The organism is Marcopretia estuarina LEGE 06307 (genome assembly GCF_056633115.1).
This window is the reverse complement of the sequence record NZ_JBSJOY010000001.1, coordinates 113,541-223,610: the sequence shown is the minus strand read 5'-3', so window position 1 is coordinate 223,610 and position 110,070 is coordinate 113,541. Positions and strand designations below refer to the sequence as shown.

The following is a 110,070-nucleotide window of genomic DNA, read 5'->3' as shown; positions in this document are numbered from 1 at the left end:
ACTGATAGAGGACACTCTCCCCTTGAACTCCTCATTGGAAACCGAGTATAATCTTAGTATGCATGGAAGTGTAGTGCGTACTCGTGCACGGTCGTATTCGGGAATCAATACTATAGTCTGAGTCAATGGCTGAGCCTTTACTGTCACGATGGTTTCACCAGTAGTTACAGTTCTACCAAGCAGTGCCCTGGTGTTAGAACTAATCACTCCATCAAACGGCATTGTGACCACTAGCTTTGCTAATCGTGAGTCAATAGCTTCTAAGGCAATTTTACCGACTTTCAGGCTGCTCTCGGCAGCACTCAATTCATCCATTGCGTTGGAAAGCTGTTCCTCAGAATTTATATCTTGATCAATCTTCTGCTTGCGTCTAGCAACAATAACATCTGCATTCGCTGATTTTAGCTCACTCCTTGCACCCTCAAGTTCGCCTGTTAGAGCAGCTTGGGTGGATAGAAGATTTTGGAGCTGAAATTCACTTATCGCGCCAGACTTCGTCAATGATCTAAGCTTTTCGATTTGATCATCCTGTATTCTGATCTGATTCTCAAGAGCACGAACCCGAGATTGAGACTTTTGGACCATAGCTCTTGCACTTAAGAGCTCTTCGTTACGATTATCACCTTCAAGTTTGATGCTTCCTGTTTTAATGGAACGTATAAGAGACTTCCTAGTACGTATATCGGATTCCAACTTTGAAATAAGCTGAAGTTGTTGGCTTCGCTGTGTGCTGAGGGTTGGAGAAAAGAGTTCTAGAATCTTAGAGCCCTTGTCCAAAATGGCAGAAGATGGACCAACCTGGAAGATAGACCTTACTGTCGCAGCCTCAGTTGCACGAATGTCAAGTGCCTCACCTTCAGTTACGTTCGCTGATCCGGTCACAGATGCACTGAATGGAAACAGAAATATAACAACTAAAACGAACGGAAGGAAATACCTACTTTTAAAAGTATTGGTAATTCTATTATGAACTGAAACAGATGAAAGAGTTGAGCTGGAAACAACAATAGATTCTGTAGTTTGCGGCCCACTGGAACTTGGCAGCAATGCTGGACCATTGGTTGCTCGATTGATTGATCTGTCCGGCCTTCCCTCCACCCTCTTGTTGATTAGCTTGGTAAAAACCGTAAGGTAAAGAAAGCGAATAAGAAGAAGCGTTAGAGCTAGCCTGACGATCAGGGAAGTCCAGTGGCCTGCAAACGTTGGTATTTCGGCAGCAATGTTTGGAATTAGTATAAAGTATAGAATGCAAAGCTTGATAATAAAAGCCAGTAAAAGCGTGCAGAGGAACAGAATACTGTTGACATCTGAACGAGAGATAGAAATACTCTTAAAACGCCCATGAAAAAGATGAGAAAAGATAGTTAGAGTTCGTTTAGCCGATATCTTCAGATAATTCTTTGGCATGAGTCCAAAGAATTCCAAGAGCCTTCTGCCTGGAGTATTGCGTACAGGAATCAAAAGGATTATCATGCTAGCAAGAGAACCTTGTATGATTGCAACCAGTATATTTAGACGAGAAAACGGAGAGGAATCAGGTATTGGCGTATAAACATAAAGGAAGAGTATAGAGAGAATGACAAGATATGATCTAGTCAGAAGTGGCTGGGCGAGTAAAATGAGTTCTTCAAGTTTGCTTGCTGACTGCTTAATAGCTTTGGCGCTTTGCTCCTTCGCGAGCCTTGGCAAGAATCCCCACTTAAGCCTAAGATACAACTTTTGATCATCTATATTCATGGAGTATGTCGACAGGATCGACACCATAACACTTATCAGGTTAATTACAATTAACATGATAAATAGCCTTGACAGCCCAGTCAAAGGGTCTGATCTTTCGGCGATCAATACACCTAAAGGCTTGACCCCAAAATAAAAACTATGGATTGTGCCGATAAAGAGAAGAGCAACCAGGGGGAAAAGCCAAGCTTGAAGCCGGATCAGAACCCGGGGGGGCCTTAACAGCCCTCGAGACGTAATCCAGCCAAAGTTAACAAGCAAGATCTTTCGATCCTGGAGTTGGGATGGTGGCTGATGGAGATCATTCGCTGACCCATTCAGCTGATTTGAATGACCATTAAGTTCGCTGGCGTGCAGAACATTCGTGGAGACTTGTGCTGAAAGGGTTGGAGCTTCAACGGAAAGCAAGATTCCGTGAGTGCACAACCAGTTGAGATAGTCATCTCTAGTAATTCCAGCACGAGTTGCTCCAAAGAACTCTGAACACTTCTCAAATAAATCATCAAACAAGCCATCTCTTGAATTAAGATCAGAAATAGCTTCCCACTCAGAGGCTGATAACTTTAGCGAGGTTGTTCGGTCCCCAAAATACAATCGATACTGGCCTTCAACCAAAGGAGAAGTTCGTATCGAAGGATTAACACGATAATAGTTATTATCAACAACGATCATTGGAGTGGGAAGATGGGGAGGTATGAATCGAGGATCTAGAAATCCTCATCAACTGAATCGAGCACGGTAGATTGATTGAAGCTGGTATCGTCTGCTTGGATACCTGAAACCCTAAGTTTTTCAAGTTTGCTGGACAGATCTTGAATCAGTTTCTGACAACGAATCTTCTGATCTTCTACTGTCAGACTTGATGGATCAATAGGTGGTACTGAAGTAGAATCCTCATGAGCAACTGACTTTGATGCTGCCATCAAACTAGTAAGGGCGAATTCATAATCTCCCTCTTGGTACTGAACTTTGCCCCAGCAGTAATTGAATCGGGGACTGTTGCTGTTCTGTACCCTTGTAAGCTCATCCTTAGCCGCACTATACTCGGCAAGATCAATGTAGCATTCTGCAGCATCAATAGAGAGACGCTCCTTCAGCTTCGATGGGCATTCATCATTATCTGCCGTACGAAGAACCGCGAGACCACGGACTTTATTTCCCTGAGCAATAAGGATTTCTCCCAACAAAATCTGTGAATAATGGTTCTTGGGATCAAGCCTCAAGCAGTTGTTAAGATTACGCTCACAGTCATCGAGTTGTCCTAGTTGAAGCTGAGCCAGGGCAAGCATTCTACGAAGCTTGGTATCGTTTGGATTCTCAAGAACTGCGTGACGCAAGATACTGGCAGCATTAGTATAATCGCCAAGCTGCTGGAGAAAAGATGCTAGTGCAGTAACGTCCGACTTTTTGGAAGACTTCTGCTGAAGAGCTCTGTTGGCATATTCTTGAGCAAGAGTTGTATTGCCTTCTTGAAGCCTAAGCTTGCCAATCCGAGAAATCAACCGAATATCATCAGGTGCGAGTGAAAGAGCCTTCTCAAGGTGAGCCATAGCTACGGCAGTATCACTTTCTGACCGTGCAATTGCGGCCATGGCAACGTGGTAAGGCGAATAGAGCTCACCATCAGGTACGCCGGCCAAGATCCGCCTGGCTTCAGGGAAGTTCTTTTCTTTGAGGATCAAAGAACGAACTTGCTTGAAGGTGGACTTCAAGTGACCTGGAAGCACAAGAGCCATAATAAAAACCATGAGCAATTGCACAATAGCATGATTTTCATGCTGAGGTCAACTGCGTATGAGCGCGCCCTCACCTATGAAGCTACAGCAGTGACGTGATTCGCAATTTCCATACACCTAGCTGAAATGGTTAGCATCATGGATGTGCATGTAGAGGCTGACGAGTCGCCTGGACTGTTGCGAACGGAATGCCATATCTTTCCACCTGTGATAGCGCCTTGGCCATATAATCAGGCCCATCCCAATGTAACGCACACATGCGCACGACGGAGTTTCCGATGCATCTGTACGACGACAATCAATGCATGATATGATTTTAAGCGTACAAAGGAATTATAGGTTTTCCGCGAGATCCCAACATGATATAGCATAACCTAACATCAGAAGTTCTAAGCATTAAGTTGCAACTTGGTAATCGTATTGACCTGACTAGTTACAAGCCAAACGCAGGCGACCTACTCTTGATGCTGATGGATCTCTTCGAAGCTTCTGTGCCGTGGTCCCAACGTTATGCATTAACAGCTGCATCTGAATTAAGCAAGGCGCCACCAACAGGGACGTTCATTCAGCAAAGATCCAAACCATTACAAGATCGTTAAACGATGCAAAATATCAAGAGATCTTCCTTAAACATCCTGGACTCTTTGGTATGACTTAAAAGCTCCGCCAGTTTAGGCCAAATGCTATCGAAAAGAGTATCCGACGGCACATGGGGAACTGATGGGGGTCAGTAATGTCCTGAACGGCTATGAGTTGAGGATCTTCTTTCGCGCGGTCCTCTTCTCCTTCAAACACAGAAGTTCGGCACACAAGCTTTCCTGAGTGGTTGCCAAATCGCATGGGGAATGGGTGCATGGTTTCTGACAACAATCAGCCCAGAGTTGGAACTCAATCAATGAATGCTTGGCACTGTACAATTTCTTGAACTACAGCAATGTGCTCTTGAGAAGGTTATGCGAATTTAGAATAATTGGATGTGTATCCCTTGAAGCCAGGATGCTTGTCTGATGTTCAAGATCTTGATCATAACCTGCCAGTATTCCATACTAGGATTCAGAAGGCACTCAAAAGTCCTAAGCCATTCAACATCAGCTTCATGTTCATCCTTTTCCTGCCAGGTAGCTTTCGCCGCAGCTCAGACTACCTCTGGTTGAGTACGTGCTTAGCTGATAGTGGCGACTACTACTTTGTTGACTATCCATTATCTTCCACTGTAGCAAAGCTGAATTCCGAGTTCTTTGATTCTGACTCGCTTCTTCAGGTACGGCGTGAGTTCATCTATGGCAGCGCTTCCCAGCCGAACTCAAAGCTTGGCATCGCCTATGAAGACTCGATCATGGGAACGTTTCTTACTCAAGTAAGGCAGCATCACGGCTTCCATCTATCCGAACGAGACATCCTTCTTCAAACACTGGTCGTAGGCCATAGCCAGGGAGCCGGTCATGCAGCAGTGATGGCCATTGACTTCGAACTCTGCGGTGTTCTGCTTATCGCCGGGCCTGCTGATTCCTATCAGCAGTTTCCATCTGAATGGACGGGGATGAAGGTAACCACTCCTAGCAGTCGACTCCGAATGTTTCTTCATGCTGAAGACAGGCATGCAAGGATGTGCTTGCATCATGCAACGATGTTGGGTTTGAAGAGAGTTGATGTGCTTACTTCGTCGACCTCACTAGAGGACATCCTGCTTAGTCAGGTTGTAATTGACACAAGGCCACTCCCCCCGTTAAAATCCCATGATTGTCTTACATTAGATACGGAAATGAGAGATGACCTCAACAGCCTCTACCTCACAGGAGTTATTAGGCATTATCAGGCGCATCTTCGTTCAGTAAGTTCCAGGCTTGAGCTCTCTCGTGTTGACTCCTTACCGGCTTCTTCGTTATGATTGATCTGATTCCAACCAGTTCAGCCTCCTCTATGTCGCCTATCCAACGCGATTCTAACGTTAATCAAGAACTAACCCTTTTGCCTGGCTTGGATGGCGACGAGGTCACTTCCCAACTGGAGACCCTCATGGAGCTTGTCAATCTTGATAGCACAGTTGCAGGCCGTGAAAACAGTCTCGAATACAATACATTTACTCAGATTGTTTCACTCACACCCAAGGACGCAGTAGAACCTATTATTGATGTATCGGAAGGCGATGACGGTGAACACGACGTCGCGCCACAGCCAGCAAGCTCTGAACTCGTAACAGAACCGTTTACCGAAATGGAATCTGAAAATGCTCACAAGGCATTGTTCAGCTTTCTATTTGAACCCAGTGAATCTTCACAGGACTGTGAATCAACCGAATTGGTCCTTTCTGATGACCTGGTCGAGGATCTCCAAAATCTAAAAGATAGGATGCAGCATCGCTACAATGTGATTCGGCGTAATCTCTTTAGCAGTGTAAATGGTCATGGTTGAACCTATTTTTTTGCTGAGTCCTCCTCGGTCTTTCTCTTCGGTCGTTTCATCTATTCTCGGGCAGCATCCAGAACTCTATTGCTTCCCCGAGCTACACTTGCTTTATCGAGATGACATCGGGCATCTACTATCCAATAAGTCAAATATTAAGTATGCAAGATTTGCACCAAGTGGACTTTTGAGAGCCATCGCTCAAGTTCATGAAGGCAAGCAAGATAGTGCTGCCTGCAGCCGCGCTTGGATGTGGCTTGTTAACAATCAGTCAATGACTAGCAAGGAACTTTTTGAGTATCTCTGCCAACCATTTTATCCTAAGGCTTGCATCGAAAAGTCTCCTCCGAATACCAAGACAATTGATCGCATGGTCAGGTTATTCAAGTTTTATCCAAATGCCAGATTCATTCACTTGACACGAAGTGTTGTTGGAGCTTCAAAGTCCTTGAAAGAGTTCTTCGAATTTCGACGCACAGTTCATAGTCCTGCCGCAGGACATCCAATGGTCAAGGAGAACTATGCATTAATGTGGTATGCAATGCATCGAAACATCCTGAAGTTTCGCTCCATTGTTCCACCGTCAAACTTCCTTACAGTTAGTGGTGAAGCAATTCTGTCTGATCCAAGAATAGTTCTTCCTCAGATCTGTCGCTGGCTTGGTGTTTCAAGCGATAGCTCATGTATTGATGCGATGCTCAAGCCTGAAGAATCACCCTATGCCTTTTATGGTCCACGCATGGCACCTTGTGGCAATGATCCTAAGTTCATTACTAATCCGGAATTTAGGCAAATGAAACGTAAGAAATATTCTCGTGAGGTTGTTCGAGAGTTTCTTGCATCAAATGGTAAGCCTGCCTTTACTAGCTACTATTTGAACAAGCTTGAGGATGAAGATGCTATTGCGCGCTTAAAGTCATGGGACTTCTCCATGCTTGAACTGGTTATGGACATGGAGGCACAGCTTGGATACGCTTAAACAGTTAAACCTACTTTCCGTTTCGCTTCCTATTGGAAGTCATGAGACGTGCCAAATTCTGGCTGGCCATCATTCCCCCAATGGGGTGGGACTTTGGATTATCCTTTCCTCAGATTCTTCGCGCAAGCTTGTCTACTGTACACCTTCAAATTCAGATTCCTACTTTGTTCTCCCCTATAACTTCCTATACTTAGGTTCATCCTCAAATGGTCAGCTCTTTTTTCTTGCTGATGGCACTGAATCTGCCGCTCCAATCCTGTATGTTATCAGTTACCAACCTAATTCTGGGATCGCCGTAACCAAGACGCATCTGCATCTTGATCATGACCAATGGGCCAGACTATTTGAGATCTGCCAATCGCATAAACCAGGATCTAACGATTCGACGCTTCATGACTCTCCGTTGCTGCATGACAACGTCCTAAACGAGTCAACCTATCCAAGCCTATTTGTAGCCTACCATAGCCTACGTGATGTTCTCCTCGTCAAAGCCGTCCTTCAGCAGGGAGCATTTGAACTCACGTCCAAACCGGCACTATTGACTGCCATTAAAACAGTTAGGACCATGTATCCCAATCTCACAGTTGTGGATGCTGTCGAGATTGGAAGTGACGTTGTTGCAGTTGTTGCAAACGACTCTTCGATCAGAACACTCAGTTGTGGCGTTGAGTCCCGGCTATTCATATGCAATGGCTCACCCACTCCCAGTCTTGTACTTGGACGCCCTATCTTCTCAATCGACAACAGACTATCAATATCTCCTGAATCGTCAAATCTGATTTACCCTTCATTGGGCCTGGTGCTGGCATCACCCTCCCGCATCTCAAACACGCCACCAAAGGAGGCTGCGCCCTCTTTCAATGTCTACTCAATCAATTACACGACTTCAACACTATACTTCTCCGAAGACTTTGGATCTACATTCACCCTTAGCGGAAGCATAGTCCATCACAATAGTGACCTTGTCCCTACGTTAACTCATCACTTGGATGATTCGCAAACTCTCATCTTTTCTTCTCGTCTTGACAGATCAGAAGTCTATTTCATAGACTTCTGATCCGCTACGGCTCATTTACCTTGGATATCAAAGAGCTAGTCGCGTTAGGATACTCCCGCATCTATTCCTGAAGCCCCCACTTTCAGGAATGATGACGCCCCCCACAATCTCACTCCCGGGGGTGAGGGACAAGACCAATGTGTCATTACAGCGAGGACGTCTAGCTGCAGTCTTCTGCCCAGCAGGGTGCTGATGTCAGGAGGAGATGGTGCCCGCCTCCGAGAAGGAGGCAGAAGGCTAGGGCGCTGTCGACAGTTCACGTTGTGCTCGAAACCGCTGGTCTCAACGACATCGAGCCCGGCGCCTACGGCCGGGAGGTCGGCATTTCCCTGCGCACTCTCAAGCGCTGGCGGCGTGCCGTCCTGGGTGGTGGGGACGGTCAGGACCACCACAAAAGCAGCACCCGCGATAGCGCTCACCGCCTGAGCAAGGAGGAACACCGGCAGAACCTGCTCACTTCCCATCAGCCCGCATACGACTCGCTGCCACCAGGACAAATCATGCCCGCACTGGCGCGGATCAGGACCTGTTCAACTCCTCCGGAGAACACTTCGTCTTCGGCTCCGAGTCCAGCTGTTACTTGGGCGCTGCACGCGCATGGTCGGGCCCATCGCTGAGCCGTACGCAACAGCCATAGGAGCCACGGCCCGGTGCCGCGCCTGCGAGCGTATCGATCCATTGCTGTGTGGTCGTGAGACATCACCTGTCTGCCCACCACGGTGCGGGGTGTGGCTGTTTCTCTACCTGGTGATCGACGTCTGGAGCCGCTGGTTCTGCACGCTGACCACAGCAACGCCTTGCCGCAGGCTTCTCGCGAAGATGGGCGGCACCACAACACGCTCAAGTTCGTACCACCCCATCAGTGGCATAGCGACCAGGCACTGATTGCAGCTACCACGTCCGCGGCAGAAACGTGTTCCATCCTGTGAACCAGCAAATCTGCCAATCTTGTCATTGATGCTAAAAGCTGGGTTTCAATGATGCACTCACTCGATGGGATGCGATTCAATGCATGAGAGATTCGGATGGCATGGATCTTTTGGGTTTAGGGGAAATGGATAGTTCATGTGGGTGAACTGTCGCGCAGCTAACATCAGCATCCGTGATTCCATCAAACAAAGAATCATCAATGGAACGCAAAGGCTCCATAGCCACAGCGATCACCCAATCGCTGCAGACAAGTCCCTCTCCGGCGAAGCTCAGCGTTGAGAAGGAGGCAGTAAAAGAATATGGAAGACCGCTAATCACGGTGCAGTCCGCAGGAATGTCGATGGAAAGCAAGCGGAAATCCGCCTGTACAACTGCTCCACCAAAAAGCTTGAATCCGGCTTCGTATATTGCCCAGACACAACAACAATACTGATCCATCTGCCAATGATGTGGCGGGATGGGGAGCGGCCAGCGCATAAAGGCGAAGATGGCTGTCCAATCATGCCCAGAGATGTGTTCAATATCGACACCAAATGGCTGACTATCAGTAATGCCAACGAGAACCAGGCCTTTGGAATGGGAAACAGAAACATGTAACTCGTTGAGAATCGCCTGATGCAGATAGAGTTTTGGTGGACGAGCTGGGAGACCATAGAGGGAAAGCTCTTTAGCGGCAACAGGGGACAACTGAAGCCATCTCCATAGCAATAACTTAGCGGCAAGCCGGCTAGTAACATAATCAGAAACTCTTGAAGGGTGATTACATGCCGACAGATATCTCTGCTCGCAAGAAGATAGATACTTGTGTGAGAGTTGTTTGCTCAAGAATGGGTCAACTGCCCGTACAAGCATTAGTTGCACTGATCAATCAACCTGACTGAAGATTTGCTTTGAGGTGGCATCAGCGCTAGCCAGAATCGCCATGATGGTTCGGCTGTGCTCCAGCAGCAGCTGCTGCTGCAAAGCTGGATCCTCCTGTGAGCCAACCAATTCAGAAGAGTGGGAATGAAGGGCAGAAGCCCGGATGCCAGGTGAATTTGATTCAACAGGAGAAGGAATGGACTTCTCCTCCTCGATAGGTATCAATTGGGCTGTTGACGCCTGCCGATCTGTGTTGGCAGCAGTCGGGGAATCCGTAGACAGGGAAGCAAGAAACTCCTTGAGACCTGTGGAGTTGTACTGAGGGATCTCGGAGAGAACTGAAACAGCAGCGGCAGGCCTCGTCACCATCGTCAAGCCAGTCCTATAGCGCTCAATAAAGAGGCCATCGAGAGCATCAAGGTCTAGGTCTAGACCAGACGTCCATAAGGTTGCTATCGATTGCAGGAAGGCAGTGGTGCTGTCTTTACGAGAGGTGCCGAGCGAGACGGCGACGATATCAGAGTATTCAGAAAGAGCTTCTTTAGTGTAACTAGTCAACGTTGTATTAGGACCCAACTCAACAAAGTACCTGGCTCCATCGGCATACATATTCCGAATTGTTTCCTCGTATCTAACAGGATTAACCCACTGGTCAATGAAGATGCGTGTGCCCTCTTCATAGTCATTGGGATAAGGCTGAGTGGTCAGGCAGCTGTACACAGTTGCATGATGAGGCTCAATCCTTATAGAATGAGGGAATTGGCTGTAGAGCCTTCTGTGAGTTTCAGCTCCTTGCTGAAAATAGCGAGTATGATAAGGCCGTGTTAGAGGAGTTGGCAGCAGAGATCCACCTGCGGCGAGCACATTCTCCTCGAGCTCCTTGCTGAAGGCAGCCTCAGAAAAGACAATACGCTGCGAGCGACAATTATCTGAAATGAGTGACCATTCACTACGACGTTCAAGGATCTCCTTTAGCTGGTTAGATTCAAGACCGGAAATGGCGAACGTAGACCCTTCGGGAAACTCATCGATTGAATCTGCCTGAGAAAAGAAATCATGAATCTGCCTTACTCTCGTCCGAAGGTCGTCTTCGTTCTTCATTGTGGTAAGACTGCCTGAAAGCATTACTGCATTCGATTCTCCTTGGCTATGACCAATAAGCTGGTCAGGCCTAAGTCCAATCCGAGAGGCAATCTCGTAGAAAGACATCAGGCAAGCAGCTATGATTTGCGTGGCCGAGTCTTGGGCAAAAAGAAGTTCCATTCGCTTTGCATTGGCCGATTTAGCACAATCAAGATCTGCGTTCGGCATACTGGTAACCAAGCCTAGTGAAATATCACGATCCAAGGCTCCGTCCATGAAGCTGTACCAATAGGAAAAGAGATCAATACTCTTTGTGAGATCACTAAGCATTTCTGGAGACTGAACACCTTCTCCAGGAACCAGAAATGCAACCTTACCCTTTGAGCTTGTCGACTCCGAATAGATAAAGTTACGTCCACGATGTCCCTGAGAAGATGGGTTGCCACCTAGCCAAGCAGATGCATCCTGCAACCCATCACTGAGTTTCATGAGTGACGGCGCAAAGACAACGAGCCTGAGCGAAGCCTCTGCGGTCTGCTCCTTGGCAGGCGATCTGCGGATGAGAACCGCCTGCTGGATCTCATCAACATCAATGTCAGCGATCAATGACTGCAACTCGGAACGGGAGCTTGCCTCCAGAAAGGCTGCTCGACCAATCGTTGTATAACCATACTGCTTGTACTGAAGCAACCCACGGTACGTTCTTCCAGAATGATCAGTTGCAAGGGGGGCCCCTGAATTCTCAGCGGTATCGGGAGTGTGTGAGACTTGGTATGGGAACAGAACCACTGGAGACGAATTTCGTTGATCTGGGGCGGTAAACTCCTGAAGAAGCAAGTGGCCGTTAATCCCACCAAAGCCAAACGAATTGATGGCAGCCACACGTGGCTTGGATGGTGAATGCACCCAACGTCGCAATGTGCGATTGATATAGAATGGAGTTGAATGGTCAGCAACAGCCTCTAACGGATCCGGGCAGATCGAAGGAGGAATTAGCCTGTTCTGCAAAGCAAGAGAGATTTTGATAATGCTAGCCACCCCCGATGCGGGTATCGTATGGCCGATTAACGACTTGATTGATCCAATGGCAATGGTTGAAAGACCACGATGACAATCACCAAAGACCTCAAGCATTGAGGAGAGTTCTGTGTTGTCGCCATGGGGGATTCCCGTTGCATGAACCTCCACCAAGGAAACATCCGACGGCTCAAGGTTACATTTTTCGTAGGCCCGTTTCATCGCGACGACTTGTCCTTGGCGGTTTGGAGCCAACAGCCCTTCGCCCTTTCCATCACTGGCCAGTGCAACTGATCGAATGATGGAATAAATCGTATCTCCAGACTGCACAGCATCCTCAAGGCGTTTTACTGCAACAAAGCCCACACCTTCGGAAAGAAGCGTTCCAGATGCGGACTTTGACATCGGGAAAATTCCCTCTTCAGACAACGCATTAATCGTGCAGAATAATTGATAGATAGGGAAGTTCATTGTAGCCTGGACACCACCTACCAACATCAAGTCGGCATCGCCAGCGTCCAATTGCTTGATTGCATGATCAATTGCAATCATGCCAGACGTACAGGCACCATCCACAAGGTAATTAGGGCCAAGGAGGCCAAGCCTGTTGGCGATTGTTCCAGAGACTACGTTAGATATCAGGTTTGGTGTTATAGCGGGATCACAAACCAACTCATAGGTCGATGAAAGGAGTGAGCGTAGCTGCTTTCTGCGCTCGCCTTTCAGAACAGCCCCGACAGAATCAGCAAGGACATCAATGAAATGCTCCATGATCATGCCGTTCATCAACGCCCCTACGATGCCTCGATGAGGATGGTCTCCCATCCCAACCACCACACCTGTACGCTCATGAGGAATCCAATCCGGAGCACGTCCGCGTAAGCCATCAGCCATGGCCTCGGCGGCCACTTGCAGACAGAGATACTGGGATGGGTCTCCTTCAACTAGGTTAGGAGGAAAGGCAAACCGAATGGAATCAATCCAGCTGTTATTAGCGATAGATCCATACTTCTTTGTATAGATTGTAGAGTATGATTCGCGCGGATTAGATCTATCTTGGAATTGGTTGTAGTAAGCCCGAGACCAAGAATCGCTCATTTCTGTCAGAAGTGATTCACCCCTGACGAGTGCATCCCAGTATGATGAAGTATCTTTGATTCCCGGATATCTGCAAGCCATGCCTACAATTGCGTAGCCCTGCATAGAAACCTTGTGACTCATATCAGGCTAGCATGAGTATGTCCAGACGGGAGTGTGGGAACACCGCCAAAACACGGAGACAACATGGCGGGGGGCAGATAGCGTAGGTCTTACCGCAAGACGTACTGAATGGTCCGAATGAGAGCAGGAACCCTGACGCAACCATGACTTCTCCGTCTCCATTCGTGGCAGGAGGGGATAGCCAGGCCCAGCGATGCGTTTACACGAGGAGTGACCTGGTTAATGCTCTCGGTAGTCAATTCATCGCGATACAGCAAGCCAACAGCTATTCCTAGCAGAATCACTAAAATGTGAAAGTCATCTTGGTTACCAATCATTGAAATCATGCTGTTGACTGGCATCGATTCAACCGTGCTAGGCCAAGCAAAATGACAGGGCCCATGCCGGTAAACCTCAACAATCACAGGAGCATGCTGATGCCTTCGCTGGCCAACTTGATCTGACAAGTGGTCAAAGCCATCGCCTCAACCCAGGCCCTCTCTATGATGTCTGGGTCAGTTCAGCCTGGGTTGGTTGAGCCCATGGACCAGATGATCTGTGACCTTGCCACAGATACTGCGGTGCAGGAAGTACATAGGAGAAGATGAAGGGTGGTGCAGATAACCAGTGACCCCACCAGACCGTTCGATTGACCTTTAGTCATTGTAATCACAAGCCCGTGAAGGACTCATCAAGTCGAGTAGGGAGACAACACCGAGAATGATGTTGCTTCTATGTAGACTGATAGGAAAGACCCTTTACAGCTGCTGTCCTTTACCTATCAGTTATCTATCAGTTATCGGCGTTATCTCATCGCTTGAGAAATGCAAGGATGGCCGCTCCCGTCGTACTGCTAGGCTTTCCGATGCTGGTATGCATTGCCTTATGATCATACCCATGAGCCGAAAGGGATGCATTGAAAGCGGAACATCCATTCAGCGTATTGGCGAATGACCTGATTTCGGCTTGCTGACTCTTGGGACGTTGCGTTGAATACATGATCATCACATCGGTGGGTGATGACTCTTTCGGGCATGATGATTTAACAAGCTGAGCGGGAACCCATTTGGCGATAGTAGAGTTCTTACCTGAGCCACTTACGGCTTTCTTACCAAAGATAATCGCCAGACTGTCCTTGTATCTTCCAACTTTACCCGTGTACCAGTTCGAGTCATTCAGAATAAACTTCTGATATGCATCTGCTGACGTTCCATACTGTGGACTAGTGGCAAGAAGCGATGCCAGGTATGCACCTGCTGAATGTCCCATGATGGCAGCATCATTCATCGAGCATGATGGGTTGACCCTTCCAAGATTGCCCTTGAGCCATGCAGTGGCAGAAGACAGTGCAGACATTTGCTGCTCGATCAGACCTGGGATGGGACGCCCGTAGACTGGATAATTGAGTGAGACAAGGCAAAAGCCATTACGATTAAAGAGTTCCGGCATAGAGCCGACGCTCCTCTTATCTCCTCTCATCAGAGAACCTCCGTGAACATAGACTAGTGTCGGGCATGGACGTCCGGAAGTTTGCTTGCATGGATAGATATCAAGCTTGTTACTGCCAATTGGAGCGCCCGAGATCAATGGAGAGTAAGCAGTTCCACTCGTCGACACATTGACTGGTTTGGATGCTGCTGATTGCCTTTGTCCCTCAACGCGACGCTTGAATGGCCGTGCCATGGCACAACTTGAGAGCATCGTATCCATCAGAAGAAACGCTGTCAGCATCAAAAGATGGAACCTCAGCTTTCTTGGTGACTTACCAGAAGAAACTGCGGGCAATACAGAAGGTTGATTGGCAGCAGCGGCATTGAAAGAGCTCGACTTTGGGGCCATGTATGGGTGTGCCTCAATACGTGAATGGTCAGAACTTGTCATAACTAAATCTTCCATGTGATCACCCTTGATGTGCGCCATTACGGTGTTCAATGCGAACTCGGACATCCTGAGCATCCTACAGGGCTTGGCGAAATGCACCATGGAAGTGGCTTCGATGAGTCATCCGATCGATGCGTGTGGACATCTGCCTCAACCCTTGATCTTAAACCCTGACACCTTCTCTCGCAGTCACTTTCAGGCAACGACAGCTGCAGAAGGATCCACAATGGCTGACACGGTTCTGGTTTTCGGTTGGTCTTGGTCACAGCTCCGCCACGACAGACACATTGGGGTCACTTTCACCACGAACAACTCCTCCTCAATCCACGTTCACTACCAGTATTGACTTTCTTTGTGGGGCGTGGTTAGAAACTGAACAATGTGCCGCCAGCCTTGACGATAACGTCGTGACAACTGTCACTCCTGGGCTGCTCTCCAAGCTTCCCAGGGCAAGGGTGCTGCCAGAATCCGTATCGGCTCTTCTGGCGGCTTCTTGATCCACACCACTTCTGGCTCGCGCCAGCAGAGGCTGGATCGGCGCCATTGCAGCGGGTGTTAGTGGCGGGCCTTCTCGTAGACATGGGTGTGATGTCAGCCGATGTCGACAGCAGGGGGTCTCTGGCGCTGGTGGGGGGCACAAACCTGACGTCGCTGTGGCAGTGCTGCCCGCAGCGCGGCTCGCTGGGTCTGCTACCAGGTGAGCAGAATCAGCTGGCGATGACGGGAGGGCGCCGCATGGTGAGCAGTTCAATCAAGGCAGCGGCTCCTCCATCGCAGGATCGCTCAGTGATTTCCGCTGCTGCAACAGGTGGATCAGCAGCACGGTACCCAGCGCATTGGACAGTCGTCCTGCATTGGAGCTGCTTTAGGAGTTGAAAGACTCGCTAAGTCGACCAGTGCATCTCAGAGCCCCGGCTTGTTCATCTCAGCGAGAAACTTCTCACGGGTTGCGTGACTTGGCCATGGATTCCTCGTCATTGCCGCCTCTCGGCAGCTTGTCGGCCAAAACCACAGCCAAGTGATGAGATCACAAAAGAATGATCAGGGACGGTGCTGTGTTTTACTGTGTTCTTTTTTACTGGGTTCTTATTGTATTCTGGGACTTGGGTCGGTCAAGCCTGCCCGTCGGTAAACCTAGGGGTCGCCACACCATCGGATCTGTGGCAGTAGCGGGGATGGTTCATGCGGGAATGTTCATGCATTGTAGCCATGCATGGACCTGACTTGACAGTGACCGCCCCCGACGCCTTGGTTCTGATCCGTTCAGGGTGTCGTTGAGCGCATGGTGTTTCCCTTCCTCACCGGCCATGGGGCCGCTGCCTTCGGCTCCAGCTTCACGGCCATCACCCTGGCCGAGCTGGGCGACAAGACCTTCTTCATGGCCCTGATCCTGGCGGCCCGCCATCGGGCCCGCTGGGTGTTCATCGGTTCCTTTGCGGCCCTCACGGCCGTCACGCTCATCTCGCTGGGCATGGGCTATGGCCTGCGAGAACTGCTGCCAGCCAGCGTGGTGCCGTGGCTGGCAGCTGCGTTGTTTCTCGGCTTCGGCATCAAGCTGTTGATCGACGCCCAGGCCATGGCACCGGGGGCTGCCGCGGCTGAGGCCGGAGATGCGGAAGAGGCCGTTGAGGCGGCCGAGCGCCGCTACCGGATCACCACACCGCTGGCAGTGATCTGGGAATCCTTCGCGCTGGTGTTCATCGCCGAGCTGGGAGATCGCACCCAGTTCGCCACCATCTTTCTCGCCACGGCGCCCTCTTTCCCCTTCGGCGCGCTGCTGGCGGGCACCCTGGGCGGCCATGCCCTGGTCACCGGGCTGGCGGTGGGAGCCGGCAAGTGGATCGGCCAGAAGATCAGCGAGCAGATGCTCTACCGGCTCAGTGGCGGTCTGTTCCTGGCCTTCGGCCTGTTCGCCCTGCAGCAGGCCATGCGCTGAATCCCGCCGGCTTGCGCTACGGATCACCGCGCCAGGCGGGTCAAGGGGCTGTGGATCGAGGGGCCCGACGCATTGCCCCGGTCGTGTCTGTTGCGCAAGGTGTCGGCGCCCCCTGGCAGAGGCGGCCTGCGCCGGCTCACCACGCGGCAAACTCTCCAGACGACCTCTTGACTCTCCAGCTGAGAGGAGACCATACGGTGAGGCTCACTGCCTGATCAGCCATGACGCCCGCCCGCCTACCACCACCTGTGCGGCTGCATCGCATCGCCATCTCCGGCCACGTCTGCCCCTATGGCGAGCTGGCGGTAGGCCTGCTGCAGGAGCTGGGCATTCCCTACGACGACCATCTGCTGCTCAGCCAGGAGGAGGTGGAGCGCTTCAAGGCGGCCCATGGGGTGAGCACCACCCCGCAGGTGTTCGCCGCGGGCGAACGCATCGGCGGCTACTCAGAGCTGGCCCGGCGGCTCGGGGTCAAACCACGCCAGCCGGGGGGTCGTAGCTACAGGCCAGTCATCACCGTGTTTGCCATCGCGGCGCTGATCGCGCTGGCGCTCGGCAACGGCGCGGGGGGCTTCATGGGGATGGCGCTGGCGCTGCTGGCCTGCCTGAAACTGATGGATCCACCGGCGTTCAGCCGTTCCTTCCGCAAGTACAACGTGCTGACCCGGTGGCTGGGGGGTTACGCCAGCGTGTTCCCCTACCTCGAACTGCTGCTGGGTCTGGCGCTGCTGGCTCGCCTCGAGGCCGCGCCGATCGCCCTGCTGGCGCTTGCCATGGGCCTGGAAGGTGGGGTGTCGGTGATCAAGGCGGTCTATGTCGACAAGCTCGACCTTGATTGCGCCTGCGTGGGCGGCAACAGCCGCACCCCACTGGGCCTGGTGAGCGTGCTGGAAAACGGGGCGATGGTGGCCATGGGGCTGTGGATGCTGCTGAGGGGTTGAAGGGCAACGCCACGGCGTGCCCGGCAGGTTCCGCAAACCTGGAGCCACACGGCAGCCCGCAGCCCACTTGACTCTCCAGTAGGGGGGAGACCATACGGTGGGGCCAATCCAGCCCGACCCCATGCGCACCTTCCCTGCTCCCGCCGCATTGATGGGCCTGGCCACCGCCCTCGTGCTGGCAGCCCCCGGCCTGGCCCAAACTCCCCCGGACCTGCAGCGCCACGCAGACCACCACGGGCAGCACGGCGACCATCACGCCGTACCCGGAATGACCGGCACACCGGGCAACACTCCCGCGGCCAGGCCAGCCCCAGGCGATGCCGGCCATGACCATAGCCACCACGACCACAGCAGCCACGCCCATGACGTGGGCCCTGCAGGCGCCACCTACGACCTGCGCTTCATCGACGGCATGGTTCAGCACCACACCGGGGCGCTGCGGATGAGTGAAATCGTCTTCGGCATCGGCCAGCCGGGCGTGGGGGCGCTGGGCAAGGCGATCTGGCGCGATCAGGCCAATGAGATCCGGGCGATGGGCCTCTGGCGCCGGGCCTGGTACCCCCAGGCGCCCGTCTATCCCGTGGCGCTGGCCAGCGGTGGGGATCCCAACAGCCTCAGCGGCCTCACCCGTATGAGCCAGGCCCAGATCGACGGCATGCGCATGATGGGCGCGCTCCCTACACCGCAGAACCGGGTGGTGTGGTTCCTCGAAGGCATGCTCGACCACCACGGCGGCGCACTGGTGATGGCGCACGATGCTCTGGCCAAGAGCACCAACCCCACGATCCGTCGGTTTGCCCGCGGGGTGATCGTGGCGCAGCGCGCCGAAATCATGGAGCTGCGCCGGATGCTGGCTGTGGAGGGCCTGCGCAAGCCTGAGTACTACCGCTACGACCCCCTGTTCCGGCTCTGATCAAGTCCCGCTGTACCGCAGGCTGAAGCCCCCAGCAGAAAAGGAGAGAGATCGGATCAGCCTGGGGCCCCGCCGTGATCAGTTGCAGCCCTGCACGGAGATGCGATAGCTGAAGCCCAGGGCGCCCGGGTCGTTGCTGGCTCCCACCTTGAAATTCATCTGGCTGGCCTGTTTGCCCGGAATGGCAGGGAACGGACCGAACATGCGGCCTCGGCCGATCGGCGGGTTCATCGATTCATTCACCACCTGAAGGTTGGAGCCATCGGTGAACTTCATGAAGGCCTCCACCGGATAGGTGGCATTGGCGTCGGAAGAATTGGCGGTGAAAAAGAACTTGAAGCTGCTGTAGGGCTGATCAACGATGAAATCGGTGTTCCAGTTGGTTTTGCCGAAGATCCTGCCCGCACCCACCGACTTGGCCACGATCGGACTGCCCGTGCCACCAATCGGCTGCAGAAACCGGCACGTCTGCGCTGTGGAGGCGACGCCAGTCGAACCGATCAGCAGCGGCACAGCCAGCAGAGGAAGCAGGCGGGAGAGCATGAGTGGCATGCGAGTGGCGGCGATCGTAAGGCGCTGCTGAAACGTTGAGAACGTTTTACCTCCATGGCCTGAGAACACGCTCACAAATCCCCCCTCGGCCGTCGGCCCCATCCACGGCGGCGGCCCAGCAGAGCAAGGCGGCTGTCGGGCTCAGGGGCTAGGTGATCACCAGTGACTCAGCTCGCAGCGTCGTCAGCTTCCCCGTCCTCGTCAGCGTCACCGTCCTGCTGCAGCTCCAGATTGACCACCACCGGCGCATGGTCGCTGGGCTGGTCGTGGCCCCGCTCCCCCTTGTCGATCACGCAGCCGGTGGAGCAGGCGAGCAGCTCCGCACTGAGATAGATGTGATCGATCCGCCAGCCCCGGTCGCGGTCCCAGGCACCGGTGCGGTAATCCCACCAGCTCCAGTGGCCGCTGTCGGGCTCGAACACGCGGAACACATCCACCAGCCGCTCCCCCAGCGCCGCCGTGAGCGCCTCGCGCTCCGCCGCGCTGGCCATGATGCCGCCGCTGAGGCGCTCAGGATCGTGGATGTCGCGGTCGTCAAGGGCGATGTTGAAGTCACCCACCATGCAGAGCGGATCGCCTTCCTGCTCCTGGGCCGCCAGATAACGGCGCAGGCAGCTGAGCCAGGCCAACTTGTACGCATACTTCTCCGACGTCAGCGCCGAGCCGTTCGGCACGTACAGGTTGAGGATCCGCACGCCGTCCACCAGGGCGCTGATCACCCGCTTCTGTTCCCCCAGCGCCACGGCTTCGGGGTCGCCGGGCAGCAGGGCCTCAAAACCGACGCACACCTGCTCGAGCGGCAACAGGCTGAGAATCGCCACCCCGTTGTAGGCCTTCTGGCCGCTGATCACCACTGCGTAGCCCAGGGCGGTGAAGGCTTCGGCGGGGAACTTGCCATCCTCCACCTTGGTTTCCTGCAGGCACAGCACATCGGGCCGCTCCCGCTGCAGCCAGGCGGTCACCTGTTCCAGTCGCATCCTGATGGAGTTCACATTCCAGGTGGCGATGCGCATGGGCGGAGGCGTCAGTCGAAGACCCCTAGCATTGACTCACGTTCCGTCACCTCAGGTCACCCGTCATGGTCCGTCCCGTGGCTCTTGCGGCCCTTGCCGTGCTCGCCGTGCCGCTGACGATGCCTGAGGCACGCGCTGACAACCCCTACGCGCCGCCCACCAAGCAGCAGAACGTGTTCGACGGCCCGGGCGAGCGGCCCAAGAGCGTGCTCGATGCCACCAACCCGCTGGAGCTGATGAACCAGCTGCGCCGCAGCAGTGCCATGGACAACGCCACACCGCCGGGCGACGCCATCGACCGGGCGCTCAGAGAGATGGAGGCGCAGCCCACGCCGGGTTCTGCGGGAGTGAAGGGGCCGTAGGAGCCCCAGCGCCTGTGGCCCCATCCGGGCTGCTGATGGACGGCGCCGGCGGATCGCTGGTGGGGGCCGGGTTCTTGGTGGCTGTTCCCTTCGTTGGCCGCTGCAGGGGTTTCAGGCCCCAGCTGGCGGCCACCTGATCCACCCGTGCATCCCATTGCTCGGGTTTCATCGCCCGGGCCTTGGCGATCAATTCCAGCGCCAGCTTGCTGTTCCCCTGCTGTTGTTTGAGCAGGGCACGGGCCAGCACAGGCCGCACATCGCCGGGGAAGCTGGCGGCAAGGCTGCGGTAGAGGCCATCCGCCTGCTCCAGCTGGCCGCGCTGCAGCATCAGGTCGGCGAGGATCAGGCCGATCGGCAGGGCCTGGGGCTGGAGCTGCGGCTTGGTGGCCGCCACATAGGCGCTGGTGAGGTGCGTCTGGGCCTGGGCGCCGCGCCCCTGTTCCAGCTGCAGCAGCGCCATCAGCTGCAGGGCCTCGATGCGGTCGGACTTGAGGTTGAGCAGCTGACGCACTTCCCGTTCGGCGCCGGCCCGATCGTTCTGGTCGCGGCGTAGCTCCGCCAGCAGCAACCGCAACGACCAGCGATCGGGCTGTTGATCCGCCATCGCCTCCAGCAGCTGGGTGGCCTCCGCCGGTTGCTCCAGCGCCAGCAACAACTGCAGCAGGCGCCGCTGCTCCACATCACTGGCCTGGCCATCGGCCTGTTGCTGCCGCAACCGCAGCATCTCCTGCTGCAACACCTGGCGGGAACGGAGTTCGGCACTGGTGCTGGGGCCTTGCCGGCCAAGCCACCAGCCGCCGATGAGCGAGGCCAGCACCAGCAGGGCCACGCCGAAGCCCGCCAGCAGCCCGGAGCGCCTGGAGAGGGCTGAGCCGACGGACGAACGGGGCGACATGTGCAGGGGTGGCTGCGGCAAGTCTGACGCCTGAAGGCACAGCTAGATTCCGCTCCGGGCCGCGGAACGGCGGATCACCCCTGATCACGCCCCCAACACCCTGATCCCGTCAGGAGTTCGCTCCCGCAGGATCCCCCGCCAGCCCTCTCTGCCAGCGCCCGCTCCAATGCGCCTCCATCCGATTTCCCCGGTCACCGAGCCGATGCAGTACCGGGCCATCGGCGTGGTGCAGGGTCAGTACGTGGCCACCGATCCGGAGCACGACACCCGCGGCTTGATCCGCACGGCAGACGGCACCGAGCTGGAAGCGGTGCTGCTGGGCCGGGTGCTGAGCCTGGTGCGACGTCGCCTCGATCCGGACAGGCCCCACCTGTGGGTGGTGTACCCCCGCTGCCGCGATACCGGCACCCTGCACCTGCAGATCGTGGGCGTGTGGGAACCGAGCACCCTGCTGGCCGCCGAAGCAGATGCTCCCGATGCGGATGCTGCTGCCGATCCCACGGTGGACCAGCTGCCGGAAGGCGATGGCTACTTTTCCGTGCGGGGTGAGCTGGTATTCACCCGGCCGGAGAGCGGTGAGCTGGTGGTGAAGGTGCGCCAGCAGGCCCGGGGCGAGGAAACCCGCCCGCAGCCGTTCAAGTTGCAGCTGCGCGGCGAGATCCCGCTGGAGCATCTGCGTCACTTCGTGGCCCTGCACCTGCGCCGCGATGGCCAGGCGCTGCGGGTGGAGTCGTATGAGGTGATCGGTCCGGTGGCCCAACGGGGCAATCGCGGTGGCAAAGGGCGTGGCAACGGGCGAGATGGTGCCGGCCGTGGCGCCCCCCGCGGCGGTGACCGCCGCGCCGGTGCTCCGGTGGGATCGGGCGCCAGCGGGGCGCCGGCCAGCGGAGCAGCAGCGGGCAGCCCTGTCCGCGACCCTCAACGCACCGCCATCCGGCGCCCGGGGAACTGAGGCCATGGCCACGCCTGGTCCCGCAAAGCCGGTGGGGGATGGGTCCACCGCCGCGCTCAACGCCGGCATCGCCGTGGCGACGATCACGCTGCTGGCGGTGCTCGGCCCGGTGCTGGGTCTCTCGCCCTGGATCATCGCCCTGGCCGCAGGCAGCGCCCTCACCGCGCTCAGCCTCGATGCGTTGCGTTTCGGGGGACGCGGCGGCCACCTGCTGGCTGAAGCACTGCCGGGTGGTGCGGGGCGGCTGCACCGGATCGCGGTGCACGAGGCCGGCCATGCCCTCGTCGCCGACCACGACCAGCTGCCGGTGCGGCGGGTGCTGGTGGGCAGCCTGGCCTGCCTGCGCGAAGGACTGAGCGCCAACGGCAGCACCGAATTCGAGCTGCCGGCCCACGCCAAGTTGCCGGCCGAGGAGCTGCGCCGCTGGAGCCGGGTGCTGCAGGCGGGCATGGTGGCCGAACAGCTTCTCTACGGCAACTCGCGCGGCGGCTCCGACGACAAGGCCCTGCTCGGGCGTCTCTGGGGTCTCTCCGGCTTTGATGTGGCCACCGCCCAGCTGGAGCAACGCCGCGCCCGCCGCGAGGTAGAGCAGCTGCTGCGGGCACGGCAAAACGAGCTGGAAGGGCGCGCCGAGGCCCTTGTGGCCGCCGCCCCGCGTCTGCTGCGCAGCACGGAGCCCCAGGCGGCACCCACCCCCGGCTGACCGCCATGGCGCTGGCCTATCTGGATTGTCCGACCGGGGTGGCGGGCGACATGCTGCTGGCCGCCCTCTTCGATCTGGGCCTGCCGCGCTCCGTGGTGGAGGTCCCCCTGGCGCAACTCGGTCTGGCCGGCGCCTACCGCCTCACCGTCACCGAGGCCCGCAGCGGTGGCCAGCGCGGCGCCCGCGTCTCGGTGGAGGGACTGGAGCCGCATCCGCCGCACCGCCACTGGCTGGAGCTGCGCGAGCAGATCGGCGCGGCGCCGCTGGAGCCGGCCCTGAAGCAGCGGGTGCTGGCGGTGTTCACCCGCCTGGCCGAAGCCGAGGGCCGGGTGCACGGCCATGCCCCTGAGCAGGTGCACTTCCATGAGGTGGGGGCCGTCGATGCCCTCGTCGACATGGTGGGCGTGTGCGCCGGGCTGCTGCACTTCCAGGTGGAGCCACTGATCTGTGCGCCGCCGCCGGCCGGTCACGGTACGGTGCGCTCCGCCCATGGCCTGCTGCCGCTGCCGGCCCCGGCGGTGCTGGAGCTCGCGCGCGCGCGGCAGGTGCCCCTGGCCGGCGCCGCTGAGCTGCCGGCCGGGGAGCTCACCACCCCCACCGGCATGGCGCTGCTGAGTGAATGGGCCACGGCCTTCGGCGCCCAGCCCTCGATGGTGCCCAGCGCCGTGGGCATCGGCCTGGGTCACCGCGTGCTCGATCGACCCAACCTGTTGCGGCTCTGGCTGGACGAGGCCAGCGCCCCCCCGATGGCCGGGCACGCGCTGCTGGAAACGGTGCTGCTCCAGCAGGCGCAGATCGATGACGCCAGCGCCGAAGATCTGGCCTTCCTGGCCGACGAACTGCGCCGGGCCGGTGCCCTGGAGGTGTTCAGCCAGCCGGCGTTGATGAAGAAGGGACGCAGCGGCGTGCTGCTCAGCGTGGTGGCACACCCCCAGGCGGCGCCAGCGCTGCGGGCGATCTGGTGGCGGCATGGCACCAGCCTCGGGGTGCGGGAGCAGCTGCAGCAGCGCTGGTGCCTGCCGCGCCACCAGGCCCAGCTGGCCACCCCCTGGGGGCCGGTGCGGGTGAAGGTGTCGCTGCTGCCCGATGGCCAGCGCCAGCTCAAGGCCGAGCACGACGACCTGATCGCCTTGGCCAGGCGCGAGCAACTCAGCCTGCGGCAGGTGCGCGCGGCGGTGCAGCAGGCGCTCGCCGACCCGGCCGCCCTGGCCGAGCACAATGCGGCGGCGATGCCGGACCAGGACTGATGCCCAACCTGCGCCACCTGGTGACCTCCCTGCCCGGCGGCTTGCGGCTCTGGGCGAGCCTGCTCAGCTTCGGCTTTCTGTTCGCCGCCCTGCTGGCCAATGCGCCGCAACTGCTGGCACTGCGACTGGATCCACAGGGATGGCTGTGGCTGGTGGTCGGCACGGGGGTAAGCCTGCTGAGCCTGGTGGTCAACGGGCTGGCCTGGAGCGTGGGGCTGCAGTGGCTGGGGGCACGACCCCGCTGGGACACCTGCGTACGGCTCTACCTGCGCAGCAACCTGCTCAAGTACCTGCCCGGCGGCTTCTGGCACCTGGCCTCACGCGTGCAGTCGCTGCGGACGGGGCCGGAAGCGCCAGCCGCCGATTGCCCCACGCCTCAGGCGCCCCATCCGCTGGCCAGCCGCGAGCCCGTGGGCACGGCACTGGCTCTGGTGGCCGTGCTGCTCGATCCCCTACTGGCGGCGAGTGCCGCCCTGGCAATGGTGCCGATCGGCGGCTGGCAAGACGGGCTGGCACTGGTGGCGCCGCTGCCGTTGATCGGCCTGATGCCGGGTTGGTCGAACCGTGTTCTGAACCGGCTGCAGCGGCAGCGGGCGCGCCAGCTCTCGCTCGATGACGCCACTGACAAACTGCCGCCGGTCTCTCTGCCCGGCTACCCGCTGCTGCCCCTGCTGGCCCAGGTCCCGTTCGTGCTACTTCGCTTCGCCGGCTTTGCCTGCGCCGTGATCGCCTTCGATCAGCAGCTGTCACTCAGCTGGCCGGTCTGGCTGGCGGGCTTCGCCCTGGCCTGGACGGCCGGGCTGGTGGTGCCGGGTGCTCCCGGGGGCCTCGGGGTGTTCGAAGCGGTGCTGGTGCTCCGGCTGGGCGGCCAGGTGCCGGAGGCGCCGTTGCTGGCGGTGGCCCTCAGCTACCGCGTGGTTGTCACCGTGGCCGACCTGTTCGGGGCACTCACGGCCCGCCTGGACGAACAGCTGGCCAGTGAACGCGCCTGATCGGTGCACAGGCGGTCGAGAACGGAACAATCACGACAACGCCATGGTCTGTCCAGGGTTCGCAACAGCATCTATTGTTGAGAAGCACAGCCGCCCACCTGGTGCCCACCCGTTCAGCCATTGGTAGGGGCCAGGTTCCCGCGATTCCTGAAGGCCTGCGCAACAGCCTCCACGGCCGCGGGCAGCGGCTGACGCCCCAGCGCCAGCGGGTGCTCGATCTGTTCCGCCGCATCGGTGAAGGCAGCCACCTGAGTGCCGAAGAAGTGCACCAACGGCTGCTGGGGGAGCAGACGCGCGTGTCACTGGCCACTGTGTACCGCACGTTGCGCCTGCTCAGTGCCCTGGAGCTGCTGCGGGAACTGGAGCTGCCGGAAGGCGGACGGCGCTTTGAGCTGGCCAGCGACAGCCACCGCGATCACCACCACCTCGTATGCGTGAGCTGCGGCCGCACCGAGGAGTTCGACAGCGCGCAGGTGATGGCAGCAGGAGAAACGGCCGCCCAGACCCACGGCTTCCGCCTGCTGGAGTGTGTGCTCACCGTGCGGGCGCTGTGTCCCCGCTGTGCCGCTGCGGCCCCACGCTGAGCGGCGCCACTGCAGCCGCCCCCCTCTGGCCCTGGTCCACAGCCGTGACCAGGGCGGCTCCAGGGAAGCCCAGCTCCGGAGCCGTGAGGCCGAGCTGTTGATGGGCCCAGTTGGTGGCCAGCGCGGCCAGCAGGGAAGCACGATCACCGCGGATGCGAAGCATGGGGAACGAAGTGGGAATGGGATCAGGTTGCGTCGACGCCGCACAAAGGCCAGCACCGTCACCACATGCGAAGCGCCCAAATAGCACCAGACGCCGTTGCCAAAGCCCAGGCCACCAGAGCCCCAGTCCTTACCTGCAAGTACCAGGTGGCCGATCGTCCACAGGCGATCCGACGCCAGGAACCCCCCGCCGGCGTCCAGGGCTTGCAACTACCAGTTGCTATTGAGAACCACTTGCAAAAAGGCGGCACAGCTGTTTAGAGTGCGAGTCATTCTCAATAAGCCCCATCCGTGAGTTTCCGCTTTCTGCCCGATCAGCCCGCGGCTGCTGTACGCATGCCCACCGGCCAGACGGTGCTCCTCGATCCCCTGCACCGTCCCAGTGGCAGCTGCATCGAGGTGCTGGAAGGCATCGCCCGGGTGTACTGCCCCTGCGAGGAAACCGAGGGCATGACCCTCGCCTTTCTCCAACCCGGCGATCAACTGCGCACCGACCGCCTCTGCAGTGAAGGGGTCTGCGTGGAGGCGCTCACGCCCCTGTGTTTCCGCAGTGACGGCGAAGCGGGCACGGGTGATGGCTTTGACCCCGTCAATGAATGGACGCTGCAACTGCTGCGCATCCGCCACCTCGGCAGTGCCGAGCAACGGCTCCATGCCCTGTTCGGTCTGCTGGTGCGCCGCCTGGGGCGCCGCTGCGGTCCCTGGTGCGACCTTCCCTTCCGCCTCACCCACGAACGCATCGGTGAACTGATCGGCACCACCCGCGTCACCACCACCCGGCTGATCTCGCGGATCCGGCAGGCGGAACTGATGGAAGCGCCCAGCGGCCAGACGGGCATGCGCGTGGCCCCTTCCCTGGTGGAGTCCGCACCGCTGGCAGCGGCTTGAGGGAGCGCAGATCGTGGTGTGCTCTTCCTCACTCCTGCCCCCCTGCAGAGAGGCCCCATCGCCCTTGTCCCCGTTGAACGACGGCCCCGCCGACAGCCTGCTGGGCAGCCTGTGCCGTGAAATGGGCAAGCTGCTCAGCCGGCGGCGCCAGATCGCCACGCAATTGACGCGCTGCCGTGATGCCGGCCTGATCCGCAGACTGCAGGGTGAATTGCAGCGCATGGCGGTGCGGCAGGCCGAAGTGCACGCTGTCGGTCTGGCACTACGCCGTGCCCCAGGACTGGATCCCTTCAGTGTGGCCTTTCTGGTGGAACTCAGCCGCCGCCACAGCCTGGCCTGAAGCAAGCAACCAGAGCCATGGCCTGGACATAGCGGATAGGCCTCAGGCTGAACAAGCGGGGAAGTGATGCTCAAGACCAAACAGACACCGCCGATCTCCAGGCACCTTCAGGCCGGAATCATGCCGCCAGTTTGGACGGTGTTGCTTTGCCACCCTCGAGCTCGGCATCAAGGATCAGCAGCGCCGCAGATTCGCCACCAGCCAGGCGCCAACGACCGAGCCGGTGGGCCGCCTCATCTTCAGAGGCCGTCTGCTGATCAATCAAGGGATCCAGAAACACAGTGGTGCGCACATCGCCGGATTGCTCTGCCAATGCATACAACTGATGCAAAGAGGTGGTGACATCCACTTCCATCTGAAAAACAGACAGAAGCACGTCCTCGATGTCGTTCCACACTTGCTTGGGCGCATGGATACCGCCCAGAACCACAGGCTGACCACGGGCGATCAGGTAATCGGCGAACAGGCCGGCGTGATTGCGTTCCTGATCCGATTCCGCCTTGAACGTGCGGGAGAAGCCACGCAGATCGCGCTCGGCGAACCAGACGGCCAGGGCCCAATAGGCGGAGCTGGCGTTCAATTCCATCGCCAGATGCTGCTGAAGCGCCTCAAGCAGCACCTCCTGCATGGGCTGGGCCACCGGCCGCCCGCCGCTCAGGAGGGTGCCAGTGGCGTGCTGAGTGCCAAGAACCATGGGTGCAATCCGCTTGATGCCGACTCAGCTTAGAGAGGCGGAAGGGCGAACAGTTCAGCGGCTCGATCCAGCACAGCGGCATGTTCGATTTGTCACACCCTGAAGTGATCACAATGGGAAAGTCGCCAGCTCAACCACCTAGAGTTAATGGAGTCTGTCTGAATGCCATGGCCGGAGCGGCCTCTCACTCTGAACAACTCACTGCCACCCAACCCACAGCCACACGGCAACGTCGCGATCGCATCCGAATCGCCAAGAAGAAAGGGTGCAAGCGTTCAAAGTGTTCGAACTGGAAAGGCGGCTGCTGCCGCTGCGGACGTTGATCACGCAGCAGCATCAATGGCAATCCGATTTGCGGTTCGTAGTCGCCACTCTGGGCCGCCCGCTGCTGGCACCTTGGAGGCCTCGTTTCCGGTGCCGCCAGCATCTGATGGGGATCACCCTTCAGGCCGTCGTCAGCACAGGGGAGGTCTGATTCATGCTGCAGTCGCATCAATCTGACCGACCATCTCCCGATCCCACTGTTCTCCACGCGCCCAATCCTGCTTCTCTCCACGCGATCGAACTGCAAGGTCTGTGGCACCGGTTTCCCGGTGGCTGCGGCGGTTCGGAATGGACCCTGCAAGGCATTGATCTGCGTCTTGAGCGTGGCGAACTGGTGGGCTTGCTGGGCCCATCCGGCTGTGGCAAAACCACCTTGCTGCGCCTGATCGCCGGCTTCGAATGGCCGCAGCGGGGCGTGATCCGCCTGGCGGGCCGTGAGGTGTCCGGTCCGAACTGCTGCCTTGCTCCCGAGCGCCGGGGCGTGGGCATGGTCTTTCAGGATTACGCCCTGTTCCCCCACCTCACGGCCTGGGGCAATGTCTGTTTCGGTCTCAGACAACGGCAGAACAAGGGCCGTGCCGCCTGGCTGCTGAACCTGCTGGGTCTGAGTGAACTGGCGGAGCGCTACCCGCACGAGCTCTCCGGTGGCCAGCGTCAGCGGCTCGCCCTGGCGCGCGCGCTGGCGCCGGAACCGGCGGTGGTTCTTCTCGATGAGCCCTTTTCCAACCTGGATGTGGAGGTGCGGCTGCGGCTGCGCAGCGAATTGCCCACCGTGCTGGCACAGTGCGGCACGAGCGGACTGATCGTCACCCACGACCCCGAAGAGGCGCTTGCGATCTGTGATCGGGTGGCGGTGCTCCATGACGGGCGTCTGCACCAATGCGCCAGCCCTCAGCAACTGGTCCAACAACCCGCCACCTCCTTCGTGGGGCGTTTCGTGCTGCAAGGCAATGTGCTGCCGGCCTGGTGGCAGGGCTCGGATCTGCACACACTGCTGGGGCCAGTGCAGCCGCTCAGCGGTCCCTCCCTCCCGCGCCTGAGTGTTCAGGAAGCAGCCGTGGAGGTGCTGGTGAGCCCCGACGACATTGAGCTGGAGGCGGACGATTCCGGCGCCGGCAAAGTGATGGGCCGCGAGTTTCTGGGCCGCAGCTGGCTCTATCAGGTGGAGCAGGGGGATGTGCGCCTGCGTGTACGCAGACCCATGGACATGCCGCTGCAGATCGGCCAGCACTGCGCCTTGCGTCTGCGTCCTTCTGCCGTAGTGAAATCCTTTCCAGCCACGTCCAGCCCTCAACCCACGCTGGTTCCGAGCTGAGAAAAAACTCCCTCAGCCCACCTGGTGAGGGAGTCCGTCTCCGCCATCAGTGTGGGTGCAATCAGTCAGAGGTGCTGTCATCTTCAGCGCCTCATTCTGTGGCCAATGGCACCTCCAGCGAACAGGAATGCCACTCAGCGCCGGATCAGCCCTCAGGGTCATATTCAATGCGCATCCACAACGTGCGATGGCTGTCGGGTTGCCTCAGCAATTCGAGATGCTCACACTTAAGGCAGCGTGCAGCGGCACTGTTGCCTTGCCTCTCCAGCTGGGCCATACGCTCCAGGCACCATTGCTGAATGGCACAGAGCTCATCGGTGCGCTTCCTGGTGCGCTGCTCCACGGGCAGGCGGGGAAGTTCACCGGGAAAATCATTGGGCATGGGCGGATCCGTTTGGGGGTCAGGGAGAACTCAGTGGAGTCGGGAAGGGATGACAACCAGCAGATCATGGGTTTCAGAACGTCTCCGGGTCGGTCATGGATGGAAGAGCCTGGTTCTGTCACACATGGACGGAAAGGCTTGGTGATCGTGATACAAATCGTGGACTACAGATCGCAACCACAACGCATGGCGCAAGTCGGAACCACAGCTCATGGCGCAAGTCGCAACCACAGCTGATGGCATCAGGAGGTTCAGAGATTGCAGATTGATGTCGGCAGATTCTCTCTGACGCAGCAGCCGATCAACGCGATGAAAGCTACGAGCGGTGGTGATCGATGGTTCGAAGGGCAGTCGTGTGCAATCGCTCATACCCTCTCCGGGCAGACACGACAACCTGTGAACTCTGGCTCACGGGGAGCACTCAGGTTGCTAGATCAAGAGAGACATCACTGAACGAACCACATGAAAGAGTTGACGCAAGCGATCAACACCCACCTGGAGGCTGAGTTTCACGCCAGCCATAGCTACCTGTCGATGTCGATCTGGCTGCGGGAGAAGGATCTTGCCGGCTTCGCCGAATACATGCTCAACAAAAGCAATGAGGAGCGAGGTCATGCCTCCCGCATGATCGATTATCTGCTCGACTGTGACGAACAGGTGATTCTGCCCACCATTCAGTCGCCGCAACGCTCCTGGGACTCCACCCAGGCGTTGTTCGATCAGGTGCTGGTGATGGAGAAAGCCGTCACAGCCTCCATCAACCGCCTGTACACCTTGGCGGAAGCGGATGGTGAGCGAAGCGCTTCCGCCATGTTGGATTGGTTTGTCGAAGAACAGATCCAGGAAGAGGCGGAAGCCCGCTTTGTGCTGCAGCGTCTGCGCTTGGCAGGGGACAACTCCGCCGCCTTGTTGCTCCTGGATCAGCAGTTCCTTGATGGCACCGCTCTCGCCAGCGTGAAGCGTGCGGCCAGCCGCTATCGGGGTGGCGGTGGTGGTGGCGCCGCCTGAGAGTCGCCATTGCCCGTGGTGAGGGGCTTCTGGGGCGTTGTGACGAGTGGCCTGTTCCTGAAGGAAGCCGTTCTGGTGAGGTTTCAGCCACTGCCCCGCCAACTCCAAACCAAGCGCATGGCCTCGGTGATTGTCCGCAAAGGCACGACACGAACGCTTCATTGATACACAATCCCGTACGCAATCAGCTGCCAGATAGTCATTTCATACGCATCAATCGCTGGAGCTTCAACTTACATTGACGCTGCCTCGCGCAAGCTTGATGCAATCGTATGGAAACCCAAAGGTCAATGATGACTGGTGGGCAGGCAATTCACTGGTGACCAATGAAGCCGGCACATTCATTGCAGCGCATGCTGCTCATGCCGGCTTGATCATGTTCTGGGCGGGCTCGTTCACCATCTACGAGCTCAGCCGTTACGACCCTGCTCAGCCGATGGGTGAGCAAGGCCTGATTCTTCTGCCAAACCTGGCGCGCCTTGGTCTTGGCGTTGGGGAAGGTGGTGTGATCGCCCATGCGGAGCCGATCATCGCCATCGCCGCCTTCCACCTGGTGAGCGCCGCCGTACTGGCCGCCGGAGGGATGTGGCACCTCTTCCGTGCCCCCACCGACCTTGGCACCACGCAGGGCGGCGCCAAGCGCTTCAACTTCGACTGGGAAGACCCTGCCAAGCTGGGGGTGATCCTGGGCCATCACCTGATCTTCCTGGGCCTGGGAGCCATTGCGTTTGTTGAACTGGCCAAACGGGTGGGCATCTACGACCCTGCCCTTCAAGCGGTTCGAACCGTGCAACCGCACGTGGATCTGGCCACAATCTGGGGCTATCAGACCAGCTTCCTCTCGATCTCCAGCCTGGAAGATGTGATCGGTGGCCATGTGGTGATCGCCTTCATGCTCACCGTGGGCGGGGTATGGCACATCCTGGTGCCACCGTTGCCCTTCGCACGCAAGCTGGTTCTTCAATCGGCCGAATCGATTCTGTCTTACTCCATTGGATCGATGGCCTTGATGGGATTTGTGGCCAGCCTCTGGTGTGCCTCGAACACCACCGTGTATCCGGTGGAATTCTTTGGGCCTGCGCTCACGCTGAAATTTTCCTTCTCTCCCTACTTCGCCGACAGCGTGGATCTGCCGTTGGGGGTTCACACCGCTCGTGCCTGGCTGGCGAATGCCCACTTCTTTCTGGCCTTCTTCTTCCTGCAGGGCCATCTCTGGCACGCTCTGCGGGCTCTCGGCTTTGATTTCCGCCGGGTAGGCAAGGCACTTGAAATGATGGAGACTGCCTGAAACTCCAACGTTGAGTGAACACCGCTGTTGAACCTCCACAGGTGAAACACTGTGGAAACTCGTCCGCGTTTACCGCAACCAGGGGAAGCCCAGCTGTCAGAACCGCGACTGTGAGATTCACAACTTGCCCTGGCCTTCCGGCCAGGGCTTTCTGCTGCGGGCGGCTGCACGCTGAAAGTCAGAGGAGCGACACAGGACTGAGAGAATCAATCAGCTCCCGTTCAAGCTCAGCCTTGATCACCTCAACCGCCTGCAACTCCTGATAAAGCTGAGCCAATGTCTGTTCCTGCACCTGGATGCCCTGCACCAGGGCAAGCTGCTCCTGGGTGAGACGCGGATACTCCAGGCTGAGCTTCTGGATGGGCTGATGCTGGCGGATCTTGCCCAGCAAAGCCGGCCCATGGACGGCTGGCGTGTTGCTGTGGTGGGGTGTAAAGGCACAGGAGGGCCAGGAGGAGATGGCTGTGAAACTGAGCGTGTTGGGCATGGAATACAAGGCAACAGGATCAACGTAACGTTGATGACTTGATCGCCTGAATCCATTGATGCTTAGCTTATGTCGGCAATGTCACCTGTCGATGTCGTTCCACACAGCTCCACAAGGACTGCTGGTGATTAGAACATCAACGTTCTGATTCAGCACAATGCCCGTTCGCATCTTGTTTGCCACCACCACCGGAAAAACGGAGGACGTTGCCACCCGCCTCGCTGAGCTGATCGGACCCTCTGCCAGCGTGCAGGATGTGGGTGATCTCGACGCCACCGAGGAGTTGGAAGCTTCGGGCGACCTGATCTGTTGCGTGCCCACCTGGAACACCGGAGCAGATTCGATGCGCTCCGGAACCGCCTGGGACAGCCACGTGGAAAGCATCCCTGACCTGCAGATGAGCGGTCGAACGGTGGCGATTGTGGGCCTGGGAGATTCTTCCTCCTACTCCGATTACTTCTGCGATGCCATGGAAGAGCTCTACACGGCATTCATCCAGTCTGGGGCCAGAATGGTCGGCAGGGTATCACCCGCTAGCTACGACTTTTCAGAATCAAAGAGTGTGGTGAATGGGCTATTCTGCGGCCTGCCTCTCGATGAAGACAGTGAACCCGATGTCACTGATGAACGACTTGCGCTGTGGGTAAAGCAGCTGCAATCAGAAGCTCCCGGGATGTTCTGACACTCTGAAGCCAATCCTCTGGGTAGCGATTGCGTCAGCCTTCGTCATTACGGGCTCTCCAACAGGAGGGAAGCCAGAGGATGTTCCAGGCATTGGTTTCCACCAGCATCTCAAGATGCTCACTGGTCAGGCAGCGGGCATCTTCCAGATCGGATCGCAACGACAGCAGTGAAAGGCGTTCCATGCACCAATCCCTGAGGCTGGTGAGCTGCAGGATGCGATTGAGGATCTCGTTCTCTTCGCTTGAGTGCATCTGTGACTCGTCCATCACGATCACGCCATGGCAGTGCGATGAGATCATCTTCATGGGGTGTGCTGTGCCTTGCCTTGAAAATGCGACGCACGGGCGTAGCAAATTAACCAACGACGTCCTGGCTCATCATTCTCCATGTCCTCCCGAGAAGGTTGATCATGACGAAGGGGATCATGACTCGTCGATCTTGAGAAGACTGATCCGGACTTGACTGATCATGCTCAGGCTGATCCTGGATCAGCACACAGCCTGGATCAACTGTGCAATCAGTCCTTGATCCAAGGCCTGTGGCTTGACTGCCTCTGCAGGATGTTCATCAAGCGCGGTGCGTTCAGGATTCAAGGTCCCCCCAACCCGTGCGCTCCGGCGGCATGCCGCGCATCAAGGGCGATCAACAGTCGTTGTCACAGGATCCTTGCCTGATCCATCGTCGACGCATCTAGGGCACGTCTTCGTTGGGCCACAAGTCCTGATCTGCACTGTCATTCCTCTTCCGCAGATTGACCACGGAGCCAGTTGCGGACGACCAGGCCTGCGTGAGGCACCACTGCAGCTGGAGCAGCGCCATCGTGGGCCTTGGAGCCGTCTCTGATCGCTGTGATTCCCGTAGCACCCCTGACCGTGCCGCTGCAGCCTCCCGCGGAGCCAGCCTGGGTGCTGCCCTGTCCGGGAGAGGTGAGCTGGCAGCTGCTGGACGAGGTGCAGCTGCCCCGGGAGGGCACCGACGGCCTACCGCTCGGTGGCTTCTCAGCCACTGCCATGGACCCGGAGGGCCGCAGCCTGTGGCTGCTCAGCGACGCCCCCGCACCCTTCCTGGTGCCGCTGCATGGCGTCGCGCGTCTCGGGGAGAACGGGGGCATACCGCCGGTGGTCGGCCGGCGGCTGAGGCTCACCGATGCCAACGGCCAGCCGTTTGCCCACCCCCTCGACGGTGAAGGGCTGGTGATCAAGGGCGGATCGTTCTGGATCGTGAGCGAGGGGCGCCGCACGCTGGAGCAGCCGCCGCGGTTGCTGCGCTTTCAGCGGGCCACGGGGCACCTGCAGGAGGCGTTTGACCTGCCGGCGGACTGGCAGGCGGCGCCGGGGCGGGGCCTGGGCTCGAACCAAGGGCCAGAAGCGCTGACCTTGCTGCCGGTATCGCCAGCGGCGCCGGGCGGTTCAGGCCTGCCCCCTTCTCTACTGCTGGCGGCCGAGCGGCCCCTGCTGCAGGACCCGGAGGGTTCGCTGCGCCTGCTGCGTTTCGGCCCGCTGGCCAGGAGCCTGGCCGGCAACGCCTCCTCAACCACCCCTGAGACCGCAGCCCCGCAGCCTGCCTTTCTGCCGACTGGGCGTCTGGCGGTGGCGCTGGAGGGTCCCCAGTGGGGCCTCACCGAGCTGCTGGCGCCGCCGAGCTCCGGGCTGCTGCTGGGGCTGGTGCGGGGCTATGCCGCGCCGAACCGCTGGTGGGCGCGGCTGGTGGAGTTCCACCTGCCGGCAAGCCGGCCCGCAGGTGAGCACGCCCCACCACTCGCACCGGTGCGGCAGTGGGATCTGCTGGCGGCCGGGCTCAGCCCCGACAACTGGGAGGCCCTCGCCGTGGGCCCGGCCCTGGCCGATGGACGCCCCACGCTGCTGCTGGCCAGCGACGACAACTTCAACGTGCTGCAGGCGAACCGGATCGCCCGGATCGCCCCCCGCTGTCCGGCGCGTCCCTGAACCAGGGCCCCCAGCGCGAGCCCAGCTCTGGCGTCGCGTTTCAGCTCCGGTCCTGACCGGAACCGAGCCGTTCGAGGCTGGGCATGAGCGCCACCGCCGCCACCAGGCCCAGAGCCACGATCAGCAGCGCCGGCACCAGCGCGGACGACACCCGTTCATCACCGGCGTACTGATAAACGCGCACCGCCAGGGTGTCGAAATCGAAGGGGCGCAGGGAGAAGGTGAGCGGCAGCTCCTTGACCGTATCGACGAAAACCAGCAGCGCACCGACCAGCAGCGGGCCTTTCAGCAGGGGCAGATGCACACGCCGCAGCACCTGGGTCCAGCTGCAGCCAAGGCCGGTGGCCGCCTCATCCACGCTGGGCGGAATCCGCTCCAGAGCGGCATCAAGGCCGCCCTTGGAGACGGCCAGAAAACGATCGCTGTAGCCCCAGAGCAACAGAAGCAGCGGGCTGAGGCCGAGCGGGCCGCCGATCAGCATCAGGGCCAGGGCCAGCACCGTGCCGGGGATCGCGTAGCCCATGCCGGCCGTGAAGGTGAGCTGACGCAGGAAGGACTGGGGGATCCAGCGGCGGGCGATCGCCAGCACCACCGCCGCCACCACCGTCACCAGGGCAGCGGCAAGGGCCAGGCCAAGGCTGCGCAATGTGAGCGCCACCAGCTCCTCGGGTGAATCGCTCTGCAGGTGGTCGCGGCTCATCACCAGCCAGGTGAGCGGAATCGCCAGGCTGATCAGCGGCGGGACCAGGGTGAGCAGCTGGGCCGCACAGGACCGCCAACCGCTCAGGTGCCACTGCAGGGAGCTGGTGCCGTCATGGCCCATGTTCCAGCGGCGGCTGCGCTGGCGTAGCCAGCGTTCGGCTCCCACCAGCAGACTCACCATCACCAGGGCGATCAGGGCCAGCCCCACGGCTCCCTGCAGATCCCCTTCACCCTGCCAGCGCTGCAGGATCCCGCGCGACAGGGTGGGCACGCCGAGCAGTTCGACCGCGCCCAGTTCATTCACCACCTCCATGCCGCTGAGGGCAACGCCGGCACCGATCGAGGGCAGGGCCAGTGGCAGCGCCACCCGCCGAAAGCTGCCCCACGGACCAACTCCCAGGCTGCGGCAGGCCTCCAGCTGGCGGTGGCCGCTCATCGAGAAGCTCTCGGTGGAGAGCAGGAACACATAGGTGTAAGTGGTGAGGCTGAGCAGCAGCACCGCCCAGCCGATGCCGTGAAAGCGGAAGCCCCAGCGGCTGCCGAGATCGACGAGCACGGCAGCCAGCACAAACGCAGGGGCCGCCAGAGGAAGCACCTGCGCCAGGCGCAGCCAGCGCCGGCCGGGGAAGAGGCAACAGGCCGTGAGCCAGCCGTTGGCCGTGCCCACCAGGGCGCCGATCATGCCGACACCGATCACAAGCCCCACAGTGTTGACCACCTGCTCAACGCCCTCGGCACCCAGCTGGAGGGTGCTGGAGCCGGGGGCCAGCAGGGCATAGCCCACCAGCACCAGCACCGGCAACAGGGCCAGGGCTGAGACCAGCACAACCGCTGCCGTGAGGGAGGCGCGCCGCATCGGCGGTGCGCCCTTGACAGCTGGTGCGCGTTCGGCTGTTGCCAGTGCCGCCATTCGGTGTCCTACTTCCAGCCGTTGGTTTCCATCATCCGGGTAGCGGCCCTGCTCCGTGCTCCGATCTGCTCGACCGAGACGCCATCCGCCCTGAAGGTACCGAAGCGCTTGAGGATGGGATTGTCACCCACGCCCTTGAGCGGGTACTCGTTGTTGGCTTCGGCGTAGCCGCGGCCACCGGTGGGGGAGGCCAGAAACTCGATCAGCCTGAGCGCAGCCTGGGGATTCTTGGCATGGCGCGTGACGCCGGCACCACTGATGTTGACGTGGGAGGGATTCACGTAGACCACCCGGAGCTGCTCAGCCAGGCGCTTGTCCTCGGCGCCACCTTCGCCCGAAAGCATGCGGGCCACGTAGTACGAGTTGACGACGCCAACCGCGCACTCACCCCGGGCGACGGCACGGGCCAGGGGGGTGTCCGAGGTGAAAAACGGCTGCTTCACGTTGGCCACCATGCCGCGCACCCAGTTGCGTGCGGTCGCGTCGCCGCGCAGGATCATCTGGCTGGCCACCAGCGACTGGTTGTAGGGGCTCTTGCGGTCGCGCAGGCAGAGCTTGCCCTTGAGGGCAGGCTTGGCCAGATCGGCGTAGGTGCGAATCGTGGCGGGATTCACCAGCTTCGGGTTGACCACCACCGCGCGCACCCGGCGGGTGAGGCCGTACCAGCGCCCCTGGGAGTCGCGCAGGTTGGCGGGCACATCGCGCTGCAGGGCTGCGGAGCGGCTGGGCTGGAACAGGCCCTGGTCGGTGGCGGTGTCGAGGCGGGCGGCATCCACCAGCACGAGCACATCGGCCGGGCTGTTGCGACCTTCACTCTTGAGGCGCTCGATGATGGCGTCGTCCTTGGCTTCCAGCACGTTCACCTTGATGCCTGTGCGGGCGGTGAACTGGCGGTAGAGCTCTTTGTCCGTGTTGTAGTGGCGGCCCGAGTACACCCCGATTTCAACGGGTTTGCGGTTGGGCGCCTGTTGCGCCAGGCCGGCACCAACGGCGGTGGCGATCGAAACAACCGTGAGACCGGCAGCAGCCAGCCTCACGGTGGCGGAAGAGATCCGTTTCATCCAGGAGATGGAGCGCCCGATGGCGCGAATGCAACATCTGGAGCGTAGGAATCAGGGTTTAGCTACCCACGTCGAAAGGGTGCGACCGGAAGTAACAAATGTGACCCGAAGAAAGACCGTTGGATCAGTGGATGGGGGAAACACCCAGGAACGAGAACCGCTCAGGCCGCTTGTCTGTCGTGGCTGGGGCATGAGAAGCGGGCTCTGCCCTGTGGAATGGCACGCCAGACAGATTCCCCGCAGGCAAGGCAACCCAAAGAAAAAGCGACCATCAGCAGGGCTGATGATCGCTGAGGGCTAGATAGAGGGAAGCGTTCAGCGGCTGGGGCGGACCCGGACTGGAACGAGAGCCGGCTGCATCAGACCGCCGCCGGAATTGTCGTCGTCAGAGTCGGTGGTGAGCCAGAAGGCCAGGCCGAACAGGGCGATGACGCCGGTGAAAAGCAGAAGTTCGACCATGGCACCCAACCGGTATCCAGCAACGTTAGCCAGAACCTGAGGGCTGACTGTGTCGATGACTGCGATTGGTGCTCAGCTCAGGCGGCGCCGGCGCCGGCGAGCAGACCGATCGGCCCCAGGGCCAGCAGCGCACCCACCACGGTGAGCAGAACGGCAAGACGCACGGTCCAGGCGGTGCCGAGCCGGCGCAGCAACAGGAACGTGACCCCCACGGTGAGGCCGGAGGCCAGCAGGGCTCCCGCCCACCAGCTGCTGGCACCGCTGGCTTCATGGCCGTGCAGCATCGCGTGGATCGCCACCGCCACCGTCACCACGGTGCCGGCCGCAGGAATGGAAGGAGGTTGGCCAGAGCGGCGGCTCATCAGGATCAGCACACCCAGACCCGAAACCGCCAGTGCCGCCAGCAGCTCAGCCACGGGCAGGCCGCCGCCGCTGACACCGAAGAACGCCCCGATCACGGCACCGGCCAGGGCGAACAGCAGGAGCTGGGCACTCACGAACGACGAGGCCGCACCCACGCCCACCAGCAGGAAGAGGTGGTCGAGGCCGGTGAGGGGATGGCTGAAGCCACCCGCCAGGCCGGCTCCTGCCAGGCCGTGGGCGGAGGCGGGCAGGGTGCCCAGCAGGCTGAGGCCAAGACCGGCGCAGCCGGCCAGCACCAGATCTCGGCCTGACGAGGACTTGAGGGAAGCGAAGGGCATGGTGAACTCCGGTCCGCGCCGGGGATTGAAGGGGGAGGAGCAGGGGCGAGCGTTCTGGCTGAGGGCCAACCTGTTGATGGGGCCCATCACAGCTGCGGGACAGCGCCGGAGTGACCACCACGCCTTCGGACAAGGGTGATGCTGGCACCGGACTTTCCTCGTTGCCTCACCGGGGTGCGCACCGGCAAACCACTGCGGGGTCAGTATGAAGCCAGCCCCGCCGCCCGGGAGTTCAACGGCAACCTTTGGATGCGGGGCCTCAGGTTGAAGGGCTGTCTGGCGAAGAGCGTCAGGAAAAGCCCTTGCCGGCCGCACCGCTGGCGACGCAGGCCCGCAGCTGACGGCGCAGCTTGTCGTGATCGAGCTCCTTGCCGATCAGCACCAGCTGGTTCTTGCGCGGTCCTTTCCAGTCGGTGTCGTCGATCGAGAAGCGCTTGCCCGCCAGGTGGAACACATGGCGCCGCTCGCTTTCGCTGAACCAGAGGATTCCCTTGGCCCGGAACACCCCGGCCGGCATCTGGTTGTCGAGGAAGTTCTGGAACTTGCGCAACGAGAAAGGCCCCTCGGCAGCGAAGGAGAGCGAGGTGAAGCCTTCGATCGCCAGATGGTCGGCGGCATGGACGCCGTCGCCATGGGCGTGATCGTGGCTGTGGTCATGGCCATGGCTGCTGTGGTCGTGGACGTGGACGCACTGGCCATGGTCGTGGTCGCAGGCGCTGTGGTCAGCGGTGTGGTCAGCGGCAGTGGCGTGGGTTGCGGCGGCACCCTCGGCCGCGCCGGCGCTGTGGGCATGGCTGTGGCCGTGATCGTGATCGTGGTCATGGCCGTGGTCGTGGCTGTGCGCCTTGGCCTCGCCGGCCTGGTCCGCCACCACCCGATCGGACTCGAACAGCCCCACGCTCAGCAGCAACGGCAGCGGCACCTGCCCGCTGACCGAGCGCAGGATGCGCGCGTCCTTCTTCAGCTCGCGCAGGCGTGATTCCACCTCCACCAGCCGCTCCTCCGCCACCAGATCGGTCTTGTTGAGCAGCAGGATGTCGCCATAGATCACCTGGGCGCGCCCCACCTCGCTCGCCATGGTGGAGTCGTCAAAGTTCTCCGCATCGATCAAGGTGATGATCGAATCGAGCCGGGTGGTGTCGCGCAGCTCGCTGCCGAGAAAGGTCATCGCCACCGGCAGCGGATCGGCGAGGCCGGTGGTTTCCACCACCAGGTAGTCGACCGGATCGGGGCGATCGAGGATGCGCTCCACCGCCTCCAGCAGTTCGCCGTTGATCGAGCAGCAGATGCAACCGTTGCTCAGCTCCACCATGTCGTCGCCGGTGGCGATGATCAGGTCGTTGTCGATGCCGATCTCACCGAACTCATTCACCAGGACGGCGGTCTTGATGCCGTCCTGGTTGCTGAGGATGTGATTCAGCAGGGTGGTTTTGCCGGCGCCGAGAAAGCCGGTGAGGATCGTCACCGGCAGGCTGGTGATGCCGGCCTCCGCCATGGCGGGGATGGGCACCGTCGCAGGGCCGTCGGCGCGGACATCGGTGGCGTGGAGATCACTGGCGGTGCTGGTCATGGCGATGGCGGCCAGGGCGGAGCTGATCCCACCAGTCTGGCGCCTGGCCTCTGCGAGCTGGCTCGCTGATGCGGCCGGTTGCAGGCTGGCAAGCGGCCAGGGCGCGGCCAGGAAGCTGCCGTTCCTACGCCTGACGCGGCGCGATCACGGCTGGGCGTGGCAGGGTTGGGAGGAGCCCCGTGCGGGCCGCCCCCACAGGCGGCCACCCTCCAGGCGCAGCTCTGTTCGGAGGCCCGGCGACGATGAAGTTCAAGGACTACTACGCCGCCCTGGAGCTGGAGCGCGACGCCGATGGCGACGCGATCAAGAAGGCCTACCGGCGGCTGGCCCGCCGCACCCACCCGGACGTGGCCAAGGAGCCCGGTGCCGAGGAGCGCTTCAAGGAGATCAGCGAGGCCTACCAGACCCTTTCCGATCCCGAGAAGCGCCAGGCCTACGACGACCTGGGCCGCCATGGCAGCGGGGAGGACTTCAGCCCACCGCCCGACTGGGAGAGCCGCTTCCGGCGGGAGGGCGGCCAGCCGGCCGGTCAGGACGTGGATCTGGCCGATCTGTTCGAGCAGATGGGCTTTGGCGTTTCTGGCGGCGCCGGTGGGTTTGGTGGCGGTTTCGGTAGCTCCGGCGGTTTCGGCCAACAGGCTGGCGGCTTCCCGGTCCGAGGCCAGGACCTGGAGGTGACCACGGAACTGACGCTGGAGCAGGCGGCCCAGGGCACCGAAGTGGCGTTCACGCTCAGCGTTCCCAGCCGCCGCGCCGACGGCGGCATGGCGCGGGAACCCCGCTCCGGCACGATCCGGGTGCCGCGCGGTGTGGCCGATGGCGAGCGCCTGCGGGTGCCGGGCCGTGGGGGCCCCGGCCTCGGCAGCGGCCCGGCCGGTGATCTGTTCCTGGAGATCCGGCTCAAGCCACACCCCCGGTTTCGCCCCGTGGGCCACGACCTCTACCTGGAGCTGCCGATCGCCCCCTGGGAGGCAGCACTGGGCGCTGAGATCGAGCTGCCCACGCTCGCTGGCACAGCGCGGGTGACCGTGCGGCCGGGCATGCGCAACGGCCAGAAGCTGCGGCTGGCGGGCAAGGGTCTGCCACGGCGCAAGGAGGGCGCCGGCGATCTTTACGGTGTGATCCAGATCGTGATGCCGGAGCAGATCGGTGATCGCGAACGGGAGCTCTACCGCGAGCTGGCCGAAGCCTCCGCGTTCAACCCCCGTCCATCGTTCGAAGGAGCCGCCACCCATGGCTGACGATCCGCTGATTCCCGCCGACGACGACAGCCCGGTGGCGCTCGAGGAGTTGCTGGCGGCCTCCGGCCTGGCCCATGAAGAGGTGAGTGAACTGGTCCAGTTCGGCGTGTTCCAGCTCACCGGCACGGGCACCTCCTGGTGCTTCCATGCCCGCACCCTCACGCTGGCCCGCCGCGCCGCCCGCCTGCGCGACGACTTCGGCCTCAACGTGCCCGGCATGGCCCTGGCCCTCACCTACCTCGAACGCATCGAGGCACTGGAAGCGCGGCTGCGGGAACTGGAGTGCCAGCTGCCGCGGTGAGATGGGGCCGCTGCAGCCACTCCATGGCGCGCGTCGCTAGCCAGTGCATCAGACCAGAACGGCCATCCTGAACACAGAGTCAGCTCACAGCCTCCAAACCCCCGGATCAGAACCGGAAGGTGGTTTTCACCAGGCCACCCAATTGGTTGAAGGTCTCGCCGGAGGGAGTGTCCTGGCCCAGGGGCCGGCTGAGATAGAAGAGGGCGGGCGTCACGGAAATGTTGTCGCTCACCTGGAACTTGTACCACCACTCCCACACGACATTGCCGTCGTTGGGGGAGTCGCTGCCTTCGAGGGCCGTGGCGAAGACCGGCTGGCCCACGGCCATGCCGAGGGCGTTCCCTTTCACGAACACATCGCTCCACTCCAGCCCCACCATCCACGACTGACTGGTGCGCACATCGCCATCCACCTCCTGGCCGTCGTACGACGTGGAGTTGATGCCCCAGCCGGCACTGATCGAGGGCAGCCAGCCGGAGCCGGAGGGTTGCCAGTAGCCGCTGAGGCCGATGGCATTGGTGCTGCTGCTGGGGTTCTCGAAGGCGAGGGCGGTGATGGGCGTGGTGCCGGGCACCCCCACCCCTGACTGGATGTAGCTGTAGATCGCAGCCACGGCCCATTGCTCCTGCGCATAACCGATCTGCACGGTGCCGGTACCGGCGCTGGCGCTGGTGCCGATTCCGCCCTCGCTCGGATTGCCGGCGCTGCCGTTGGCGGCCACGTAGTTGGCGCTCACACTGAAGCCACCGTTCTGCCACCAGAGGCCGGCGCCGGGGCCAAGGTTCTTGTTGTAAGCCGCCGGTGCACCGTTGAGGGTGAGCACGTTCAGGATCGTGTCGCTGGGGTAGACGCTCGGCCACAGGGCGAGCATGTCTTCCTGACCGACGCGGCCACCGAGGGTGGCGGTGAAGCCGCTGCCTAGCGGGAATTGATAGAAGAGCTTGTCGATCGCCACCACATCGCCGCAGTCGGCGTTGTCGCCGCAATCCTCCTGGAACGCCACTTCCAGGGTGGAGAGGCCGCCGGTGGGGCCGGCGCCGCCGAAGGCGCTGTCGGCGAAATTGCCGGCCCGCAGGATCGTGCGCAGCAGATCCTTGCCGCTGAAGCTGGTGTCGAAGCTGAGCTGGAGGTCGTAGCTGAAGGTGGTGGCGCCCACCTCCTGGCGGACCGCCCCTGTTGGAGCACTGCCGCCGAAGGCATTCGCCCCGAGCACGAAGGTGGCCTGGCCGCTCAGCTTGGTGGTGGTGGAGAACTGGCTGGCTTCCAGCTCGCCGACCTTGGCGTCGAGGCCATCCACCCGGCCCTTGAGCACGGCCAGTTCAGCTTCGAATTCCTTGAGCAGGCGGCGCAGCTCGTCGGTCACCTCGGTGATGCGATCGAGGCAGGCGTTGAGCAGGGCGGCGGCTTCCCAGCGGCTGAGGGCCTGCTTGCCGCGGAAGGTGCCGTCGGGATAGCCGGCGACGCAGCCGTAGCGCTCGATCAGGTTCGAGAGCGCCTGGTAGGCCCACTCGGTGGGCTGAACATCTGAGAACTGGTTGATGCTGGTGACCTGGTCGGCGCTGAGGCCATCGGCGGCCTGGCCCGCGGCATAGCGCTGGATGCCCTCCAGGTTGAGCTCCGCCGCGCTGGCGCCAACGGGGGCCAGCGGCGCCAGCAGACCGAGGGCGCCAGGAACGATCAGGCGAAGCAGAGGCTGGGTCATGGAGGGCTGGGGGCAAGGTGAATGAAGCGAAAAAGATAATCGTTATCAAAGCTCTTAGGACTGATCGTGGCCGGTTGCCCTGCCGACCAGTCCAGCCTTGGGGTATCCGCTGCTGATTCCGTCCCCGCAACCACTGTGCGAATCAGCGACTGCTGTCTCAGTCATCGCCATCGTCGTCATCGTTTCCTTTGCGTTTCTCGCCCCCATCACGGTCGTCGTCGCTGTCATCGCGGCTGTCTCGCTCTTCGCTGGCGTCGTCGCGGCCCGGGTTCTGAGGCACCAGAAAGCCAGGGATGAATCCACAACCCGTGGTCGCGGCGATTAGCACCCCGGCGATGAATGAAAGGCTGAGGCGGGATCCGGGCATGGGGCATCAGGGCCAATGGAGACAGATTGTGCGGGCTGAGGAGCGGATGGCATCCCCCGGGCACAGAGCCGGGTGTCTTTGGTGACAGGCTCCGCTGGCGTCAGTGCCAAGACCGGCAGGCCTGCGGCCACTGGCCCTTTGTGCTGGATGCGGAACCCGGTGCCAACCATCACACCGGTGGGTGGCCAATGGGCCCTGCGCTGCACAGCAGCCGGGGGACAGTGCCGACAGCTGTCAGCCGCAGACCATGACGCACATCCAGCTCCGGTGTCGCCGCCTCGCTCTGAGCCTGCCGCTTTGGCTGGGCCTCACCCTGAGTGCCTGCAGCATTCCCAGCACCAACTCCGTCACAGCTGTGCCGACGGATCAGGCGGTTCCGACAGAACAGGCAGTGGTGACGTCCTTCGTGGAGACGGTGGTCACGCCCAACTATGCGCAGCTCGTGAAGCAGACAGCTGCTCTGCAGGACGCCATCCGGCTCCTCACGGACAAACCCACCGAGGCCCATCTCCAGTCGACCCGCCAGGCCTGGCTGGCGGCCCGCCAGACCTGGGAGACCAGCGAGAGCTGGGCATTCGGCCCCGCCGCCACGGAGGGTTTCGACGGGGCCATGGACGACTGGCCGGTGAACCGCAAGGACCTCGCGACTGCTCTGAGCAGCGGACGCTTCAGCCCCGAAACCTTCGCCACGCTCAGTGAAACCGCCAAGGGGTTCCACGGCATCGAATGGGTGATCTACGGCGGGCGAACCGGCAGCCCTCCCAGTGCAGAGCAACTGAGCGCCAACGAACTCGTCTACCTGGGTCTGGCGGCCGCTGATCTTCACAACCAGGCGGAAGGACTGCTGGCCAGCTGGTCGGGGCCGCAGGGCTTCGGGGCACGGAACAGCAGTCCTGGCGAAGCCGGCGCAGCGGTGCAGGAGATGCTGCAGGGAGTGATCGGCCTGCTCCAGGAGGGGGGCGATGAAAAGCTTGGCCAACCACTCAACACACGCGATCCCCACACCCTGGAAAGTGCCGCCAGCGGCAACACCCGAGCGGATCTGGTGGCCAACGTGGAAGGAGCCCGGCGGGTGCTACTGGCTACAGGGCTGCTTGGCCTGATCCGCGGCCGCGATCTGGAGCTGGCCAGCCAGATCGACGCCCAGAGCGCCGCCGCGGTGGCGATGGCCAAGGCCCTGCCCCAGCCGCTCAACGACGCCCTCGCTGATCCCTCCTCCCGTCAGGCGATGCAGCAGCTGATCACCCAGCTGCACAGCACCGCAAAACTGCTGGAACGGTCGGCACACCTACTGTCCTGATGGCTCGCCACTGTTGCAAGAGGCCGCCGATGTGGCGGTTGGTGCTGCCAATGATGCTGGGCCTGCTGGCCTTGCTGGTGGTGCTGGCCATCCGGCTGCAACCCAAGGTGGCGGCGACTGATCCGCAGCGGGCCGCCGGAGTGATGACGGTGGCCAACCGCACATCGGCTTCCTTTGAGCAACCGGCCGCCGGCCTCAGCCCCGCCGAACTCGACCGCCATCTGATCTCCGATGTGCTGTTCGATCGCACCCATGTGCCTCTGGCCGGATCCCCCGGTGCTGGCCTGGGCCCCCGGTTCAATGCCGCCTCCTGCATCGCCTGCCATGTGCGCAACGGCCGCGGCCGACCGCTGATGGGAGAAGCGTTGGTGCGGGTGGCCCTTCCGGATGGCCGGCCCGTGCCGGGCCTCGGTCATCAGGTGAGGGACCGGGCGGTGTTGGGCTGGCGGCCCGATGCGGCTGTACAGGTGGAATGGCAAGCGCAGGGGGGCCTGCGGCGGCCGTTGGTGCACCTCAAAGGGCCGGAAGGCGTTGATCTGGCGGCCGCCAGCGTGGCCCGCTCCTTACGTGTGGCGCCGCCGCTGATCGGCATGGGTCTGCTGGAGGCAGTGCCGGAGACGGTGATCCTGGGCCGCGCCGATGCCGACGACCACGATGGCGACGGCATTTCCGGCCGTCCCCACTGGTTGGTGGCTGACTCCGGTCAGCGGCGGCTGGGACGGTTCGGCTGGAAGGCCCTGGCAGCTTCCGTGCGCGAGCAGACCACCGCCGCCTTTCTCAATGACATGGGCCTGACCACAGAGGCCCTGACCACAGAGGCAGTGCCCGGTTCCGGCCTTGCTGCCGCTGGGCAAGCGGCTGATATCAGCGACGAAGAGCTGACCCTGGTGACCTTCTACAGCCAGACCCTGGGAGCGCCCCGCACCGCCCTGCCGGCCTCCAGCCAAGCGGTGAGGCGGGGCCAGGAGCTGTTCGACTCGCTCCAGTGCGCCAGCTGCCATGTGCCCCAGCTGATCACCGGCCGCTCGCCGCAGGCGGTGGCGCAGGCGCTGCAAGGCCAGACGATCTGGCCCTACACCGATCTACTGCTCCACGACCTGGGCCCCGGCCTTGATGACGGGGTCGCGGAGCAGGGGGCGGCAGGGAGCGAATGGCGCACCGCGCCGCTCTGGGGCGTAGGCCTGACCCAGCGGGTGAACGCCTCAGCCGGTTTCCTTCACGACGGTCGGGCCCGCACGCTTGAAGAAGCGATCCTGTGGCATGGAGGGGAAGCAGAAACGTCGCGGTTGCGCTACGAACAGCTGTCCGTGCAGGCTCGCCGAGAACTGCTGGCCTGGTTGGCGCAGTTGTGAACCCTGGGTTTGGCAAGGCGGCGCTGTGACGGTGTGGCAGAGCCGCCTTTCATGCCGGGCCTTCCGCTTGGCGCTCAGGGAGCGTCGTGGCGGGCCTGGCAGCTGGGGCAGATGCCGAAGAACTCCAGGGTGTGGAACAGCAGCCGGAAGCCGTCCAGCTGCTGGGGTTGCAGGTGGACGTCGTGCATGGGGCAGGCCCGCAGCGGCAGGGTGCGGCCGCAATCGACGCAGGTGAGATGGTGCTCGTCCCGTTCGGTGGGGGCGTAGAGGGCTTCGCCACTGGGCAGATGGCGGCAACGAACCAGCCCGCGCTGCTGCAGCTGGCGCAGGTGCCGGTACACCGTGGCCAGGCCCATGCCATGGGGCGTGCCGCGCAGCCGGGCATGCAGGTCCTGGCCGGAAAGCTCGTGGCCGGCGGCCTGCAGCTGATCGAGCAGATGGCTCTGTTTGGCGTTGAGCGGGCTCTGCTTCAGCGGGCTCTCGTTCTGCGAAACAGGAACGGCTGCCTCGGAAGCCATGGCCAGGTCGACAGCGGGTCAACGCCGATCCTATGGAGCGCCGTGAGAGGGCGGCGCCTGCGCGGCGGCGATGCAGAGGCCGAGGCACGGGCGCAGGCCATACCTAAATGAGTACGATTCTCAATTCGACCCCTCGCCGCTTCGGTGCCGGGATCCCCGCTCTCCTCTGCCTGCCATGCGTCTCCTTCTGCGCCGTGCGGCGGTACTGGCTTCTGCGGCCCTGCTGGTCGCCTGCGGCCAGACCGCCCAGAATCCGGCGGCCAGCAACGGCACCGACCTGCAGGTGGTCACCACCTTCCTGCCGATCACCGGATTCACCAAGGCGGTGGCGGGCGACTGCGCCACGGTTCAGGCACTGGTTCCCACCAATGTTGGACCCCACGACTTCCAGGCCACCCCATCGGATCTGGTGAAACTGCAGAAGGCCGACGTGCTGGTGAAGAACGGCCTGGGTCTGGAGTCGTTCCTCGACAAGCTGATCGCCAGCGCCGACAACCCCACGCTGCGCGTGATCGACACCAGCAGCGGCGTTGCGACCCTGGCCAATGCGGACGAGAAGGCCGCGGAGAAAGGCGATGGTGAGCACGGGCATGACCATGGCCACGACCATGGAAGTGATCCCGCTGGCGAGGCGGCGGGAAGCCAGGAGGCGGCCAAAGAGCACGACCAGGGGCATGATCACGGCCACGCGCACGGCCCGATCAACCCCCACATCTGGCTCGATCCGCTGCGGGCCGTCCAGCAGGTGGAAACGATCCGGGATGGCCTGATCGCCGCCAAGCCCGCCTGCAAGGAGCAGTTCAGCGCCAACGCCGCCAGCTTCACCGCCGAGCTGCAGGCACTGAATGCCGAGCTCGCCGCCCAGCTCAAGCCCTTCGCCGGCAAGACCTTCGTGGCCTTCCACGACTTCGCCCCCTACTTCGCCGAGCGCTACAAGCTCAAGACCGCCTTCGTGGTGGAGGCGCCCGAGCAGAACCCCACCCCGGCCGATCTGCAACGGGTGGCCGAGCAGGTGAAGCAGTCCGATCTCAAGGCCCTGCTCTCCGAGCCGCAGGAAGGCAGCCGCTCGTTCAACGCCCTCGCCGGCGACCTCGGTGTGCGGGTGAGCGTGTTCGATCCGCTCGAAACCGGTCCGGCCGAGGGCGAAAACCCCGGCTACTACACCGTGCAGATGCGCCGCAATGTGTCGGATCTGGTCAAGGCCTTCGGCAAGTGAGCCGGCCCGGACCAGCGGCACTGGTGGCAGCAGCCCACCACCTGGCGGCGCTTCCACCTGCAGCGATCTCCCGGGCGATGGATCCCCCCGCACGGCCGGTAGGCTGAACCCATGGCGGAAATGGTTCTCGAAGTCAGCGACCTCACGGTGCGGCGCGAGGGCACGACAGCCGTGGAGGGGGTGAGCTTCACCCTGGCGGCGGAAACCGACACGGCGCTGGTGGGCCCCAACGGGGCCGGCAAGAGCACCCTCGTGCAGGCGCTGCTGGGCATCCTGCCGCGCCAGAGCGGCCAGGTGCGGCTACTGGGTCGGCCGATGGGCCCCCAGGGCCAGCTGCCCGCTTCGGTGCGGGCCCAGGTGGCTTATCTGCCCCAGTCCTTCACCGTCCGCTACCGCTGCCCCCTCAGCGTGGCCGACTTCGTGGGGCTCGGCTGGGATCCGCCCGGGCTGCAGTTGCCCTGGCGCGGCGGTGAGCGGCGGCGGCAGGCGGTGCGCCAGGCGCTGGCCAAAACCGGCTGCGGCGACCTGGCCGACCGGCTGATCAGCGAGCTCTCCGGCGGCCAGACCAAGCGCGTGCTGCTGGCCTTCTGCGTGGTGCGGCCCCGGCGCCTGCTGGTGCTCGATGAGGCCCAGGCCGGCCTCGACAGCCAGGCGGCGGAGCAGTTCTACGGCCTGCTGTTCGACCTGCGCCGCAGCGAGGGCTGGACGATCCTGCAGGTGTCGCACGACCTTGAGATGGTGCGGCGCACCTGCGATGGCGTGCTGTGCCTGAACCGCAGCCTGCGCTGCTCCGGCCCCCCCGATCACGCCCTCAGCCCCGCCCAGCTGGAGCGGGTCTACGGCCGGGGGTATGTGCCCTACCACCATCACCACCGATGAACGACGGCGTGGCCCTGGCCGAGCTGCTGGCCCTGCCCTTCATGCAGCGTGCCCTGATCGGCGGCCTGCTCACCGGTGCCCTGGGCGGCCTGCTGGGCAGTTTCGCGGTGCTGCGTCAGCTCTCCTTCTTCAGTGATGCGCTCGGCCATTCGGCCCTGCTCGGCATCACCCTCGGCATCCTGCTGGGCCTCAACCCCACCTTGGTGCTGATCCCCTTCGCGGTGCTGTTCGCCCTGGTGGTGAGCCGCCTGGTGGAACGCAGCCAGCTGCCCACCGATGCCCTGCTCAACATCGTTTATTCCTCGTCGCTGGCGATCGCCGTGGTGGCGCTCAGTTTCGTGCGCAGCTACAAGGGCGGCATCCATCAGCTGCTCTTCGGCGACATTCTCGGCATCTCCTGGCTCGACCTGGGGCTGATCGTGGCCCTGCTGCTGACTGCCGTGGGCTACCTGGGCCTCACCCGCCGCGACCAGATCCTGCTCACGCTCGATGAGCCGCTGGCGCTCTCGCGTGGGGTGGCAGTACCGCTGCACCGGCTCCTTTTCATCGTGCTGCTGGCGGTGGTGGTGGCGATCTCGATCAAGGCGGTGGGGGTGCTGCTGATCAGCGCCTTCGTGGTGATCCCCGCCTGTGCCTCCCGGCTGGTGAGTGTTCAGTTCAATGTCTACGTGGCGCTGGCCGCTGGCCTTGGCGCCATCTGCGCCGTGCTCGGCCTGCTGCTCTCCGGCAGCCTGAACCTGCCGTCAGGTCCCTGCGTGGTGCTGATGCAGCTGGTGGGCTTCCTGCTGGCCCTGGCGCTGGCCCCACGGCAACGGCTGGCCTGAGCGGGAGCGGGCGCCCCTCAGCCGGCTGGCAGCCACTGGGCCTGGCGCACCGGCTTGTCGATCAAGGTGAGCTCGAGGCTGAACGGATCGATCAGGGCGGGCTGGGCCTCACGGCGCTGGGGCGGGCCGCCGGCAGGGGTGTCGAGCTCCAGGCGGCGCAGGGTGAGCAGCAACCGTTCGCCGGTGGGGTCGTAGTGGAGGCCGGTGCCCGGCTCCAGCTCCCAGCCGCTCAGCTCTCGGCGTTGCAGCACCGCGCCGTTGCGATCGAGGGCCAGCAGGATCAGCCGCGGCTCAGCGATGCCCTCGATCAGCAGCGCCCACACCCGTTCGCCGCCACGGGAGCAGGCGCTGGCCACCAGCCCGGCGCTGCCGATCCAGAGCGGCCGCGGTGCCTGCCCCGGCTCCACCAGCTCCAGCGAGCGCCGGAAATCGGGCCAGTGCCGCACCAGCAGCGCCCGCCCCGCCACCGGGCAGAAGCTGCTGAGGTCGCGGCTGCCGGGCAGGATCTGGCGGCGTGGTTCCCGCGGCGGCAGGGTGCGCAGCGACAGCCCCTCCCGCTCCGGCACGATCAGCTCACCGCCGCCGGGCAGCAGCGCCACCGGTCCACTGGCCTCGATCTCGAGACGTCGCCTGCCGCCGCCGCGGAACCACTGCACCAGATCTTCCGGCCCCTGGGTCATCGGCGTGGATTGCACCAGCAGATCGCCCTGCCGGTTGCTGCTCAGCTGGGCGTACTGCAGCGCCTCGCGCGTGAAGCGATCGATGCCCGTCTGCCGCACCCGGCCCAGATCGGGCCGCAGCGGTGCGTCCATGGCGGCCACCCACGCCAGGTTGCGCTCCTGCAGGTTGAGGCGCCACACCTGGTGACGCCCCTGGTCGTCCCGGCTCACGATCCCCAAGCCGGAGCCATCGCCCAGCGGCTCGATCTCGGTAATCGAGCTCCACACCGGAGACAGTGCCGTCCAACCACCATCGTGCTGCCGCACCTGCACCTGCTCACCGCTGCCCACCGGCACCACCGCCAGCAGATGGGCGCGCGGATCCCATTGCCAAAGGGCCGGACGCATCGGCAGGCCACGCCGGTCGTCGCCCTGCAGCTGCAGCCGCAACGGGGTGACCAGCCGCTGCCCCTGGCCCGGCAGCAGCAGCAACGGGTTGCCACCGCCCTGCAGATCGAAGCGCAGCGGCGGCTCCAGGCGGGTGCGGGCCGCCACGCTGCCGGGATTCATCGGCCGGCTGAAGCGCAGGTTCAGGGCCGCCGGGCCGGAGCTGGCCGCCGCCTGCTCCAGCGCCAGCAGCCGCGGCGGCCGATGCAGCAGCACCTGCTGCTGGGCGACGGCCAGCAGCACACCAGCCAGCAGGGCCAGGCGCAGGGCCCTCATGGTTCGAGCGGCCGCACCGGCCGGGGGATCGGTCGCACCGACTCCGCGCGGATCACGCTGCGGGTCTGGCCGTCAAAGCGTTCGGTGTCCATCACGCCGCGCAGCTCCAGCCACTGATCGGCCTTTGGCAGCGGCCGGCCCGGGGGCCACAGCACCGGCAGCCCCACCGGCGTGGCATCCACCAGGCAGCAGCGCACCAGCAGGCGAGCCAGCTGGGGACGGTCCCCGGGCACGGGCAGCACGAAGCCGCTGATGCGCACCGGATCGCCCGCATGCAGCTTCGGGTCGGGCTGGCTGCGCAGCAGGCGCACCCACTCGGTGAGGCTGCGCTGGCCCGGCGGCACCACGAAATTCAGGCCCGGCTCATCGAGCAGTTCGCGGTCGCGGTTGGCGGCGAGATCGGCGAACGAGGGCCGCGGTGGCACCAGCAGGACCGCGATCGCCACCACCACGCCCACCAGCAGCACGGTGCGTTGCCGCGGCGTGGGGGCGGCGCCACCCCCTCCCACCAGCTCCAGCAGCGCCACGACCACCAGCACCACGCCGCTGATCCACACCAACGGATGGAACACGGCCCTCAGCAGCAGATCCAGCCGGCCGCTGATGCCGCTCTGGAGCAGCACGGCCCCCCACAGCCCCAGGCCGAGGGGCCGCAACCAGCGGCCGCCGCGCAGACGTCGGGGGAGTGTCACAGCAGCCACAGGTTCACCCACTGACCGATCAGCAGCACGACCAGCACGGCGCTGACGGCCGTGAGCAGGATGGCGCGCGGACGCAGCAACACGCCGAACAGCCCCACCAGCTTGATATCGATCACGGGCCCAAGCAACAGGAAAGCCAGCAGGGCACCCGGGGTGACCTGGGCCGCGAAGCCCAGGGCCAGGAAGGCATCCACGCTGGAGCACACCGACACCACCAGGCTCAGCAGCATCAGGGCCAGGATCGAGAGGGTGGGGGCCCCACCCACCGCGAGCAGCCAGGGCCGCGGCACCAGCGTCTGCACGAGGGCGGCGATCACGCAGCCGAACACCAGCAGGGCCGCCAGCTCGATGAACTCCCGGCTGCCATGGCCCAGGATTTCCGCCAGCGGAGCGCGGGGCGTGCGGCGTGGAGCAGCCGCCAGGGCCTGGGCCGCCAGCGGGTCAGCACCGATCACCCCACTGCGGCGCTCCAGCAGGCTGACCTGGCTGAGCGGCAGCACCAGCCGCCGTTCCTCCAGCAGCGCCGGCTGCAGCAGCGCCGCCTCCGGCAGGCGGGCCAGCAGGGTGGCGAGCACGAGCGCGATCAGCACCGCCCCCACGGGCCGGGCCACCAGCAGCCAGGGCTGGTTGGGGAAGGCGGCCCAGGTGCTGGCCACCACGATCGGGTTGAGCACCGGTGCCGCGAACAGGAAACCGAGCGCCGTGGCCAGCGGCGCCCCGGTGGCCAGCAGCTGACGCGCCACCGGCACATTGCCGCATTCACAGGCAGGCAGGGCAAAGCCGAGCGCGGCACCGGTGAGCGGCCCCAGCAATGGATGGGCTGGCAGGCGCCGCACCCACTGCCCGCCCGGGCTGAGCCAGCGGGCCAGGGTGGAGATGGTGACCCCGATCAACAGAAACGGCATCGCCTCGATCAGCAGGGCCTGAAACAGGGCCCAGGCCGTGGCCAGACGTTCGGGGCTCACAGGACCGGCTGAAACCAGGTGGGAACGGCCTCATAGCAGGCGGCGTTCTTTTCGTTCTCCCGGGCCTCCACCTTCCAGCAACAGGCGCGGCCGCCATCGCGCGCCAGCAGCAGCTCGTTCGCCCACCCCCACACCAGCTCGGCGCTGCTTTCCATGCCCACGTTGTCCATCACACGCAGGTCGAGGGCGCCCTGGCTGTGCAGCGCCTGCCACTGGGGCAGCAGCGGGTCGTCGGCATTCACCAGGAAGGTGTGATCGAACTGAACGGCCAGCCTCGCCTCAAGCGGCTGCAGGGAGGAGAAATCCACCACGAAACCGTTGGCATCCAGCTGGGTGGCCCGGAACCACACGGTGAAGCTGCGGCTGTAGCCGTGCACGAAACGGCAGTGGCCGGGATGGCGCCACTGGCGATGGCAGCAGGGGTAGCCGCTGAACCGTTTGGAGCAGGTGTGGGCCGCGGTCATGGCAGGGGAGCGTGGATCGCCGCCTCTCGGGGGGTGTCAGTCTTGGGGGATCCTTTCGCCCCGCCGCGAGGTCTAGCGCGGACACCACCATGGAGGAACGCCATGCTGCCGCTGCGCCGCCCACAGCGGCCGGTGGCGGGCCAGCCACTCAGATCGAAGCGCCCCTCGTGGAGCCGGCCTGGATCGATCAGCTGCGTTTCGATGCCGCCGGCCTGATTCCGGCCGTGGCCCAGGACTGGCTGGATGGGGCGGTGCTGATGGTGGCCTGGATGAACCGGGAAGCGATCACGCGCAGCCTGGCCAGCGGCGAGGTGCACTACTGGAGCCGTTCCCGCCAGGAGCTGTGGCACAAGGGAGCCACCAGCGGCCACTTCCAGACGCTGCGCGGCCTCCGCTACGACTGCGACGCCGACGTGCTGCTGCTGACGATCGAGCAGAAGGGCGGGGTGGCGTGCCACACCGGGGCGCGCAGCTGCTTCTTTGCCGACGGCGAGCCGCACGCGCAGGCGGCGGCGCCGGCTGTGGCGCTGCCGCCGCCGGCCGATGCCTGCACCGAGCTGGCACGGGTGATCGTGGCGCGGCGCGAGCAGCCGGAAGCGGGCAGCTACACCAACAAGCTGCTGGAGGGGGGCGATAACCGCATCCTCAAGAAGATCGGCGAGGAAAGCGCTGAATTCGTGATGGCCTGCAAGGACGACGATGCCGCCGGCATCGCCGGCGAGGCCGCCGACCTGATCTTTCACCTGCAGGTGGCGCTGGCCCATCACGGGGTCGAATGGCGCCGGGTGCTGGAGGTGCTGGCCAAACGCCGGGGGGCGCCCCGGCGTCACGGCTGAACGGGGACCGGCGCGGCAGCCGGTGCAGGCAGCGGCTGGCCGAAACGGCTGGGCTGGGCCTGCAGCCAGCGCAGGGTGGCCCGATCCCGGGCCGTGAGCGCCAGCACTGGCTGGCGGCCGGGCACCGCCGCCAGGGCATCGGCCGGATCGTCGCTGTGGCCCCAGAGGCCGAAGGCATGGCCCAGCTCGTGCAGGGCGGTGGCCTGAATGGCCAGCTGACGCTGCCCCGGGCTGATCAGCACCTCCACCCGCGGCTCCAGCCGCCAGCGACCGGCCCGCTGCACCTCCAGCACCTGCAGCGAGGCGCGCCCGTGGCTGGCACGCAGGCGCCCGCCCAGCTCCCGCAGCGGCGGCCGCTGACGCCGCACCAGCACCTGCGCCTGCGCCGGATCCGTTACCCGCACAATCACCAGCTCCTCCGCCCAGCTGGCCAGCGCCGCGTTCACCGCCTGCTGCCAGCGACTCTCCAGGGACGCCGCCGCAGCGGGGGCAATGGCTCCAGGGGCAGCGGCAGGCTCCACCCAGACGCACCAGCGCGGCAGGCGCGCCCAACCGGCGGGCGTGGGCGTCAGCCGGTGGCTGTAGCCCACTGGGGGCTGCGCGGAGAGGGAGGAAGCTGCTGGATCAGGTGGGGGCGGAACGGCCTGCAGGCCGGCGGCTGTGTCCGTACCGCCAGTGGCGGCTGGGCCAGTCCGCCATGGCCGTGCGGCTAGCGCCGGTGGGCAATCGGTGCTGGGATCCAGGGCAGCAGGCGCCGGGCCCCGGCCTGAAACCTCGCCCACTTGAACTGGAGGGAGATCCACCCGGGCTGCCCGCCACGACCCCGAATCCGGGAGGGGAAGAGCGGTGACCTGGCCGGCTGGCCAGACCAGGCAAGCAGCGAGCGCCTGGACCAGGAAGCGCCGCAGCCGGCAGGGCCGAAGCCGCACGGGACGCCCCAGCTCAGGCCGCCAGGCCCACGCCGCGGGCCATGAGGGTGGCCAGCAGTGGAATCAGCGCGAAGCCCACCAGCTCGATATTGAGGATCCAACGCAGACGGCCTGCCAGGGCCTCACTCACCTCGGGCAACTCCCCCTTGCGCAGCGGCAGGGCCCAGAGGATGTAGGTGATGGTGGGGTACAGGGAAAGGCCACCCACCGCGAGGTAAAGACCCACCTTCCACCAGAACACCGGGTTTTCGGTGTAGAAATCGGCCCCCTGGCCGTAATGCAGCACCCGCAGGATGCCGCTGAGCAGCAGGGTGAGCGCCGCAATGCCGTACACGATGTCGGTGATCACCAGGGTGGTGGCCACCTCCTTGCTGGGGTTCGCCCGGATCAGGCGCCGCTCCAGCACCAGCGCGCCGAAGCACAGCATCACGCTGATGTAGTGCAGATAGGCCACACCGGCACTGGGCAGCACGCCGGTGGGAAACACGAAGGCGGGCAGCGGGGCCAGGTGCGCAGAGAGGAGCGGTGCGAAGGCGAGCATCGCCAATGGGTTCAAATCTGCGGGGACGGTAGCGGCCTGACGCCGCCGATCGCCCGCAACGCCAGGGCAAGCGGACGCAACGACAACTCAATATGCAGCAGATCCGCCGCACCTTGCTGTGTTTCACCATCATTTAGGGGCAGATTCAGGCAGGGATAACGGAACGGAACAGCCCCATAATTACCACTGGAACCTGAGAAACTGGAAGTCTTTCTATAGCTCCTCTTTTATCTTCAAAAGCACCGTAGGGTCGAAACAGATATCAGGAACATATGGCTAGCTCACTCAGTGCCTTTCTTGGCGAGATCGGCAGACATCAACTGCTCAGCCCTGCGCAGGAACTCATGCTCGGCCGCAAGGTTCAGGCCATGGTGGAGATCGAAGAACGTTGCGGCGCAAGCCGACGCAACGGCGAACCCACCCCGCTCACGAGCATCGAAACACGCACGGTCCGCTATGGAATGCGCGCCAAGGAGCAGATGATCGTCGCCAACCTGCGCCTGGTGGTGAACCTGGCCAAGCGCTACCAGGGCAAGGGCCTTGACCTGCTCGACCTGATCCAGGAGGGCACGATCGGCCTGGCGCGGGCGGTGGAGAAGTACGACCCCACCCGCGGCCACCGCTTCAGCACTTATGCCTATTGGTGGATTCGTCAGGGCCTGAACCGGGCCCTCTCCACCCAGAGCCGCATGATCCGGATTCCGGTGAATGTCAACGAGAAACTCACACGGCTGCGGGCCGCCAAGGCGCAGCTGCTGCAGCTCAATGGCCTGACGCCCACATCGCGCGAGCTGGCCGCCTGCATGGACATTCCCGTTGCCGATGTGGAAGAGCTGCTGGGCTGCGAACTGCGCAGTGTCACCGTGAGCCTGCAGGGCATTGTGAAATCAAAGGCGGATCCCTCCGAGCTGGTGGATGTGCTGCCCAGCAATGAAGTGCCACCGATGGAGCGGGCCGAGCAGGAGGAGCGGGCCGCCATCGCCTGGAACCTGCTCGAAGTGGCCCAGCTGACAGAACGGGAGCGCACGGTGGTGATCCTGCGCTTCGGGCTGGACGCGCAGCACGAGTGGCGCACCCTTGCCGAAGTGGCACGCCAACTGGGCTGCAGCCGCGAATACTGCCGCCAGGTGGTGCAACGCGCCCTGCGCAAACTGCGCAAGGCCGGCACACAAGCAGGCTTGGCGGGCGTGGCCTAGGCCGTGATCACCGTCCTCTCCAGCAAGAAGTCCGCCCTGGAACTCTGGAAGCGTGGCCGCGATGATGAACAGATTCGGTGCTTGGGAGTGAGTGATGACGCCAGGAGAAGCCACCCCAGGCGACGCTCGTTTTGAATCTTCCGGCTTCAATGCCGATGGTTCCGGCGATGCCGACCGCACCGTGGATGCACAGGTGCTCGAAAGCAGCGTGGTGGATGAGGGGCTGCTGCAGCGGCTTCTGCGGCGCGCCGGCCGAGCGATCGCTCTGCCCGCACTGGAATGTCTGGAATTGCTGCTCGATGGCCAGACCCCGCCGCAGGTGCGCCTCACGATGCTGGCGGCACTCACCTACCTGCTGCTCCCCCTCGATCTCATCCCTGACTTCGTGCCAGTGGCCGGCTTCAGCGATGATCTGGTGGCGCTCACCGCCCTGCTGGGGCTCACCGGTAGCCACCTCACCCCGGATATCCGGTCACGGGCACGCCGCAAACTGGATCGCTGGTTCCCGCCCACCCGTTGATGGCCTCCTTCACCTCCCCGCAACTGGAGGATCTGCAGACCTTCCTGAAGGAATGGATGCGTCACCATGGCCGCACCCAGTCGGATCTGCGCCGGGCGTTGCGGGCCGGTTCCATCCGCATGCCCGTGCTGCTCGAAGAACTGCAGCGGCTGGAGCAGGAGGAGGGCTTGGCCCGGCTCGCCGCCCAGCTCTGCGCCATTGAGGAGCAGTGGCTGGGTGAGCAACTGGAGGGCCGTCCGGATGAGCAGCTCGATGGACAGCTGGATCTGTTGCTGCAGGAAATCCTGCAGGACGGCGAGAACTGATCCCCGCAGGCAGAGTGGGAGCATTCACCTCCCTCCGATGCTGCCCCCCCGTCGTCCACCAACCGGCCCAGCCATGGGCCGATCGCTGATGTTGCTCGTCAGCGGCTCCCTGATCAGCTTCGGCAGCCTTGGCGCTGTCCCGGCCTTCGCCCAGCGCGAGGGCTACCTGCTGGGTCCGGGCAGCAACGTGGGTCCCGCCACCCGCATCGTGCCCACCAACTGCGTCACGGCGGCCGATGGCTCGGTCACCTGTGACACCAAGATCGAGAACCCTCCTGGCGACACGCGCGCCAAACCCCAGTTCACCCCCTTCGGTAACTGATGCGCTGGAGCCGTGGCAAAGCGGGAGACGAGGCCTTCCTCCATCTCGTTGACCGATTCGAGCGCCAACTTGCCAAGGTGCTCTCGTTGATTCTCTGCATCGTGCTGCTGGCGGCCGCCGTCCAGTTCGTCGGTGCGGTGATCCAGCAATTCATTGATCCCAACACAGGCTGGCTGGGCGACGACCTGATCCGTCTGCTCGGCGATCTGCTCACGCTGCTGATCGCCCTCGAGGTGCTGCAGAACGTCACCGCCTACCTGCGCCATCACGTGGTGCAGATCGAGCTGGTGCTGATCACGGCGCTCACGGCCGTGGCGCGAAAGGTGATCGTGCTGCCACCGGGTTCGGAAGACAAGCCGATGCTGCTGGTGGGTCTCGGCCTGGCCGTGCTGTCGCTGTCGGGGGGTTACTGGCTGGTGCGCCGCGCGGAGATCACAACCCTGAACGCCAGTGCAACGCCAGCCAGAGCGTTCCCGGAGCAGGATCCGTAGCCTCCACCCGGTGCAGCCGTCCGGGGGCGATCCGCAGCGTGTCGCCAGCCACCAGCTCCCGGCTGGTGGGTTCATCGGCGAAGGCCAGGCGGGCGCCACCGCGCAGCACCAGCACCCACTCCTCCAGCGCCTGGCTCTGCCACTGCCCGGCAGGGGTGGACCAGGCGCAGGAATGGATCCGCTCCAGCCGTAGATCGGGGCTGTCGAGCAGCAGATCCAGCCGCTCTTCACCCATAGGCGGACAGGTGCTGGCCAGCAGATTGTCGGCACCCGGAACGGCAGGCGGCAGGTGTTCGCCCCAGCGGCGGCCGATCTCAAAGCCGTGGCGGCGGGCCAGTGCCACCACCTCGTGATGGCTGCTGCAATCGCGCAGGGCCTGCTCCACGTCGGGGTCGGCGTCGCTGAGGGCCACGAAGGCCACCAATTGGCTCACCTTGGCGCGGAACTGCTGCAGATCGCTTTCGGCCATGGACCCTGACGCTGAACCTGTCCATCATCCCGGCGGGGCGGAATCGAGGGTTTTGTGCATCAGCGAGCGCCGGAACGACACCCCTCCCAGTTCCAGATCCTCCATCGCCATCACCTGCCAGCCCTGGCGCTCAAACAGCGGACGGGAGATGAAGCTGGCCTCCGTGCGCAGGGAGGCCACCCCAGCGGTGCGGGCCAGGGCTTCGAGGGCCTGCAGCAGGGCGCCGGCCCGGCCCTGGCGGCAGGAACGGCCGCGGCAGTACAACAGCGAAACGCGATCCAGCGGCTCCAGCACGGCGAACGCCTCGATGGGCGGCACGGGATCGGTGCCGGAGGGTTCACCCTCACTCACCAAGCCGAATCCCCGCTCCAGAGTGAGCCTGAAGTCCGGGCGGTTGAGCGGCAGACCTGCCCAGGCCGCCACTTGTTGCGGGCTGTAAAGCGCAGGGGCCTGGGTGTGCACGGCATCGCGATACACCTCGATGACGGCGGTGTGATCGTCGGGAGTGAGACGACGGATCAGCACGGCTGCAGCCTGGCAAAAGCGCCGTGCCTTAAAGCGAGGGGGAACGAAGTGTACATTCGCTGCAGCCATGGGTTTCGTTATCTTCCCAGTTATTCACCCATGCCTGAGTGTTGACGAGGAGAAGAGGACGAAGCTGCCATGCTGAAGCTGTGGGTTGGTGCCGGATCCGCAGCCGGCCGATGGACACCTCAGCACAAAGTGGCGGGCCTCCATCGGCATCACATGGCCACTGTTGACGGACCGGGGCGTACTCCCGAGGCGTTTCGAGGCGCTGATCTTTAAGCACGATCTGGCCAGCGTGAAATCGCAGAGTGAGGCGATGGTGATCGCATGCGATCGATCCATCGTGTAAGTTGTAGAGCGCAAGGCACGTACAACGGAGAAGATCTCATGATCAAAGGAGCAGATTTGCTGGCCAAGGTCAAGGAGATGGGCGACGTCGGGAAATCCGAAATCGTTCGCGCCTGTGGCTATGTTTCCACCAAGAAGGATGGCTCCGACCGCCTCAACTTCACAGCCTTCTATGAGGCGCTGCTGGAGGCCAAGGGTGTGGATCTGGGTGCCACCAGCAAGATGGGCAAAGGTGGCCGCAAGCTCAGCTACATCGCCACTGTGCAAGGCAATGGGAACCTGCTGATCGGCAAGGCCTACACCGCGATGCTGGATCTCAAACCCGGCGACGAATTCGAGATCAAGCTGGGCCGCAAGCAGATCCGGCTGATCCCCGCCGGCAGCGAAGATGTCGAGGCCGACGACTGATCCACCCGTCCCTGGCGCCGCCACCCATGCCACTTCCCTGCGCCCACCCCTCTGACCCCGGCCCCGCCGCCCTCAGGCGGCTCCGGCTGGTGGCCTGGCTGGTGGTTTTCGCCGTGATCCTGCTGGCCTGGTGGCCCCGTCCGGCCTGGGGAGACACCCCCACCCTGCAGGCCAGCGGCGCCCAGCTGTTCGAGAACCACTGCGTGGGGTGTCACATCAACGGCGGCAACATCCTGCGGCGCGGCAAAACCCTGAAGCTGGCCGCGCTGCAGCGCCAGGGCATCGACGGCCCCGACGCCATCGCCAGGATCGCCGCCACCGGCCAGGGCCAGATGAGCGGCTACGCCAAGGTGCTCGGCGACGGCGGCGACCAGCTGGTGGCGGCCTGGGTGTGGGAGCAGGCCCTGCGCGACTGGAAACCGGCCCCTCCCGTGGGCTGAAGGAACAGCGCGCTCAGGCGGCGAACGCAACCCCTCCGCGCTTCACGGTCGCAACGTCATCCGATCGCCTGGATCCACGGGTACACCTGCACCTCGGTCCAGATGCCCTCGCGGGCATACACATCGGCGTGCACCAGCGCTTCCACCTGCTCCAGGGCGTCCGCCTCATAGAGGCCGAACACATGGGTGCTGCCTTCGGTGGGTCCGAGCGTGAGCAGCACACCCTCCGCATGTTGGCGGTGCAGGCCGTCAAGGTGTTCCTGCCGAAAGGGGGTGCGCCGCGTGAGGGCGTCCTCGCAGTAGGTGCCCCAGAGCACGAATTTCGCCATCGCCGTGGTCAGCGGGTTGCAGGCTCCACTGTGCCGCCCCGCCGCCGCCGGCAACGCTCGGAGCAATACCGCACCTCCTCCCACACGGCGCTCCAGCGGCGGCGCCATTGGAACGGCCTGCCGCACACCGGGCAGATCTTGGTGGGGCGGTCACCACGCCGCGACGGCCGGTTGGCAGGCTGTTGTGCTGCCATCCCACCTCCTACGTTGAACAACGCTTCCAGTCCACCACCATGACGCTGGCAACCGCGCCGATCGGTCAGGTCGTCGTGCTGGTCACGCTGCCCCAGCTCCCCTCCCTCCACGACCGCCTGCGGGCGATGGGATTGCGGCCGGGCTCCGAAGTGCAGGTGCTGCGCCGTGGCTTCCCCGGCGGTCTGCTGCATGTGCGTTGCGGGCAGGTGGAATTCATGCTGCGGCGCAGTGATGCTGCGGAGATGGCGATCCGACCGCTGGCTGCTTGATCCGCTCAGCCCAGACCAAGCAGCAGGCCGCCCTGATAGGTAAGCAGGGCCATCACCCAGGCCAGCGTGAACGACCAGGCCAGCGACACCAACACGAACACGCGGCTGCGCGATTCCTGCCACTGCACCGCCACCGTGGACAGGCACGGGGTGTAGAGCAGCGTGAACATCATGAAACTGACGGCCTGCAGCGGCGTGATCGCCTGCACCAACGCTCCGCCCAGGCCCGCCTGGCTGGTGGCATAGATCACCGCCATCGCCCCCAGCAGGATTTCCTTGGCCACGAAACCGAAGATCAGCGACACCGTGAGGGCGGGGTTCATGCCGATCGGCCCGAGCAGCGGCTGGAAGATGCGTCCGATCATTCCAGACAGTGACAGGCCGGAGAGCGGATCCACGCCCGGCGGCAGGTTGTTGAGCAGCCACACGGCGATCACGCCGATCACGATGAACTGGCGGGTGGTGAAGAAGAAATTCACCATCTGCTGCCAGGCGCGCTGCAGCATGGTGTCGAGGCTGGGGGTGCGGTAAGGGGGCAGCTCAAGCACGAACCCTTCGCGGCCGCGGTACACGTGCTTGAACAGCAGTGCCGTGAGCACCGCCGCCACAAAGCTCATCACGTAGAAGCCGAACACCACCAGCCCCGCCGCCCACCAGGGGCGCACAAAAAAGGCGCTAGCCATGAACACGAACACCGCCAGCCGCGCCTGGCAGAGCGAGAACGGGATCACCAGCATCGACAGCAGCCGCCGGGGGCGGTCGCGGATCACCCGGGTGCCCATGATCGCCGGCACATTACAGCCGAAGCCCATGATCTGCAGCACGAAGCTGCGGCCATCCATGCCGAGCCAGTGCATGAAGCCGTCCATCAGGAAGGCGGAGCGGGCGAGATAGCCCGAGTCTTCGATCAGGGAGATCATCAGATAGAAGAGGAAGATGATCGGCATGAAGCTCACCACCGTGGTGAGCCCGAGCCAGAGCCCATCGGTGGCCAGGTGCACGAGGAAGGGCGAGAGCCTCAGCGACTGCAGCAGCGGCAACAGCAGCCGGGTTTCCACTGCATCGGCGGCAGTGCCGAGCAGCTCCTGCAGTGGCGTGCCGATCGCGTAGATCGCCTGGAACATGGCCAGCATCACGACCAGGAACGCCAGCACCCCCACCGCCGGATGCAGCAGGAAGCGGTCGATGCGGTGGCTGAGCCGGTCGATCAGGCCATGCGGTGCCTGCACACAGGCTGCTGACAACGCCTGCAGGCGCGCGTCGAGTGCATCGGGCTCGAGCCGGGCCGGGGGCGGGAAGGTGGTCGCCTCCAGGCGATGAATCTGATAGAGGAGATCCGGCACCCCGCGACCGCTGCGGGCGCTGATCGGCACCACCGGCACCTGCAGGTCTTCACTGAGGCGGACCGCGTTCACCTTCACGCCGAAGCGCGCGGCTTCGTCGCTCATGTTGAGCGCCACGATGAACGGCAGGCCGGTGGCGCGCAGCTCCAGGGCGAGGCGCAGCTGGGTGGCGGCGCGGCTGGTGTTGATCACCAGCACGATCAGATCCGGCGGGGCTGTGGCCAGATAGCGGCGCACGATCGCCTCGTCTTCGCTGCTGCCTTTGAGGTCATGGATGCCGGGCAGATCCACCAGTTGGTAGTCGTTGCCGAAGGCATCGCTGGGCAGTTCACCGCGCAGCAGATCCACAGTGAGGCCCGGCCAGTTGGCCACATGGGCGCGGCCGCCGGTGAGCTTGTTGTAAAGGGTGGATTTGCCGGTGTTGGGCATGCCGATCAAGGCCACCTGGCGCACCCCGCCCGGCAGCGCCGCCGCCGAGCCGGACGTATGGCAACCCTGGGTGATCGCAGGCATCCCCTCACGTTAGGAGCAGAAAACAAGGCGCAGCCCTCAGCGCGCGGAGGTAGGCGCCAACCAGACCATCGCGCCTCAGCTGGCGATCCAAAAGCAACCCGGATGACCCACACGGCCCATCCACCAGCGATCCAGGCGGCCAGCGATCAGCACGCCAAGAGGCGAACCTGATGGCGATCCGGCCACGGCCGCTCCCAGTCCCGCGCAGATCGCCATGCTGGGGTCAACAACGCCAACGGACGCTCCATGCAGATCACCACCTGGCAGGCAGAAGCTGCCGGAGCCCCGCTGCAGCGCAGCAGCGCCGAGCTGTTGCCTCCAGGCCCCGGCGAAGCGCTGCTGGAGGTGCTGCACTGCGGCCTGTGCCACAGCGATCTGTCGATGCTCGACAACCACTGGGGGATCAGCAGCTATCCGCTGGTGGCCGGCCATGAGGCGGTGGGCCGGGTGGTGGCGGTGGGCGAAGGGGTGCCGGAAACGCTGATCGGCCAGCTGCGCGGCCTGGGCTGGATCGCCGGAAGCTGCAGCCACTGCGCCCTGTGCCTCGGGGGGGATCAGAACCTCTGCGCCGACCTGGAGGCGAGCGTGGTGGGCCGCAGCGGCGGCTTCGCCAGCCATGTGAAGGCCCAGCAGGACTGGCTGATCCCCATCCCCGACAGCCTCGATCCAGCCCTGGCGGGCCCCCTGTTCTGCGGCGGCATCACCGTGTTCGCGCCCCTGATCGACGAGGCCGTCTCCCCCACCGCCCATGTGGGCGTGATCGGCATCGGCGGTTTGGGCCACATGGCGCTGCAGTTCGCCCGCGCCTGGGGCTGCCAGGTGACCGCCATCACCACCAACCCCGCCAAGGCGGAGGAGGCGCGCGGCTTCGGGGCCCATGAGATCCAGCTGCTGGGCGATCTGGCCACCACGCCGAACCGCTACGACCTGATCATCAACACCACCAACCAACCGCTGGATTGGGACGCGGTGGTGAACGCCCTGGCACCGAAGGGCCGGCTGCACCAGCTCGGTGTGACGCTGGAGCCCATCCCCTTCAATGTGCTCCCGTTCATCGCCGGACGGCGCCAGTTCACCGGCAGCCCCACCTCCTCACCCGCCAGCCTGCTGAAGATGATGGAGTTCTGCGCGCGGCACGGCATCCAACCCCAGGTGGAAAGCCTGCCCATGCACGAGATCAACACCGCCATCGCCCGGCTGCGCAGCGGCGACGTGCGCTACCGCTTCGTGCTCGACGGACCGGCCTGAGCCGGACGCCAGCGCCTCAGGCGCCGGCGGGAGAACGGCGGAACACCAGCAGGCGGTTATTGGCAGGAAGCCGCAGGTCTGCGGCCGCCAGCAGACCCACCGCCCTGGCGCAGGCGAGCAGCTCCAGGCTGTCGCGCACCCCCATGGCGGGATCGATCGCGCGCAGGTGGGCGTCAAAGGCGGCATTGCTGTCGCTGGTGTGCACACCGCCGTCGTGGAAGGGGCCGTAAAGCAGAAACAGCCCATCCGCAGCCAGCACCCGGGCACTGCCGGCGAACAGAGCGGGCACGGCCGCCGCCGGCATGATGTGGGCGGTGTTGGCGCTGAACACCGCATCGAACGGACCGGCCGGCCAGTCGGGCTGGGTCACATCCAGCTGCAGCGGCGGCAGCAGCTGGCCGACGGCCGGCGCGCCGTCGGCGCTGGCGTGCGCCTGGCGCCGCCGCAGCCCCGGCAGGTGCTCAGGCCGGTCGCTGAGTTGCCAGCGCACGGGCAGGTGCTGGCTGAAATGCACGCCGTGCTGGCCGGTGCCCGAGCCCACCTCCAGCACCAGTGCCAGCCGGTGGGGGGGCTGGGGCAGCCATGTGCGCAGAGCCTCCAGCAGCGGCTGCTTGTTGCGCTCGCAGGCTTCGGAGAAGGGCAGATCGAGCGGCTGGGGGGGCATGGGCAGGGCGCTCAGCTGTCGAGGGCCTGGCGCAGGCCGGTCAGATAGGCACCTGCCGCCGCCGGCACCGACTCCGCAGCGGACGCTGCCGCTGCCATCACCTTCACCAGCGCGCTGCCCACGATCGCGCCATCGGCGCCCCAATCGCGCACCTGGCGGGCCTGCTCCGGCCCGGAGATGCCGAAGCCCACGGCCACCGGCGTGGGGCCCATGGCCTTGAGTTGCTGCACCAGGCCGCCCACGCGCATTTCCATCGCCGCACGCACACCGGTGACCCCGGTGACGCTGACCAGATAGGTGAAGCCCCGGCTGGCGGCGGCGATGCGCCCCATGCGCTCGGATGGGGTGGTGGGTGCCACCAGCAGCACCAGATCAAGCCCCTCCGCCGCGGCGATCGGCGAGAGCCGCTCCGCTTCCTCCAACGGCAGATCGGGCACCACCAGGCCGGCGGCGCCGGCAGCGGCGGCCTCACGGCAGAAGGTTTCCATGCCGCGGTTGAGCAGCGGGTTGCTGTAGGTGAACAGCACCAGGGGGGTGGTGAGCTGACCGCGCAGGCCGGTGAGCATGTCGAGCACCTTGCCCGGCGTGGTGCCGGCGGCGAGGGCACGGCTGGCGGCTGCCTGGATCACCGGACCATCGGCCAGCGGATCGCTGTAGGGGATGCCCAGCTCGATCAGGTCGGCGCCGGCTGCCTGCAGGGCGAGCAAGGTGGCGGCGGTGGTGGCCAGATCCGGATCACCAGCCATCAGGAACGGCATCAAGGCGCAACGGCCCTGCGCCTGCAGCTGGCTGAACCGTGCCTGGATGGCCGTGGTGCCGCCGGCGGCGACATTGCTGGACGGGGTGGCGCTCATTCGGAGCCGGATCCTGCACGCTCTGGCCGTGAGCCTATGGGGTCGCTGGCAGGACGGCCCAGCAAGCCCTGGGCCCAATGCCTCAGCCGCGGTGGCTCAAAGGCTGGCGTCGTCCTTGAGCTGGCCGATCTCACGCAGCAGGCGCTCCTGCTCGGCAGGGCTGAGTGCGTCGAACTCCTTCTGGAGCTGCTCGGCAGTGATGGCGTCGTAGCCGGCGCGGTACTGGCGGCGCTGCTCCATGAAGGTCATCTTGCCGGTGACCACCCGCAGCAGGTAGCTGCCCGTCCAGCCGAGCACGATCAGGATCAGGACCGCCTCGGCGGCGATGCCGGCCGAAAAACCCTCAAAGCCGGCCGCCTTGAAGCCCCAGTAGCCGAGGCCACCGAGGCCGAACACGCCAAGACCCAGCAGCAATGCCTGGCCGCGCGTCATTCGCTCTGGCCGGCAAGCCTGAAGTTGAGGAAGGGCGAAAACACGATCATGCCCGGGAAGAACAGGAACACCAGGCCATAGACGGCCGTGCGCTCGATCTTGCCCATCACCATCCAGCGCTTGTTCATCCAGAAGAACAGCACCAGCGGCACCACCACCAGATAGGCCCCGCCAAGCAGCAGGTAGGCACCGAGCACCAGCAGGGTGTCAAGCGGCAGGGTGCTGAGAAACCCGGGCAAAGGCACGGAACAGGTAGCAGGGTGCGGCAAATCTAGGATCAGTACGCGGGGGCATGGCGGAACCGGTAGACGCAGCGGACTTAAAATCCGTAGGCCGCAAGGCTGTGGGGGTTCAAGTCCCCCTGCCCCCATCGGTGAGATCGCCTGCGGCGGAAGGGTTCTGAGAATCGCCTGTCTGCGGGGGGCGTGGGTTTTGGGTATGTGAGTTTGCGGTTGCTCTCGGACACGGTGCGCTGGCGGCAAGAACCGCCGATCTGGCGGGGATGACAACCGGGTGCGTGCGTGGTTGAGCTCGCCGGTTGGTCCATTCCTGGCGATCTTCCAGGACAACGAGGCCTTGCAGGTGTGCTGCGCCAGCCAGGACTAATTGGATCTGAAGGCCTGGATGACCATGCTGGAGCGGCATGAACGGCCCGATGAGCTGCCCGGTGAGATCGCAGCGGTGCGGTCGTGGGCGGTCGAACAGCCGGCGGAAGGGGTGATGTCGTTGTGTACCGCTCACAAGTCGAAGGGCCTGGAATTCGGGCTGGCGACCCTGGTGGAGACCTATCCGGGTGCGGAACTGCGCTGGTGAATGAGCCTCAGAGGGTGGTGAACAGGTTCGTGGAGCAGCACCAGCTGGAATCCGCTCAGGCGTTGCTTAGTCTGTTTGTGCCCGACGTGGGCTCTGGGTGTTAGCGGAAAAGCTGTGAGTAGCTGTGGGTGAGGTTTAGGAGGCTGCTGAAATAGCGGCCCAACCGAGTGCTACCGCACTGGTCCCGCTTCCGCCGGCGATGGCCGGCGCCATCTGGGACATTCGATCGGCTGATCGGGCCATTCCTTTTGGCCTCTGTGCCTCTCGCGGAGCATTAAATCGACCCCGTGCGCCCCTCACTGCTCGTTTTATGCCATGGCCTCCCGCGAGCTGAGCAGGTTGGCCAGGCGGATCAGGTTGTAGCCCACCACATGCAACCGGAACACCGCCCCCACCCGAGATCGACCTCTGACCTTGAGCTGCCGCAGGCCGGCGGCCTGTTTGATCCAGCCAAACACCTGGTCGATTCGCTTTCTGGCGTTGATCGACTTGCTGTAGCCCTGATGCCGAACGGTGCGGCCGTCGATGGCGGAGCGGCGGCGGGCCTGAATGTTCTGGGCCACATGGGGCGTGATCCCTGCAAAGCGGATGCCGGCCACGAAATCCCGGGTGTCGTAGCCCTTATCGGCGCCCAGCGTCTTCTGGTGTGCACCCTGGATTGACCGCGCCATCCGCAGTGCTGCCGCCCGCTCCCCATAACCGTCCGCTGGGGTCACCTCACTGGTCACCACCAGGCCGTGGCGGTTGTCCATGAGGCAGTGGCCCAGATAGCTGAGGTAGGCCCCAGTGCTGTTCGACTTGCGGAATAGCCGGGCTTCCTCGTCGCTGCTGGAGCGATGGGTCTGGTTGGAGAGCAGCAACACTCGGAAATCACCCGTTGCTCTTTTCTTCCATTTTGCGGGAGCCGAGCCAAAGCCATTGCCTCCACTGGGCGGTGGTGGATCGTCGTCACTCCCGTCGATCCGTTCCAGGGAGCTGTGGGAGGCCCAGGCCCGCAGCAGGGTGCCATCCACCGAGAAGTGCTCGGAACTCAGCAGCGGCTTGACCGCCGGCGAGGCCAGCAGCAGCAGCTCCAGGAACCGAGCCATGAGCTCCTCATTGAGCAGGCGGTCGGGATTCTTGGTGAATGAAGTGGGGTGACACACCGGATCGTCAGGGTTGAGGCCGACAAACCAGCGGAACAGCAGGTTGTAATCGAGCTGCTTGATCAACATCCGCTCGGAGCGGATGCCGTAGATCGCCTGCAGCAACAAGGCCAGCAGCAGTTGCTCAGGAGGTATTGAGGGCCTGCCACCCTCGGAGTACAGCCGGCGGAAGGTTGTATTGAGCCGATCGAGTGCTTGATCCGCCAACTGCCGCACCTGCCGCAGGGAATGAGCCTTGGGGATTCGGTCCTCGGTAGAGACGTAGGAGAACAGAGGGCCGATCCTCTCCTGGTTGCCGCGCATCCGCTCAGTGCGGTTGCGTCATTCTCCCGCGGCTGGATGGGATTTTCAGCAGCCTCCTAACCCTGCGCCATCCGCCGCGAGCCCCATCAGGCCAGACGTTGGCACAGACCAACCACATCTTTCAGATGACTAAGGCGATGTTCGAGGGCCAAGGGTCAGTTGCCACCAGCTTCAATGCGATCGCCACTGGGCCCAGGTACGTAACGGTTGAGACATTCGGCCCCATCACTTGCCGAGGCCTATTCTTAAGCACCCCACCGGTGAGCTCTTTGCAATCACATAGGACTGGCCAGAGTACACATGCGGCGACCGCATGATTCCAGAGCAGACAGTAGCTGATGAGTGAGCACCCAGCGCTTGAGATGCCAGAACCATTGCGGCAAGTGGCTAGAGGAAAAGTATGAAGTGGCGAGACTTAACCCGCATGTTGCAATGGTTCAGATTGAGCGAATGATTAGGCCACACCGCTTGGCTGTGCGAGCTACTACCTTGTAGGCTTGGCTGCGATGGCCTCGCATTCGACAAGCAGACTTGGATCAACTAGTTGAGAAATGAACACTGCAGTTGAAGTGGGCTTGTGATCGCCAAGCAGGTGGGCGCTAGCGCTGCTAACAACCCGGATGTCTTGACCGACCACAACAAACAGAGTCATCTTGACAATCGACGAAGAATCCAATCCATGGGCAAGAAGTAGGGATTTGATGTTGTTGAACATCTGGACAGACTGCTCCTCGAGCGTCGAAGGAACTGATCCATCCGGTTTGATGCCAACCTGGCCAGATATGAAGACCAGTTCTGTACAAGCGGATACCACGGCCGTGTGGCTGTATCCCATTGGCGAATGAACGCTTGAAGGATTCATGAATGTAGTCATTTGCGTGTTCTCTTGGATTTCAGTCAGACTTTGAAGTGCGCAGCACTCGACTGGTAGCACTACACACTTAGCGATCAACGGCGATGAAGCATTAAGCCTGGGGAGGCTTCGTCAACGATGCTGGAGGACATCCTGGACGTGTCACGCGATGGGAATCCTGTCCTCTTCCGACGCGGCCAACACGGCATTCGCTGCAGCTTCACCCGCGGCACAGGCCCCTTCCATATACCCACGCCATACGCGCGATTGATGGGTGCCGGCCCAGTAAATCCTGCCGCAGGGTTGCCAGAGGCAATTGCCGATCGTCGTGAGGGTCCCGGTCGTCATGTAGGAGCAGGCCCCGCCTTGCGACCAAGGTTCGTTGACCCACTGCTGAACCACCACCTCGACGGGGTGGCGTCCAGGCTCGCCGAGGGCAGAGGCCACCTGATCGAGAATGATTTGGTCGCGTTCTACAACGCTCACGTCCTCGAGTTGAAGCGATGGCTCACCGCCAAAGAGGATCGAAATCGCACCATGCTTCGACTCGGTATCGCCAAGGTCAAAGATTCCAGTCATACCGTTATCGAGGCTTGTGGCGATTCCCGACAGCCCTTGCTCACGCCAGAAGGGTGTTTCGTAAGCAAGGATGGCCTTGGTGTAGCGACCGATGGGGCAGCGTTGATGAAACGCACGCCGGTAGGCGGGAAGCGGTGGCTCAAACTCCAACCGATTGATCATCACCGGTGGCAGTGCACAGATCACCCTTTTCCCCTGCCAGGTGGAAGCGTGGCACTCCACGACGACGCCTTGATCGTTCTGAATGATCCGGCGCACGGGAGACTGGAGCGAAACAACCCCGTTGACGGTGGCGGCCAGCCCCTCAGAGACCAACTGGCTGCCCATCATGTGGGCGGCTTGACCACCGGTGAGGGTATCTCCCATGAAGATGATGTCCCCGCACGTTTTCAACAGATGCAGAGTTTCGAGGAAGGACACTTCTCCTGGCATCACCCCAAAGTAGGCATTTGTGCTCATCGCCAGAAGTTCGCGCGTGGCTGGTGTCTCTACGTTCTGCTGAAGCCAGGTGGCAAAGGTGATGGCATCAAACACTTCGGCCATCGGATGGGTCCAGGGCGCATCAATGTCGATACCAGACAGGGCCCCTTCCAGCTTGGCGATGGCGGCCTCGAGTTCCGGCAGGGCCGCTTCTCTCCCGGGAAAACTACCGACATCTCCGGTAAGACATGTCTTCCCATCAACTGCCACTTCTTGACCAGTCTTGAACTGTCGAATCAACGGCACACCAAATTCACGAACAAGTTCATGCATGCGAGCATGATTGTCGGCGAGCCAGGCACCTCCCAGGTCAATGTGCTCGCCAAGGTACTCGCTGTATTGGGAGTAGGTGAGCCCACCCACCCGATCGCGTGCCTCCAGCACTGCCACGCGCTGCCCAGCCCTTGAAAGCACACGGGCTGCGTACAGCCCCGAAAGGCCTGCTCCGACGATGATCGTGTCGAAAATCGGCTGATCTGACGTTGCTAGTGTTGCCATGATGGATGTACTCCTTGTGGTGGATGGAGGTGGGTTGTCGGGTGGTGTGTGATCGCAGGGTCAGGCGGCGCTTCGCAGCATTCCCCAGTTCTTCAAACCCGTAATTCCAGGAACCAATTCTTCGTTGGTGACATGGAAGCCAAAGCGGCGGTACAGATCCAGGTTGCGCTCACTTTGGGTTTCCAGGTAGACAGGTGTGGACTCCTGACTGGCACGTTCAAGCATGTGATTCATGAGGATCTTGCCAACACCCTTGCCTTGCGCCTGAGGATGAACACCAAGCATCAGGAGGTAGTAATGAGGAGTCGTTGCAGACTGCCTGTGCATGGTGTCCGTGTGTTGCATGAAGCCCATCACCCTTGCCAGGGTGGCGAGACCAAGCCGAAAGGGTGCAAGCAGCAATCCTGTGCGCGCCATGGTTCGGAGGCTGATTGTGGTTTTCCCAGGGGTGAGCCAGAGAGCGACACCTTGGCGGGTATTGGTGGTATACGCCTCGCCAGAATCGAGCGCATAGGCGCAGGCACAACGCACGAACTCTTTGGTCTGACTTTCGCGTCGCCCTCCAGCGAAGAGGTTGCTCATGGGCGGTTCAGTATGGAAGACTGCGCATAGCAGGTCGGTTGCCCAGTCAAGATCTGCACTGGTCAGCCTTACGACTCTGGATTCCTGTTGGGTCGTCATGGTGTTATCAATGGAAGAAGAACGGAAAGGGGAGCGGAAGAGTCTTCACTAGCCCATTCGCTGGAGTACGAGGTTCGGGCTAGTTGGCTGTGGCAACTTCAACGCGTCGGGGTTGAGAAGCTACGCGGCCTCCTGATGGTCTGGCTTCAGAGACATGGCCCACCGGACTTCCGCTCGTACGGCTCGGTGGGAGACCGAAACCTCCGACATGGCAAGGATGATGGCGGCCAAGAGGGCAAGCGATCCAAGCAAGAACATCGCCATCGCCAGGAAAGAGAAGAAAAGGGGGTACAGACTGATCGACATTCCGATCGCCATCATGGTGAGCAGAAACAGGACGATCGATACGTAGAGCGCCAGACTCGCCTTTTGGAGAGAGGAATAGCGATCCGCGAGCTGAATCAATTGCTTGTCGATCAGGCTCAGGCCATCACGATAAGCATGATCCTGAGGGTCGTACCTGTTGAGAATGTCAATTCGCTCTCTTGCCATGCCGCGAAGGCGGTCGCTGATCTTCAGGTATCGTCCCAGGGTCAGGTTCAGAAAGACAATGCAGCTTGACAGCATCACTGAAGGAGCAATAACGAGTTGAATGACCTGGGCAACACTGTTGGCGTTCATGCGGCAGTCTCCGGGATGGAGGCACCAACGGATGGCACCGTGAGTTGCAGTTGGACGTCCGGGGTCGCGCTCTCTTCAGCGGCCTGCCGGTGCTGGCGGATCCGCTCGTAGACAGACTTCAACTTCTGCGGATACTCCTTGAACTCCGTGCCCATCCACACATCCCAGAATCGGAAGTAGAGGGTGTAGTTCCCATTCACATGGGAGTGGTGCATGTTGTGGTGCGTGGAGGGGGTCTTCCACTTCAGCAACCAGTGGCCGCTCCAGCTCTCGGGAATGATTTCATAGCCCAGGTGTCCGATCACATTCATGATCAGTGACAGCACCTGATAGATAATCAGCGCCGACCAGTGCACTGGGAAGAGAAAGGGAAAAATCATGTTAGGAATCCCTTCCACAACGGCTTCAACGAGGCTGAACGAGTAAGCCGTGAAGGGGCTGGTGTCGATGCTTTCGTGATGGACCCTGTGGCTCCAGCGGTACAGGGGCTTCCAATGCATCAGCCGGTGAGCCCAGTAGAAGAATGTGTCCTGGATCACAATCATCAAGACAACAGTGCCCGCCAGGTAGGCGATGCCATGGTCACCAATGTGCTGATAGATCGTTGTGAAGCCAGATCGATCGGCAAGATAGATCGCCACGTCGATCAGCGTGAAGATCACCACGCTCGACAGTGATTGGCGAATCTCCCTTGTCCATTGGGTTGCGTTGCTGCGCTGCTGTGGTTGGATCCGCCGCGGCTGAACCGCCTGCCGGCGCCAGACCCAGAAGACAAAGAAGAAGGGAACGGTGATCAGGGCGTAGATGACTACGGCGGGCAGGGCGCTGTCGAACAGCGCAAAGTCGCCGAGGGAGAGGAGGTCCGAGAGCCACGGGGCGCTCTCAAGGCCGAGAAGGAGGTCATGCATGGGGAGGGGTCCGCAGAGGCTTGAAGAATGTGAGCTGAGCTCATGCCGCAAACCATACGAGCTTTGCTCACATCTGTCAAGCGCGACGGGCCTTGCCGAATCAGGGGCAACCCGAGCGCCGGGCGGGGAGTATGACTCCAGTACTGATCTGTTCGAAGGGGAGCCCATGACCAGCCGACCGTCCCGTGTCAGTGGAATCCGCAGAAAGCCGCAACAAGCCAGCAGCCAGGAGCGCGTCAATCACATCCTTGACGTGGCAGAGGAGCTTTTCGTGGCCCAGGGCTTCAGCTCCACCTCCACCAACGAAATCGCCAGAAAGGCCCAGGTGCCGATCGGTTCGCTTTATCAGTTCTTTTCCGACAAGAAGGGGATCGTTCTCCTGCTGATGGAGCGGTACAACCGTCTTCTCCACGAGAGGCTTGCCCTCGTCGACAACACCGAACTGATGCAGCTGTCCTTATCGGAGTACGTCAGCCGTCTGATCGACATCACGTCTCGCTTCTTCGACGACTACCCCGGGTATCACGCGATCTTCATGGAAGCTCAGGGCTCAATACCGGAACTTCAAGAGACCGAGGACACCGCCGACGCGCAGCTCATCGTTGACCTCGCCGCATCACTCGCCGGGCGCGACATCGGCGACGGCAAGAGCCTGGGCTCCAGCCCATCCACGGAAGATATGGAGATGATGGCCCTCGTCCTGGTCAAAGCCGTCACACCGCTGATCTGGCTCTCCCGCCTGCAAGAGCCTGATCAGCGAATCCGAATGGTTACTGAGATCAAGAGGCTTGCTTTGGGCTATCTAAGTTTGGAACGTTGACAAGCCCATCGTGATGGGGTGGGTATGGATCTCACCTGGCGAGAATTCGCGAATCACCCCTGCCCGCCGTAATGCCGTCCAGATGTGGAGTCTCTGCACATTTTTTGCATTGTTGCGGCGTAAGGCATCATTCCAGGGCTGGACACAACAGTTAGATTTGCTATGTTCTCTTGTGGGACAGCTCTATAGATTCTCGGCTGCGTAGTCCCGATGCCATCGCCAGCCAAAGTCTCTGCGTTTAGCCTCTATCATGGAGCTCTTGGGACATCAACTGGCCTGACTGGAGGGATCACGCGACGACCGCATGATCCCGTTGAAAAGCAGCGATCTCAAGAGACACTGCACTACGTTGAGCGAATCAGCGCTAAACGACTTGATCGCGTGGATTCAAGCAGCCAGGGAAACAAGGTCGCGCCTCGTGGTCGTCGATAACGTCAACGTGTGTATCGTGGCTGAGGGGGCTTGATGTATCTGGCTGGTTCCAGTCCGCGTTCGCGGCTCAGTTGACCGACCATCAGCTCAATAGAGCTGGCGTCCTGGATATTGAGATATTTTCCATCGTTGTCATAGTTGATGTTCGAGCCGTTGACAACCATTAATGTCTCTGTAGGCTCCTTGTTGTCAGCAGGCACGTTGAAGGTATGAACGGAACTCCCTGGTTCAAACAAGTAGCTGCCTGCTGTTTGTGGTTGATCGGGGTACTCGATGTAGTTCCATTGCCCTGAGAGCGTCCAAAGGTGCACGGTTCCTGTGTGGTAGTGCGTTGGCAGTACGACTCCTGGGTGAAAAACCATACGCAGGACCCAGACTCCATTGTGAGTGTCCAGGAACAACGGCTGTATATCAACACCCGGAACATTCGGGACAACGTCCTTGTACACGGGTAGGTCGCCCGTGTTGAGCGTCAGCAGAGTGTGGTGCGTGCTGGTCAGTTCTGGCAGTGCCATCGCTTGGCTCCTGGCGGGGATTAGAGTGTGAGCAAAGCTCACGCTCAGACGATACGAGCTCTGCTCACATGTGTCAACCCATCTCCGCTTTGCCACGCGGCTCATCCGCCGAGGGGCTCCCTCGGCCAGCGTCGGAGGCTCTGATCAGGCCGGCTCGGCTCGGGCCTCCTGAACCCTCGAATGGAATCCGAGCAAATCTCGCATTAACCTGCTGCGCGAGAGGGGCCCAAGACCAAGCGCTGAAGCCGACCCTAGGAAGCTGCTGAACAACGTTTCGGGCCTCCTGTCGCCACCCTGTGAGGCTCAACAGAAAGACAATTCCAGCCATATCTTGGCTAGCGGTGTCATTCCGGGTTGCAGGAAAACATGGATTGACCAAGTTCAACCTGAATCGTCCCGCTTCTGCAGAGATTCTCAGAAGCCTCTTCGCGCACTTTCTAGTGCAGAACTGAATTGGCATGTCACTCCGTGGTGGGTCGGTTCACTGGTGCAGGCTGGTTTCCGTTGGGGTCCAAACCGATCCGACCTCTCTCCTTGCCGCTTGACCTCCGGAGGCGGTGGTTGCAACCGTTGAAGCCGACCTGTTGGCAGCGGTACTCCTGGCAGTTGCTGTATTGACACAGTTGCTGAAGTAGCAGGGGCGTAGAGCTTGTATCCAGCAATGCCTGGAAGCTTGCTGCACCATCTGTATTGGTGCATACTGTTGGATGGCAGACATTGGTTGTTGACGAGGCAAAGTCGCCGAGTCTTTGCCTGGTTGTGTAGTGCCACCAGGTTGTTCCGGCTGACAAGTCGCGACAACGCAAGCCCACGGCTCAACGTTGCAGCTTGGACCCTCCGCAGTCCTGCCAGCTGCTGAGCAGACGTGCCAGCTCGTCTTTCATGGCGGCGAGCTCACCAATCCGCAGGTTGATCGATTCCATCTTTGCCGCAATGCTGTCTTTCAGAACATCGCAGTTGCAGACACCAGCTCGCCGCACTTCCAGGATCCTCGCCAACTCGGGAATCGAGACGTCCATCGCCCGCAGGGCTCGAATGATCGCCAGCTCAGCGAGATTCTCCTCATCAAACAATCGGTATCCACCTGCGGAGCGATCCTTGGGCTGGAGCAGGCCTTCATCGCAGTAATAACGGATCGTCTTCACCGGCAGGCCGGTGCGCCTGGCTACCTCGCCGATGCGAAGACTGGGAGCAGGGCTTGCTGATTGGGATCCCTGGCGGGCCAAGGCAAGAACCCTCCATTGGGTAGAAGCTTCACCAGCCTAGGAGGCTCCACAAAGCGAGGGAAGCCGATGGAGAGTCTCCAGCTTTCGTGCATTACTAGAGACATTCGCTAGGGTGGGTGCTCAGCAGGCCAGCCTGCGCTCGCACCCGTCCCGTGTCGATCCTTTCAAGTCCGTGGCCAGTTCGGGCGGCAGCCGCGATCGGAGCCAACCTCCTGTTCTCCGCCGCCGGCCTGGCCGCTCCAGCCGCCGGTTCTGGCGGCGTCCCGGCGATGTACGCCACTCAGGCAGAAGCGGAGAAGGCCGCCAAGTTGCATTTCAACTGCACCGGCGCCCACAAGATGGGAGATCTGTGGATGCCCTGCGCCAAGCATGGTGGCGCCAAGGGTTCCTCGCACTCCCACTGAGGCCAGGCACTCCCATGGCCCAGTGCGGCGACAAGCCCAAGCGGATCGCTTTCGGGGTGGCGCCCCTGGGCATCATTTCGATCGGCATCGTGCCGATGGGGGTGGTGAGCATCGGCGTCGTGCCGATGGGGGTGATCAGCATCGGAGTGGTGGGCATGGGTGTGCTCAATGCCTGCGTGGTGGGGATGGGGGTGGTGGTGGCCGGTGTCAGTGCCATGGGGATCTGGTCGCTGACCCCTGGCAGTGGCCATCAACACCACAGCAGCGGGGCGCCGCAGAAACAGCTGCTGGCCTACCCGAGCCGGCAGGTGGCCCTTCAGAAAGCGCGTGAGCTGGGCTGCGAGGGCGTGCACGCCATGGGTGACCTCTGGATGCCGTGCTCTGAGCATCCAACGCAACATTCCACACATCAACACTGAACATCGCACCCGGTTCCTCCCGCCCGGAGTTAACGATGTCAGGGGCCAGATCTGTCCAATAAATGGCACCCACCCCAGAGTGTGGCGTTATCGATGGCAGAACTGGTTATGCATTCAGATCGCAGGACTCTCGCTGACTTGTTTGGGCAGCTACTTGCTCGCTTCTGTCTTTCCTGAGGATGCGGATGGAAAGTTGGATGCCATGACGTCAAGGGATAGGTGATCGATGCAGGTTTCCTTTGTCAAGTAGCTATAGGCTAGAGTTTCATCAGAGATTTCCCTGACGTGAGGTGGACGCTGTCTTGAGATGCATTTCGCGTGGGATGTGATGTGTCCTTTCCAGTCGTTACTCAAGGCATTGATGTCATCGAAAGCCGCGATGGGCTTGGGGATCAGAAGATGGGCGTGGAGTTGGGTGCCGATACCGCGCTCCAGGAAGAACAAGAGAGGTGTTTGCTGGTCAAGCTTGCCTAGACGCTGAAGGCCAAAGCCAGCTACGAGCTGCCGGCCCTGATCAAGAAGCTGGATCGCTACGCCCTGCTGGTTATTGACGACATCTCCTAGGGGCGCCGAAGCGAGCTGGAGACCTTGGCGCTGTTTGAGCTGATCTACCGCCGCTACAAGCGCAAATCCCTGCTGGTGACCTCCAACCAACCATTCCGGGAATGGGACGAGATCTTCCCCAGCGGCTCCGTGACCGTGGCAGCCGTGGACCGACTGGTGCACCACTGCCACATCGTGGGCATCAACGGCGAGAGCTGCCGCCAGAAGGACAACTTGACTGACGCCTGACGACAGCCTGGTCACGCTCCCGATCACAGCTGCACTCTCAGGCAGCAGCAGGGCTCGATAGCACTGCTTCTACCGGTTAAGCAGATTGACGCCACCCATCAACCTGATTGACACGGGACAGACCTGGCCCCCGCAGTCCTTTCCACGCCGGCTCGCTATCGAGCTGGAACTGCGCCGCTGCGAAGGCAACTGGAAGCTGCCCTAGCGACCTCTGGCGGAACCCCTTGATGAGGGGGTCTGCTGGAGACCCGCGCCTGCGGGGCCCACAAGCGCCAGTCTTGTAGCGCCAAGCTTGGCTTGACAATAACAATTCTCGAGAGCTTACATGCCCATTGCCAAAACGAGCCTGACCAATAGAGAGACGGTGCCAGAATTAACGTGGAAAGATGATTAGTAACTGCAATTGGCAACTGAGTATTTATTATTGCTGGCATTCGCCCTACCTGCTTCATAGTCACATTTCATGATGGCGTTCTTCCTTCGCGGGATGTTGATTGCACTAGGATTGTTTCGAAATACCTGAGTCATGAGATCCGCGAACGTACCAGTTTCCAACGAAATGAAGCTCTTCCCGCCACGTCTACTTTCCACCATCATTTCTTTCGAGTTAAATCGGACAAAGCCAATCGTTCCCTTGCTGGGATCAATCTGGACTGCCCAAAAGATGCCGTACAGCAGCGCATTGACATCAATGATGGGTACATTAACTCTGTTGCGATTGTAGATCTCCTGTTTCCAGTTTCTAAGGTCATCCCATGTGTTACTGGCGTCACAGTGCCCGTTGAGCTTCTCGGGTGAGCTGCGGTTGTCACATCCGTAGTGTCCATGGATAACAGCAGCGATGTTCATGTCTGCTGCAACTTGCTCAAACTCTGGTGACATTGTGCCATCTAACCTGTGGGAAAAGAGGATTACCGGTAGGTCCAGGCGTCCTTCACTGGATAGCTTATCTCGAATTCTTTTGAGGTACCTCGTAGAGGTCGTCGAGTAAAGCTCGTTGTGCAGCTGGACCAAGAGAACACCCGGTTTCGGATTTGGTGTACTCCAGAAATTCAAGTTGAATGAGAAGTTATTGGTTGGCTTATTGAGCTCAATCGCATAGTAATAGGCATCCTCATTCATGCAGTACCAAGCATCACCGTATCCGAAGGAGCCGCAACTCGTCAGCATATTGTTATACCTGCTATCCTTAAGGGAAGTAGCGGCTCTCCAGATAATGTCATCCTGAGAAGGTTTTTCTTCATTGTCAATCTGACTAAGGAATAGATCGTAGACACGCCAGCCTAAAAATCTAGGGGCAACAAAGTTATGCCCCTCAATCTCCTGCAAGCTCATTGGCTTGGCCCGGTCGTCGGAAGCAAGGGAGCCCATATGGTACAAACCTCGTGGACTGTCGAAACTCACCCAGTCATCAGCGAAGTTATCGTTATCATGATTGCCAAGGCCATCAAATACCTTGATGCCGAGTTTCTCGATTGGGAGATGGAATACTTCGCCGTATTTTCGGGCTTTGTCGGGTTTGTCGTGGGACAGATCACCAGCAACAACGAGGACCTTGCTACAGTCCGTGCAATGATTCAAGATACGGGCTGCGCGCAAGCCTGTTTCAGTGGCTAGGGCATCATCACCAAAACTGTACTGTGGATCCGCACCGACGAAGAAGGTGATCGGTTCGGCCTTGGCGGTTGCATGAAGCAGGCCGAGCGCCATGGCGAGGAGAACAACGGACTTCCTCAGTTCCAAACCTTCTCCTTATTAATACTTTCTAATTTTAGCAGATTATTGACTCTGTACTCTCAGCTACATGTTCCCTTGATTCTTGCTGGAGCAAGTCGAGGAACTGCCGGGCTTTGACGCCTACGAGCTCAACTGAGGATCAAGCCAACGCGTTGGTTAAAGCTACGGTTCCATGGCCGCTGCGCCCGATATCGCAGGCCTTCACGCGGTAGGCAGGGTGTTCGTTGGCTGCACCTCTGGATCTGCAGCCAGGTCCGCCAAGGGTTTTGCATGGACAAGCGGCTCCCTTGACGGACCCGGCCACGGGATGCGAGAGCCTCCCAGCCAACAGGAGCCAGACTCCAGGCAGCGATTGCTGACCTCGGCGAATGACTGGTTGGATGGACTACAGCCTCGTCAGCCTGGCCGGGGCCGTCTGCGCCTTTCTGAACACCCTGGCCTCCAGCGGGTCTGCGGTGAGCCTGCCGATGCTGATCTCCCTGGGCATGGATCCGGAGATGGCCAACGCCACCAACCGCCTGCCGGTGATCGTGGGCTGCACCACGGCCGTTGCCACCTTCGCGCAAGCCGGTGCCCTGCCCTGGCGGATGGCCCTGCGGGTGGCCGGCCCGGCGACGCTCGGCAGTGTGGCTGGTGCCTTGCTGGCCGATGCGATACCGGCGCGGAATCTGGGGCTGGCGATCACGGCTGCCGTACTGGTGGCCCTGATCCTCCTGTTCACCAAACTGAAGGCCGCCCTGAACCAGCCGCCCCAGGAATCGGCCCGGTTCAGTCTCAAGGAAGCGCTGATCTTCTTCGGCATCGGCACCTGGGTGGGGTTCATCGTGCTCGACGCCGCCACTTACCTTCTCCTGGCTCTCGTGCTGGTGGTGCGCCTCCCCCTCACGGCGGCCAACGCCGTCAAGAACCTGGTACTGATTCCAACCACCCTGGTGTCTCTGCTGGTGTTTGCCCGCGATGGCCATGTGGCCTGGCTGCCCGGCGGCGCCATGGCATTCGGCAGCATCGGCGGCGGCATGCTGGCTGCTCGCCTCGCCCTGTTGCCGGCCGCCCGGGTCTGGGTGTTTCGCCTGTTGGTGGTGGTGATCGCGGGGGAACTGATCCAGATCAGCCAGCACTTCCTGCACCGCCCTGTCTGAAGCCTGGTCGTCTAGCTCTTCAGCGCGCCCAGGTTGATGCTCCCGCCCGTGGCGCGGGTTGGTACCGAGCAGCTCAAGGGGCAAGCCATCCTGGGCTGGTCCAGGTGGGTGTTTGGCTTCTGAGCAACCGGCACAACGCAAGGACGATTGAGGTGAAGTGCCACTGCAGAGGCCGCCGTCCGTGACGTTGTTGAGTGAGCGAGAAGCACCGCTCACCGAGAGGCCAGTGGCTGGACGGCCTTGTTGCCGGCAGTCATCGTGGCGCCATCAGCCATCCCGGAGTTCCTCTCCTTGTTGGTCTTGACCCCTTGCGGGGCGTTGACGTTCAAGCAGTTGCTGCTCAAGGGTGGCGATGCGCTCGCGCAGAGCCCGTTCCCGCTCCTCCACGTCTGTTGCCGTGAAGCGGGGCGTGATGAATTGGGGGCAGTTCCAGTCGAAGGCCACCACCTTGAGGCGAAACAGGCGCTCCACTGCACCGGCCTCAGCATCCTGCGGCCGCAGCCACGTCGCCTGGTTTGGCGCTGGATTTGCGTGAACTGGATTGGCGTGAAGCGGAACCACTTCAGCCTCAGCATCGATTTTGAGCCGTCGCCTGGCGCCGTAATCCATCAGGAACAGGGCCACCCGCGGATCGGCTCGCAGATGACCGGTGGAGAGCAGTTGCCTGTTGCCGGCGTAATCAGCAAATCCCAGGGTGCGCTCATCAATCACCCGCAGGAAGCCCACCGGCCCACCTCGGTGCTGGATATAGGGGGCGCCCGATTCGGTGAGGCTGGCGAGATAGAAGCTGTCGCGGGCACTGATGAAGGCGACCTCCCGTGCCCCCAGCCGATCCGGTTGCGGTGCCATCGGGCCAGCCTGGCTCTGCCCGTAGGCCTGAAGCTGCGCCGCTGCCACCGCTGGAGTGAGATGGCGATGCAGGTAGTGCTCGGTCATGGCTACAGGCTCAGCTCTGCATCAAGGCCCGCGATCGGGGCATAGCCCGGCAGCGCCTGAATCCGCCGGATCCAGGCCAGGACATTGGGATAGGGCGTGAGATCGATCCCCCCCTCTCCTGCCAAAGCGATGTAGGGGAACACAGCGATGTCCGCGATCGTCGGCCGTTCCAGCTCCAGCCACTGGCGATCGCTCAGGTGCCGGTCGAGTTGTCCGAGGATGAAGCTGGACTTCTCCTGGGCGCGCTCGATCGAAAGGCTCTTGACCCCGAAGCGGTGAAACAGGCGGGCGTTTTCGGGGCCTTGCCGTACCTCACCGGCGGCTGTGGAGAGCCAGCGCACCACCTTGGCCTGCTCGTAAGGGCCGACGGGAAGCCACTGACCATCCCCTTGTCGGGCTGCCAGGTAGTAAAGGATCGCCTGGGCGTCGGAAAGGACGCTGGCCCCCTCTTCCAGAACGGGTACCTGGCCGAAGGGGTTGAGCGCCAGGAAGGGGGGCTGCTTGTGTTCTCCCTTCATCAGATCGACACGCACCCACTCGTAGGGCACACCAAGAAGGTCGAGCAGGAGGCGCACCTTGGCGCTGTTGCCGGAGAGTTCATGGCCGTGGAGACGAAGCATGGTGAAGCGAGCAGTGGGGTGGAGGCGCGCGCAGAAGCAGGGGAGAGGCAAGGCCCCGGAACAGAACCGAAACCCGGTCCACCGAAAGTAGACCGACCTGTCTGAACACCAGAAAGTTAGCAGACTGTTCTGTCTATCGCCTAGGGTTGGCCCAGATCGTGACCGCCATGGCTGAGAGGGCCGCCAGCACCAAGCCAGCACCAGACAGAACCCGTACGGCCAGGGCCTCGGCCAAGCGCGAAGACCTGTTGAACACGGCCCAGGAGCTGTTTGCCCGCCAGGGCTACCGGGCCGTGGGGATCGACACGCTGCTCGCCGAAGCTGGCGTGGCCAAGATGACCCTGTACAAGCAGTTCGGCTCAAAGGAAGAGCTGATCGCCGCCGTGCTCGAGCGCCTGGCCGGCCAGATCACCAGCAGCCTCACCACCCGCCTCACGCAGGCAAAGGGGGGAAGCCATGGCCGGGTCCTGGCGGTGTTCGACTGGCTGGCCGATTGGGTCCGCTCACCCACCTTCCACGGCTGCCTGTTCATCAAAGCGGCCAGCGAATACCCCGACGCAGGTGATCGTCCACGCCAGGCCGCGGAAGCCTTCAAGGCCGGCTGCCGGGAGCTGCTGACAGGGCAATGCCGCGACCTGGGCGTCGCTGATCCAGAGCGCCTCGCCTCACACCTTCACCTCTTACTGGAGGGTGCCCTGGTGCTGTGCTTCCTGGAGCGCGATTCCAGAGCTGCCATCCACGCCCGGGAAGCTGCCGCGGTTCTCCTCAACGCCGCCTGAGAGCAAGCCTGCCCTTCAAGCCTGGAACACCGGGGTGGTGGATCCGACCAGCCCGTACGCCCCCAGCAACACCCCAGAGTGGTTGGCAGGGAAGGAGTTTCGGGGAGCGATGCTGGTGGCAAAAGAAGTCCTGACCACGGCGGCGGCAAGCCTGCTCGCTGTGGCGATGATGGCCCCTTTGGCGCCCGCCATGGCGAACCAGGCCAGCCCCGCGGGGTCCACGCAGCCGCTCCCGTCCTGGCGGGACGGTGCCACCCGATCGCGGATCCTGGCCTTCGTCGCCAGCGTCAGCCAGCCGGGGGGAGAGAGCTATCTGCCACCCGAGGAGCGCATCGCCGTCTTCGACAACGACGGCACGCTTTGGCCTGAGCAGCCGATGTACGTGCAGCTGGCCTTCGCGATCGAGCGGGCCCGCGCCCTGGTGGCCCAGCAGCCCGGGCTCGCCACCAACCCGGTCATCGCCGCCGCAACCGCTACCGGCAACGGGGAGGCCGTGCTCCCCATGGACATCAAGGGCCTGCTGGAACTCGTGGGGATCACCCATGCCGGCATGAGCACGGAGGCGTTCCACCATCAGGTGCGCGCGTGGCTGGACAGCGCCTGCCACCCGACCCTGCAGCGGCCTTACACCGACCTCACCTACCAGCCGATGCAGGAGCTGCTGCAGCACCTGCGTGCCAATGGATTCCGCACCTACATCGTGTCGGCCGGCGGCGTGGAGTTCATGCGGGTGTTCGCCGAGCAGGTCTACGGCATCCCTCCGGAGCAGGTGATCGGCTCCAGCGTCGTCACCACCTATGCCCGCGAGGGCGGTTTGCCGGTGATCCAGCGCCAGAGCAAGATGCAGACCATCGCCGATCGGGCCATGAAGCCGGTCCTGATCGAGCAACTGATTGGCCGCAGGCCGGTCGCCGCTTTCGGCAACTCCGACGGCGATCTGGAGATGCTCGAGTGGGTCACCAGCCAGCCGGGGCAACGGCTGGGAGTGATCGTTCACCACGACGACGCCGAGCGGGAGGTGGCCTACGACCGGGAGTCGGCCTTCGGCCGTCTCGATCGGGCCTTGAACGAGGCGCCCCGGCGGGGCTGGACGGTGGTGAGCATGCGCAACGACTGGGCCAGCGTGTTCGCGGCCCCACCAGCGGCAACGGGGTCAGGAGGGGGAGTGGTCGAGCGCTGTGCCGTGCCCCCCGCGAGCCAACCCGCGCCGGCTGGAGAGCGTGGCACTGGGAAGCTCTCCGAACAGCCGGCGGTAATCCCGGGCGAAATGCCCCGCATTGAGGAAGCCCCAGGAGGCCGCCAGCCCTGAGATCGTTGCGCTGCCCGGCTGGGCCTCCAGCAGCCCGCGGCGCACACCATGCAGCCGCTGCAGCTTGAAGTAAGCCATCGGGCCCATGCCCAGGTGCTCCCGGAACCCCTGGATCAGGGTGCGTCGCCCCACATACATCTCACGGCAGAGCGCCTCCAGGCTGATCGGCTCGAGCGGATGCTCCTCCGTCCAGCGCTGCACTTGCTTGACAAGTTCGATCCGCGCCGGCGGGCGGTCGGGCCAGCCCTGTTGCCTGAGGCCCTGCTCCAGAGCGTCAACGAGCAGTGGGAGGAGACCCTCTGCACTTCCTTCAGGTTCTGACGGCGCTGGAACAGAGGGTGTCTTCGAATGGAGGGGCAGCAGATTGAGCAACCAGCGCTGGAGCGGCGTTCGGCTGGCGGCGTCAATGGGCAGCACATTGAAGCGGAAGGGCGCCGATCCCAGATCGAGGCTCCCCTTGCCGCTGCTCCAGCGCGTCAGCGTGCCGGGGTTGACCATCACCACGGCCAGATCCATCCGCTCAGGGGTGGAGAGATGGACGTCCGCCTGGGGATCAAGTCCGAACAACGCATCGGCGCCGACGGCGGTGCCGTGGGCCCGCAGGGGCGGCGCGTTGCGGTCGGACACCAGGTTCAGTGCCATCAGCCGTTGGTCGCGTGGCTTGCCGCCAGCCACGTGCAGACAACGGTTGACCTGAAGCCGCAGCAACCGCAACGGCCCGAGCTGGCGGGTGACCAGGCGGCCGCTGAGGTTGCCGTTGGAGAGCTGGAGCAGGCGGAGATCCAGGCCCACCGCTCGCAGCTGGGTTTCGAGCTCTTCAACAGCCTCGAACCTGTGGAGCGGAGCCATCGAAGCCTGCACTTTTTGAGTGGCCCCACCCTGCCATGGGCAGCAGGTTGTAGCTGAGTTCATCAGCGTGCCGGGGCTGCATCCTTCTCCAGCCCCGGGCCCGCCTCCTCAACACCAGCCTCCACCTGCCATGCCCAACGGACAACCCAACATCCTGATCCTCTGGGGCGATGACATCGGCCAGAGCAACCTCAGTTGCTACAGCGATGGGCTGATGGGTTATCAGACCCCCAACATCGACCGTGTCGCCAAGGAGGGCGGGCGCTTCATCCACTACTACGCCGAGCAGAGCTGCACCGCCGGGCGGGCCGCCTTCATCTCCGGCCAGAGCGTGTTCCGCACCGGCCTGAGCAAGGTGGGCCTACCGGGCGCCGAACAGGGCTATCGCGCCGAGGACCCCACCATCGCCGAACTGCTCCAGCCCCTGGGCTACCGCACCGGCCAGTTCGGCAAGAACCACTTCGGCGACCGGGATGAGCATCTGCCGACCATGCACGGCTTCGATGAGTTCTTCGGCAACCTTTACCACCTCAATGCTGAGGAGGAACCGGAGCTGCGCGATTATCCCAAGCCGGAAGACTTCCCCGATTTCAAGAAGAACTTCGGCCCCCGCGGCGTGCTGCACTGCTGGGCCAACGGTGATGGCACCCAGCGGATCGAGAACACCGGGCCGCTCACCAAGAAGCGGATGGAGAACTGCGATGAGGAGTTCCTCGCCGAAGCCAAGCGTTTCATCCGTGAGGCAGTGGCCTCCGGCGAGCCTTTCTTCGTGTGGTTCAACACCACCCACATGCACTTCCGCACCCATGCCCGTCCCCAGGACATCGGTCAGTCGGGGCGATGGCAATCGGAATACCACGACGTGATGATCTATCACGACAACTGCATCGGCGAGATGCTCGACCTGCTCGATGAGCTGGGCATCGCCGATGACACGATCGTGATGTACAGCACCGACAACGGGCCGCACATGAACAGCTGGCCTGACGCCGGCATGACCCCCTTCCGCAACGAGAAGAACTCCAACTGGGAGGGTGCGTACCGGGTGCCCGCCCTGGTGCGCTGGCCCGGCAAAATCGCCCCCGGCACCCTGTTCACCGGCATCGTCAGCCACCTCGACTGGCTACCCACTCTGGTAGCAGCGGCAGGGGAACCGGAGATCAAGCAGAAGCTGCTCGCAGGCCATCAGGTGGGATCGAAAACCTTCAAGATCCACCTGGACGGCTACAACATGCTCGACTACTGGACGGGCCAGGCCGACGTGAGCCCCCGGGTTGAGTTCTTCTACTTCTCCGACGACGGCGACCTCACTGGCTTGCGCTACGACAACTGGAAGTTTGTGTTCATGGAGCAACGCCAGCCTGGCACCTGCCAGATCTGGGCAGAGCCGTTCGTTGTCCTGCGCCTGCCGAAGATCTTCAACCTGCTCACCGATCCCTATGAGCGGGCCGACATCACCTCCAACACCTACTGGGACTGGATGCTGGACCATGCCTTTGCGCTGGTGCCCGCCCAGGTGATCGTCGGGCGGTTCCTGGCCACCTTCCAGGCCTATCCGCCCCGCCAGAAGGCGGCGAGCTTCTCACTGGAGGAGGTGATCGCGAAGATGACCTCCGCAGCGAGCGGCGGCCACTGAACAACGCAGCGTTCCGCGGAGTCGCCATGGCCTCGAACCGTTCCCTTGCCCCGGCTCTCCGGCCGGGGCGACCGCCGGCGCGAGACATGGCCTGGATCCCCGCGGGCACGTTCCTGATGGGCTCCAACCACCACTACCCGGAGGAGGCTCCGGCCCACCGGGTGGCGCTGGAGGGCTTCTGGATCGACCGTGCCCCGGTCACCAACGCCCAGTTCCTCAAGTTCGTGAAGGCCACGGGCCACCGCACCCTGGCCGAGCGGCCGGCCGATCCGGCCCTCTACCCCGAGGCACCACCAGAGCGGCTGGCGCCCGCCTCGATCGTGTTCGTGCCCCCGCCGGGGTCGGTGGGAACGGGCGATCCCTACCGCTGGTGGCAGTACATCCCCGGCGCCGACTGGCGTCACCCGGAGGGCCCCGGCAGCTCAATCAGGAACCGCCCGCAGCATCCGGTGGTGCATGTGGCCCATGAGGATGCGGCCGCCTATGCCGCCTGGTGCGGCAAGAAGCTGCCGAGCGAAGCGGAATGGGAGCGGGCCGCCTGGGGCGGCCGTGAAGGCTGCGAGTTCGCCTGGGGGGATGCGCTGCACCCGGAGGGCCGCCCGGTGGCCAACACCTTCCAGGGCGACTTCCCCCACCACAACAGCCTGCTGGACGGCTATGCCGGCACCTCGCCGGTGGGTGCCTTTCCTGCCAACGGCTTCGGGCTGCTCGATTGCATCGGCAACGTGTGGGAGTGGACCGATAGCTGGTACGGCCCCCACCCGCACCAGGCCGATGGGGCGCTACCGGCTGAGGGGAGCAGCGGCTGCTGCGCCGGAGCGGCTGACGCCCGGGAGGCCAGCATCGACCCCGACAGCCAGCACGGAACGATGCCCCGCAAGGTGGTGAAGGGCGGCTCGTTTCTGTGCGCCCCCAGCTATTGCCGTCGCTACCGGCCGGCGGCGCGCATGGCCCAGGGCATCGACACCTCCACCGGCCACATGGGCTTTCGCTGCATCGTGCGGCCCTGAAGCCATGGCGCCGCCATCCCTTTCTGTCAGCTGATTTCCACCCCTTGGCTGACGCCTGCCGCAAGGTGATCACTCCTCCGATGACACTGCCCAAACGATCCACCTGGCTGACCCGTCAGCAGCTCCGCCGCGAGTCACCGTTCTTCCTGCTGCTGGATCGCTCCTTCAGATTCAGGCTGTTGATGGCAGCAACCCTATCCTTTGTGTTGCTGTCCGTCGTCAATCGTTTCGACAACTGCCATGGAGCCGAACCCAGCGAGAACTGCCTGACCAGCAATTTCCTGGACGTCATCAGCATTGACAATGTGGAGTCGTTCAGCATCGTCACTGCCGGCCTTGTTTACATCCTGGAGGCGGGTCGTCGCAAGGAGAGAGAACATCACGAGCAACTCTCGCTGTTGTTGGCGCAGCAAGAGGCTGGCATCAGATTCAGCCTGGCACGCATCCGCGCCCTTGAAGATCTGTGCTCTGATGGCATCTGGCAGGACGGTTTCGATCTGCAGGCCACGAATCTGGAGGGGATCAAGATTCCGTTCAGCCGTTGGCGAGGCGGCAACTTCAGCGCAACGGTGTTGCGCAAGGCGAATCTGCAGGGTTCCGATCTGCAAGGGGCCAACTTCACGGAGGCCGATCTCAGCGAGGCCAATCTGGCCGGGGCGGACCTCAGCCAGGCCAACTTCACCCGCGCCATCCTCACCAAGGCCGATCTCCGCGGCGCCATCCTGACCGGCGCTGTGTTCCAGGAGGCCGATCTGAGTGAAACCAGCTTGGATCCCAGCGGTTGAACCTCAGTCACTCACGCCTGAAACGCCCAGTTTCCATTCAGCCCGTTCCTTTTCGCTCCATCCAGCTGGCTCGATTTCTCTCCATCCAGTCAGCTCCATCTGTTTCTCCTGCCATCTGATGCCATGGGCCAGCCCTCCCTGTTGATCGTCAGCGCCGCCCTGTTCACGATCATGTTCGCTCTGGGAGTGGGTCTGACTGGAGAGGCGATCGTTCGCCTGAGCCGAAGACCCGCCCTGGTGATCCGGGTATTGATCGGCTCCTGTGTGCTGGTGCCCCTGGTCGCCCTGCTGCTGATGAAGCTGCCGCTGAGCTTGGCCCTGACCCAACCGGCCCGCATCGGCATCGCCCTGATGGCGGCCTCCCCAAGCGCTCCGCTCACCCTGCGCAAGGCGGGCAAGGTCGGCGGCGACCGTGAGCTGGCCGCTGTCCTGCAGGCCTGTGTGGCCGTGGCGGCGATCGTGTCGATTCCGCTGATCGCCGATCTGTACCAGTCCTCCTTCGGGGTATCCGGCTGGGACATCACAGCGAGGACGGTAGCCCTGCAGGTGGGCAAGACCCAGGTGCTGCCCCTGCTGGCGGGCCTGACGCTGAGGCGCTGGCGACCTGGCTTGGCAGAGCGGCTGTCCGGTCCTCTCGACAAGCTGGCCAATGGCCTGTTGCTGCTGCTGATCGTGCTGGTGCTGGTCAAGTCGTTGCCCCTGCTGGTCGCGTTCGTGGGCGCCAACCTGCTGGCTCTGCCCTTCATGGCGGTGATGGTGCTGGCGTCTCTGACCATCGGCTACGGGATCGCTGGCCCTGAGCCGCGGGAACGCGTCACGATCGCCCTGGTCACCTCCATGCGGAACCCGGGCCTGGCCCTGCTGTTCGCGACGACGTACGGCAGCGACGTTCCTGGCCTGAAACTCGCGGTGCTGGCCTACCTCGTGGTCACCGTGCTGCTGTCGATTCCCTTTCTGCGCTGGCAACGCCAGAGGCAGTCGGTGCCCTTCGCCGCCCTGTAGATGCCCTGGCTTGAATCCTCCGAGGCCCTGCTGCAGGGTCTGGCGACTGTCGTTCGCCTCAGCCTGGAAGCCCTGTCGGTGCTCTGTGTGGTGGCCGGCATGATCGCCACCTTTCGCCTGGCCCTGCCGTTCCTGCCCGTGCTGGCCCATCGCGGACGCCGCCCCCCCAGCGCGGTTCGCCTCTGTTTCGGCAGCTGGCTATCGATGGCGCTGGAGTTTCAGCTTGGTGCCGACATCGTCGCCACCACCACAGCTCCCACGGACAGCAACCTGATCCAACTGGCGACGGTGGCCGTGATCCGCACCTTCCTCAATGTGTTCCTCGCCAGGGAACTGGAGGCTGAACGGCGGCTGGAACAAGACCAGCCGCTGCCGCCTGGATCCTGATCACACCATCCTCCCCATCTGACACCCCATGAACCTCACCAATGAACTGGCCAAGGAACGCAACCGGGAGGCGGCGGAGCGCACGCTGATGGCCTGGATCCGCACCTGCCTGTCGCTGATCAGCTTCGGCTTCGGTCTCGACAAGATCATCGGAGCGATCGAGGCCAGCCGCTTTGAGGGCAGCTCCCATGCCCATCTCAGCGTGCGCTTGATCTCGATCGGGTTTGTGGTCACGGGGATCGTGGCCATGGCAGCGGCCACGCGTCAGCACCGCAGGGTGGTGCGGCGCTTGAAGCATGACGATTTCATTTACATCGAAAAGGCCTCGATCGCCACGGCGACGGCCCTGGCCCTCACCCTGATCGGCCTGGTGGCCCTGGTGCTGCTGATCGCCGGCGGATTGGGTGGCCGATGAGCGCAGCCCGCCGCAACGGCCACAGCCTCCGCCCCTTCGAATCGAGCCTCCCGTCGATACCGGCACGGCCCCTTGTGGGATGCTCTGCGTGTTCAAAGCCTTCTGACACCGGCCTCGAACAAGTGATGTCACTCCCTTCCCTTCAGCCGATGGTCTGGTGCCTGCCTCGCTCTCACGCTGGTCGTTCAGCGCTTCCGCTCCAGCGGTTCAGCGCTGTGTGGCTGATCGCTGCTCTGGGTGGCGCCCTCGAGGCCTCTGTGGCGAACGCTGCTGAGCCGGCTACGGCGGCCTCCAGCTTGATGGGGCCGATCCTGAGGGCATCCGTTCAGGCCGACCCAGCTCAGGGTGAACCAGCTCAGGGTGATACGGGTCTGAGTGAGACGGCCCAGCTTGAACCAGGCTCCGTTGACCCGGCGGCCAGCGAAGGCGCACCATCGCCGTGGGCCGGCAGTGTTGAGCTCTATGGATTCGCGCCGCTGCGCACCACCGGGTCCACCACCGTCAAAGGCTTCGACACCGAACTGGATCTCAACCTCGGCCAGGTGCTGAAGGCGCTCACCGGTGTGGCCTCCATCCGCGGCAGTGTGGAGTACGGCCGCATCGGCCTCCTCACCGACATCAGCTATGTCTCCGTCGCCGGGGAAGAAGGCAGGCTGCAGGACATCACAACACGCTCGATCGAAGGCCCGCTCGGCCGCCGCAGCCTCACCCTCACCCCTGACAGCCAACGCAGCGTCGCTGCCAGCATCAGCAACATTCAAGGCCTCTACGACCTGGCCCTGCGCTATCGCTTCGGCGATCGGGAATCAGCCGTGGCCCGCGCCGGCAGCTTCGCTGTCATCCCCTACGCGGGCGTGCGGTTCGTGAACATGCAGTACAACCTGGCCGTGCAGAGCAGCGGTCCCGGCCGAACCCTCACCTTCAGAGGGCCGCGCCTGGAGGGATCCAGGACGCTTGAGGGATTGAACCTTCAACCACAACAGTCGTTCGGGAGCACTGTGGCTCAGCCCCTGCTGGGCAGCCAGGCCATGCTGTTTCTCTCCCCTCGCCTCAGGCTGTTCGCCCGCGCCGACATCGGCGGATTCGGGCTGAACAACGCCGATGATTACTCCTGGAACACGCAGCTGGGGGTGGGCTATGCCATCGGCAACTCCACCCAGCTCAACATCTCCTGGCGCTATCTGCACCTGGGGGGAAGCAATGGAGAGGATCCCGAAAATGCCTTCAACATCAATCAGAATGGCGTCGAAGCCGGTGTGAAGTTCTTCTTCTGATCGAGCAGCTACTGGGGGAGGAGGCCACTCTGCAGCTGCCTGCTCAGCTGCAGGCATGAACAACCTGGTGGGGAAACACAACTAGGGGCGTACGCCCCTGGAGATCCTCCAGCAGTGGAGAACGGCCTGCCTACCCACCAGCTCTCAGAAAACTGGAGGCGGGCATGGTCTGAGTGTGCTGAGCCGGTACTCGCAGCTGAGTCACTGGGCATCACACCCCTTGCTACCACTGATGGTCAGGAAAGCTGCAAGGTCAGCCGACCGCCGTAGCTGCTCGTCCAAAACCTCACCACATCAGGTGATGCATCCCAGAGTCAACGTTCCTAGGGTGGAATTACTTCGAGATAGGGGCCCAATGGCCACCTGCGACCTACCGACCACCTCTGCCACTGCTCCGAACGAAGACGCCCTGCATCAACTCAAGACGCTATTGCAACAAGATCAAAGCTTTGCCAATGCGCTGTCTGGGACGACCACCACAGAGGAAGCGGCCCATCTAGCGTTTGAGCACGGGATTTCTGTCACTCCTGAGGCCATCTGGCGTCAGCGTGGCACCCTGTTAGAGGGAGGAATTCCGACTTGGCGTGGCTGATTGAGCCCCCTGTGTCTTTCGACATGGGCTGGGGGCACGCTGATCAGTCCTCTTGGACTGAAGGAAGACGTTGACTTCAGCTCATGTCGTCACCTTCGATCGAATCGAGTTCTGTCGGCAGAGTGATATCAGCGTGGGCGAGCCCCTCGGGCTGGTGGGTGTAAGGAATACCATCCTCATAACCCCAGCCCAGCCTGTGAGTACGCCAAGGAAATCTTTGATCTCATCTGGCGTGAGGTTGGCAGCAACATCCCCGGCAGGACTATCGACCTAATCGGGCAATGCCAGAATCAGTCAACTTGACCAGGGTCTTTGATCGCCTAGAGATGATGAAGCCGCCCGAAGGCTTTCCCCTGGTTGCTCAAGACGCAATCAAGATGCTGATCTACGGCACATGTGGTGCTCCGGTCATTGCGCTCAGCCCACAAGGGCATGCATGCTGCCACAGTACACAACCGCTGTGATCAGGTTCGCTTGGCCACGGTTGTTGTCTTGATCATCAACATCGTCAGCCCGTCAGTGAAAACTCAGTACTATTCCGCCTCCAGCCTGGATGGCTTCATCGCCACCAAGGACAACTCCTTGGACTGGCTGCTTCAGTTCGGAGAAGCTGAAGGCACAGGCTACGAAGATTTCCTTGCTGAGGTTGGTGCGATCACCATGGGCTCATCCACCTATGAGTGGCTATTGGATCATCACATCAAAGCGGGAACACCAGAAGAAAAGTCCTGGCCTTATCAACAGCCCACGTGGGTCTTCTCGAGCCGCAAGCTACCCACCGTGCGGGATGCCGATCTGCGCTTCGTATCTGGCACTGTCACTCACGTGCACGAACAGATGGTGGCCACAGCTGAGGGGAAGAACATCTGGGTTGCCGGAGGCGGCGAGTTGGCCGCGCAGTTCTTCGATGCTGGCCTGCTTGATGAACTGATCATTCAGGTGGCCTCGGTGACCCTGGGGCAGGGCTCGCCGCTCCTACCGCGGCAGATCGCCTTCCCACCCCTGAGGCTCACCTCGGCGCGTGCCTTGGGCGAGGCCTTTGCTGAGCTCCACTATGAGGTGCCGCGGCAACTTCAGGTGTCCAGCCCCGCCTAGATGATGAAGTTGCGGTGTTATCTGGTGACATCGCAAAGGGGAATGGCTTTGTGATTGAGCTCACGAGAAGAAGCCCTTGGGCCAGAACGATCAGGGTGGTCAGCACGTTGGCACTGACATGCAACCGGCGCCAGCGCAGGTGGTTGTGGATCTCAGGACGGCAGGCCACAGAGAACAGCGTCAGGCCCGCGAGCCCCATGCCCAGCAAGGGCAACGGCCAGGGCCGATTGAAGCAGCCAGAGGCAGTCGACGGCCTGCGTGGCTCAGGGCTTCAGGGGTGCCCAGGCCATTGTGGCGTTGAAGGCCTCGCACCAGATCAGCACCGACCCCTGCTGGCTGAGGTCGATGGAGGAGGGGATCACATAGCTCTGGGCGCCGGAGGCGGATTTAAGCGGGGCGAGGATTGTGTAGCTGCCGGCTTTGAGCGGAAAGCTGGGGGCCTTGGTGCTTGCCAATGGGGTTGCTGATGGGCTGAAGACCACTTTCAGGTCGGGGGCTGTCTCCTTGGTCTTGAAGTCGTTGCTCATCACAAGCAACTGCTTGCCGGCTTTCTTGATGATGGTGAAGCTGCCAGTAACAGGCGCTTCGGCCATGCGGAAGCTCTGCATGGCCATGGGAGTTGCCTGGGCGATCTCTATCGAGGCAGGGCCCTGCATGGTTTCGGCTTGCCCAGGAGCCGCGGAGCTGCCGATTGGAACGGAAGGATCTGGATTGGCGGCGCGTTCTGCCACTCAGCCTGTACGTGCTGCTCAAAGGGCTGGATGCCACAGTTCTCAAAGCCCTGCAGACCTATGGCACCACCCACCCGGTGCATGGGGAAAACCCGATCAGCTTCTGCAACGTATTCTTCGTGGCCCAGCTGGTGAACTGAATCCGACGGACCGGTGGTTGCTGATCATCGATGCTGGCCTGGGTCTGTTCATCGGCCCGATCGCTTACTCCTTCACCCTCGAATCCCTGTCGGTGATCAGCCTGACCCTGTTGGTCGCCCTCGTGTTGCCAGTCTCAACCCTTCTGGATCAGTCTGAGCCTGATCGCCATCTGCCTGATGCTGCCAGGGGCGGCCATGCTGAAGGCGGCGGAACAGGGTGATCAACTGAAGCGCGTCTGTGCTGTTGGGAGAACCAGTCGGCTTGGTCACAGTGTCAGGAATGGTAGTCCTGGTGGCCGGGATCATCACCAGCCACCGCTCCATTCGATCGGATCAGGTCGTTCAACAGTAGCTGTCCATTCATTCCGAGCCTGTGGCCTGCATGAAGGACAGACACGACACATTGCACAGCAGTGTCGTTCGGGAGGGTTCACACTCCCTAACTGCGATTCAAGCAGTCCGAGCCAATGGTGATCACGAGGGGGCGATGACGTTGATCACTGAATCACTTCTGCAATTCGATTGGACCTGGCCGCCAGGTTTTGTTGAACCAGGGCTCCAACGGACCATAGAGGCGCAGAAGCGTGAACCAGCCCTTGCCAGGAATCGTCTGCACCCAGTTCTTCTCGAATCCAACAGGGGGCTTTGGGCCAAACCAGACATCGACAGAACCGTCGGCATTGGTTTTGATGCCCTTGTTCTGGCTGCTGACGCTCGGTGCTTTCTGGTCTGTCTGCAGCATGGAACGGGTCTGCGTGTCGTACACGATCACAGACCAGAAATCGGCCACGGGAGTGTTGGGCGGCAGGCGCAACCGATAGGTTTTGCCGCCATCGAAGCGATCGCCCTTGGAATCCAACGCGGCCCAGGGATACTGGGATCCCTTGCCGACAATCTTTTCTTCCATGGCCGGCGTCACACCGGTGGCGAAGTAGTAATAGAAGATCGCACCATCAAGGTTGGCCACACCTGGGGATACTTCGAACCTGTATCCACCGAAGAAGGGCAACCGCCAGGAACTGTTGGGATAGAAATAGGCTTCTGGCTCGCGAATCTTGAGAGCCAGGGTTCGTGCCGTCACGGCACCGATGTTGGCGGCGTCGGCGAGGATGGCTTTCCAGCGCTCGTTGGGGTTGAAGGGCTTGCCTTTGACAATGCCGATCGAGGCGAACAGTCCCAACGTGGTGGGGTCAGCGCCGGTGGGAGGTTCCTCCTGAATCACCTGGTTGAGCAGCGCCCAGAAGGAGTAGTCGCCAGGGGCAACGAAATTGGCTGGCACGCCTGAGGCATTGGCAAACTTGACCGCCGGAGGGTTGGCAGCATCGGAGAGTTGGTAGATCTTCAGATTCGCTTTCACCGACTCCACCCCTGGCTTGGTGGAACCATCCACCAGAAAGGAGCGGAAGAACAGCCAGTTGCCGAAGGTTTTGGGTTTGACCACGACATAGCCTTGCGGGATGGCGCCCTGATACCCCGGTGGCAGGAACAGGTACTTGCCGCCCGCGCCCTTGTCGGCCCCCGTGATGCCGATGTCGGCCACCCAGCGATACCAGAAGTCATTGACAGCACCCAGCACCTTGGGTGGAACCTCGACCACCAGGGGACCCTGCTTGGTGTCGAGCCAGATAAAGCTGTATACCGTGTTGTCGTTGGCCGTGAGTTCTATTGTTCTGGGATCCACCAGGTTCTCCCAGATCACGTTGGTGGTGTTCTCGGGGCCAAACTTGCGCAACGATTCACGCATACCGGCCTGATTCACAATCGGAATGGCCAGCAGGTAGGCCTGTAAAGCGCGGGAGCGATCCAGGTTGTCGTAGATCTTCTCGATGGTATCTGGCTGCGGGAAACCATCGATAAGGTTCAACGGGCCGATCGACGTCTCCAACCGGTCAGGAGTGGCCACTCCAGGTGGTATTGGCGTGGTCATCTGGAAGGTCTGAGCCGATGCAGTGGTGGCCGCATTCGCAACAAGAGCGGCAACGGCAAGTCCCAGACAATGTTGGCTTGATGACCTCATCTCGACGACTCCGTGCACTGGGAAAGGGAATGCCAGAAGCCTATCTCAACATCTTCTGGCAAAGGATGCGGCCAAACGGCGGGCATCACCAAACCGCAAGAACTGTGAGGATCCAGGCAGCCACCCTGCTACAGCTGCCTGGATGAATGGTCTTGCCATACCGTTTCATACTGGCATAGCTGCGTAAACTCAGATTTCTTGCCATCAAAAGAGTCGTAGAGGGCTCGATGTCTGGGAAGGCCGTACTCATCAGAACGCTTCTCATAGGTACGAACCCATTGGATCAGGTTGTCCAAGTTCTCATCTTGCTCCTTTCGGGAACGAAACTTCTCCGGCTCCCAAGGTCTCGAGCGGCAGTTGGCCACACATACATCTACCCCAGGATTCAGGAAGATCAGTTCATCGCAGTAGACCAATACAGGCTCAATAATGTCCGCGTAGCAGCCTTCGATGATCCAGCTGGAATGCCGTAAAATCCAACACCTTACATCTTCGATACTATCTTGAAGTGGCCGCCTTTGAGCGCCGCCGAGGAACGCCACCTCATCCAGCGATAGTCGAGCGGCTGGTCGCTTCGCAAGCAACAGCCTCGACAAGGTACTCTTCCCTGCTCCAGCGTTTCCCAGAAGGATCACTTTCATGGCGCTACTGCTCCATCGTTAGAACAATTGCCTTCACCTGGCCGGTGTGATCTCAGGCGTCGGCTAAGAGTGATGTGGAGGCGGACTAGGTGAGTGGCATTGTTAAACAGCCGTGTCCACTTTACCAGCAGGACTGGCATGCAGTTGAAGCCCGAGTGCCGAACCAACCTTCAAGACAGTTCCACGTTCGGGATTACCGCTAGAGGAGAGCGCCGTATAGAGACTTTCGCGACCCAGTCCAGCTTCCCTTGCCATCTGTGTCATGCCTTTGGCACGAGCACTATCACCTAGAGAGGCTTTGCAATAGGCAGCCATGTCTTCACGAATGCTGAGATGATTGGCCAGATTCCAGGCAGTGGCTGCGGTCTTCATCTGGGGCAAAACCTCCCAGGGGCGGCATGGCCTCCAGGCCAAGGGCCCGGTGCTCCGCGCGGCTGAAAACGGTGTTCAGGTTAAGCCGGAGCTTGGTGAGCAACGCGGCGCCGCGGAGGTTGGCACCGCAGGCGTGGGCCCTCAGCGCCGACAGCTGTCGTTGACCGTTGCGACAGGCTTGGGCCCCATCGGTGCGCTCCCGGGAAGCTCCGCCCCGCGCATAACAGACACCACCGCGCCGAGCAGTCCCATGGTTGCCGCCAGTCGATAGGCCACAAGTGCTGGGCCTCCAGAAAGGCGCCCAGGAGCTGTCCGCTCAGGCACGCGCCATCGAGTGGAACCCGTTGGCCACACTGAGGTGCTCGAGTGGAATGGTGTTGAGGGTGGCGCTGTTGTTGGGCGGAAAAAGAGCCCGCCGCCCACGACCAGCATCACCAGGGGCCACACGATGGCGGTGGTGGAGGCGTCAGGACCTAGCCAGGACAGGCCGACCAGGCCGGTGCTGATGCTGATGCTGATGCTGATGCTGATGCTGATGCTGATGCTGATGCTGAGCATCCCGGCGGTGTTGAGAGTTCGCGCCCCCACCCGGTCGCCCAGGCTGCTGACCGTGAGACTCGTGGCCGTGAGCACCAGCGATCTTGTTCTCCCTGAAGACCCTCACCATGGTTCTGTACAGCTCGGTTGTCCTGAGCCATGGCAGTGACTACCGGAATGCCGAATCATTAATGTCTGATTTTAACTGTTTGCTGGAGAACTTCTTCTAGGCTTTCGTTCAGCAGGGCTGGTCTCAGACTGGCAAGCCGAAAGTTCCTGCAGTGCTGGTGATGGCTCTGGCAGGCGAATCGATGCAGAACAGGAATAAGCAGTGATCGACTGAATGATCTAGTTCTGAATCCAGAATTCCTGTTCAGCGGCTTGTTGAGCGCCTGTGGAGCAGGTTGGAGTGAATCCTCACCTGACCAGGGCCAGCCAGGATATCCGCCACATGCTTGGGTTGCTTGTCATCAACCAGCGCAGAAGAGGGATTGTCGGCGTCGGAGCGCGTATCAGGCAATCGATAACGACTGTGCTCGCCAGGGAGACCATTCCGATGAGCTGGCTGAAAAAGGTTCCTCAGCTGCATGATCAGCAGCCTGGGTTTGCAGAAGGAGCCCAATGCGATTGAAGCCAGCAGCTTCACACTGCTTCTTCGCCACTCCTGAACCGCCTAACAGCACAGCCCGATGGTTGCAAGTAAACTTTGCAAGGTCACCAGCACTTACAAATAGCCCGTTGCAGCGGCGTGTTAGCTTGCGCTCTTTGGCGATCTTCTATTGAAACACCATCTGTCACCACACAGATATAGCTTTCTGTGATTACGATAGCGTGCCTAAGTCCACATGTTTAGCAAATGGATTCTGCCTTCGCTCTTTAGCCAACCATGTCTCACGATTCTTCATTCGTGCGATCACCTCTGATTAAAACCATTCTGGTTATCTGCCTCAGCCTGCTGAGCCTGTTCATTCTGGTGCTAACCACTGGCATGATTGCTATTTGCAGTTTCTTTATTGCCAATCCTGAGCTCTATCCCGGTGATATCAGCGATCGTGCGGCAACCTATCTTGGGTTTATGGCTGTCGGAGGTTGTTTATTGAAGTGGATCTTCGTTTGGCTGTTGGTTCGCTATCGCTGGATGGCTCGCTCAACAGGGAAGTGGTTCATCTACTGCAGCTGGGCGATCGCCTCTTTGAATGGGGTGTTGTTGCTCATTCCCTTAGTCGCCTGGAAGAGCGCATTCTAGCCGATGTAACATGTTTAACTATAGCACTGGAGCGATCGCTGAGACACCAAAGCTGTGGGGCTTAAGACTTAGGCGATCACCCTCACCGATACCGTTGAAGCTCCAGGCTCTTCAACTTCCCAACCCCTCGATAACCCTATTGCGAAAGCTGGGTTGAACGCTTGCCATCACCTGGCCGCAGTGAGCTCAGGCAGGAAGCAGAAACTCCCCGGATGCGGCTCAGGTTAATGGCATGGTTAGTTTGCGTCATGGCAGTCATCCAACAACTCGCTAAACTCCGCCTTCAGCACGATCCGGTCCGAGTAGACTGAAGTGGGCTGGCTTCGGTCGGGCGGAATTCAAACCGGGATGTATTGAGAGGACGCCGCCGACAAGGCTCAAGAAGGCAGCCACTAACTCGCCACACACGACCCGATCGACCAATCCGCAGATGCCAGCTTCGCTAACACAAGTCGACAACCTCAACGCCCACGAAATCGAACATGGAAGCCTCGCTTCACCAGTCATTCACTCCAGGGAGTCAGATACGCTCTGCTTGGACAAGATCCGTACCCCGATCCCAATGACAAACACAAAACCATCCGAAAAGCCGCTTGACGAGAGCATTTCTTTCAGGGAGTGCCACCCAGCGAGGAGGCTGGCATCGCTGCCCAGAAAGTGTTACCGCTAAACGGGCTCAGCAACAACTCCTTACACGCAAGAATGCATCATGGCTGTTTTAGGACCCCAAGCTAATCTCTGGACTTGTCGCAGGATTGCTTATCGCTTCGAAGCAGGATACCCCTATGAGAAGGAAGTCAGGGCGGCGATGGATCTGTGGGAAGGGGCAGCTGGAGTGAAGTTTTTGCCTTACACGAGAGAACAAAACTACTTGATGATCAGAAGCGCTTCGGGGTCGAGTAGTTCGGCTGTTGGTATGAACGGCCAACCAGGGCCGCAGGACGTTTTCATCGGAAACAGTGATGGGTCTGGGGGAGGATGGAAAGCACTTCACGAACTGGGGCATGCCCTGGGCTTGGACCACGAGCAGTGTCGCATTGATCGCGACGACTATATCGCTGTACTCTGGAAAAACATTGCGAATGGGAAGAGCAATGGTAACTTCGATAACTCTGCAGCCAGTGCCGGCGACAACCTCACCGTTTATGACAGACAGTCGGTCATGCACTACCCTGCCCCTGCGACTGGCTGGCAAGGAATTCCAGACGGACAAGAGAGGTGGACGATGGTCTGGGTGGATGACCCGACAATACACTTAGGGCCGGAATCCTGGACCCAGCTTTCAGACTTGGACAAAGTCGGTCTTCGAAAGGAATATGACAAAGTCGTTGTTCCGATGGGCGAAGTCACGACGGATAACAAGTGGCAGAATCCGTATGCCACTCAGATTCCATTTTCAGTCGGAGGCAAACAGTTTCTGTTTGGGCAGAACCGACAAGGCAATGGATGGTTCATCTCAGAATTGCTGAACGGGGGAGTGTTAGGTGCTCAGACGCATAGCGGAACGTGGAAGTTCTTTTACGATTCAATGTTTACGTATACCCTGAACGGCCGGGTGTTTTTGTATGGACAGAACCTGACGTATAAAAATTGGTTTATCCAAGAACTATTGCCTGGCGGGCTCATGGGACAGGAAACGGCGCATGACAATTGGAAGCTCCCTTACCCAAACCTGTTTTCATACTCGATGGGGAATCGGGTCTTTTATTTCGGCCAGGATCTGAAATCGAAGTATTGGTTTACTCAGGAGTTATTGGGTAACGGAACTCTGGGGCCGGAAATATCGAGCGGAACATGGAAGCAAGGCTTCGAGGTGATGTCCCCATTTTCCTGCAATGGGAGAACATTTGTGTATATGCAGAATTTGGAGGATCGGAGCTGGTTCATCCGTGAGTTGCTCAATGATGGAAAGATTGGAGCTGTGACAGACAGTGGGATGTGGAACAACGCCTATGCAGTCCAGTTCACCTACCAAATTAGCACTAACAACTACCTTTTTGGCCAGAATATGGATTCAAAGTATTGGTTTGTGCAGCGACTCCTTCCCAATGGACTAATGGGCGAGGAACTTCAGGGTGGTTACTGGAAGGCTGCTTATAAAGTCCAATTTCCATTTACGACGGTAGACGGTCAACAGTACTTCGGTGGCCAGGACTTGAGTGGCCTCAATTGGTTCATCCAAAAACTGAACTTCGTGTGAGGTGGTACTGGCACTGCGGCCCAACCGGCTCGCCGGTTGGGCCGCAGTGCGACAAGATGCCGTTGCATCGACTCGGCGGGCGTGGCTGGGGGCACCGGTTGGCTGGCTTGGCAGCCTACCGGTGTAATGGCAGTATGTCGGCATACCCTCGCCTTGCCGGATTATTAATGATGCACTCTACGCCCACTTTGTGACTTTCCTGGTCTTTAGGCGGCGGCGATTACCACTGAAAACGTATTGTTCTGTTGGTACTGAATGAACTGCATGAAGAGACGGTCAGCCGATGTATTGACTTCGTGCTGATGCCCGATCATGTGCATGTGATTCTGTAGTTCCCACAGGAGGACAGCTTAGTTGCTTCATGCACGAATGGAAGCGGCGACCAAGCCTGAGTATTCGAAAGTGATACCGCAACAGGGCAGGGGTGGCCCAGACGCTGCTTTGAGCGTCTGGGTTATGTAACAACAAGAGTATACGGAGAAGACTATCATCTTTCCATCCCACTTGTTTCTTCGTCACCCACACATCCCGAGCGATGTCTGGGCCTCCCCGCAGAACGCTGCCCCTGAGTGGCAGGCAAGGAGAATAAACCTTAGAAGTATGAATTTTGGCGGCCTGTCCACTCGAGGGGCCTGTTAGATGGGCCCCATCCCTAGACCAGATCCAGCACGGCCAGGACTGTCCGATCGATACTGAGTGAATCGACAGTTCAATCGAATAAAGTCTGCCAGCTCTCTTAAGTCTACCCTAAGGTGTGTAAAGTCCTTTGGCGAAATAACAATAGTAAGCTTTTCGCAGAATCGAGCAGAGCTGGCCGCGGCAATGGCGCTGACTACAATCTCTTGCACTAGAAGATTGCGACTTACTGGTATACGCGCTCTGCCGCCTCCAATTACAGGAACGAGTATACTTGATAAGTTGCCGCGTTCACTTATATACGCCCAAAGGCTTGGCAGCGCTACGCGAAGATCCTCAATAGATGCGGAAGCGTTGCCATATTCGTTTAGATGCGTTAGGGCTAATAGATAAGCTGCTCTTTTTCGTGTCTTCACGCGCACTACAGTCCCGACTGGATAATCAACCAGCTGCTGTCCTGCCCTATTAATTGCCAATCCTTGCACACCTTGCAGCTGATTATTGAGATCGCATGCGAGATGACCTGGTGATGCATAATAGTTATCAGTAAACTGGCCCTGCAGACTATCGCTGGAGATTAGGCCCCTGTCTGTATCAAAAGTAGTGGGGGCACTTATCACAACCTCACCCTGCATTGCCCAGATATCCCCAACTATAATCTCAAATACAATATCTCGTCCTTCGAGTTTGTAGCTAGCACGGAGAAGAGGCTTGGCCCTGATCAGCGCAACCACAAAACCAATCAAGAACAAAGCCCACCACCAAGATCTTATTCCGGTTGTTGTATCAGGAGAGAAATACGATACTACCTCAATAAATAACCAAAGGACGCCAGCGGTTGCGAACAGTTCCTCAAAGAAACGCTTGGGTGAGAAGCCAAGCTGCCAATATGCGGAGTGTAAAAAAAGAGGGCGTCTCAAGGCTAGAGTCCAAGCTGCTTATACACTTCAGGAAAAAAATAGAAGGGTCCAGTGCGACCCACACTCCGCAGACTCTGATCTTCAGCTGGCCACTGTTGCAATGCGAACTGCATTATTGCCGGATTGTAGCTAATATGCATTGCCAGCTCTTCTCTAATGACTGGAGGACATCGATCATCGTCTCGCCAGCGAAGGCCATTAAGATTAACTGCTATGATTGGCAAGCGCAGCAGAAGCGCCTGCTCCATTTCCCACCTTACAAATTTGGTCAGATATCTCGTCCGCTCACCAATTAATACGATAATTACCTTACTGTTATTTAGCCGAACCCTCAACTGCCTTTTAATGCTTTCCTCTTGTGAACTATCTCTTGCTGAATTCAAGTCGTGCGCGTTATAAAACGAGAATAGAGACCTGTCATTTTGGTGCCAAGCCTGCATAAGTCGATAATAGTGCATGTCACTATCACCATCAAAACAGACATAGGTCCTATTTCGATAAGCCATTCGGTGCGGCGGTCGAAAAGTGGTCTTGAAGGAGATTCTAGCTAACAAGGCAGCTGTTACAAGTGGCCCTGCTCCATCTAACCCTGATTGGGCGTACCCAGTGAACGACGTGCTGCGCCTACCCAGTGAAGCCTAAGCGAGGTAGGGATTGAAGCCAGAGCAACACAAACCCACGGCAGGCCAATGATCCCAGGCTCATCCTGCCAGGGGCCAAGGTTTTCGGCGGACCCGTCTAAGACAGTTCGACGCGTTACAGAAGGTCGGCAGCACTGGTGACACCCAGGGGCCCGCGGTTCAGCACATGCGTGTAGATCATGGTTGTCTGCACATCCTTATGCCCCAGCAATTCCTGGATCGTGCGGATGTCCTGGCCCCACTCCACCGGAGCGTTGGGATTCGTCCTCCCCAGCGCGTGGGGATGCGGCACCCGGCCAGCACAGCCCCTCAAGCACCCAATGTGGCTGAGGAAGGCCTTCACCTCGGCGCTGGCCAGGGTATTCACTCATGCCCACCCACTTCCTTCGCCTTCGTCGACTGGCCAAGCGGATGGCACGGATGATCCCCGCAGGCATTTACCGACCTAATCGCTCATGCTGCATACATAAGCAAATCAGAAGTTTTCAGTATTTCTTTATCAGGACATTCCGTTCACATGATGCTGAAATTCAGCACCATATGACAAGTCTTGCTGATGTTCCCTGTTGCGTGTTCAGCCCCTGATCCAAATCATCGATCACGAGCCTCACGTTCTTGAGGTGCTGGCCCCGTTGCTGGAGCAGGTGGGTTGGCGCGTTCTCCACGCCGATGATGGACATCACGGCCAGGCCATGGCCTTGCAGCACCAGCCCCATCTGATCGTGCTCGACCTGCTGCTGCCCAAGCTGGATGGCCTCTCGGTGCTGCAGCGCCTGCGGCGCGATCGGCGCACCGCGCGGGTGCCGGTGATGGTGCTGACGTCGCTGGCCAGCAAGGAAGACAGGCTCAAGGCTTTCAACTGCGGAGCCGACGACTACGTCCTCAAGCCCTTTGAGGTGGAGGAGGTGTTCGTGCGCATCCGATCCCTGCTGCGCCACCAGCTAGAAACGCCACTGGCCTTGGTCACCCCGGAGATCCTGTCCTACGGGCCGCTCAGGCTATGTCCTGAACAGCTGGAGGCGCTCTGGTTCGATCAGGTTGTTTGCCTTACCCGCAAGGAATTTGAGCTGCTGCACTGCCTGTTGCAGCGCCACGGCCAGGCTGTGTCGTGGGGGGTGATGCTCAAGGAGGTGTGGGGCTACTCCCCTGGCGATGACATCGAGTGCATCCGCACCCATATCCGCCACCTCAGAACCAAGATCGAGCCGGATCCCCGCCGACCCCAGTTTCTCAAGACGATCTATGGCGTGGGCTACTGCCTGGATCTTCCCCATCAACAGCGCCAAGCGATGGCCTGAGGCTCAAGGCGCTCCACTGCCGAAGGAGCGAGGTTCAGAGAAAGCTGCCGTTGTGTGTGGGCGCGGCCTCAGGCGTGTAAGGGCTGAAGCGCATGTGGCTTCTGTTCAGCACGCCAGGCTGCACAACAGGGGCCTCGGCAGGGGCGGCAGAGGGCTTCTGCTGGTGGAGCACTTCCTCCAGCAGGAAGGCACAGAGGTTGGACATGGAACGCCCTTCCTCTTCCGAACGGTTCAGGAGTGTTTGAAACACCTGATAGCTGATGGTGATGGAGATGCGGCGTGGTTGACGTTGCATGATCCGAAGTCGCTCGCTTGTGGTAAGGGTTGGATTCGTTGCTTCTTGGCTGGAATGAGGAGTGATGGAAGTCATGGAAAGTTGCTGGTATTTCCGCGTGTGATGCGCTAAGCAACACTTGAGGTGATCACTACTGCCGACATAGCGGTGTGCAGGTGATTCAACAAACCCATCGAATCAATCTGATCAGAATCCGACTACTTCAGAGACTGCCTCAAACGCCGGGTCCGTCTGAACGGCGTCTTTGCCATCATCCTAGCGGGAGTTAGAAGACCTACGCTCCTGGCGCTGGACAGCGCACTGGGCAGCGCGCGAGACGCATGCCCCCATAACGCAGGTCAGAAGTGACTGGATGAGTGGAGAGCGCCTTGGCCATCGCATGACCGGAGGATCCACCTGCCAAAGGCAGAATCACCTGGGCTTGCCCATTCCCCCTGCACTCGTCCAGATCCCTTGCAGTCCCATGGATCAGGGCAGATTCACGGACATCGGCTCAGTGGAAAGCCACGAGCGATGCGCCACAGACGCCTCGCTTAATCTTCAATGGAATCCACGGCGACGAAGCAAGCCCGTTGAGCTAAGGATACATAGCGGAACTTTCAAGGACAAATCTATACAGCCGAGCCAGCTTTCATCGCTGGATGTTGATGGCGCCGTGGATATGAGGCACATCTACAGCAGCCAACAACCTGCATGTTTCCCATAGTGAAGGGAGAGATGCATTGACATGACAAGCCAAATCAATTGCTCCGGCAGCAATCCGCCCGCTCCATGATCACTTGCATCGCTCCTCTAACCCCAACCCTCGCGGACCTGCTCATGAACAAGCTCCAGTTCAAAGGTGAATGGCATGAGCTCAAAGGAAAGCTCCGGCAGAAGTTTGCCGAACTCACCGACGACGACGTGGATTACGCCGAGGGCCAAGAAGAGGAGTTGCTTGGTCATCTCCAGAAGAAGCTTGGCAAGACCCAGGAAGAACTTGCCCAACTGGTAAACACACCCTGAAGGCCGCATCATGCTGAACTATGCCATCACTTTCCTAGTCATTGCAATCATCGCCGCCGTTCTCGGCTTCGGTGGTATCGCCGGATCAGCTGCAGGCATCGCCCAGATCCTGTTCCTTGTCTTCCTCGTGCTTGCCCTGCTCTCCTTCTTCACCGGCCGGCGCAACGTGCTGTGAATACCCGCGAGAACAACGCGGTTCAGATCACATCCACCTGATCGCATCACCTGCTTTTCCCATCGTCATCGTCACCATGAATCACCAAGCTCGTTCACTGCGCCAACTGGTTGCCGCCTGCCTTGGGCTGGCCTTCAGCCTTTTGGTGTTGATCGCCACGCCTGCCATGAGCGCTCCCGCCCATGCCTCAGATGTCTTCGTCAGCAGCACCTCCACCTTGCCGCTGGCCGCCACCACCGGCCGCATCAAAGCGGGTGCCAAGGAATTCGAGGGCAAGACCCAGGAATCCATCGGCAACGTCACTGGCAACAAGGGTGATCGTCTGGCCGGCAAGGCGAAACAGGCCGAAGCCAAGGTTCGCAATACTGTCGAAGACATCAAGGACAAGGCCGCAAGGGGCTGACCCAGGATCAGCGCGTCGGCCTGGCATCACGCCGCATCACGCCTTTGAGGGCCAGGCCGACCTGCTGATACCGGAGGCTGTTGGTCACGTGCCCGGTGGGCAAGGCGATCATCGCTGCGCCTTTCGGGTCTGTGGCCAGACCCGTCAAGGGCTTGCGCGGGTGGCCACTGTCTGCGTCTCAGCCGTGGCGATCGGGCTGCGAACAGCGAGCACGCGGCGCAGGCGCTCACGGAACCACTGCAGGGGTTGGTGAACATCAGCGTCGTCGAGCAGTCCGCGCTGGCGCAGGCAGTCGTGATAGCTGCGCAGCACGTCGCTGCGACGGGCCACCTCCTGGGCGACCGTGTCGGCGAAGTCGGGCCTGGAAGCCAGCAGGGCGCGGAAGCTGCCGCTGGGAACCACGAACAGCATCGTGTCCTGGGACGTCACCATCGACGTGGGATAGGGCACCTGGAGCAGCAGCGGCAGTTCACCGAAGAACTCCCCTGCGGTGAAGGTGAACAGCTTGCGGCTCACCCGGTCCGTTTCATGGATCGCATCCACCGCGCCACTCAGCACCAGGTGGAAGGAGCGGCCCTCGTCACCCTGGTGGACCAGCACCGTGCCGGCGGGCAGCGAGCGGCGGGCGCCGCTGCCCACGAGTTCCCGCAGGCGTCGATCATCCATGCTGCTGAAGCAGGGATGGTCGGGCAGGGACGCCCGCAAGGGGCTCCAGTCCGGGCCTGCTCCGTCCTCTTCCACCGCGCGCCTGGAGGACAGCAGCTGGACCTGCTGACGGGCTCCGGCCAGTTCGATGTGCCGTTCGCGCAGCCCCTGCTCGATCGCGTAGTTGAGCGAACTGCGCAGGCTGAGGCCGGCTTGGATCGCCGAGGTCCAGGCCCAGAGCTCGAACGCCATCCCCTGGCCCTGGAGGCCGTGCAGCAGCACCTTCGGCGGCGGATCGGTCAACACCGTGGGCTCGGCGAGGGCGGCATCCAGCAGCACCTCGGTCACGGCCAGCGGGTCGCTGCCATGGGCCACCGTGACCGCCACATCCACCCGCCCGTCGGGGCTCTGATAACTGAGGTTCTTCACCGGCGCGTTGGTGATGGCCGAATTGGGCACCACGATCTCGGCGCCCTGGAAGGTGCGGATCACGGTGGAGCGGATCGAGATCTCGCGGATGAAGCCGGTGGTGTCGCCGAATTCAATCTGGTCGCCCACCTTCAGCTTCCCCTCCATCAGCAGGGTGAGGCCACTGGTGAGATTGCGGGTGAGCTCCTGCAGGCCGAAGCCGATCCCCACCCCCAGAGCGCCGAACACCACGGCGAGGGCGCCGATGTCGAGCCCCATCCCCTGGGCCACCACCACATACCCCAGGGCGGCCAGCCCCAGAGAAACCAGCGTGGCCACCGCCTCGCGACGCCCCTCCGGCAGGGAAAACCAGAGCAGCACGCGACCGGCCAGCAGCCGCTTCAGCTCCCGCGCCGCCAGGCTCACGGCCAGCAGCAACAGCAGCACCTGCAGAATCCAGAGCAGGGAGAAGCTCTGGCGCCCCAGCGGCAGCAACGGCGATGTGAACAGCTTCTCCAGGCGTTCGAACGTCACCGCTTGTTTCCCGCCGACCTGACCATTCAGCCAGGCCAAGCGGATGGCTGCGGCTCACACGAGAGCGTTTCTGTGAGGCGAGAGCCGTTCCGTGCTGCGAGAGCCATGCCATGGCTCGTGCTCTCGCCCGTGAGATCGGCGGTGACGCTCACTCACTCACGGCCTTGGCGCGCATCGCCGCCTCCAGGCTTTTGATCTCCTGCGGAGACAGCTTGGGCCGATCCAGCTTGATGGTGAGCTTGTCGAGGGTTCCGGTGAAGCGGAACGGCGGCTGGTAGTCGGCGTCGTTGACGCCGGTGAGGGTGTCGGAGCCCACGTCAAAGCTTTCATCCCACTGCAGGATCATCGGCAGGGTTTTGGGCATGGTTCTGGTGGCCACCACCTTGCCGTCCACCTTGAGGGTGCCGGTACCGGGGCGACCGACGCCGCTGAAGTCGTTGAAGGCAAGGGTGCCGGCCCCCTTGCCGTCGTAGACAAAATCGAACTCAACCTTGTGCTTGCCGGGGGAGAGCGGATCAGTGCCCTCCCACTTCAGCCGCTCCAGATCCACCATGTTCCACACCCACACCGGCTTGCCGTTCTTGAGGTAGAAGCCGTAGCCGCCGAAGCGGCCGCCGGAGGTGAGCAGCATGCCCTCGGCACCGCCGGCCGGCACCTCGATGTCAGCCGTCACGGTGTAGGAGGTGTTGAGCAGCACAGGCGAATCCCCCTGGGGCAGCCCCACCATTGGATGGGTGTACACGAACTCGTTGCGCCCAGCGGTGATGTTCGGCCGTGGCGCCACGATGCGCCCCGCCACCGAAGCATCGAGCGGGAACACCTGATACTTGCGAGCCTCGCTGATGAAGGCCTCCTTCATCTCCTTCACCTTGCCGGGGTTCTGAG

120 protein-coding genes, 1 tRNA gene, 1 pseudogene and 1 riboswitch (2 of these 123 running past the window's edge) are annotated in these 110,070 nt (G+C 61.6%); of the genes and pseudogenes, 63 read left to right on the top strand and 59 right to left on the bottom strand.

Annotated features, from left to right (window positions below):
- Positions 1-2,409, bottom strand: partial view of an HlyD family secretion protein gene (locus ACWJI3_RS01130; protein ID WP_480202549.1) — the 5' portion only. Its footprint begins 192 nt before the window's first position; only the first 2,409 of its 2,601 coding nucleotides appear in the window; its start codon is at positions 2,407-2,409; the stop codon falls past the left edge of the window.
- Positions 2,410-2,444: 35 nt separating this feature from the next.
- Positions 2,445-3,449: a tetratricopeptide repeat protein gene (locus ACWJI3_RS01125; RefSeq protein ID WP_480202548.1), complete on the bottom strand. Its 1,005-nt coding sequence runs from the start codon at positions 3,447-3,449 to the stop codon at positions 2,445-2,447.
- 1,024 nt (positions 3,450-4,473) lie between these two features.
- On the opposite strand from ACWJI3_RS01125, the gene ACWJI3_RS01120 reads away from it, so the two are divergent.
- The 3 genes from ACWJI3_RS01120 to ACWJI3_RS01110 are packed head-to-tail and all read left to right on the top strand — an operon-like array spanning position 4,474 to position 6,855.
- Positions 4,474-5,361, top strand: coding sequence for a hypothetical protein (locus ACWJI3_RS01120; protein ID WP_480202547.1), 888 nt, complete (start codon positions 4,474-4,476; stop codon positions 5,359-5,361).
- Entirely contained in the window at positions 5,358-5,885 is a 528-nt protein-coding gene (locus ACWJI3_RS01115) for a hypothetical protein (protein ID WP_480202546.1), read from the top strand. The genes ACWJI3_RS01120 and ACWJI3_RS01115 overlap by 4 nt, the downstream gene beginning before the upstream one ends.
- On the top strand, positions 5,872-6,855 hold the full coding sequence (locus tag ACWJI3_RS01110; protein WP_480202545.1) for a sulfotransferase family protein: 984 nt from the start codon (positions 5,872-5,874) through the stop codon (positions 6,853-6,855). Before ACWJI3_RS01115 ends, ACWJI3_RS01110 begins: the two co-directional genes overlap by 14 nt.
- Positions 6,856-8,917: 2,062 nt before the next feature.
- Here the strand turns inward: ACWJI3_RS01110 and ACWJI3_RS01105 are convergent.
- The 3 genes from ACWJI3_RS01105 to ACWJI3_RS01095 form a co-directional block, all read right to left on the bottom strand.
- Entirely contained in the window at positions 8,918-9,529 is a 612-nt protein-coding gene (locus tag ACWJI3_RS01105) for a 4'-phosphopantetheinyl transferase family protein (protein WP_480202544.1), read from the bottom strand.
- Positions 9,530-9,706: 177 nt separating this feature from the next.
- Complete coding sequence (locus ACWJI3_RS01100; RefSeq protein ID WP_480202543.1) at positions 9,707-13,024, bottom strand: beta-ketoacyl synthase N-terminal-like domain-containing protein; 3,318 nt, start codon at positions 13,022-13,024, stop codon at positions 9,707-9,709.
- 789 nt (positions 13,025-13,813) lie between these two features.
- The gene (locus ACWJI3_RS01095) at positions 13,814-14,950 is read right to left on the bottom strand and encodes an alpha/beta hydrolase (RefSeq protein ID WP_480202542.1); all 1,137 of its coding nucleotides are present in this window, start codon (positions 14,948-14,950) and stop codon (positions 13,814-13,816) included.
- Positions 14,951-16,166: 1,216 nt separating this feature from the next.
- On the opposite strand from ACWJI3_RS01095, the gene ACWJI3_RS01090 reads away from it, so the two are divergent.
- The 3 genes from ACWJI3_RS01090 (at position 16,167) to ACWJI3_RS01080 (ending at position 18,674) form a co-directional block, all read left to right on the top strand.
- Positions 16,167-16,820: a TMEM165/GDT1 family protein gene (locus ACWJI3_RS01090; RefSeq protein WP_480202541.1), complete on the top strand. Its 654-nt coding sequence runs from the start codon at positions 16,167-16,169 to the stop codon at positions 16,818-16,820.
- Between the two features lie 221 nt (positions 16,821-17,041).
- Positions 17,042-17,761: a glutaredoxin family protein gene (locus ACWJI3_RS01085; RefSeq protein ID WP_094510884.1), complete on the top strand. Its 720-nt coding sequence runs from the start codon at positions 17,042-17,044 to the stop codon at positions 17,759-17,761.
- A gap of 121 nt (positions 17,762-17,882) precedes the next feature.
- The gene (locus ACWJI3_RS01080; protein ID WP_255099534.1) at positions 17,883-18,674 is read left to right on the top strand and encodes a DUF305 domain-containing protein; all 792 of its coding nucleotides are present in this window, start codon (positions 17,883-17,885) and stop codon (positions 18,672-18,674) included.
- 78 nt (positions 18,675-18,752) lie between these two features.
- On the opposite strand, the gene ACWJI3_RS01075 is transcribed toward ACWJI3_RS01080, so the two are convergent.
- The gene (locus tag ACWJI3_RS01075; protein WP_233132804.1) at positions 18,753-19,217 is read right to left on the bottom strand and encodes a hypothetical protein; all 465 of its coding nucleotides are present in this window, start codon (positions 19,215-19,217) and stop codon (positions 18,753-18,755) included.
- Between the two features lie 176 nt (positions 19,218-19,393).
- Complete coding sequence (xth, locus tag ACWJI3_RS01070) at positions 19,394-20,239, bottom strand: exodeoxyribonuclease III (protein WP_094510887.1); 846 nt, start codon at positions 20,237-20,239, stop codon at positions 19,394-19,396.
- 65 nt (positions 20,240-20,304) lie between these two features.
- Here xth and ACWJI3_RS01065 point away from each other — a divergent pair, with 65 nt between their 5' ends.
- Entirely contained in the window at positions 20,305-20,601 is a 297-nt protein-coding gene (locus tag ACWJI3_RS01065; RefSeq protein ID WP_255099535.1) for a hypothetical protein, read from the top strand.
- Here the strand turns inward: ACWJI3_RS01065 and ACWJI3_RS01060 are convergent.
- The gene (locus ACWJI3_RS01060) at positions 20,546-21,496 is read right to left on the bottom strand and encodes a tetratricopeptide repeat protein (RefSeq protein WP_255099536.1); all 951 of its coding nucleotides are present in this window, start codon (positions 21,494-21,496) and stop codon (positions 20,546-20,548) included. The genes ACWJI3_RS01065 and ACWJI3_RS01060 overlap by 56 nt on opposite strands.
- A gap of 166 nt (positions 21,497-21,662) precedes the next feature.
- Here ACWJI3_RS01060 and ACWJI3_RS01055 point away from each other — a divergent pair, with 166 nt between their 5' ends.
- From ACWJI3_RS01055 to ACWJI3_RS01035, 5 genes are all read left to right on the top strand, one after another.
- Entirely contained in the window at positions 21,663-22,448 is a 786-nt protein-coding gene (locus tag ACWJI3_RS01055) for a hypothetical protein (RefSeq protein ID WP_480202540.1), read from the top strand.
- Between the two features lie 4 nt (positions 22,449-22,452).
- Positions 22,453-23,151 (top strand): hypothetical protein, encoded by a 699-nt coding sequence (locus ACWJI3_RS01050; protein WP_094510889.1) that lies wholly within the window; start codon positions 22,453-22,455, stop codon positions 23,149-23,151.
- 5 nt (positions 23,152-23,156) lie between these two features.
- On the top strand, positions 23,157-24,398 hold the full coding sequence (larC, locus tag ACWJI3_RS01045; RefSeq protein ID WP_480202539.1) for a nickel pincer cofactor biosynthesis protein LarC: 1,242 nt from the start codon (positions 23,157-23,159) through the stop codon (positions 24,396-24,398).
- Entirely contained in the window at positions 24,398-25,390 is a 993-nt protein-coding gene (locus ACWJI3_RS01040; RefSeq protein WP_480202538.1) for a UPF0104 family protein, read from the top strand. The genes larC and ACWJI3_RS01040 overlap by 1 nt, the downstream gene beginning before the upstream one ends.
- A 101-nt stretch (positions 25,391-25,491) precedes the next feature.
- Positions 25,492-25,974 carry a Fur family transcriptional regulator gene (locus tag ACWJI3_RS01035; protein WP_255099543.1) on the top strand — a complete coding sequence of 161 codons (483 nt, stop codon included), beginning with the start codon at positions 25,492-25,494 and terminating at the stop codon, positions 25,972-25,974.
- On the opposite strand, the gene ACWJI3_RS01030 is transcribed toward ACWJI3_RS01035, so the two are convergent.
- On the bottom strand, positions 25,925-26,137 hold the full coding sequence (locus ACWJI3_RS01030) for a hypothetical protein (protein ID WP_255099544.1): 213 nt from the start codon (positions 26,135-26,137) through the stop codon (positions 25,925-25,927). The genes ACWJI3_RS01035 and ACWJI3_RS01030 overlap by 50 nt on opposite strands.
- 290 nt (positions 26,138-26,427) lie before the next feature.
- Between ACWJI3_RS01030 and ACWJI3_RS01025 the strand changes: the two genes are divergently transcribed.
- Complete coding sequence (locus ACWJI3_RS01025; protein ID WP_094510892.1) at positions 26,428-27,024, top strand: Crp/Fnr family transcriptional regulator; 597 nt, start codon at positions 26,428-26,430, stop codon at positions 27,022-27,024.
- Positions 27,025-27,088: 64 nt separating this feature from the next.
- Entirely contained in the window at positions 27,089-27,364 is a 276-nt protein-coding gene (locus tag ACWJI3_RS01020; RefSeq protein ID WP_144036920.1) for a hypothetical protein, read from the top strand.
- Positions 27,365-27,482: 118 nt separating this feature from the next.
- Here ACWJI3_RS01020 and ACWJI3_RS01015 read toward each other — a convergent pair whose 3' ends face one another.
- Positions 27,483-28,058: a ferritin gene (locus ACWJI3_RS01015; RefSeq protein WP_255099547.1), complete on the bottom strand. Its 576-nt coding sequence runs from the start codon at positions 28,056-28,058 to the stop codon at positions 27,483-27,485.
- A gap of 478 nt (positions 28,059-28,536) precedes the next feature.
- Here ACWJI3_RS01015 and ACWJI3_RS01010 point away from each other — a divergent pair, with 478 nt between their 5' ends.
- On the top strand, positions 28,537-29,697 hold the full coding sequence (locus tag ACWJI3_RS01010) for an ABC transporter ATP-binding protein (RefSeq protein WP_480202537.1): 1,161 nt from the start codon (positions 28,537-28,539) through the stop codon (positions 29,695-29,697).
- A gap of 145 nt (positions 29,698-29,842) precedes the next feature.
- On the opposite strand, the gene ACWJI3_RS01005 is transcribed toward ACWJI3_RS01010, so the two are convergent.
- Complete coding sequence (locus ACWJI3_RS01005) at positions 29,843-30,079, bottom strand: hypothetical protein (protein ID WP_480202536.1); 237 nt, start codon at positions 30,077-30,079, stop codon at positions 29,843-29,845.
- Between the two features lie 462 nt (positions 30,080-30,541).
- Between ACWJI3_RS01005 and ACWJI3_RS01000 the strand changes: the two genes are divergently transcribed.
- Both ACWJI3_RS01000 and ACWJI3_RS00995 read left to right on the top strand, forming a co-directional pair.
- Positions 30,542-31,087, top strand: a complete 546-nt coding sequence (locus tag ACWJI3_RS01000) for a ferritin (protein ID WP_094510897.1) — start codon at positions 30,542-30,544, stop codon at positions 31,085-31,087.
- Positions 31,088-31,349: 262 nt separating this feature from the next.
- The gene (locus ACWJI3_RS00995; RefSeq protein ID WP_480202535.1) at positions 31,350-32,375 is read left to right on the top strand and encodes a chlorophyll a/b binding light-harvesting protein; all 1,026 of its coding nucleotides are present in this window, start codon (positions 31,350-31,352) and stop codon (positions 32,373-32,375) included.
- Between the two features lie 178 nt (positions 32,376-32,553).
- Here ACWJI3_RS00995 and ACWJI3_RS00990 read toward each other — a convergent pair whose 3' ends face one another.
- Positions 32,554-32,862, bottom strand: a complete 309-nt coding sequence (locus tag ACWJI3_RS00990; RefSeq protein ID WP_255099554.1) for a hypothetical protein — start codon at positions 32,860-32,862, stop codon at positions 32,554-32,556.
- A 157-nt stretch (positions 32,863-33,019) separates the two neighbouring features.
- On the opposite strand from ACWJI3_RS00990, the gene fldA reads away from it, so the two are divergent.
- Positions 33,020-33,544, top strand: coding sequence for a flavodoxin FldA (gene fldA / locus ACWJI3_RS00985; protein WP_255099556.1), 525 nt, complete (start codon positions 33,020-33,022; stop codon positions 33,542-33,544).
- Between the two features lie 34 nt (positions 33,545-33,578).
- Here fldA and ACWJI3_RS00980 read toward each other — a convergent pair whose 3' ends face one another.
- On the bottom strand, positions 33,579-33,821 hold the full coding sequence (locus ACWJI3_RS00980; RefSeq protein WP_480202534.1) for a hypothetical protein: 243 nt from the start codon (positions 33,819-33,821) through the stop codon (positions 33,579-33,581).
- A gap of 552 nt (positions 33,822-34,373) precedes the next feature.
- Between ACWJI3_RS00980 and ACWJI3_RS00975 the strand changes: the two genes are divergently transcribed.
- Positions 34,374-35,492 carry an esterase-like activity of phytase family protein gene (locus tag ACWJI3_RS00975; RefSeq protein WP_480202533.1) on the top strand — a complete coding sequence of 373 codons (1,119 nt, stop codon included), beginning with the start codon at positions 34,374-34,376 and terminating at the stop codon, positions 35,490-35,492.
- 40 nt (positions 35,493-35,532) lie between these two features.
- On the opposite strand, the gene ACWJI3_RS00970 is transcribed toward ACWJI3_RS00975, so the two are convergent.
- The 5 genes from ACWJI3_RS00970 to ACWJI3_RS00950 all read right to left on the bottom strand — a co-directional run bounded on the left by ACWJI3_RS00970 (position 35,533) and on the right by ACWJI3_RS00950 (position 40,820).
- Complete coding sequence (locus tag ACWJI3_RS00970) at positions 35,533-37,050, bottom strand: ABC transporter permease (RefSeq protein WP_480202532.1); 1,518 nt, start codon at positions 37,048-37,050, stop codon at positions 35,533-35,535.
- A 62-nt stretch (positions 37,051-37,112) separates the two neighbouring features.
- Positions 37,113-38,165: an extracellular solute-binding protein gene (locus ACWJI3_RS00965; protein WP_094510902.1), complete on the bottom strand. Its 1,053-nt coding sequence runs from the start codon at positions 38,163-38,165 to the stop codon at positions 37,113-37,115.
- 315 nt (positions 38,166-38,480) lie between these two features.
- Positions 38,481-38,624: a hypothetical protein gene (locus ACWJI3_RS00960; RefSeq protein WP_198948234.1), complete on the bottom strand. Its 144-nt coding sequence runs from the start codon at positions 38,622-38,624 to the stop codon at positions 38,481-38,483.
- A 77-nt stretch (positions 38,625-38,701) separates the two neighbouring features.
- Positions 38,702-39,325 (bottom strand): HupE/UreJ family protein, encoded by a 624-nt coding sequence (locus tag ACWJI3_RS00955; protein ID WP_480202531.1) that lies wholly within the window; start codon positions 39,323-39,325, stop codon positions 38,702-38,704.
- 27 nt (positions 39,326-39,352) lie between these two features.
- Positions 39,353-39,534: riboswitch (cobalamin riboswitch) on the bottom strand.
- A gap of 80 nt (positions 39,535-39,614) precedes the next feature.
- Positions 39,615-40,820: a CobW family GTP-binding protein gene (locus tag ACWJI3_RS00950; RefSeq protein ID WP_480202980.1), complete on the bottom strand. Its 1,206-nt coding sequence runs from the start codon at positions 40,818-40,820 to the stop codon at positions 39,615-39,617.
- A gap of 317 nt (positions 40,821-41,137) precedes the next feature.
- Here ACWJI3_RS00950 and ACWJI3_RS00945 point away from each other — a divergent pair, with 317 nt between their 5' ends.
- On the top strand, positions 41,138-42,136 hold the full coding sequence (locus ACWJI3_RS00945) for a DnaJ C-terminal domain-containing protein (RefSeq protein WP_480202530.1): 999 nt from the start codon (positions 41,138-41,140) through the stop codon (positions 42,134-42,136).
- Positions 42,129-42,437, top strand: coding sequence for a chaperone modulator CbpM (locus ACWJI3_RS00940; protein WP_094510905.1), 309 nt, complete (start codon positions 42,129-42,131; stop codon positions 42,435-42,437). Before ACWJI3_RS00945 ends, ACWJI3_RS00940 begins: the two co-directional genes overlap by 8 nt.
- Before the next feature lie 106 nt (positions 42,438-42,543).
- Here the strand turns inward: ACWJI3_RS00940 and ACWJI3_RS00935 are convergent, their stop codons facing one another.
- A complete protein-coding gene (locus tag ACWJI3_RS00935) occupies positions 42,544-44,139 on the bottom strand; it encodes an iron uptake porin (protein WP_480202529.1) in 1,596 nt (531 codons plus the stop codon).
- Between the two features lie 157 nt (positions 44,140-44,296).
- Positions 44,297-44,506, bottom strand: coding sequence for a hypothetical protein (locus ACWJI3_RS00930; protein ID WP_255099564.1), 210 nt, complete (start codon positions 44,504-44,506; stop codon positions 44,297-44,299).
- A 247-nt stretch (positions 44,507-44,753) separates the two neighbouring features.
- Here ACWJI3_RS00930 and ACWJI3_RS00925 point away from each other — a divergent pair, with 247 nt between their 5' ends.
- Both ACWJI3_RS00925 and ACWJI3_RS00920 read left to right on the top strand, forming a co-directional pair.
- Complete coding sequence (locus ACWJI3_RS00925; protein WP_480202528.1) at positions 44,754-45,806, top strand: imelysin family protein; 1,053 nt, start codon at positions 44,754-44,756, stop codon at positions 45,804-45,806.
- Positions 45,807-45,835: 29 nt separating this feature from the next.
- Positions 45,836-47,158, top strand: a complete 1,323-nt coding sequence (locus ACWJI3_RS00920; RefSeq protein WP_480202527.1) for a di-heme oxidoredictase family protein — start codon at positions 45,836-45,838, stop codon at positions 47,156-47,158.
- A gap of 74 nt (positions 47,159-47,232) precedes the next feature.
- Here ACWJI3_RS00920 and ACWJI3_RS00915 read toward each other — a convergent pair whose 3' ends face one another.
- The gene (locus tag ACWJI3_RS00915; protein WP_480202526.1) at positions 47,233-47,676 is read right to left on the bottom strand and encodes a Fur family transcriptional regulator; all 444 of its coding nucleotides are present in this window, start codon (positions 47,674-47,676) and stop codon (positions 47,233-47,235) included.
- 175 nt (positions 47,677-47,851) lie between these two features.
- On the opposite strand from ACWJI3_RS00915, the gene ACWJI3_RS00910 reads away from it, so the two are divergent.
- The 3 genes from ACWJI3_RS00910 (at position 47,852) to ACWJI3_RS00900 (ending at position 50,595) form a co-directional block, all read left to right on the top strand.
- A complete protein-coding gene (locus ACWJI3_RS00910) occupies positions 47,852-48,892 on the top strand; it encodes a metal ABC transporter solute-binding protein, Zn/Mn family (RefSeq protein WP_480202525.1) in 1,041 nt (346 codons plus the stop codon).
- A 111-nt stretch (positions 48,893-49,003) separates the two neighbouring features.
- Complete coding sequence (locus tag ACWJI3_RS00905; RefSeq protein ID WP_094510912.1) at positions 49,004-49,771, top strand: metal ABC transporter ATP-binding protein; 768 nt, start codon at positions 49,004-49,006, stop codon at positions 49,769-49,771.
- Positions 49,768-50,595: a metal ABC transporter permease gene (locus tag ACWJI3_RS00900; protein WP_255099569.1), complete on the top strand. Its 828-nt coding sequence runs from the start codon at positions 49,768-49,770 to the stop codon at positions 50,593-50,595. Before ACWJI3_RS00905 ends, ACWJI3_RS00900 begins: the two co-directional genes overlap by 4 nt.
- A gap of 17 nt (positions 50,596-50,612) precedes the next feature.
- Here ACWJI3_RS00900 and ACWJI3_RS00895 read toward each other — a convergent pair whose 3' ends face one another.
- From ACWJI3_RS00895 to ACWJI3_RS00880, 4 genes are read right to left on the bottom strand one after another with little or no spacing between them, the layout of a single operon-like run.
- Positions 50,613-51,977, bottom strand: a complete 1,365-nt coding sequence (locus ACWJI3_RS00895; RefSeq protein ID WP_480202524.1) for a hypothetical protein — start codon at positions 51,975-51,977, stop codon at positions 50,613-50,615.
- Positions 51,974-52,669: a TIGR03943 family putative permease subunit gene (locus ACWJI3_RS00890; RefSeq protein WP_480202523.1), complete on the bottom strand. Its 696-nt coding sequence runs from the start codon at positions 52,667-52,669 to the stop codon at positions 51,974-51,976. The genes ACWJI3_RS00895 and ACWJI3_RS00890 overlap by 4 nt, the downstream gene beginning before the upstream one ends.
- A complete protein-coding gene (locus ACWJI3_RS00885; RefSeq protein WP_255099572.1) occupies positions 52,666-53,643 on the bottom strand; it encodes a permease in 978 nt (325 codons plus the stop codon). Before ACWJI3_RS00885 ends, ACWJI3_RS00890 begins: the two co-directional genes overlap by 4 nt.
- The gene (locus ACWJI3_RS00880) at positions 53,640-54,107 is read right to left on the bottom strand and encodes a 6-carboxytetrahydropterin synthase (protein WP_094510917.1); all 468 of its coding nucleotides are present in this window, start codon (positions 54,105-54,107) and stop codon (positions 53,640-53,642) included. The genes ACWJI3_RS00885 and ACWJI3_RS00880 overlap by 4 nt, the downstream gene beginning before the upstream one ends.
- Before the next feature lie 89 nt (positions 54,108-54,196).
- Between ACWJI3_RS00880 and hisIE the strand changes: the two genes are divergently transcribed.
- Positions 54,197-54,943 (top strand): bifunctional phosphoribosyl-AMP cyclohydrolase/phosphoribosyl-ATP diphosphatase HisIE, encoded by a 747-nt coding sequence (gene hisIE / locus ACWJI3_RS00875; RefSeq protein ID WP_480202522.1) that lies wholly within the window; start codon positions 54,197-54,199, stop codon positions 54,941-54,943.
- Here the strand turns inward: hisIE and ACWJI3_RS00870 are convergent.
- Positions 54,934-55,533 carry a peptidase gene (locus ACWJI3_RS00870; RefSeq protein ID WP_480202521.1) on the bottom strand — a complete coding sequence of 200 codons (600 nt, stop codon included), beginning with the start codon at positions 55,531-55,533 and terminating at the stop codon, positions 54,934-54,936. The two genes, hisIE and ACWJI3_RS00870, sit on opposite strands and share 10 nt — an antisense overlap.
- Positions 55,534-55,885: 352 nt before the next feature.
- Complete coding sequence (locus tag ACWJI3_RS00865) at positions 55,886-56,413, bottom strand: DUF2214 family protein (protein ID WP_094511067.1); 528 nt, start codon at positions 56,411-56,413, stop codon at positions 55,886-55,888.
- A 272-nt stretch (positions 56,414-56,685) separates the two neighbouring features.
- On the opposite strand from ACWJI3_RS00865, the gene ACWJI3_RS00860 reads away from it, so the two are divergent.
- The 5 genes from ACWJI3_RS00860 (at position 56,686) to ACWJI3_RS00840 (ending at position 59,247) form a co-directional block, all read left to right on the top strand.
- A complete protein-coding gene (locus tag ACWJI3_RS00860; protein ID WP_255099575.1) occupies positions 56,686-57,609 on the top strand; it encodes a sigma-70 family RNA polymerase sigma factor in 924 nt (307 codons plus the stop codon).
- 94 nt (positions 57,610-57,703) lie between these two features.
- Positions 57,704-58,129 (top strand): YkvA family protein, encoded by a 426-nt coding sequence (locus tag ACWJI3_RS00855; RefSeq protein WP_480202520.1) that lies wholly within the window; start codon positions 57,704-57,706, stop codon positions 58,127-58,129.
- On the top strand, positions 58,129-58,434 hold the full coding sequence (locus tag ACWJI3_RS00850; RefSeq protein WP_094510920.1) for a hypothetical protein: 306 nt from the start codon (positions 58,129-58,131) through the stop codon (positions 58,432-58,434). The genes ACWJI3_RS00855 and ACWJI3_RS00850 overlap by 1 nt, the downstream gene beginning before the upstream one ends.
- 73 nt (positions 58,435-58,507) lie before the next feature.
- Complete coding sequence (locus ACWJI3_RS00845; RefSeq protein ID WP_315855829.1) at positions 58,508-58,756, top strand: hypothetical protein; 249 nt, start codon at positions 58,508-58,510, stop codon at positions 58,754-58,756.
- Positions 58,756-59,247 (top strand): phosphate-starvation-inducible PsiE family protein, encoded by a 492-nt coding sequence (locus ACWJI3_RS00840; protein ID WP_255140037.1) that lies wholly within the window; start codon positions 58,756-58,758, stop codon positions 59,245-59,247. Before ACWJI3_RS00845 ends, ACWJI3_RS00840 begins: the two co-directional genes overlap by 1 nt.
- Here the strand turns inward: ACWJI3_RS00840 and ACWJI3_RS00835 are convergent.
- Entirely contained in the window at positions 59,189-59,716 is a 528-nt protein-coding gene (locus ACWJI3_RS00835; RefSeq protein WP_480202519.1) for a Nif11 domain/cupin domain-containing protein, read from the bottom strand. The genes ACWJI3_RS00840 and ACWJI3_RS00835 overlap by 59 nt on opposite strands.
- Positions 59,717-59,740: 24 nt before the next feature.
- Complete coding sequence (locus ACWJI3_RS00830) at positions 59,741-60,241, bottom strand: GNAT family protein (protein WP_259729588.1); 501 nt, start codon at positions 60,239-60,241, stop codon at positions 59,741-59,743.
- A 390-nt stretch (positions 60,242-60,631) separates the two neighbouring features.
- Here ACWJI3_RS00830 and ACWJI3_RS00825 point away from each other — a divergent pair, with 390 nt between their 5' ends.
- Positions 60,632-61,000: an AbrB family transcriptional regulator gene (locus ACWJI3_RS00825; protein WP_094510925.1), complete on the top strand. Its 369-nt coding sequence runs from the start codon at positions 60,632-60,634 to the stop codon at positions 60,998-61,000.
- 26 nt (positions 61,001-61,026) lie between these two features.
- Positions 61,027-61,440: a c-type cytochrome gene (locus tag ACWJI3_RS00820; protein WP_255099580.1), complete on the top strand. Its 414-nt coding sequence runs from the start codon at positions 61,027-61,029 to the stop codon at positions 61,438-61,440.
- 56 nt (positions 61,441-61,496) lie between these two features.
- On the opposite strand, the gene ACWJI3_RS00815 is transcribed toward ACWJI3_RS00820, so the two are convergent.
- Together ACWJI3_RS00815 and ACWJI3_RS00810 are read right to left on the bottom strand one after the other, a co-directional pair.
- Positions 61,497-61,769 carry a YciI family protein gene (locus tag ACWJI3_RS00815; RefSeq protein WP_094510927.1) on the bottom strand — a complete coding sequence of 91 codons (273 nt, stop codon included), beginning with the start codon at positions 61,767-61,769 and terminating at the stop codon, positions 61,497-61,499.
- 8 nt (positions 61,770-61,777) lie between these two features.
- Complete coding sequence (locus ACWJI3_RS00810) at positions 61,778-61,963, bottom strand: DUF2256 domain-containing protein (RefSeq protein ID WP_094510928.1); 186 nt, start codon at positions 61,961-61,963, stop codon at positions 61,778-61,780.
- Positions 61,964-62,002: 39 nt separating this feature from the next.
- On the opposite strand from ACWJI3_RS00810, the gene ACWJI3_RS00805 reads away from it, so the two are divergent.
- A complete protein-coding gene (locus ACWJI3_RS00805) occupies positions 62,003-62,233 on the top strand; it encodes a FeoA family protein (RefSeq protein WP_094510929.1) in 231 nt (76 codons plus the stop codon).
- Between the two features lie 5 nt (positions 62,234-62,238).
- Here ACWJI3_RS00805 and feoB read toward each other — a convergent pair whose 3' ends face one another.
- Positions 62,239-64,089: a ferrous iron transport protein B gene (feoB, locus tag ACWJI3_RS00800; RefSeq protein ID WP_480202518.1), complete on the bottom strand. Its 1,851-nt coding sequence runs from the start codon at positions 64,087-64,089 to the stop codon at positions 62,239-62,241.
- A gap of 246 nt (positions 64,090-64,335) precedes the next feature.
- On the opposite strand from feoB, the gene ACWJI3_RS00795 reads away from it, so the two are divergent.
- Positions 64,336-65,337, top strand: a complete 1,002-nt coding sequence (locus ACWJI3_RS00795; protein ID WP_480202517.1) for an NAD(P)-dependent alcohol dehydrogenase — start codon at positions 64,336-64,338, stop codon at positions 65,335-65,337.
- A 16-nt stretch (positions 65,338-65,353) separates the two neighbouring features.
- On the opposite strand, the gene ACWJI3_RS00790 is transcribed toward ACWJI3_RS00795, so the two are convergent.
- The 4 genes from ACWJI3_RS00790 to ndhL form a co-directional block, all read right to left on the bottom strand.
- Positions 65,354-66,001 carry a DUF938 domain-containing protein gene (locus ACWJI3_RS00790; protein ID WP_480202516.1) on the bottom strand — a complete coding sequence of 216 codons (648 nt, stop codon included), beginning with the start codon at positions 65,999-66,001 and terminating at the stop codon, positions 65,354-65,356.
- Between the two features lie 11 nt (positions 66,002-66,012).
- The gene (trpA, locus tag ACWJI3_RS00785) at positions 66,013-66,855 is read right to left on the bottom strand and encodes a tryptophan synthase subunit alpha (RefSeq protein WP_480202515.1); all 843 of its coding nucleotides are present in this window, start codon (positions 66,853-66,855) and stop codon (positions 66,013-66,015) included.
- Positions 66,856-66,951: 96 nt separating this feature from the next.
- Entirely contained in the window at positions 66,952-67,287 is a 336-nt protein-coding gene (locus ACWJI3_RS00780; RefSeq protein ID WP_094510934.1) for a DUF3007 family protein, read from the bottom strand.
- A complete protein-coding gene (ndhL, locus tag ACWJI3_RS00775) occupies positions 67,284-67,532 on the bottom strand; it encodes an NAD(P)H-quinone oxidoreductase subunit L (RefSeq protein WP_480202514.1) in 249 nt (82 codons plus the stop codon). The genes ACWJI3_RS00780 and ndhL overlap by 4 nt, the downstream gene beginning before the upstream one ends.
- Before the next feature lie 41 nt (positions 67,533-67,573).
- Here ndhL and ACWJI3_RS00770 point away from each other — a divergent pair.
- Positions 67,574-67,657 (top strand) — tRNA-Leu (locus ACWJI3_RS00770).
- Between the two features lie 236 nt (positions 67,658-67,893).
- Positions 67,894-68,100 carry a hypothetical protein gene (locus tag ACWJI3_RS00765; RefSeq protein WP_480202513.1) on the top strand — a complete coding sequence of 69 codons (207 nt, stop codon included), beginning with the start codon at positions 67,894-67,896 and terminating at the stop codon, positions 68,098-68,100.
- A 308-nt stretch (positions 68,101-68,408) separates the two neighbouring features.
- On the opposite strand, the gene ACWJI3_RS00760 is transcribed toward ACWJI3_RS00765, so the two are convergent.
- The 6 genes from ACWJI3_RS00760 to ACWJI3_RS00735 all read right to left on the bottom strand — a co-directional run bounded on the left by ACWJI3_RS00760 (position 68,409) and on the right by ACWJI3_RS00735 (position 74,168).
- A complete protein-coding gene (locus tag ACWJI3_RS00760) occupies positions 68,409-69,548 on the bottom strand; it encodes an IS5 family transposase (RefSeq protein ID WP_480202512.1) in 1,140 nt (379 codons plus the stop codon).
- A 484-nt stretch (positions 69,549-70,032) separates the two neighbouring features.
- Positions 70,033-70,383 carry a RidA family protein gene (locus ACWJI3_RS00755; protein WP_480202979.1) on the bottom strand — a complete coding sequence of 117 codons (351 nt, stop codon included), beginning with the start codon at positions 70,381-70,383 and terminating at the stop codon, positions 70,033-70,035.
- A 180-nt stretch (positions 70,384-70,563) separates the two neighbouring features.
- Positions 70,564-71,958 (bottom strand): flavin monoamine oxidase family protein, encoded by a 1,395-nt coding sequence (locus ACWJI3_RS00750; protein WP_480202511.1) that lies wholly within the window; start codon positions 71,956-71,958, stop codon positions 70,564-70,566.
- 60 nt (positions 71,959-72,018) lie between these two features.
- Positions 72,019-72,540, bottom strand: coding sequence for a GNAT family N-acetyltransferase (locus ACWJI3_RS00745; RefSeq protein ID WP_480202510.1), 522 nt, complete (start codon positions 72,538-72,540; stop codon positions 72,019-72,021).
- Between the two features lie 219 nt (positions 72,541-72,759).
- Positions 72,760-73,260: a DUF2721 domain-containing protein gene (locus ACWJI3_RS00740; RefSeq protein ID WP_480202509.1), complete on the bottom strand. Its 501-nt coding sequence runs from the start codon at positions 73,258-73,260 to the stop codon at positions 72,760-72,762.
- On the bottom strand, positions 73,257-74,168 hold the full coding sequence (locus ACWJI3_RS00735) for a sterol desaturase family protein (protein ID WP_480202508.1): 912 nt from the start codon (positions 74,166-74,168) through the stop codon (positions 73,257-73,259). The genes ACWJI3_RS00740 and ACWJI3_RS00735 overlap by 4 nt, the downstream gene beginning before the upstream one ends.
- Before the next feature lie 166 nt (positions 74,169-74,334).
- On the opposite strand from ACWJI3_RS00735, the gene ACWJI3_RS00730 reads away from it, so the two are divergent.
- Positions 74,335-74,988 (top strand): TetR/AcrR family transcriptional regulator, encoded by a 654-nt coding sequence (locus tag ACWJI3_RS00730; protein ID WP_480202507.1) that lies wholly within the window; start codon positions 74,335-74,337, stop codon positions 74,986-74,988.
- Between the two features lie 434 nt (positions 74,989-75,422).
- Here the strand turns inward: ACWJI3_RS00730 and ACWJI3_RS00725 are convergent, their stop codons facing one another.
- Entirely contained in the window at positions 75,423-75,935 is a 513-nt protein-coding gene (locus tag ACWJI3_RS00725) for a 2,4'-dihydroxyacetophenone dioxygenase family protein (RefSeq protein ID WP_480202506.1), read from the bottom strand.
- A gap of 815 nt (positions 75,936-76,750) precedes the next feature.
- Positions 76,751-77,161 carry a MerR family transcriptional regulator gene (locus tag ACWJI3_RS00720; protein ID WP_480202505.1) on the bottom strand — a complete coding sequence of 137 codons (411 nt, stop codon included), beginning with the start codon at positions 77,159-77,161 and terminating at the stop codon, positions 76,751-76,753.
- A 269-nt stretch (positions 77,162-77,430) separates the two neighbouring features.
- Here ACWJI3_RS00720 and ACWJI3_RS00715 point away from each other — a divergent pair, with 269 nt between their 5' ends.
- From ACWJI3_RS00715 to ACWJI3_RS00705, 3 genes are all read left to right on the top strand, one after another.
- Complete coding sequence (locus ACWJI3_RS00715; RefSeq protein ID WP_480202978.1) at positions 77,431-77,565, top strand: DUF3721 domain-containing protein; 135 nt, start codon at positions 77,431-77,433, stop codon at positions 77,563-77,565.
- Between the two features lie 14 nt (positions 77,566-77,579).
- Positions 77,580-77,984: a hypothetical protein gene (locus ACWJI3_RS00710; RefSeq protein ID WP_480202504.1), complete on the top strand. Its 405-nt coding sequence runs from the start codon at positions 77,580-77,582 to the stop codon at positions 77,982-77,984.
- A 588-nt stretch (positions 77,985-78,572) separates the two neighbouring features.
- The gene (locus ACWJI3_RS00705; RefSeq protein WP_480202503.1) at positions 78,573-78,776 is read left to right on the top strand and encodes an ATP-binding protein; all 204 of its coding nucleotides are present in this window, start codon (positions 78,573-78,575) and stop codon (positions 78,774-78,776) included.
- Positions 78,777-79,166: 390 nt separating this feature from the next.
- Here the strand turns inward: ACWJI3_RS00705 and ACWJI3_RS00700 are convergent, their stop codons facing one another.
- Positions 79,167-80,486 (bottom strand): hypothetical protein, encoded by a 1,320-nt coding sequence (locus ACWJI3_RS00700; RefSeq protein WP_480202502.1) that lies wholly within the window; start codon positions 80,484-80,486, stop codon positions 79,167-79,169.
- A 395-nt stretch (positions 80,487-80,881) separates the two neighbouring features.
- Between ACWJI3_RS00700 and ACWJI3_RS00695 the strand changes: the two genes are divergently transcribed.
- Entirely contained in the window at positions 80,882-81,652 is a 771-nt protein-coding gene (locus ACWJI3_RS00695) for a sulfite exporter TauE/SafE family protein (RefSeq protein ID WP_480202501.1), read from the top strand.
- A gap of 267 nt (positions 81,653-81,919) precedes the next feature.
- On the opposite strand, the gene ACWJI3_RS00690 is transcribed toward ACWJI3_RS00695, so the two are convergent.
- Positions 81,920-82,588 (bottom strand): pyridoxamine 5'-phosphate oxidase family protein, encoded by a 669-nt coding sequence (locus ACWJI3_RS00690; protein WP_480202500.1) that lies wholly within the window; start codon positions 82,586-82,588, stop codon positions 81,920-81,922.
- A gap of 2 nt (positions 82,589-82,590) precedes the next feature.
- Complete coding sequence (locus ACWJI3_RS00685) at positions 82,591-83,208, bottom strand: glutathione S-transferase family protein (RefSeq protein WP_480202499.1); 618 nt, start codon at positions 83,206-83,208, stop codon at positions 82,591-82,593.
- 167 nt (positions 83,209-83,375) lie between these two features.
- On the opposite strand from ACWJI3_RS00685, the gene ACWJI3_RS00680 reads away from it, so the two are divergent.
- Together ACWJI3_RS00680 and ACWJI3_RS00675 are read left to right on the top strand one after the other, a co-directional pair.
- A complete protein-coding gene (locus tag ACWJI3_RS00680) occupies positions 83,376-83,987 on the top strand; it encodes a TetR/AcrR family transcriptional regulator (protein ID WP_480202498.1) in 612 nt (203 codons plus the stop codon).
- Positions 83,988-84,102: 115 nt separating this feature from the next.
- On the top strand, positions 84,103-85,296 hold the full coding sequence (locus tag ACWJI3_RS00675; protein ID WP_480202497.1) for an HAD family hydrolase: 1,194 nt from the start codon (positions 84,103-84,105) through the stop codon (positions 85,294-85,296).
- Here the strand turns inward: ACWJI3_RS00675 and ACWJI3_RS00670 are convergent.
- Positions 85,264-85,434: pseudogene (locus tag ACWJI3_RS00670) on the bottom strand (helix-turn-helix domain-containing protein); the annotation flags it as partial. The gene ACWJI3_RS00675 and the pseudogene ACWJI3_RS00670 overlap by 33 nt on opposite strands.
- Before the next feature lie 841 nt (positions 85,435-86,275).
- Here ACWJI3_RS00670 and ACWJI3_RS00665 point away from each other — a divergent pair.
- The 8 genes from ACWJI3_RS00665 to ACWJI3_RS00630 all read left to right on the top strand — a co-directional run bounded on the left by ACWJI3_RS00665 (position 86,276) and on the right by ACWJI3_RS00630 (position 94,341).
- On the top strand, positions 86,276-87,781 hold the full coding sequence (locus ACWJI3_RS00665; RefSeq protein WP_480202496.1) for an arylsulfatase: 1,506 nt from the start codon (positions 86,276-86,278) through the stop codon (positions 87,779-87,781).
- 86 nt (positions 87,782-87,867) lie between these two features.
- A complete protein-coding gene (locus ACWJI3_RS00660) occupies positions 87,868-88,791 on the top strand; it encodes a formylglycine-generating enzyme family protein (RefSeq protein ID WP_480202495.1) in 924 nt (307 codons plus the stop codon).
- A gap of 80 nt (positions 88,792-88,871) precedes the next feature.
- Positions 88,872-89,576, top strand: a complete 705-nt coding sequence (locus ACWJI3_RS00655) for a pentapeptide repeat-containing protein (protein ID WP_480202494.1) — start codon at positions 88,872-88,874, stop codon at positions 89,574-89,576.
- A 123-nt stretch (positions 89,577-89,699) separates the two neighbouring features.
- Positions 89,700-90,578: a bile acid:sodium symporter family protein gene (locus ACWJI3_RS00650; RefSeq protein WP_480202493.1), complete on the top strand. Its 879-nt coding sequence runs from the start codon at positions 89,700-89,702 to the stop codon at positions 90,576-90,578.
- Positions 90,579-90,965: a DUF1622 domain-containing protein gene (locus ACWJI3_RS00645; RefSeq protein ID WP_255099599.1), complete on the top strand. Its 387-nt coding sequence runs from the start codon at positions 90,579-90,581 to the stop codon at positions 90,963-90,965.
- Between the two features lie 28 nt (positions 90,966-90,993).
- Positions 90,994-91,380, top strand: a complete 387-nt coding sequence (locus ACWJI3_RS00640) for a YidH family protein (protein WP_480202492.1) — start codon at positions 90,994-90,996, stop codon at positions 91,378-91,380.
- Positions 91,381-91,637: 257 nt separating this feature from the next.
- Entirely contained in the window at positions 91,638-92,654 is a 1,017-nt protein-coding gene (locus ACWJI3_RS00635) for a hypothetical protein (protein ID WP_480202491.1), read from the top strand.
- A 1,066-nt stretch (positions 92,655-93,720) separates the two neighbouring features.
- Positions 93,721-94,341 (top strand): dihydrofolate reductase family protein, encoded by a 621-nt coding sequence (locus ACWJI3_RS00630; RefSeq protein ID WP_480202490.1) that lies wholly within the window; start codon positions 93,721-93,723, stop codon positions 94,339-94,341.
- Positions 94,342-94,604: 263 nt separating this feature from the next.
- On the opposite strand, the gene ACWJI3_RS00625 is transcribed toward ACWJI3_RS00630, so the two are convergent.
- Complete coding sequence (locus tag ACWJI3_RS00625; protein ID WP_480202489.1) at positions 94,605-94,997, bottom strand: DM13 domain-containing protein; 393 nt, start codon at positions 94,995-94,997, stop codon at positions 94,605-94,607.
- A gap of 35 nt (positions 94,998-95,032) precedes the next feature.
- Here ACWJI3_RS00625 and ACWJI3_RS00620 point away from each other — a divergent pair, with 35 nt between their 5' ends.
- Together ACWJI3_RS00620 and ACWJI3_RS00615 are read left to right on the top strand one after the other, a co-directional pair.
- Positions 95,033-95,212 (top strand): hypothetical protein, encoded by a 180-nt coding sequence (locus ACWJI3_RS00620; protein WP_480202488.1) that lies wholly within the window; start codon positions 95,033-95,035, stop codon positions 95,210-95,212.
- A 17-nt stretch (positions 95,213-95,229) separates the two neighbouring features.
- On the top strand, positions 95,230-95,433 hold the full coding sequence (locus ACWJI3_RS00615; protein ID WP_480202487.1) for a hypothetical protein: 204 nt from the start codon (positions 95,230-95,232) through the stop codon (positions 95,431-95,433).
- Between the two features lie 284 nt (positions 95,434-95,717).
- Here the strand turns inward: ACWJI3_RS00615 and ACWJI3_RS00610 are convergent, their stop codons facing one another.
- The 3 genes from ACWJI3_RS00610 to ACWJI3_RS00600 form a co-directional block, all read right to left on the bottom strand.
- Positions 95,718-97,115 (bottom strand): DUF1254 domain-containing protein, encoded by a 1,398-nt coding sequence (locus ACWJI3_RS00610; protein ID WP_480202486.1) that lies wholly within the window; start codon positions 97,113-97,115, stop codon positions 95,718-95,720.
- A 242-nt stretch (positions 97,116-97,357) separates the two neighbouring features.
- The gene (locus tag ACWJI3_RS00605; protein ID WP_480202485.1) at positions 97,358-97,870 is read right to left on the bottom strand and encodes a P-loop NTPase family protein; all 513 of its coding nucleotides are present in this window, start codon (positions 97,868-97,870) and stop codon (positions 97,358-97,360) included.
- A 102-nt stretch (positions 97,871-97,972) separates the two neighbouring features.
- Entirely contained in the window at positions 97,973-98,242 is a 270-nt protein-coding gene (locus ACWJI3_RS00600; RefSeq protein ID WP_480202484.1) for an addiction module antidote protein, read from the bottom strand.
- A 499-nt stretch (positions 98,243-98,741) separates the two neighbouring features.
- Between ACWJI3_RS00600 and ACWJI3_RS00595 the strand changes: the two genes are divergently transcribed.
- The 4 genes from ACWJI3_RS00595 to ACWJI3_RS00580 all read left to right on the top strand — a co-directional run bounded on the left by ACWJI3_RS00595 (position 98,742) and on the right by ACWJI3_RS00580 (position 102,225).
- Complete coding sequence (locus ACWJI3_RS00595; protein ID WP_480202483.1) at positions 98,742-98,948, top strand: hypothetical protein; 207 nt, start codon at positions 98,742-98,744, stop codon at positions 98,946-98,948.
- Positions 98,949-99,188: 240 nt separating this feature from the next.
- Entirely contained in the window at positions 99,189-99,410 is a 222-nt protein-coding gene (locus ACWJI3_RS00590) for a hypothetical protein (RefSeq protein ID WP_480202482.1), read from the top strand.
- A gap of 255 nt (positions 99,411-99,665) precedes the next feature.
- Positions 99,666-100,025, top strand: a complete 360-nt coding sequence (locus ACWJI3_RS00585) for a hypothetical protein (RefSeq protein ID WP_255099610.1) — start codon at positions 99,666-99,668, stop codon at positions 100,023-100,025.
- A 709-nt stretch (positions 100,026-100,734) separates the two neighbouring features.
- Entirely contained in the window at positions 100,735-102,225 is a 1,491-nt protein-coding gene (locus ACWJI3_RS00580; RefSeq protein ID WP_480202481.1) for a M12 family metallopeptidase, read from the top strand.
- 635 nt (positions 102,226-102,860) lie between these two features.
- Here the strand turns inward: ACWJI3_RS00580 and ACWJI3_RS00575 are convergent.
- From ACWJI3_RS00575 to ACWJI3_RS00565, 3 genes are all read right to left on the bottom strand, one after another.
- The gene (locus tag ACWJI3_RS00575; protein WP_480202480.1) at positions 102,861-103,781 is read right to left on the bottom strand and encodes a macro domain-containing protein; all 921 of its coding nucleotides are present in this window, start codon (positions 103,779-103,781) and stop codon (positions 102,861-102,863) included.
- A gap of 2 nt (positions 103,782-103,783) precedes the next feature.
- Complete coding sequence (locus tag ACWJI3_RS00570) at positions 103,784-104,287, bottom strand: TIR domain-containing protein (RefSeq protein WP_480202479.1); 504 nt, start codon at positions 104,285-104,287, stop codon at positions 103,784-103,786.
- Positions 104,288-104,537: 250 nt separating this feature from the next.
- A complete protein-coding gene (locus tag ACWJI3_RS00565) occupies positions 104,538-104,789 on the bottom strand; it encodes a tyrosine-type recombinase/integrase (RefSeq protein WP_480202478.1) in 252 nt (83 codons plus the stop codon).
- A gap of 199 nt (positions 104,790-104,988) precedes the next feature.
- On the opposite strand from ACWJI3_RS00565, the gene ACWJI3_RS00560 reads away from it, so the two are divergent.
- The gene (locus ACWJI3_RS00560; protein WP_480202477.1) at positions 104,989-105,720 is read left to right on the top strand and encodes a response regulator transcription factor; all 732 of its coding nucleotides are present in this window, start codon (positions 104,989-104,991) and stop codon (positions 105,718-105,720) included.
- 34 nt (positions 105,721-105,754) lie between these two features.
- Here ACWJI3_RS00560 and ACWJI3_RS00555 read toward each other — a convergent pair whose 3' ends face one another.
- Entirely contained in the window at positions 105,755-106,090 is a 336-nt protein-coding gene (locus tag ACWJI3_RS00555) for a hypothetical protein (protein ID WP_480202476.1), read from the bottom strand.
- A 744-nt stretch (positions 106,091-106,834) separates the two neighbouring features.
- Here ACWJI3_RS00555 and ACWJI3_RS00550 point away from each other — a divergent pair.
- The 3 genes from ACWJI3_RS00550 to ACWJI3_RS00540 are packed head-to-tail and all read left to right on the top strand — an operon-like array spanning position 106,835 to position 107,598.
- Positions 106,835-107,020 (top strand): CsbD family protein, encoded by a 186-nt coding sequence (locus ACWJI3_RS00550; protein ID WP_094510964.1) that lies wholly within the window; start codon positions 106,835-106,837, stop codon positions 107,018-107,020.
- A gap of 10 nt (positions 107,021-107,030) precedes the next feature.
- The gene (locus ACWJI3_RS00545) at positions 107,031-107,195 is read left to right on the top strand and encodes a DUF1328 domain-containing protein (protein WP_094510965.1); all 165 of its coding nucleotides are present in this window, start codon (positions 107,031-107,033) and stop codon (positions 107,193-107,195) included.
- Positions 107,152-107,598 (top strand): CsbD family protein, encoded by a 447-nt coding sequence (locus ACWJI3_RS00540; protein ID WP_480202475.1) that lies wholly within the window; start codon positions 107,152-107,154, stop codon positions 107,596-107,598. The genes ACWJI3_RS00545 and ACWJI3_RS00540 overlap by 44 nt, the downstream gene beginning before the upstream one ends.
- A gap of 7 nt (positions 107,599-107,605) precedes the next feature.
- On the opposite strand, the gene ACWJI3_RS00535 is transcribed toward ACWJI3_RS00540, so the two are convergent.
- The 3 genes from ACWJI3_RS00535 to ACWJI3_RS00525 form a co-directional block, all read right to left on the bottom strand.
- Positions 107,606-107,746: a hypothetical protein gene (locus tag ACWJI3_RS00535; RefSeq protein WP_233132818.1), complete on the bottom strand. Its 141-nt coding sequence runs from the start codon at positions 107,744-107,746 to the stop codon at positions 107,606-107,608.
- A complete protein-coding gene (locus ACWJI3_RS00530; protein ID WP_480202474.1) occupies positions 107,743-109,185 on the bottom strand; it encodes a mechanosensitive ion channel domain-containing protein in 1,443 nt (480 codons plus the stop codon). Before ACWJI3_RS00530 ends, ACWJI3_RS00535 begins: the two co-directional genes overlap by 4 nt.
- A gap of 148 nt (positions 109,186-109,333) precedes the next feature.
- On the bottom strand, positions 109,334-110,070 hold the 3' portion of the coding sequence (locus ACWJI3_RS00525) for an arylsulfatase (RefSeq protein ID WP_480202473.1). 1,864 nt of this gene lie beyond the right edge of the window; the window shows 737 of its 2,601 coding nt (coding positions 1,865-2,601); its start codon lies off the right edge, out of view — the gene reads right to left on this strand; its stop codon occupies positions 109,334-109,336.

Coding starts and splice junctions, on each gene's coding strand:
- ACWJI3_RS01115 (WP_480202546.1), top strand. CDS start 5,358: ATGATTGATCTGATTCCAACCAGTTCAGCCTCCTCTATGTCGCCTATC.
- ACWJI3_RS01110 (WP_480202545.1), top strand. CDS start 5,872: ATGGTCATGGTTGAACCTATTTTTTTGCTGAGTCCTCCTCGGTCTTTC.
- ACWJI3_RS01100 (WP_480202543.1), bottom strand. CDS start 13,024: ATGAGTCACAAGGTTTCTATGCAGGGCTACGCAATTGTAGGCATGGCT.
- ACWJI3_RS01095 (WP_480202542.1), bottom strand. CDS start 14,950: ATGTCCGAGTTCGCATTGAACACCGTAATGGCGCACATCAAGGGTGAT.
- ACWJI3_RS01090 (WP_480202541.1), top strand. CDS start 16,167: ATGGTGTTTCCCTTCCTCACCGGCCATGGGGCCGCTGCCTTCGGCTCC.
- ACWJI3_RS01085 (WP_094510884.1), top strand. CDS start 17,042: ATGACGCCCGCCCGCCTACCACCACCTGTGCGGCTGCATCGCATCGCC.
- ACWJI3_RS01080 (WP_255099534.1), top strand. CDS start 17,883: ATGCGCACCTTCCCTGCTCCCGCCGCATTGATGGGCCTGGCCACCGCC.
- ACWJI3_RS01075 (WP_233132804.1), bottom strand. CDS start 19,217: ATGCTCTCCCGCCTGCTTCCTCTGCTGGCTGTGCCGCTGCTGATCGGT.
- xth (WP_094510887.1), bottom strand. CDS start 20,239: ATGCGCATCGCCACCTGGAATGTGAACTCCATCAGGATGCGACTGGAA.
- ACWJI3_RS01065 (WP_255099535.1), top strand. CDS start 20,305: ATGGTCCGTCCCGTGGCTCTTGCGGCCCTTGCCGTGCTCGCCGTGCCG.
- ACWJI3_RS01060 (WP_255099536.1), bottom strand. CDS start 21,496: ATGTCGCCCCGTTCGTCCGTCGGCTCAGCCCTCTCCAGGCGCTCCGGG.
- ACWJI3_RS01055 (WP_480202540.1), top strand. CDS start 21,663: ATGCGCCTCCATCCGATTTCCCCGGTCACCGAGCCGATGCAGTACCGG.
- ACWJI3_RS01050 (WP_094510889.1), top strand. CDS start 22,453: ATGGCCACGCCTGGTCCCGCAAAGCCGGTGGGGGATGGGTCCACCGCC.
- larC (WP_480202539.1), top strand. CDS start 23,157: ATGGCGCTGGCCTATCTGGATTGTCCGACCGGGGTGGCGGGCGACATG.
- ACWJI3_RS01040 (WP_480202538.1), top strand. CDS start 24,398: ATGCCCAACCTGCGCCACCTGGTGACCTCCCTGCCCGGCGGCTTGCGG.
- ACWJI3_RS01030 (WP_255099544.1), bottom strand. CDS start 26,137: ATGCTTCGCATCCGCGGTGATCGTGCTTCCCTGCTGGCCGCGCTGGCC.
- ACWJI3_RS01015 (WP_255099547.1), bottom strand. CDS start 28,058: ATGGTTCTTGGCACTCAGCACGCCACTGGCACCCTCCTGAGCGGCGGG.
- ACWJI3_RS01010 (WP_480202537.1), top strand. CDS start 28,537: ATGCTGCAGTCGCATCAATCTGACCGACCATCTCCCGATCCCACTGTT.
- ACWJI3_RS01005 (WP_480202536.1), bottom strand. CDS start 30,079: ATGCCCAATGATTTTCCCGGTGAACTTCCCCGCCTGCCCGTGGAGCAG.
- ACWJI3_RS01000 (WP_094510897.1), top strand. CDS start 30,542: ATGAAAGAGTTGACGCAAGCGATCAACACCCACCTGGAGGCTGAGTTT.
- ACWJI3_RS00995 (WP_480202535.1), top strand. CDS start 31,350: ATGCAATCGTATGGAAACCCAAAGGTCAATGATGACTGGTGGGCAGGC.
- ACWJI3_RS00990 (WP_255099554.1), bottom strand. CDS start 32,862: ATGCCCAACACGCTCAGTTTCACAGCCATCTCCTCCTGGCCCTCCTGT.
- fldA (WP_255099556.1), top strand. CDS start 33,020: ATGCCCGTTCGCATCTTGTTTGCCACCACCACCGGAAAAACGGAGGAC.
- ACWJI3_RS00970 (WP_480202532.1), bottom strand. CDS start 37,050: ATGCGGCGCGCCTCCCTCACGGCAGCGGTTGTGCTGGTCTCAGCCCTG.
- ACWJI3_RS00965 (WP_094510902.1), bottom strand. CDS start 38,165: ATGAAACGGATCTCTTCCGCCACCGTGAGGCTGGCTGCTGCCGGTCTC.
- ACWJI3_RS00960 (WP_198948234.1), bottom strand. CDS start 38,624: ATGGTCGAACTTCTGCTTTTCACCGGCGTCATCGCCCTGTTCGGCCTG.
- ACWJI3_RS00955 (WP_480202531.1), bottom strand. CDS start 39,325: ATGCCCTTCGCTTCCCTCAAGTCCTCGTCAGGCCGAGATCTGGTGCTG.
- ACWJI3_RS00950 (WP_480202980.1), bottom strand. CDS start 40,820: ATGGCGGAGGCCGGCATCACCAGCCTGCCGGTGACGATCCTCACCGGC.
- ACWJI3_RS00945 (WP_480202530.1), top strand. CDS start 41,138: ATGAAGTTCAAGGACTACTACGCCGCCCTGGAGCTGGAGCGCGACGCC.
- ACWJI3_RS00940 (WP_094510905.1), top strand. CDS start 42,129: ATGGCTGACGATCCGCTGATTCCCGCCGACGACGACAGCCCGGTGGCG.
- ACWJI3_RS00935 (WP_480202529.1), bottom strand. CDS start 44,139: ATGACCCAGCCTCTGCTTCGCCTGATCGTTCCTGGCGCCCTCGGTCTG.
- ACWJI3_RS00930 (WP_255099564.1), bottom strand. CDS start 44,506: ATGCCCGGATCCCGCCTCAGCCTTTCATTCATCGCCGGGGTGCTAATC.
- ACWJI3_RS00925 (WP_480202528.1), top strand. CDS start 44,754: ATGACGCACATCCAGCTCCGGTGTCGCCGCCTCGCTCTGAGCCTGCCG.
- ACWJI3_RS00920 (WP_480202527.1), top strand. CDS start 45,836: ATGTGGCGGTTGGTGCTGCCAATGATGCTGGGCCTGCTGGCCTTGCTG.
- ACWJI3_RS00915 (WP_480202526.1), bottom strand. CDS start 47,676: ATGGCTTCCGAGGCAGCCGTTCCTGTTTCGCAGAACGAGAGCCCGCTG.
- ACWJI3_RS00910 (WP_480202525.1), top strand. CDS start 47,852: ATGCGTCTCCTTCTGCGCCGTGCGGCGGTACTGGCTTCTGCGGCCCTG.
- ACWJI3_RS00905 (WP_094510912.1), top strand. CDS start 49,004: ATGGCGGAAATGGTTCTCGAAGTCAGCGACCTCACGGTGCGGCGCGAG.
- ACWJI3_RS00900 (WP_255099569.1), top strand. CDS start 49,768: ATGAACGACGGCGTGGCCCTGGCCGAGCTGCTGGCCCTGCCCTTCATG.
- ACWJI3_RS00895 (WP_480202524.1), bottom strand. CDS start 51,977: ATGAGGGCCCTGCGCCTGGCCCTGCTGGCTGGTGTGCTGCTGGCCGTC.
- ACWJI3_RS00880 (WP_094510917.1), bottom strand. CDS start 54,107: ATGACCGCGGCCCACACCTGCTCCAAACGGTTCAGCGGCTACCCCTGC.
- hisIE (WP_480202522.1), top strand. CDS start 54,197: ATGGAGGAACGCCATGCTGCCGCTGCGCCGCCCACAGCGGCCGGTGGC.
- ACWJI3_RS00865 (WP_094511067.1), bottom strand. CDS start 56,413: ATGCTCGCCTTCGCACCGCTCCTCTCTGCGCACCTGGCCCCGCTGCCC.
- ACWJI3_RS00860 (WP_255099575.1), top strand. CDS start 56,686: ATGGCTAGCTCACTCAGTGCCTTTCTTGGCGAGATCGGCAGACATCAA.
- ACWJI3_RS00855 (WP_480202520.1), top strand. CDS start 57,704: ATGACGCCAGGAGAAGCCACCCCAGGCGACGCTCGTTTTGAATCTTCC.
- ACWJI3_RS00850 (WP_094510920.1), top strand. CDS start 58,129: ATGGCCTCCTTCACCTCCCCGCAACTGGAGGATCTGCAGACCTTCCTG.
- ACWJI3_RS00845 (WP_315855829.1), top strand. CDS start 58,508: ATGGGCCGATCGCTGATGTTGCTCGTCAGCGGCTCCCTGATCAGCTTC.
- ACWJI3_RS00840 (WP_255140037.1), top strand. CDS start 58,756: ATGCGCTGGAGCCGTGGCAAAGCGGGAGACGAGGCCTTCCTCCATCTC.
- ACWJI3_RS00835 (WP_480202519.1), bottom strand. CDS start 59,716: ATGGCCGAAAGCGATCTGCAGCAGTTCCGCGCCAAGGTGAGCCAATTG.
- ACWJI3_RS00825 (WP_094510925.1), top strand. CDS start 60,632: ATGATCAAAGGAGCAGATTTGCTGGCCAAGGTCAAGGAGATGGGCGAC.
- ACWJI3_RS00820 (WP_255099580.1), top strand. CDS start 61,027: ATGCCACTTCCCTGCGCCCACCCCTCTGACCCCGGCCCCGCCGCCCTC.
- ACWJI3_RS00815 (WP_094510927.1), bottom strand. CDS start 61,769: ATGGCGAAATTCGTGCTCTGGGGCACCTACTGCGAGGACGCCCTCACG.
- ACWJI3_RS00810 (WP_094510928.1), bottom strand. CDS start 61,963: ATGGCAGCACAACAGCCTGCCAACCGGCCGTCGCGGCGTGGTGACCGC.
- ACWJI3_RS00805 (WP_094510929.1), top strand. CDS start 62,003: ATGACGCTGGCAACCGCGCCGATCGGTCAGGTCGTCGTGCTGGTCACG.
- feoB (WP_480202518.1), bottom strand. CDS start 64,089: ATGCCTGCGATCACCCAGGGTTGCCATACGTCCGGCTCGGCGGCGGCG.
- ACWJI3_RS00795 (WP_480202517.1), top strand. CDS start 64,336: ATGCAGATCACCACCTGGCAGGCAGAAGCTGCCGGAGCCCCGCTGCAG.
- ACWJI3_RS00790 (WP_480202516.1), bottom strand. CDS start 66,001: ATGCCCCCCCAGCCGCTCGATCTGCCCTTCTCCGAAGCCTGCGAGCGC.
- trpA (WP_480202515.1), bottom strand. CDS start 66,855: ATGAGCGCCACCCCGTCCAGCAATGTCGCCGCCGGCGGCACCACGGCC.
- ACWJI3_RS00780 (WP_094510934.1), bottom strand. CDS start 67,287: ATGACGCGCGGCCAGGCATTGCTGCTGGGTCTTGGCGTGTTCGGCCTC.
- ACWJI3_RS00760 (WP_480202512.1), bottom strand. CDS start 69,548: ATGCGCGGCAACCAGGAGAGGATCGGCCCTCTGTTCTCCTACGTCTCT.
- ACWJI3_RS00755 (WP_480202979.1), bottom strand. CDS start 70,383: ATGGGATACAGCCACACGGCCGTGGTATCCGCTTGTACAGAACTGGTC.
- ACWJI3_RS00750 (WP_480202511.1), bottom strand. CDS start 71,958: ATGGCAACACTAGCAACGTCAGATCAGCCGATTTTCGACACGATCATC.
- ACWJI3_RS00745 (WP_480202510.1), bottom strand. CDS start 72,540: ATGAGCAACCTCTTCGCTGGAGGGCGACGCGAAAGTCAGACCAAAGAG.
- ACWJI3_RS00740 (WP_480202509.1), bottom strand. CDS start 73,260: ATGAACGCCAACAGTGTTGCCCAGGTCATTCAACTCGTTATTGCTCCT.
- ACWJI3_RS00735 (WP_480202508.1), bottom strand. CDS start 74,168: ATGCATGACCTCCTTCTCGGCCTTGAGAGCGCCCCGTGGCTCTCGGAC.
- ACWJI3_RS00730 (WP_480202507.1), top strand. CDS start 74,335: ATGACCAGCCGACCGTCCCGTGTCAGTGGAATCCGCAGAAAGCCGCAA.
- ACWJI3_RS00725 (WP_480202506.1), bottom strand. CDS start 75,935: ATGGCACTGCCAGAACTGACCAGCACGCACCACACTCTGCTGACGCTC.
- ACWJI3_RS00715 (WP_480202978.1), top strand. CDS start 77,431: ATGTACGCCACTCAGGCAGAAGCGGAGAAGGCCGCCAAGTTGCATTTC.
- ACWJI3_RS00710 (WP_480202504.1), top strand. CDS start 77,580: ATGGCCCAGTGCGGCGACAAGCCCAAGCGGATCGCTTTCGGGGTGGCG.
- ACWJI3_RS00700 (WP_480202502.1), bottom strand. CDS start 80,486: ATGGCGCTCGGCCTGCTTCATGCAACCGCCAAGGCCGAACCGATCACC.
- ACWJI3_RS00695 (WP_480202501.1), top strand. CDS start 80,882: ATGACTGGTTGGATGGACTACAGCCTCGTCAGCCTGGCCGGGGCCGTC.
- ACWJI3_RS00690 (WP_480202500.1), bottom strand. CDS start 82,588: ATGACCGAGCACTACCTGCATCGCCATCTCACTCCAGCGGTGGCAGCG.
- ACWJI3_RS00685 (WP_480202499.1), bottom strand. CDS start 83,208: ATGCTTCGTCTCCACGGCCATGAACTCTCCGGCAACAGCGCCAAGGTG.
- ACWJI3_RS00680 (WP_480202498.1), top strand. CDS start 83,376: ATGGCTGAGAGGGCCGCCAGCACCAAGCCAGCACCAGACAGAACCCGT.
- ACWJI3_RS00665 (WP_480202496.1), top strand. CDS start 86,276: ATGCCCAACGGACAACCCAACATCCTGATCCTCTGGGGCGATGACATC.
- ACWJI3_RS00660 (WP_480202495.1), top strand. CDS start 87,868: ATGGCCTGGATCCCCGCGGGCACGTTCCTGATGGGCTCCAACCACCAC.
- ACWJI3_RS00655 (WP_480202494.1), top strand. CDS start 88,872: ATGACACTGCCCAAACGATCCACCTGGCTGACCCGTCAGCAGCTCCGC.
- ACWJI3_RS00650 (WP_480202493.1), top strand. CDS start 89,700: ATGGGCCAGCCCTCCCTGTTGATCGTCAGCGCCGCCCTGTTCACGATC.
- ACWJI3_RS00645 (WP_255099599.1), top strand. CDS start 90,579: ATGCCCTGGCTTGAATCCTCCGAGGCCCTGCTGCAGGGTCTGGCGACT.
- ACWJI3_RS00640 (WP_480202492.1), top strand. CDS start 90,994: ATGAACCTCACCAATGAACTGGCCAAGGAACGCAACCGGGAGGCGGCG.
- ACWJI3_RS00625 (WP_480202489.1), bottom strand. CDS start 94,997: ATGCAGGGCCCTGCCTCGATAGAGATCGCCCAGGCAACTCCCATGGCC.
- ACWJI3_RS00605 (WP_480202485.1), bottom strand. CDS start 97,870: ATGAAAGTGATCCTTCTGGGAAACGCTGGAGCAGGGAAGAGTACCTTG.
- ACWJI3_RS00600 (WP_480202484.1), bottom strand. CDS start 98,242: ATGAAGACCGCAGCCACTGCCTGGAATCTGGCCAATCATCTCAGCATT.
- ACWJI3_RS00585 (WP_255099610.1), top strand. CDS start 99,666: ATGTCTCACGATTCTTCATTCGTGCGATCACCTCTGATTAAAACCATT.
- ACWJI3_RS00580 (WP_480202481.1), top strand. CDS start 100,735: ATGGCTGTTTTAGGACCCCAAGCTAATCTCTGGACTTGTCGCAGGATT.
- ACWJI3_RS00570 (WP_480202479.1), bottom strand. CDS start 104,287: ATGGCTTATCGAAATAGGACCTATGTCTGTTTTGATGGTGATAGTGAC.
- ACWJI3_RS00555 (WP_480202476.1), bottom strand. CDS start 106,090: ATGACTTCCATCACTCCTCATTCCAGCCAAGAAGCAACGAATCCAACC.
- ACWJI3_RS00550 (WP_094510964.1), top strand. CDS start 106,835: ATGAACAAGCTCCAGTTCAAAGGTGAATGGCATGAGCTCAAAGGAAAG.
- ACWJI3_RS00545 (WP_094510965.1), top strand. CDS start 107,031: ATGCTGAACTATGCCATCACTTTCCTAGTCATTGCAATCATCGCCGCC.